Origin of the sequence: Shewanella sp. WXL01, from assembly GCF_012263345.1 — a bacterium.
GTDB classification, from domain to species: domain Bacteria; phylum Pseudomonadota; class Gammaproteobacteria; order Enterobacterales; family Shewanellaceae; genus Shewanella; species Shewanella maritima.
The window spans coordinates 822015-904816 of record NZ_JAAIKQ010000002.1; the positions used below are offsets into that span (position 1 = coordinate 822015).

The window sequence follows — 82802 nt, forward strand, 5'->3', positions numbered from 1 at the left end:
ACGGGTAAAGCTGACGATAAGTATCTAAAACAGAAGCCTACTCAATCTCAGAGTATTAGTGATGCCACGCCCAAAGCAGAATCCGACTTAGTTGATGGGCTCATTCTCAATCGCGCCATGACCCGATTTGGACATCGATTTTATCGAGAATTTGTGAGTGCATATCGAGACATTAACGGCACAAGTCAGCATTCAGGGCTCACTATTAAAGAATTCGCTACTGCTCGCAGCGGCAGTAAGCTCAGCGTGATGCACAACCGCAAACCGATATTTGTGACTTTCGTGTCACCCGCGTCACGCAATATTGATCGACAAGCTGCAGGAGCGGCTAAGCATGTTGATGCCTTATTAAAGAAGCATCAGCAGCAGTCAAAGTGGAGCGCATTTACCGACCCGGATCTTGCGCCAGACGAAATATAAGCAGGGACAGCACATGAAAAAATTCACATTAATTGCAGGCTCTACAGCCTTGCTATTATCAGTAACGCTTCCGAGTTCAACTCAAGCGACACAATTGGTATATACCCCAGTTAACCCAGCTTTTGGTGGCAATTACCTTAATGGCTCGTACCTGCTTGCCAACGCGTCGGCTCAAAACGAGCATACGGGTGGTTCGGGTTATACGCCGCCGTCAGCACTTGACCGCCTTGCGAGTTCATTGCAATCACGATTAATGAGCCAGCTGTTTAATGATGCAGCCAACGGCGGTGAGGGCTATTTAAAAACAGATGACTTTGAGATCAACGTCGTCAATGAAGACGGCTCACTACTTGTGCATATTACTGACTTACTGACCGGTGAGACCACCATTATTGAAGTAGGCGGAATTGTCGGTAATGAGACAACCGGGGGGTAATATGAAAAAGCTAATCGTATTATCGATTGCGGCTCTATTGGCTGCATGCTCATCGGTTGAAAGCGAGTTCGAAGGTATTGAGGCGACAACCAGCTTGATGCCAAAGGGTGAGACCTATCAAGACTTGGTGAGTTTACCCATGCCTCAAGGAGTGATGGTTGCTGCGGTTTATGACTTTCGTGATCAAACGGGGCAGTATAAACCGATCCCATCGAGTAACTTCTCGACCGCAGTACCGCAAAGTGGCACGGCGTTCCTTTCACAAGCATTGAACGACTCCTCATGGTTTGTACCAGTAGAGCGTGAAGGACTTCAAAACCTGTTAACTGAGCGTAAGATTGTTCGCGCAGGCTTAAAAGGTAATGCTAACGGTTTACCGCAACTTAATAGCGCTCAGGTGTTAATGGAAGGCGGCATTGTTGCCTACGACACTAACGTAAAAACTGGCGGTGCAGGCGCAAGGTATCTTGGTATTGGCGCTTCTGGGCAATATCGTGTTGATCGTATCACTGTAAACCTACGCGCCGTTGATATCCGTACAGGTCGCTTGCTGAGCAGTGTCACTACTACAAAGTCGGTGATATCAAAAGAGATCACCGCTGGCGTGTTTAAGTTTATTGATGCTCAGGAACTGTTAGAGGCCGAAGCTGGCTTTACGTCAAACGAGCCAGTGAGCCTTTGCGTTGCAGCCGCCATTGAAAGCGCCGTAGTGCATCTCATCGCAGATGGTATTTGGAAAGGGTCGTGGAACCTACTCGATGAAAAGAGTGGTCATGCAAATCCTGTATTACAAAAGTATTGGTTAGAGGCGCACTCAGAGTCTAAAGTGAGCATGCGCATTAACCAAAGTAACAGCTAATCATTTAGGTAAGTTAACCGTTCAATTAACTATGCAATTAAGACTCTCGACGTTATGTCATCCTCTTTGCCCAATCAAATGATTGGGCTTTTTTTGTTGTTATTATTGTGGATAGAGGCGACTTCGACTGTGCGAATTTTTGTAGTCTCAGTTGTGATTGCAGTTGTGATAGTGGCTGTAGTGTCAGTTAATCAATAAACAGCTCAGGCAACATATTTTCTATTAAAGTTGGCATGGCTTCATCGGCTGGATTTATGCCATTTTCAAGTAGCACAAACAATATGTCGCCGTGGGACTGTGTTTTGGCCAGTCCAATAAGGTTGTTAACCCCATGCATACTGCCTGTTTTGGCAAATACTCGACCTTTAATTGCTTGTTGTTTATACAGAGGTTTGTGCTTAAGTGTGCCAGATAAGCCACTCACCGGCATAAGATTGTAAAACTCAGCGCCATATTGACTGTATGCCGTCTGCAGAATTTGCTTAAGGTGTTGAGCGCTTGTCATGTTGTAGCGCGATAGCCCTGAACCATCGACAAAATGGCTGTCACTTGATTCAATACCAGCTTTCTTTAGTAACTGCTTTATTGCTGATGTTCGATTGAAATAGCTTCCTTGTTGGGTCAGGCCTGACTGCATTGCTACTGACGTAAGTAAGGTTTCTGCAATGAGGTTGTCTGACTTTTGCAACATGGTGCCAATAAGGACATTTAGTGGCTCAGATTGATGTTCAGCAACTAAGAATGGAAAACTGTTTCGTTCGTTGTCATTAACTTGTGGAATTAAGTTTGTATCTGCTAATAAGCTCGGCGCGTTGGCGTTGGCGTTGGCGTTGGCGTTAGCGTTAGCGTTGGCGCTGGAGCAGGGAGAGTTACCAATAACCCCGCCATCGGTATTGTTTGAACCAATCACAAACGCTCGAGTCATACCATCAATCAAGGTTAGTGCATAGCTGTCTGGGTCGGTTATTGCCAAGTTCAATGGCAGTTTGAGGCGATTAGCAAAGCAGCCCTTAATTTGATACTCGTTGTCGGTGGCAAGAGTCATCGACAGCTCACAAGGGTTATCTTGCGTATCACTATGCCTTTCAAACCAAGCGTCAGGTTCAATATTTATCACTTGATTTAACGCTTGCCCCAAGTATCGTTTTTGCTCGGTATTTGGTTTTAGTGAAACTTCAGCTTTCTGTTGGTAATCATTTGCTGTTATTTGAGCGCGAATGCAGTTGCCATCGATAACCACACCTTTGTTAGCTGCGCCGTAGCAAATACCAAGGTCGTCCCACACCCAGCCTGCAGGGTAACTAGTGTCAATAAAGTCGCGCTCAACATACAAGTTACCATCAATTTTTTTCACGCCTAATGCGTTTAGGTGGTCGAATAGTCCAGCTAACTGTTTGCTGGTTAAACTTGGGTCGCCTGAAAATACTAGCTTCAAGTCTCCACTGTAGTATCCATACTCATCAGTATATTGAGTTATAGGTGTCGAAGAAAGAAGCTGGGTTTTATATCGAAAATTTTCATCTTTGTTTTGCTGCAGGTTATCTAGGGCTAGTAGCGCGGTGAGCGTTTTAGTAACGCTAGCAGGTTGCATCATGTGCTTGCTTTGATAGCTCACTAGTGTCTGATTTGACTCTGGATGCCAAATTAGCGCGCTTACGTGGCTGCTCGAAGCACTGGTATATGACTCAACTACAGCTTGTAACCGCTTAGATAAATTATCGGTTTTAGTTAGGCTTGCCAACTCAAGTTTATCTGCGCCGAGCGGCTTAGCATCGACAGTTTTTACAGGGCTATTAGCCTTGGCTGTAGGAGTGGCTACCAGCAATGCTGTGGTGAAAATAGCAGCTGCTTTATGAATTATAAAGGCAGGGCGGGATGCTGGAGTTAGTACCTTAGATTGCTTAACCACAAGAATGAGCCTGAAATGTAAAATTACCTAAGATGGTAACCAATGCAATCAAGACTTGCCATAAATGTTAGTTAACATAGCAATACTGTATAAAAAGGCGACAAAAAACAAAATATTGCAGTTTGATGTCAGAAATTACTTGTCCACGCCTTGCTATATGAGTAGGTTGTAACTCAAAATTGATTTAATAATATTTATTAGTGCACCAACAGCAATTAGCAACTAAACAAATTCCGTTTATTGCTTGTATTTTGCGTGGTTGTTTTCGAGTAATTCGCCTTTTAAAAGTATCATCTTTGATACCTTGCGAGACTCAATGTGCAAGTTAAGGAGGATGCCTTGCTGAATAAGCTAGGTGGAATTGCAGTTAATGCTGATGCATTAAGCTGGTTACTTACCCCGAAGAATTTCAAGCAGACGCTGCTGGATAAAATCCAGCAGGCTAAGCATTCAATCTCTATCTCTGCTTTGTATGTCGAAGATGATGAAGCGGGCCGCGAAGTATTACACGCACTTTATGCAGCGAAAGCGAATAACCCTCTGCTTGAGGTTAATGTGCTGGTGGACTTTCACCGCGCTCGTCGTGGACTAATAGGCCACAAAGGCGATAGCGGCAATTATATCCTTTATCGCAAGCTAAATGACGCTGCTGCTCACCCAATTAATATTGTTGGTGTACCGGTTAAATCACGTGAGTTCATGGGCGTGTTGCACCTAAAAGGATTCATCATTGACGATACTGTGATCTTTAGTGGTGCGAGTCTTAACAATATTTACCTGCAACAAGGTGACAAATACCGTTTCGATCGTTATCACATGGTGGAATCAGCAGAATTAGCCAAGTCGATGAATGATATGATCAAGCGTTACATTCTGTCTGATCCTGCAGTCACTTCGTTAACTCAGTCTGCTGACACCGAAGTCTTGCCTGATAAACAAACGATCCGTAGTTTTAAACATCGCTTATCAAAAGCGCAATATGAGTTTGAAGCTACGCGTATTGGCAACCGGATCTCGCCGATTGTTGGCCTTGGGCCAAAGAAAAACAAACTTAATGATGCCGTAGTTAACATCGTGAATCAGTCTGAAGATCATTTGTTTATCTGTACCCCTTACTTCAACCCACCTAGAGCACTTAACCGAGCACTTTCAAAACATTTAAGAGACGGTAAGAAGATAGATATTGTGGTTGGTGATAAAACGGCTAACGATTTTTATATTCCGCCAGAAAAACCGTTTTCTACCATCGGTGCATTGCCATATATGTATGAGCAGATGTTACGTAAATTTGCTAAGCGTCAGCAGTGGGCGATTGAAAATGGTCAGCTCAATATTCATTTGTGGCGTCACGACATCAATAGCTATCACCTTAAAGGGATCAGCGCCGATGACAAAACACATCTGATCACCGGCTCTAATCTTAACCCGAGAGCCTGGGCGTTAGATCTAGAAAATGGCCTGATGGTGCATGATGAGTCAGGTGTGTGGAAAGAGCAGTTCAAGCAAGAGCAAGCGCATATTCTTGAGCATACTCAACGATTGTTCCATTACAGTCAGATAGATACCTTGCAAAACTACCCAGCGCCAGTGAAGAAGATCATGAATCGTATTCGACGCATAAAAGCTGACTTTTTACTACGCCGTATCCTCTAATGCGTAGCTCCAATAAACCACCTCAAGTAGACGTTGTAGAGCAGCTGCTAAAAACGTCTCCTGCAATTAAAGAGCCTGTGCATGCTGTGCACAGGCTTTATAATTATCGCAAGGCGTTATCAACTAAGCCGTTTACTGCGCGTGGTAAAAAGTTAATACGCTGCCCTAAATGCCTACTTGGCGTGCAATTTTGTACCTGCGAGTATCGTAAGTTCTTGTCCACTAATATTAGTGTCATGCTAATTATGTACGACGATGAAGTGCTAAAACCGACAAATAGTGGTCGCTTGATTGCCGATCTTATTCCTAATACTTCGGCATATTTGTGGTCGCGCACAGAGCCAAACCCTGACATGCTAGCGCAACTTGCCGATCCGCAATATCAGGTGTTTTTGGTGTTCCCAGAGCAGTATATCGAGTCCCAGCAGGCGATTTATAACCAAATAGATGCAAGCGTTTTAGCACCAGATAAAAAACCGTTACTGGTGTTGTTAGATGGCAGCTGGCGTCAAGCGATTAAGATGTTTCGTAAAAGCCCGTATTTGCATACACTTAATGTACTTTCTATCGCGCCATCGCAACTTGCTACTTATGCGCTACGTAAAGGAAGCCATGAGTTCCAACTCGGTACTGCCGAGGTTGCAGCGCTTGCGCTCGAAGCAGCTGGTGAGCGAGAAAATGGCGCGGCGTTGACTGCTTGGTTTGATTTATTTGTAGAATCTTCATTGCTTGGGCGTAATCGCAGGCAAAAAGAGATAATCAAGCCAATTGAGCTATACATCAATAACTTTAACGATGCGGTTAAAAAGGCTGCCAGTAGAAGTTAGTGGTACTTAAATAAGATTGCGTAAAAAGAAGAATTTCGAGAATAATTAGACCATGGCAAATGAAGCAGTTAAGCAACTTACCATCTTGTATCGGCTTGAACCTGGGTGTTTAGGGCCGGATGGTGTTGATCATATTGAAGCATTTTGCCTTTTGGTTCAAAAAGCGCTGACAGCGAAAGGCAATGTTCACTACAAATGGCAGGTTGTGCCTAGGTTTGATAAATCAAAACCTGAAATTCAGTTTACGCTAAATGGCAAAAGTCTCACTGAACAACAAGCGCAAAAATACTTGAGCATGCTAACTATAGAGTTAGATAACGTCATCGATGGTTTTGAAGATATGCTCACGAAAATGATCAATCAGTATATTGCCCGTAAAGCTTAAATTGAGCAGTGGTTATACTCACTCGTTAAGCTGCTATTACCTAGCAGCTTACTTTTTACTTGAGGCAAGGGAGTATGCCCAACATGTCAAATAACACTTTCAATCAACCAGATAACCTTCATCTTGAGTCGCAGCTGCAGCAGTGGTTTGGCTTCAGCCAGTTTAATCTTGGTCAAAAGCAGGTTATCCAACACTTGCTCGCAGGGCAATCTTCACTGGCAATATTCCCAACTGGTTCAGGCAAATCACTTTGTTATCAATTCAGTGCTTTATGTTTACCTAATGTCACCTTGGTGGTATCGCCGCTGCTTGCGTTGATGAAAGATCAATTGGCGTTTTTAGCGACCAAAGGCATTAGCGCCGCGAGCATTGACTCAACCTTAACGTTTGAGCAGACCAAAGAAGTCATGCAAGGGGTTAGAGAAGGGCAAATTAAAATTTTAATGGTGTCAGTAGAGCGATTTAAAAATGAACGATTTAGGCGTTTTCTTAGTTCTATTGCAATTTCGATGTTAGTGGTAGATGAAGCGCACTGTATTTCTGAGTGGGGGCATAATTTTAGACCCGATTATTTAAAGCTGCCGCAAATCCGTACAGAGTTTAATATTGCTCAGGTATTATTGTTAACAGCAACGGCCAAAAGACAAGTTAAACTTGATATGGCTGCCAAATTTGGCATAAATGAACAGTGCATAGTACAAACCGGGTTTGAGCGCAGTAATCTGCACCTGCAAGTGATTGCAACGCCTGAACATCACAAGCGTCAGCAATTACTGGCTTCAATTGGACCTCATCAGCAACAAGGAAACGCCGGCATTGTGTACGTGACGTTGCAGCAAAGCGCTGAAGATCTGGCGAGTTTTTTAACGAGTAATGGCATTGCGGCTCAGGCATACCACGCAGGTCTGGATACGTCGCAGCGTGAACAAATTCAAGATGATTTTATGTCAGGTGCTGTGAATATAATTGTTGCAACCATCGCATTTGGTATGGGTGTAGACAAAAGTGATATTCGTTTTGTTATTCATTATGACCTGCCTAAGTCCATTGAAAACTATAGTCAGGAAATCGGCAGAGCAGGGCGTGACGGTAATGATTCACAGTGTATTACGCTTGCTAACAAAGATGGCATTAATACCATTGAGAATTTTGTTTATGGCGATACACCTCAGAAAGATGATATATCTGAACTAATCAAAATAATTCATCAGAATGTTGATTCTGGCGTTTGGGAAATGCAAGAAAGCGCTATTTCTAGCCAAACCAATATCCGACTTTTAGCATTAAAGACCTTGTTGGTTCAGTTGGAAATTCGCGGCGTGCTTCAGGCCAGTTACGCCTATTTCGCCGATTTTAAGTATAAGTTTGAGCTAAGCGAAACTGAGATCTTGGCTAAATTTAATGCCGAACGCCAACAATTCTTAAAACAAATATTTGAGTTCACAGCATTTAAGAAAATCTGGGGACAGTTAGACTTTAATGCACTGCAACAAACCTTTGGTCACGAGCGCTCTCGCGTGGTAGCCGCGCTAGAGTATTTATCTGAAAAAAATATGATTAGCCTAGAGACTAAAAAAATCACCCAGGTCTATAAGGTGAATCAGCAGTTACTCGCCGAAAACAATTTAGTCGATGAGTTAACTGCGTATTTTGCTGATACCGAGCACAAAGAAATCGCTCGCATCCATGCGTTGGTCGCGTTTTTCGAAACTGACCAATGTATCAGTTATCGCCTAGCACAGTATTTTGATGATCATAATGCAGCTACACAATGCGGGCGTTGCAGCGTGTGTCTGGGTAATGCTCAAGTGTTGCCTGAAACTCAGCAATCAGCTGTTTTGAACGATCAAATCATCAAGGGTTATATCGACGAATTTTGCCAGTTAGCCCAGGATAAAGGCTTTAGTGCGCCTGATACTTATACCAAAACTAAATTCCTGATTGGCATGGCGATGCCAAGATATTCGAGGGCTAAAGTACGCCAGCTAACAGGGTTTGCCACATGTCAGCATATTCGTTTTGAACATGTCTTGGCTCAAGTGAAAAAACTGGCTTAAGTGCGCCGAGCAACATAAATTGAGTAACACAGTAACCTAGTAAAATATTCAATAACGATGAAACCACAAGCAGAAGAATTACTTAAAAAGCACGACAAATTGATCCACAGCGAAGGGTTAACGGTTGAATCTCATACTCAAAGAGAGCAGGGAGAGTGGTTTATTCAAACGTTAATGCTAAAAGGCTATCAAGTCCCATTTAAGTACAAGCGCACTAAAAAGTATAAAAGTCTGGCGGGGCAGAAAGTCAGTTTAGTCTACTACCCTGCAGTCGAACAGGTTGCGGGGTTTGAGGTTGAAGTGATGCAAGTAGTGCGTATTCGCCGCTATTAGCCTCATTACGGTTTGCACAAAAATAGCGAGACCAACCTTAGGTAGATTTGTCTCGCTATTTTTCACAAAGTAAACCTTGCTAGTTTCAACAGCTCAATACCGTGACGCTCAGCTTATTAAAACTAGTTTTATCTTTTGAACTATTGGTAGCTATTTGTTTGAGTCTTGGTATTGATCACCCGTTTGCCAAACTCGATACTTAAGTTCTACATCAGCTGGCAGGTAAAACACCTTAGGTAAACGACTGTCGTATTTAATCGTAAATGGCTCATTGATTGGAATGAACTTGTTAGTTTTTGGTTCATTACACATCATCATGGTCGACATACCAGGCGAATAATCGGTTAACTCATAGTAGCTATAACCCCAGCCCTCAAGGTTTCGTGTGGCTAGCTCCCCCCAAAGACCGCGTAGATTACAGTCTGCAAGCATTGTTTTACCAAGTTGAAATTCAACCATATACCTGGACTCATCGGTTAACGGCGGCATTTCAATGATATGTTGCTTCATGCCAGAAACTGGTGCAGGAAACATCTTGATAGATTCGATAGGAGCATGAGTCGTAGGTTGGTAAACATATGTGTTCAACGATACTTGCTCATTTGAATCGGTACTTGCACAGCCCGAAAGCAGTGCTGTTGTTGTAACTGTCAAAGCAGCAAGTAGCTTTTTTGATGAGCCGATATAAGAGGCAATGCTTGATTGAATTGGTCGCGCAAAAGTAGTTGATGTCTTGTTATAGGTCATAATAGTTCCTTGCATAACATATCATTGGGTAGTTTTATTGCTATAAACGCAGCCGAACAGAAAAAGGGTTAAATAATTTAAAAATAAATATAGCTTAGCTTTCAGCATTCGCAGATACAAAAAAGCACCTAGTAAATCTGTGTGTTTAAAACATAATCTGTTGCCGGTCAGTTGTATTTATATCATTTGTTTTTTGTTTCAAAATATGACATAAAATATTGCATCTGCGTTATAAAATGCGCGTTATACTGGGTGACGTAACTACTATGAATAACAACAAAAACTTAGAACAAACAGCTGACATTCTGCGCTTGGCAGTGCCGCAAATGGCATCACTGAATATCCCCGTCACACCAGCTAATTATGCTGTTTGGTTTGAGTATTTTGCTGAAACTAACCTCAATCTTAAACGTGCAATTGATGGATTAATCGCTAATGAAGTTGTGTTTACTGCTGAGGTCAATCATGGCTTGTATAATCGCTTTATTGAAGAGCGCTCACCTGAAGTGATTGAAAATGTTCAAATTGAGACGCAAATCCTGATCAACAGCCTATTTAACAAGATAGAGCAACTCAGTACAGGCACTGAAGCTTTTTCGACCAACTTGAACAAATTTGGTGACGAATTGCAGCAAGACCCAACACCAGAAACGCTTAATAACCTCATTGTTAGTCTTGCATCCGAGGTCGAAAGCGTGCTCGCGACAAATAAGGAAATGAAGCAATCTCTGGACACGCTCGGCAGTGAGCTTACAAGTTTGAAAGGTGAAATGGAAAACCTAAGTAAGGTTGCAATGACTGATGAGCTAACCTCGCTTAACAATCGTCGAGCCTATGAGATGTTCGCTACTGATCAAGTGACCTTGTTTAATGAACAGCATGTAGGTTGCAGCTTGATGGTGCTCGATATTGATCATTTCAAGCAGTTTAATGACACCTATGGACACTTAGTTGGCGACAAGGTGTTAGCCTATGTGGCGCTGGCGCTTAAACAAGCGGTTAAAGGTGAAGATTTTGTTGCACGTTATGGCGGCGAAGAGTTTGTTATTTTGTTGCCGGATACCAAACTTAGCGACGCGGTAACCGTTGCTGAGAAGATACGCCAACGCATCGCTCAGAAGCAATTAACCATTGGTAAAGAGAATAAACAGCAACTCGGACACATAACCATTTCAATCGGTGTTGCAGCGATTCAAAATGGTGATGATATGGACACCTTGTTAGCCCGTGCAGACGAGCAGCTTTATAACGCTAAAGCGTCAGGGCGAAACTGTGTTAAATACTAATTTCGATTACTCGGTACCTCATTAGATTGAAACACGTTTTCGTGTAAAAAAGACCAGTACCTGTTTTAGGTGCTGGTCTTTTTTGATTCATGGCAATTTAATTACTTAAGCTTCATGTCCATTTTGATCAGCTGCTCTTCCATATCAAAGCTGACATCAAACCCCAGTGACTTTGCCAGGTTTGCCATACTGCGGTTTTCAAACATGGTAAAGCCAGTTAATACTTGAGTGTCGTTGTGCTTATAGTAACGAATTAGCTTCTCCAGTAATGCTCGGCCCAAACCCACACCTTGGTAATTGCTGCGCACCGCCATGGCAAACTCGGCTTCGGTATTATCGGGGTCGATTGACGCGCGGACAGCGCCTAAAGTAATCTCGTCACCCTTGTCATCAAACATAGTGGCAATAAATGCCATTTCCCTTGAATAATCAATTTGAGTCAATACTGCCATTTCTTCATGGGTCATCTTTGCTCGAACACCAAAATATCGTTTATATCTATCTTCGTCAGACAGCGAGTTATCAAAGTCCATATGCTTAGGTTCATCTTCCGGAAGAATAGGGCGCAGCATAACCTTGAGATTATTTTTTAAGGTCACCGTTTCTTCGAGTTCCTTAGGATAAGGCTGAATTGCAAGGCGGTTTGTCGGGACTTGTCCAAGAGGATTGAGGCTGAGCCTGACATCAAGCAAGGTAATATTGTCACCAGCAGCCAATACCGGGTTAATATCAATGCCGTTGATCTCTGGGCAATCGATAACCAGGTGTGAAAGCTGAGTCAACATGACGCAAAGCGGGGTCATTTTTAGCCCTAGTGGCAGGTGGCGATCTCTTAATTTATTACTCTTTAATGCTTGAATGACCATATAGCGGGCAAGGGACATATTAAGCGGTGGCAGTGCAACGGCCGCATCGCGTGTTGGATCCCAGTCTGAACCGCCTTCGCCTAAACAAATCGCTAAGCCAAACACGCCATCGTTTATCACGGCCACTCGAAGCTCCTGTGCTCCGGCTGTGAGAGCCATTTTCTGAATGATAATCCCTTCGATGCGTGCCCGAGGGTTAGCTTGTTTTACCCGCCTAAGCACTGACTCCGTGGCATTAGCAACGTCCTCATCTGAGCTTAAGTTAAGTACGACGCCATGAACATCAGACTTGTACATGACATCTTTTGATTGCACTTTAAGCGCGACTGGGTAACCGATAGCATTGGCGGCGTTAATAGCTTGCTGCGCCATGCTTTGGACATCATCATTACACTCGATAAACTCGGTTTGAATGGTATTGAGTCCATAGGCTGCAAGAATAGGCGCAGCTTGATGAGTTTCAATTTCCAGCTGTTGGTTAGCTTGGGCTTGTTGCAATAATTGCCGTGCCAGCTCACTATTGGTCGGAATGTTAGCCGGGATCGACTCAGGGATCTCTTGCAGCAATTTTTGGTTGCGACGAAACTCGACCATGTGCATAAAGGCTCTAATTGCACCTTCAGGCGTACGATAGGTTGGAATACTGGCCTGGTTGAATAGTTTCCTCGCAACATATGCTGAGTCCTCACCGCTCCAGTTAGTAAGAATGTTAAGCTGATTGCGTTTAGGATGTAGCTTAATAGTATCGATGAGCGCATCGGCTATTTGTTGGCTTTCTCCTAACAATGACGGCGAGTGCAGCACTAACACTGCGTCGCAGTTTTCATCGTTCATCACGATTTCAAGTGCTTTGGCATAACGCTCACTGGCGGCGTCTCCCATCAAATCAACTGGGTTTTGTCTTGACCAGGTTGAAGGTAACACTGCATCTAGGGCACTAATGGTTTGTTGTGACAGCTTAGCAAGCTTGCCGCCTTTTATAATTAACTCGTCTGCTGCGAGTACCGCTGGGCCACCGCCATTACTGATAATGGCCAAACGTTCGCCTTTAAGCGGTGCAGAATGAGCAAGACTCTCAACTGCGGCAAACAGGTCAACCAAATCTTCAACTCTTAGCATACCGGCACGTCTAAAAGCTGCTTCATACACAGCGTCGTTACCGGCTGTACCACCGGTATGAAGCATTGCCGCTTGCATGCCTTCGTTACTGCGGCCAGATTTAATCACCAATATAGGCTTGTTATGAGAAGCCGCGCGGGCGGCAGACAAAAAGTGCTGCTTTTCACTGATGGAGTCTATGTAAAGTAAAATTGCAGAGGTCTTACTGTCGCGGCCGAGATAGTCGATAAGCTCGTCAAAATCTAAATCGGCAGCGTCGCCTAGTGAAATAAAACTCGAGAACCCAATGCCTTTATTGTTTGCCCAATCGAGCACTGTGGTACAAATGGCTGCCGACTGAGAAACAAATGCAATTTTGCCGTTTTGGGCGCCTGTATGTGCAAGGCTAGCGTTTAAGCCAATGGGAGGCAAAATCATACCAAGACTATTAGGCCCAAGAATACGCATGCCTTTAGCTTTCGCTATGGCTTTAATTTGCTCAAGCACATTGACGTCGCTATTCGTATCACAGAGCAGTTGCTCCATGCCTGACGCCATAATAACGGCAACTTTACAGCCAATATCAGCAAGTTGCTCTATGATGCCAAGGACTTTATTTGCGTGGGTACAAACTACGGCTAAGTCTGGCACCATTGGTAAGTCTGCGATGCTTGGATAAGCGAGCACGCCAAGCACGGAAGTGTAGTTAGGTGTAACTGGCATAATTGGTCCTGAAAACCCGCTCGATAGCAAGTTTTTCATCAAACCTTTACCGGCTTTTTTATCGCCATTAGAAGCACCAATCACCGCAACTGACTTAGGCTTGAAAAGGGCATTGATATTACGCTGACTCATAAGGCTCTCATTTATCGCAACTAAGTGATTCTATTATTCAATGTTTTGTTGAAGATTAATAGCTAGTTTGCACGATACGCTTCACATGCTTTAGTCGAAATTAGCGCAAACAAATCCTTATGCAAACTGCAATAAAAAAGGTCACCGTGAAGGCGACCTTTGTATTTAGAAAGCTACAAGCTAATCGAACAAGTCATAAATTACGCTTTTGCCTGCGTAGGCTCTTTCTGGGGCGCATATATTCCAATTAGCTTCGCAACCATAGCTTTCATGTCCTCAATTGCCAGGTACAAACATGGGATTAAGCACAGAGTGACTACCGTTGCGAACAATACACCAAATGCCAGTGATACCGCCATTGGGATCACCATCTGCGCCTGCATGCTGGTTTCTGTCATGATCGGCACGAGACCGATGAAGGTGGTTAGCGAGGTCAACAAAATTGCGCGGAAGCGGCGACAACCAGCATCGAGCACAGCTTGCTGCATCGGCACACCTTGCTTACGGGAGTTATTAATATAATCTACCATCACCAGCGAGTCATTCACCACCACACCGGCAGCAGCGATGATGCCGAATACCGACAACGCACTTAGGTCAATCCCCAATATGATATGGCCAAGCATAGAGCCAATAATACCGAATGGGATCACTGACATGATCATAAATGGCTGAATGTACGAGCGTAGTGGAATAGCTAACAAGCTGTAGATCACCAGCATAGACACCACAAAATCACGCATTTGCGTATTTGCGCTATCAAGCTGCTCTTGAATGCTGCCTGATACTTCACTTTGAACAGTAGGGTACTTGGCTAGCAGCTCAGGAATGAAGTTGTCACGAATATCTTGCGCTAACTTAAACGGCTCAGCTTGCTCTGAATCAACCGTCGCCCACACGTTAATAGTACGGTTACCGTTTTCACGGCGAATGCTATTAACGCCTTGAACAACCGCAATTTCAGCAACCTCAGATAATGGCAGCTCAGCACCTTGATTGGTCTTGATGATCACGTCTTGTACTAGAGCAATTGAGTTTCGTTGCTCTTCAGGGTAACGCAGCATGACTTTAATCTCTTCACCGTTACGAATAATACGCTGGGCTTCAAGACCGTAGAAGCTATTACCAACTTGACCTGCGATATTCGCCAGGGTCAAACCGAGTGAGTGTGCAAGAGGTTTTAAGTAGAACTGAACTTCTTTGGTGCTTGACTGGCGTGAGTCGTTGACGTCACTGACACCTTTAAGTGTGTTCAATTTTTCCTTAAGTGCGAGTGACGCAGCAATTAGCTGCTGCTCATTGTTACCTTCAAGGCGGAAGCTGATATCTCCATCATCGCGACCACCACCAAATAGGCTGTCTTGAATATTAAAAGACTTAACCCCAGGTATTTGTGGAATGGCTTGGCGCCAAAGTTCGGCTACTTCAAAGGTATTGAGTGGACGAATTTCAGGGTCAACCAATTTAGTCATGATTTCAGCGCGAGTACGACCACGAAGATCGACTTGCATCTGTGAAATCATGTTTTGGCCATATTGCTTTTCTAAATCGCGGTCGACCTTATACAACGCAGCTTCAATTGCAAGCGCGGCTTCTAGGGTTGCTGACTCAGAAGCATCTACATTCATTTCAACGGTGACGCGAGGGAAGTCGTGAGGGATCTTCGGCTGGCCGATAAAACGTACCAATCCACCCTGATATAACCCAGCGCAAACTAAAATAAAGCTGACGAATAACATAATAATTGCGTAGCGATATTTAGTAGCAAGAACTAGGCTGGGCCGATAAACATTGGCGATAAACCACTTTAAGCCACTATCAATATTACCCTGAACAAAGTTAACCCCGTTGCGCAGCCAATCTAATGGGTTTTTAGAGCCAGGCTTAACAACTTTTGGCTTTTTCATATGGGCCAAGTGAGATGGCAGAATTAGCTTAGACTCTACGAGTGAAAACAGTAGACATAAGATAACGACGCCACCGATCGCGCGTCCAAAGGCTGAAGATGGGCCATCATCTAGGGTAATAGGCAAGAACGCGGCAATGGTGGTTAATACGCCAAAGGTAGCTGGGATCGCGACACGTTTAACACCGCGGATCACGCTATCAATATTTTGCCCACGCTCCTGACATTCACTGTGGGCGCTTTCGCCCATGACAATGGCATCATCAACCACAATACCTAGTACCAGAATAAAGGCGAACAGACTAATCACGTTTACCGTTATGTCAAGAAAGCCCATCGGCATGAATAAGATGGTTCCCAAGAAACACACAGGTAAACCCATCATTACCCAAAACGCTAAGCGCACGCGCAAGAATAACGCCAGCATCAAGAAAACTAACACCGCACCACTTTTCATGCTATCAAGCATTAGCTGCAGGCGGCCGTCTAGGTAATAGGTCATATCAACCCAAGGCTCTAAGGTTACGCCTTGTGGCAGCTCTGTTTGCTTTTTATCTATGTACTTGTGCATTACAGACGCGACATCAGTAATACTTTGATTTTTTGATGCGCCAACAAAGAAGGTAACAGAGTTCATGCCGTCAAACTTTGAATACTGAATGCCTTCTTCAAACCCGTCATGAACGGTCGCCACATCACCCACCAGCAGTGTGGTGCCATCTTCAAGTGTTAGTAGAGGTAAGTCTTCAAATTCGTAACCAACATAAGCCTGATTTTGTACGCGTAGATTGATATAGCCGTTTTCTGCTTTGATTTGCCCGGCAGACATGTTGCGCGAATAGCCGCGAACTGCATTGGCTACATCGTTAAAGGTTAAGCCAAATTCGCGCAGGCGATCTTTACTGACTTCTACGCTAATTTCATAACCTAAGCCGCTGTAGTAATCAGAAATGTTCACGCCGGGAAGTTGCATGATCTCGTTGTGAATCGTTTCACCTAGATCTTTAAGCTGACGCTGAGTTAAGTCGCCATAAAGACTTAGGTACATGACTTCCTGACGGATCTTGATCCGCTCAACCTTAGGGCTTTCCATACCACCAGGAAAGGTCGAGATAGAGTCAATTTCAGATTTAACCTCATCTAGCACCACTTGAGGATCGTAATCATCTTCGATTTGAAAATAACCACTCGCAAAATTGCGGTTAGAGTAGGTGATTACCCGCTTTAAGCCTTGAACGCTTTCAAGCGCTTGTTCAATCTTGATGGTAATGCCTTCTTCCACTTCTTGCGGCGCAGTGCCTGGATATTGAGCGCTAAATTCAATCCAGTTGATATCTACAGCAGGGAAGAACTGTTTACGAATGGTACTAGCAGTTAAAAGTCCGCCAAGCAAGATGATGATCATTAGCAGGTTCGCCGCAACGCTATTACGGGCAAACCAGGCAATCAAGCCTTTATTGGTATCTTCCATAATCCTTATTGCGCTCCCATCGCTAAATCAGTTTGCGGCGCTTGTTGCTCTGGCTCTGATTGCAGCAATTTATCTTGTGGTAGGGCAACAACCATACCTTCAACCGGGTAATCAAGGGCTGATGTGATAACCCGCATGCCAGATTCTAAACCACTGCTAACCACCACGTTTGACCCTTCCTGGCGAATAATGTCGACAGCTTTGTATCGTAGGGTGTTATCTTCATCCATTACTGCAACTTTGCCGTTCACCACTAAGTAGCGTGGAATAATGGTGACATCGCCGGCATCAGAACCATTAATGGTTGCTGTTACATAGGTGCCGTATCTAAGTTCAGGCTTTGGTGAGTTTAGTCCGTATGGATCATCAATTTGCGCCACCAGATAAGTCATGCGACTTTTGCTGTCTACGACGCCTTCACTTCGGACGATTTTACCGGCCCATTGTTGTTTGCTACCGGCATAGCTGCCGACTAGCTGCACCTTGGCATCCGCGCCGCGGCTTTCAAGATACTGAATTTCTTTATCAGCAAGCGGCAGTCGTACTTCGGCAACTTCTGTTCCTAGCATCAAACCAATGGCTGAGCCCGGTGCTACGTACGAACCTAGACCAATATTACGCGTGGCGATAAGCGAGTCGTAAGGCGCTTTGATAATCGTGCGCTCTAAATCACGCTCAGCGCGGTGCAAGCTGGCTTCAGCACTTTTTAGGCTTGCAATAGCCTGAGCTAGTTGAGGTTTACGTAAACTTAATTCGGTTGGTTTACCTTCAGTGATGCGCGACCATTCTTGTTCAGCAACCGCAGCATTGGCTTTCTCTTGAATAAGGCTCGCGTTAGCCGTAGCTATCTTAGCTTGAGCATCAAGTAGGTTGGACTCGTAATCGCTTGGATCAATCTTGGCGAGTATCTCACCTTTTTTAACAAAACCACCTTTTACGAATTTATCTGACAAGTAAACAATTTCGCCGTTAACCTGCGAGATAAGCTCAGTTTCATATTTAGCATTAACCACGCCGTATGAACTTACCGAAAAGGTCATAGGTTTAAATTCAATATTTTGTACGGACACCAATGGTGTGTTATCGACAGGTGGTTTTTCCTCAGGTGGTTTTTTTAAAGAAGAAATGCCAATAAACGCGCCAATCCCTATAGAGATAACGACGATTGGAAGAATGATCTGAGTTTTAGTCGCCACGGTACAGTTCCTATTGTGGTAGCTCGCTTCTGTCATAGAAGCACATATAAAAAGAGAGCATGAGATATGCTTTTTTATCACTACCCCTATGGTAAATGAAATGTAAAGGCAAGGTAGTGACAATGTGTAAATGAGTGTTGCAACCCGAAGCAAATTTTACAACGAACACGATGTATCACATTGCAGCAGGCTTTTGGGCTATTGACGAATTTACCTACCTAACAGGCACTAACTAAAGTGTGTCAAAGCATGTCAATGGGATAAGATTTGCTGAACATTAACACGCAACATGTTTTACTTAACCGGCAACCAACAGCTGGCGTGAATTGACTTCACGCAAATAAAATTCAAGGGATAATAATGAAAAAAGCACTGCTACCTTTGGCCGTCGCCATGGCAATTGGCGGACTCACCGCATGTCAAAATACGAACACCAACACGGTGGAACCAAGTCAACAAATCTCCCCCTTTATTGCTCAGCAGCAGGCATTTGAGCAACTTACCTCGCAGTTTATTGATGATCTTTGGCAGCTTTCACCAACTTGGGCACTGTACAACGGTAAACACGTTAATGATGGTTACCTTGAAGTGCCTAACGAGCAAAGTCGTAGCAAAACACTGGACTTTATTGCCAAGCAGCAAGCTAAATTTGCTGCTGTTGATACTGCGACTTTAACGACCAACCAGCAAATAGACTTTGAGCTTATTAGTAACCTGCTTGCTAGCATGAAGTGGGAAATCACTGAGTTTAAAGCCTGGCAATGGCAACCATCTAACTACAATGTTGCCGGTGGCTTTGCACAAATCATCAATGAAGATTTTGCGCCATTAGATGAGCGTTTAGCCTCGGTTATTGCCCGACTAGAAAATGTCCCAGCATATTACCAAGCGGCACAAGCGAGTATCGACAACCCAACGCTTGAGCATACCCAGCTTGCGATAATGCAGAATAAGGGTGCCTTTAGCGTGTTGAGCGATGACTTAGCGGCCCAAGTTGCAGAATCGGGATTGTCTGATGAGCAAAAGGCATTGTTTACTACACGTTTTGATTTAGCGGTTAAAGCTATTAATCAGCATATTGAGTGGCTTGCTAATCTTGAAAGTGACCTTAAGCAAAACGGCGCGCGCAGTTTCCGCATTGGCGAGGCGCTTTATGAGAAGAAGTTTGCTTTTGATATTCAAGCAGGCATGACGGGTAAACAGTTATATCAAAAAGCGGTGGACGATAAGAATCGCGTGCAGGCAGAAATGGCTAAGATTACTAAAGAGATCTGGTCTAAGTATATCGACACGCCAATTCCACCTAACGATAAGCTTGCTATTCGCCAGTTAATCGATGTGTTATCGGCGAAACATGTCGAGCGCGATAACTTTGTTGAAGAGGTGCGCAGACAAATTCCAGAGTTGGTTCAATTTGTTAATGATAAAAAACTGATCACTCTCGACCCAACTAAGCCTTTGGTGGTGCGTGAAACGCCTGCATACATGCGTGGCTTTGCTGGTGCGTCTATTAGTGCTCCTGGTCCTTATGAAAAAGGTGGCAATACATACTATAACGTGACGCCGCTTGATGGTATGTCAGATGAAGCCGCTGAAAGTTACTTGCGAGAGTACAACCATTGGATTTTACAGGTGCTGAATATCCATGAAGCCATTCCTGGTCATTACACTCAGCTGGTTTATTCCAATGAATCACCAAGTTTGGTTAAAAGCCTATTTGGTAATGGTGCAATGATCGAAGGCTGGGCTGTATACACCGAGCGCATGATGCTTGAAGAAGGCTATGGTAACTTTGAGCCTGAAATGTGGCTGATGTATTACAAGTGGAACCTAAGGGTAATTTGCAACACTATCTTAGACTACAGCATTCAAGTTAAAGGCATGGAGGAACAACAAGCACTTGATTTAATGATGAATGAAGCATTCCAGCAGCGCGCAGAAGCGCAAGGTAAATGGCGCCGAGCAACTTTAAGTCAAGTGCAACTAACCAGTTACTATTCTGGCTACCGTGAAATTTACGACCTACGTGAACAGCTAAAAGTAGAGCAGGGCGATGACTTTGACCTGCGTAAGTTCCATGAGCAGTTTTTAAGTTATGGCAGCGCTCCTGTTAAGCACGTTAAGCAGCTAATGACGAGTAACTAGTCTCACCCTTGTAACGTGACCGATGACTTACTGTGCGGTGGTCATCTGTAAGACGACAAATTTAAAATGCTCATTGATATTTGTATCAGTGGGCATTTTTGTTGTGTAGATCTCAATTTTGTTAATTGCTCTTAAAATTCTTGTCTTAACACCTAGTATCAAACAAAACTTCATGCTAACGTTAATGAAAATCATTCTTATTTAAGTCCTACTCTTTTAAAGTACTAGGTTTTAATAATCGATTTAAGTTTTAGCTGATTAAGTCCGACTCTAAATAACAATATACGGACTCGAATACAGGGCCAGATATGACAGATATTCTTATCATCCAGCAGTCGCACAAAAATCACGACGGCATAGAGCGTGATTTGATTGCGCTTGGCTACCAGCCACATATTGTTAATAACGCGCTTGATGCCTTAGTTCGCATAGAAACGCTCGCGTTGGATGTTGTATTGTTAGACCTAAGCGTTGAGCAAATGGATAGCTTATGGCTATTACTATCTCAACGCGCCAATGTACCGGTTATCGCACTGGCACATGAGAGCAACGATGACGAACGTTTAACCGCGTTTGAATCAGGTGCTGATGATTACCTGCCGCAGCCTTATAATCTGCGAGAGTTGCAGCTTAAATTTAAAGTGCTGGCACGTCGATTTAAAAAAGATGTTGCTCATAGCCAACCAATGGCATTGTTCTTTGATGATTTAAGTTACACAGTTCGGTACAACGATAAATCCTCGACATTGACGCAAACCGAATACCGACTGCTTAAATATTTATACGATCAACAAGGGCAGGTTGTCACAAAAGCTGAACTGCAACGCAATGTCTTATCAAAAGATTACGGTAAATTTGACCGGAACTTAGATATGCATGTCAGTAATACCCGTAAAAAACTAGCTCTTGGTAACTTACCCCGTGAACTAATTAATACAGTTCGCGGTCGAGGTTACAGTTTTACCTTTGTCGCCGCTTAAACTCCTGCGCGGTATTTGCTAGAATCCCTGCGACCTAGGGCAATTGTTCACTCGCTATTGCCCAACACAAATTCTCGACAGAGATAACAAGTACAAGGGATGCACTATGCGGATCAGCGCAAATTTCGACGGTGGTAATATTGAAGTTGTAAGTATCGATAAAGCCGATGATATCCAACTTAATATTCGCCCAGATGTAGGTAACGAATTCTATCAATGGTTTAACTTCCGCTTTGAAGGTGAAGTTGGCCAAAACTATACCCTTAATATCCTCAACGCTGGCAGTGCGTCTTACCCTAAAGGTTGGGAAGATTATCAAGCTGTTGCCAGTTACGACCGTAATCACTGGTTCCGTCTGCCGACAAGTTACGAGAATGGTAAGCTAACCATTCACGTTGACCTTGATTGTGAAGCTATTCAAATCGCGTACTTCGCTCCATACAGTTACGAGCGTCATTTAGATCTAATTAGCGAAGTTCAGCTACACCCATCTGTGAGTCTTGAGCATTTAGGTTTAACCCTTGATGGCCGTGACATGACCTTACTTAAGGTTGGTGATGGCGATCCGGCTAAGAAAAACATTTGGATCACCGCGCGCCAACACCCAGGTGAAACTATGGCCGAATGGTTGGTTGAAGGTTTACTTAACCAACTGCTTGATAGCGATAACGCCACAGCTAAGACTTTGCTCGATAAAGCTAATTTCTACATTGTGCCTAACATGAACCCAGATGGCAGCGTGCGTGGTCACCTGCGTACCAATGCCGTGGGTACAAACCTTAACCGCGAATGGCAATCACCAAGTTTGGAGAAAAGCCCTGAGGTTTATTACGTTGTAAATAAGATGCACGAAACCGGTGTCGATTTATTTTACGATGTTCATGGTGATGAAGGCTTACCTTATGTGTTCCTAGCGGGCTGTGAAGGTGTACCTGTTTATAATGACAAAATGGCGGCAGTGAATAAGAAGTTCAATGATGCCTTATTACTTGCAAGTGCCGACTTCCAAACTGAGTTTGGTTACGACAAAGACGAGCCCGGAAAAGCAAACCTAACAGTTGGTTCAAACTGGGTAGGTAACACATTCTCTTGTTTGGCAAACACCTTAGAAATGCCATTTAAAGATAATGCTAACTTGCCTGATCCGCTGGTGGGCTGGTCACCAGAGCGTAGTGTATACCTAGGTGAAGCATCGCTTATTGCAATGCTTGCTGTGGTTGATGATCTGTAAGTTATCCTTGTCGTTATTAGGAGACACCAATGGCATTGATTAATTGCCCAAATTGTCAAAAACGCATTTCAGATAAAGCTAAGACGTGCAGTCACTGCCATACCTCTATGGCGGGCGAAAGCGAGTCGAAAGCCACGATCCGTCATATTGAGAAAAGCAACAAGTTGATGAATCACAGCTTTATCTTTATGACCTTATTCGTTTTTGGTGCCGTATTGTGGTTTTGGGGCGGTGAAGTTGCGCAGGGATATAAGTTAATAATCTCAAGTGCATGCTTTGCCATTGGTTTTATTGGTTATTTGATCACTCGAGTGCGGATTGTGCTCCATAAACGGAAATCAGTATGAAGGATCTAAATCAAGTTATTGATGAAATGCCTTTTGAGGTATACGAGCGTCTGCGCACAGCATCAGAACTGGGCAAGTGGGAAGACGGCTCTGTATTAACAGACGAGCAACGCGAGCATACCTTGCAAGTGGTGATGCTATATCAAGCGCGCAAGATGGATCAAACAGACCATTTCACCATTGCTCAAGGTGGCGAAATCAATGAGCTTTCTAAATCTGAGTTAAAAAAACAATTCAAGGGCGAGAGTATCGCAGCGTTTAAAGAGAAAGATCTGTAACGCGAATACTTAACCTGCAATGATGATAGACGAAGCCGCTAATAATGTTATTAGCGGCTTTTTTATATTGATGAACTCAGAAGCAAGATAGCCGTTACTTTAGCCATTCAGTTATTAAAAATCGCGTTTACGTATAAATCACAAGCAAATATCCGATGCAATTATTCAAATAATGTGTTGAATTTGTTAAGCTTTATGCTTGTTTATTTTCTGTCAATTGGCAAATTCAATGCCGTATACAAGGATATGTTTTGATTAAAGACAAAATAAAAACGTTAAATTTAAATTGGGTCAAATTCTTACCTCTGTTATTGATTATTGTTGCAGTAATCAACTCCTATTACATTGTTATTGAAGGCCATGTTGGCGTAATCAAACGTTTCGGTGAAGCTAAAGGGCAAGAAAACCCTGGGTTACATTTTAAAATCCCATTCATTGAAACCGTCGAGATGATCGAAGTGCGTACCCGTAAAAATGCCGAAAAGATGGCATCTAGCACCAAAGAGCAAATGCCTGTTACTGTTGAAGTTTCTGTGAACTGGACGGTAAATAAAGAAGCTGCGCTAGATCTATTTAAAAAATATGGCGGCTTAACTCAGTTTGAGCAACGCATTCTTGATCCGCGTTTCCGCTCAGCAACCAAAGATACTATCCCGCAGTTTGAAGCTGAGCAGCTTATTCAGGATCGCGCCAGCGCAATTCAAGGAATTGAGCACCGTTTAGCGGCTGAGATGGAAGGATTCCCGGTTATTGTTGATAACATTCAAATTGAGAATATCGTGCTACCGCAAAAGTACATTAACTCAATTGAAATTAAGCAAACTGAAAAGAACTTAGCAGCCGCGGAAGAGCATAAACTTGAGCGTCAGCGCCTTGAAGCGTTACGTGCAGTAAATACTGCAGATGCGAAAGCAAAAGGTATTTTGAAAGTAGCTGAAGCTGAAGCGCAGTCAATTTTACTTAAAGGTAAAGCTGAAGCTCAGGCGATTGAAGCAAAAGCTAAAGCACTTAAGAACAATCCACTAATTGTTAAGCTGACTGAAGCGCAAGCTTGGGACGGTAAGTTGCCTTCAACCATGTTAGGTGACGGTGCGATGCCAATTATGGATTTAAGAGACGAGAAAAAGTAATTCTTTAAACACGTCTACCGTATAAATCCGGCACAAATGCTTATTTGCGCCGGCTTTTTTGTACCCAACTATTTCAACTATACAGCTATCTCAACTTCTATCTGGTGCATTAATTGGCTCATTCAATTGCTGTGATTGAAACTAACCCTCGATATGATTAAAGTATGCGCCAGTATCAAAGTAATTCATTGTTAGTTGTCCCTCACGAGTGCGTTATGTCATTACCTCCATGCCCAGTTTGTCAGTCCCAGTATGTATATCAAGATCAAAGTCAGCTAATCTGCCCTGAATGTGGTCATGAATGGAACCCACAAGAGTTAGCCGAACAAGAGTTAGTCATTGTTAAAGACGCTAATGGCACTGTCTTAACCGAAGGCGACAAGGTCACGATTGCCAAAGATTTGAAAGTGAAGGGCAGTTCCCAAGGATTAAAGATAGGCACTAAAGCGCTGGTAAGACGAATTTTTGATACTAAAGATCATCAGCTCGACTGCAAAGTTGATGGTGCAGGCGAAATGATGATCACAGCTCAGTTTGTTAAAAAGGCATAAGGGTAAGACTGTACTCTACCCTGGGTGCTAGAATCGAATTCATTAAACAGTTATGTTTAGGCTAACCATAACTGTTTGAACTAGAGAAAAAACGCTGAGTGAAAGCTAGTTTACTTGGTATCTAAGCAGTACTTCGTTATCTAATACCACATTGGTTGACCAAATAAAGCTTGCCCCCGCACCGCTGAACTTATCAATAAAGTTCATGTAGGCCTTTTTATTGTTCACGCCAATTTCATCGTCCGAGTAAAGTGTAGCTTGAGGCCAATCGTTTGAATCAAAGTCTTGCTTCATCCAACCATTAGGGGTTGCCCAGTGCGCAGCATAAGCATTTTCGCCATCATCGATGCCTTCAACTGTGCAAGATTCAGATAAACGCTTGTTACCCAGTTCAGTTAAACAACTTAAAGCATAAATAGGCGCGGTATAATAGGTTTGAGCTTGCCAATCTGCGTTAGTGACTGTGCCATCGCTAAAACTTGCGATAAATCCACCGTCACCTGGATGATATGCCTTGCCACGGTTATCTTCTGTGCCTAAGCCAAGGTTTTCTTCCCAATCAATTACCTTTACAGCAATGGTGTACGGCTTGTTTACTTTGAATTTAACGACACTTGAATTAAATGGCGTAAAAGGAACAGTATCGACAGCGATAAGTTTGCCATTTATGTATAGTTCAAAATAATTGTCGGCAAAAATATACCCTGTGATTTCTTCCCCGTCCGCATCAACGACAACAATGGGAATTGAGTCTTCATCTACACTAGCAATGTCTTTAGGTGTGATGTTGGCACACTCCTCATAAAGATCGTACGCTTTCATCGCACTGGTATAGTGATTTTCAGCGGGTACGGTCCAAACTTTGCCCTTGTTGTCAGTAATTTTGCCAATACCAGCGATACGACTTCGACCATTGTTACACTGAAATAGATTATCAATTACTGTCGTAGCTCGGCCTTGTGTAATACTTGCTGTACCCGTGTAATCAGATATATCTGTGTTTACCGGGCGAGGGCTAGTTTGAGAGCAACCACTAAGTAATAGCGTTAATGCAGCTGAGGTTAACAAGTGTTTGTTGGAGATTTGCATTAAAGAATCCGAAATTGATTATTGAAGTGTAAGTGTAGCGTTTAATTGCTGGTGCGTTTAAATGACGCGTTCCAATGTAGATGATTAACTTGAAACAGTGCGGCGATTTTAGCTTATTAAAGTGTAAATTGACGTAAGCCATAGGCAATGTTGAGTAAATCTTAGTTGGTTCGCAGAGCGACCACTATCGGGTTAGTAGGCCTTTGCTATAGTTGAAACGAATATTCAGCTACGTCGAGGTGCGAGTAGTACAAACAAAAAAGCAATGCCAATGCATTGCTTTTTGATTTTTTCTGGGTGAAAGGAGTTAGCAAGGCTTAACCTAGCTGGCGTTTCAATTACTCAACGCTTAGTTCACCAAACAGGTTTTGCTGCATTTTGGCTTTGATCTGCTCGCTTGTTAAGCTAATTGAGAGTAAAAAGTGCAGTTTCGCAAGCGCAGCCTCTACCGTCATATCACCACCTGAAATGACTCCGGCGTTCGCCAACGCATTACCAGTCGCATAACCGCCCATATTAACTTGCCCCTGAAAGCACTGAGTTAGGTTGACGATGACAATGCCTTGCTCGTCTGCTTGCTTTAATGTGTCTAGCAGGGCTTTGTTTTGCGGTGCATTACCCACACCATAGGTTTGTAATATCAGCGCTTTAACGGGTTGCTGCAGAATATTCTTAAAAATATCCACCGCCATACCAGGGTAAAGCGTCACCACACCAATGGGTTGTGGGCTGATGGTGACAACATCTAATGGCAGCGCTGTCGCCGTACTTATTTTGCCTGCTTTTAGACTGATTTTAATTCCAGCTTCCAATAGGGTTGGGAAGTTTGGCGATGCGAAGGCATCAAAACCATCAGCATGGGCTTTGGTTGAACGATTACCGCGAAATAGCTTGTTATTGAAAAACAGGCATACTTCAGCCACAGGATAATTGGCCGCAATATAAAGCGAGTTAAGTAAGTTGGTTTGGCCATCGGAGCGGAGCTGTGCAAGCGGGATTTGCGAGCCAGTAACAATCACAGGTTTAGACAAGCCGTGCAACATGAAAGACAGCGCAGAGGCGGTATATGCCATGGTGTCTGTGCCATGAAGAATAACAAAACCATCGTATTTGTCGTAATTGGCTTTAATGTCGTCGGCAATCATCTGCCAATCTGTAGGCGCCATATTTGATGAATCGATCAGCGGGCTGTATTCATGAATCACAAAATCTGGCATTTCTTCATGATAAAACTCTGGCATAGATTGCACACAGCCAGTTAAAAAGCCTGCCACAGGTGCGAAGCCATTTTCAGTTTTTTGCATACCGATAGTACCGCCGGTATAAGCGACATAGATGGAGCGTTTAGTCATGAAGGGAATTCGTTACTTATGATTTATGGCGCAAGTATACGAGTAAACAAACATTAACCCAATAAAAAAGCCTGCATTTGCAGGCTTTTATTTAAATTTGTGAGTTTTCTAATCTTGTAGAAAACCAATGCAGCGAAAGCGTATGTAGCTCATTCAAACTAAAAGTTACATGCCTCACAGTAGAGGTAAGCATGGTTTGGGTCATCAAACATAGCAAATTGCTCAAGTGCGCTGCCAAATTGATTTAGCATTTGGCTTGCAATAGAGCTGTTTACAAAGCTTGGTGGAATAAACTCTGCTGTTGCGCCCATTAGCTGCTGAACAAATACTTGCTCAGGCGATAGTGGCTCTTCAACCAACTTGGTATCAAACTTGTCCATATTGGCAAGCTCGGCAGCTTTAGCAACGGCCTGGTCTATATCGCCTAGCTCATCAACTAAGCCAAGCTGTAGTGCACGTTTACCTGTCCAAACTCGGCCTTGTGCAATAGCGTCAACTTGTTCAAGTGTCATTTCACGCTCATTGGCAACAAGCGAGATAAAGTTGAGGTAACCTTTTTCAATATGACGTTGAATTACGCTTTTAACGTTATCACTGAGTGGGCGCGCAGCACTTAAACCAGCCCATTCTGAAGTGGCAACACCGTCAGAGTTCACGCCAATGTGCGACAGCGCTTTATCAAATGTGGCAAACATACCGAAAATACCGATAGAGCCGGTGAGGGTAGTCGGTGTTGCGTAGATAAAGTCGGCGCTGGCAGAAATCCAATAACCGCCTGACGCAGCGTACGAGCCCATACTAACAACAACTGGCTTACCCGCTTCTTTGAGTGCCAATACTTCTTGGCGAATTTGTTCTGACGCAAATGCGCTGCCACCTGGGCTATCGACACGCAAAACCACCGCTTTAATATTTGGATTAAAACGCGCTTGCTTTAATAGCGCAGAAGTTGAGTCACCACCGATTTGTCCGGCAGGCTGTTTACCATTAAGAATATTACCTTTAGCAACGACGACACCGACTGAGTCAGTTTCTACAAAGGTAGGCAACTTAGCGTTAAGCTTTAGGTAATCATTGAAGGCGATATGCTTGTAGCTTTCACCATCATTGCTGACCCCGACCATTTCGATCATCGCGTTGCGAAATGCTTCAGCAGAAACGAGCTCATCAACCCAGTGCATATTCTTTGCAACAACTGCAAATTCACCTTCGGCTTTATCGAGCTCAGCCATAAACCTTTCGTGCTCTAACACTAGGTCATCAGCGGGTACGTTGCGGTTAGCACCAACAGTTTGTGAGTAGCTTTGCCACAGATCGCCGAGTAATTGATCACTTGCTTGTTTGTCATCATCTGACATGTCGTCGCGTATAAACGGTTCAACTGCCGACTTATATGTACCGACTCGGAACACATGCATGTCGATTTTAAGTTTATCTAAAGCTGATTTATAAAACAGGCGATAACGAGATAAACCATCAAGCGAAACGCTGCCTTGTGGGTTTAAATAAATGGTATCTGCGTAACTGGCGAGAAAGTATTGCTGCTGGTTATAGTTGTTGCCTTTAGCAATCACCTTTTTACCAGCATCACGGAACTCATTTAACGCTTCACCGATAGCGGTCATTTTGCTGATCCCAGCTGAGCGCAGCTGAGCGAGATCTAATACGATAGCCTGAATACGAGTGTCTTGGGTGGCGTTTTGGATAACGTAGAGAATATCAGCCAGTAAGATTTCACCATCAGGGTTATTGTTATTGCTTTGCTGTAATATGGCTTCAAACGGGTCGACATAGCGTTTCTGGTCAACAATGTGACCGGTTAAGTCGAGCACGAGCGCTGAATTATCTTCAACAATGATCTCATCTTCGCCAACCATTAAGGCCACGAAAATAATCGCTAATACGGAAAAGAAAACCAAATTAACAATAACTAGACGAATGCCATTAATGACTTTACCAATGAGGGTAAACATCTTCTTTAAAAATGACGGTTTATCAGCCATTAGCTACTCCTGTAACAATCTAATGTGCTTATGCTAACCGAATTCAAAGTTAAATGGTTAATTGAATTGTAAAGGATTTTAACAATCTGCTTTGCCAGGGATTGCCGTTGATTAACTGAAAAGGTATGCTGGTTTAAATCACTTGTTTAAAAAGGATGTTTGAATGTCGTTTCCACATTTATTAGAACCTTTAGATCTAGGCTTTACGCAGCTAAAAAATCGCGTACTGATGGGCTCAATGCACACAGGCTTAGAGGAAGAAAAAGGCGGATTTGAGAAACTAGCTGCATTTTATAAGGAAAGAGCTGAAGGTGGCGTAGGTCTGATTGTTACTGGTGGTATTTCACCAAACTTTCGTGGCCGTCTAGCACCTCATGCATGTCAGCTAACCTACCCATGGCAAGTTAGTAAACACCGCATTGTGACAGACGCTGTACATGATGGCGGCGGTAAAATTTGTATGCAAATCTTGCATGCTGGGCGTTATGGTTATCATCCATTTAGTTTAGCGCCAAGTAAGATCAAATCGCCTATCACGCCGTTTTCACCTTCTGCCATGTCTTCAAGACAGGTAGACAAAACCATTAAACACTATGCTAATAGCGCAGAGCTTGCCAAACGCGCAGGGTATGACGGTGTAGAGGTGATGGGCTCTGAAGGCTATCTAATTAACCAATTTATTTGTGCTCGCACCAATAAGCGAACAGATAAATGGGGCGGCGCGTTTGAAAACAGAGCGCAATTCCCGTTGGAGATCGTTAAAGCGATCCGCGAAAAAGTCGGTAAAGACTTTATCATTATCTTCCGCTTATCCATGCTCGACTTGGTAGATAATGGCTCTACCTGGGATGAAGTCGTGCAACTTGGTAAGTGGCTGGAGCAAGCGGGCGTAAGCATTATTAACACCGGTATCGGCTGGCATGAAGCACGTGTCCCGACAATCGCGACTAGCGTGCCTCGCGGCGCATTCGCTTGGGTGACTGAGCGTTTAAAATCTGAAGTTAAAGTACCGTTAGTTGCGACAAACCGTATTAACACGCCAGAAATAGGTGAACATATTATCGCCTCTGGTCAAGCAGATATGGTGTCGATGGCGCGTCCATTTCTTGCTGATGCAGAATTTGTGAACAAGGCTGCTGCAAATCAAAGCGAGCTAATTAACACTTGTATTGGTTGTAACCAGGCATGTCTTGACCATACTTTCTCTATGAAGCGTGCTACGTGTTTGGTTAACCCACGAGCATGTTATGAAACTGAGATTAACTTTAAACCCACCAAAAATAAAAAGCGCTTAGCTGTAATGGGCGCTGGTCCTGCTGGTATGGCGTTCTCTGTTTATGCGGCATCACGCGGGCATGATGTCGTGCTGTTTGAAGCAAAAGGCGAAGTTGGCGGTCAATTCAACCTTGCCCGTAAAATTCCAGGCAAAGAAGAGTTTGATGAAACCATCCGTTACTTCCTTAACCAAATTAAGCTGCATAATGTTGATTTACGTTTAAATACTCGTTTAGATGCGGATGTCATTGCCAATGACAAGTTTGATGAGATCATCGTAGCTTCTGGTGTTGTACCACGCGATCTAAAACTGCCGGGTTTTGATAGCCCTAAAGTGGTTAATTATCAACAAGTGCTTAATGGCGACGTTGAAGTTGGCGAAAAGGTCGCACTTATTGGTGCTGGTGGCATTGGTTTTGATATGGCGCACTTTTTATGCGAGCAAGAGTCTTCGACGTTGCAACCTGAGAAGTGGCTCAAGCAGTGGGGTATTGATAACCAATACACTGATGCGGGCGGCTTAACAGAGCCAGAGCAACACAAGCCTAGCCGTGAGGTGTACTTACTACAACGTAAAACGACTAAGATGGGTAAGGGCTTAGGTAAAACTACCGGCTGGATCCATCGCAGCGTGCTTAAGCAACACGACGTTAAAATGCATACTGGTGTTAGCTATGACAAGTTCGATGAAAATGGCTTACACATCACTATTGATAACAAACAACAGGTACTTGATGTTGACAATGTTGTCTTGTGTGCAGGACAAGAGTCAAACCGCAGTATGCTTGAGCAAATGCAGTCGACTGGTTTGCCTGTACATATGATAGGTGGTGTTGACGTTGCCGCAGAGCTTGATGCTAAACGTGCAATTCGCCAAGGCGCTGAGCTGGCGATGCAAATCTAGCCTTTAGTCGCTCAACGTCAAATACAAAAACCTAGCACTTCGCTAGGTTTTTTTATGTCTATTTAGTTTAAATCCTTAGCCTAGCGTTTTTCGTTTAATACTAATGTCTTAAATATTTCTTAGTGATGCAATTGCAACTAGGATTAAGTCACTACTTACATTAAGTCCGTTTTCGAAATGTATTGCGAGCGGATTTTCATACCAATTGGAATAAGTAAGTGATCAGATATTACGCAGGAAAAATCGTTTAGAACAAGGCGGAAATTGCAGCTAGCTAGTTGTTCTACCTACAAGATTTCTAACGAAGTTATAAGCGATTTTAACTAGTAAGAATGATCACATTCTTGTGCTAATTGGTATCATATAAAGCAAGGACACTTCGATGAAAAACACTTTAATCAAGCTTGTAGGACTATCATTTGCGGCATTGTTGGTAGGCTGCGCAGCACAAACTGAGCCAAAGAATATGCCCGGTAGCGATCGTGGTGAACATGGCTGTATTGGCTCTGCTGGTTACACCTGGTGCGCAGCGACTAATCAATGTGAACGTCCATGGGAGCTAGCGGAAGAAAAGGGTTTTGAAAACACCGAGAAAGCATTCGACGCTTTTTGCAGTAAGTAATTCTTTATTGTAAAAACAATCTTTGCTCGAACGTAACTCACTCCTAGCTGAACTAAAGTTGCCAGTTCTGGGAAACCACTTGAATAGATAGGTAATGCCTATTCGAATGGTCACGACCTACTGAAGGTGGCTGATAAAAAAGGTGTTTCACTCTGCAGCGAAACACCTTTTTATTGGATGCCTAATCTGACGAGTTTGTTGTCTTAACTCGGTAGGAAGTCAATTGACCAAATCGTGGTCATTACTGAGACATCTTCTGCAGCAAACTTAATCTTGCGTAAGACTAGCGTTAACTGACGTTCAAGCTTGGCATTGTTTAACTCGCTAGAGTTAATTTTTACCGCACTGATGCTACCGTTTGGCTCAATCGTGATTTGAAACATCACCTTGCCTTTAAGCATAGGATCTTTCCTAAGTGCGCGGTTATACAAAGAGTACATACGCGACTTATTCGCTTCCAAGGTTCGGCGTATCGTTTCCTCTGAGCGTTGACCCTTACTGCTAGAAAGCTTGGCTTTTTCGGCTACGGCGCCTGCTTGTGCGAGGACTTCCTCTTCAGCAAGACGCACCTGTTGGGTGCTTTTAGTGCTTAACTCACCAGAAGACACAGTTTGAGTGACTGAAGATTTAGCTAAACTTTGAGTTTGCTCACTGGCTGCTGCAGCAATCATCTTGCGCTCAACTTTAACTTCATCGGCCTGACTGTTATCCAGTGTGGTGGTTGAAGGTTTGACTTCAAACGCTTCACGCATAGAGAACAGCTCATCTTTCATAGCCGCTAACCCCGCGTTTTGTGCCTTTTCTCGAGCTTGCTCACGAGAGGGGGCAACAGGGATCTTAGGTGGCTCTTTTTCTGCTTCCTTAGGCTCGGGCTTCACTTCCTCTTTTTTAAGCTCTTCAGGCTCAGGTTTGGGTTGCTCTATTGGTTTAGGCGGTGGAGGAAGCTGCTTTTCCTTAAGAATGATCTTGGCTAATTGCGGTGGCAACTGCTCTTTAACTTCTCTTGGAATTTCTGCTTGCTCAAGCATAGGCACTAATACAGCGAAGAACAGGTAACACAATAACAGCAGTGACAAAATCAGTTTAAACTGCTTATCTTGTTTAGACGGCGTGAATAAATCACCCATCGACTGCTCGCTATTGGTTCTAAACTGAGTTGAGGTTAAACTTGCTTGGCTCATTTACCCCTCACTTAGCTTTTTAGCTTGCTGTTCAACCGCTAACGACATGTTGCGATAACCCGTTTCGGCGCATGCAGCCATTATCTGCTTAAGCAGGGCGTAAGGCGTTGAAGCATCGCTGAGAATGGTCACCGCTCGACCTTTAAGCTGCTCTGACTCTGTCAGTTCTGGTCGTTTACTTGCCTGATAGTTAAGCTCGTTGGTTAGTGCTTTGACAAACTCTTCATGCGGCTGATGAATATTGTCATCGGTCTGGCTTTGCCAAACAGCGCGGTCTTGCACAAGCACAGTTTGATCTATCACGGTAATGACTAGATTTTCTACCGGCAATTCTTCGGCTATCGACACTGGCAGCTTTATCTTCTCTATGTTTTGCAACACGCGAACTTCAGACTGATTCACAATCAAGAAGAACACTAAGATGGTAAAGATATCCATCAACGCAACCAGGTTTAACTTGTTGCCAGCTTTTAGGCGCTTGTGATGTTTCGCTAGGCGTTTAGCTCGCGGAGATTGCTTCATCATAAGTTGCTACCTCCATTTGCTGCCTGACTGCGTTGCAGCGATGCATCTTCTGTAGCTTGTAGGTCACTTGGCGCATCACCAAGGGAGATCAACGGAAACAGCTCAGCATCAACAAGGTTGGCAGCAACGACGGCTTTAAATGAGCGTACCGTATCCATTGCAGAGACAATGGTTTGGTAATCAACGTTTTCACCAAGCAACAGCACGATGTCGTTTTTCTCAATCCCTTGCTGCTGAAAGGTCAGCTTTAAGTCTTGTAAGTAAACTGACAGCGCATTGAAGTCATATTGACCTTGCTCAAGCTCGAATCGCTTAAGCAAAATCCCTTCTGGGTAATTAAGGTCAAACCTGTCTTGGGTAATGACCAGTTCTAAAATTTTGGGTTTGTCATCGTTGTCTGCAGTGTTTTGCGAAAGCGTTGGCAGCTGCAGGTTCAAGATGCGCACCTGAGAGAAAACCAAACTCAATAACAGTACCGGAACCAGTACGATCATTAGGTTCATAAACGAGGTAATATCGAGCTCCGCGTCTTCTCTATTTGGACGACGTCTTCTCATTGTTAGCCTCGGCTTTTATCCCACTGAGCGTTAAACGACAGCGAGTTTAATAGCTTGATACCGGCGACTTCAATCGAGTCAACAATGGTTGCGGTTTTAGTCTGCAAACTAGAGTGAAATAGGATTAGCGGAATCGCGGTGATCAAACCAAATGCGGTCGTGTTCATCGCAACTGAAATACTCGATGACAGCAGATTTGCTTTTTCAGCAGGGTCAGCACTGGCAACGGCAGAGAATGCGGCAATAAGGCCCATAATGGTACCTAGTAGACCCAGTAGCGTCGCAATATTGGCGAGAGTGGCAATGTAAGGTGTGCGCTTTTCCAGGCGCAGCATGTACTCCATCATGGTTTCTTCCATGGCGTACTCAACATCCTCACGGCGATTAGCTTGACCTAAACGGCTAATACCACTGTGCAGCACGTCAAAAACAGGGGCTTTGTGGTTATTGGCGTGTTGCTTAATCGCGTCGATGTCGCCAGATTTAAGTGCAGCACCAATCAGGTTAAATGCTTGGCGGTTTTTACGGTTTGCCGAGCTAAGGTATAGCCAGCGTTCAATAGTAATGGCTAAACCTACAACCAGCACTAGGGCAATAGGGTAAATAAATGGCCCGCCATTTTGTAAGAATGCAATAATATGGTCGGTAAAGCTCATGGTCACTTCCTTTTTATGTTATCCGCCGCTTATCTGCGACTTGTTGATTTGCAATCGTTTCTGCTATTTATTTGCAGATTTAATTCTGTGTCGGCTTGTTCTGAAGCGAATAGTCGAGCACACGTTGTTGAAACTGTTTTGGGTTAATAGGCCTGAACTGCGGCAACTGAATTTGTGACTGTGCGCCCTCTACACGAACTGCCTGATCGATGCCTTGCCACGGCATAATGTAAATCACTTTTGGTTGTTCCTGAGTACCCGTTACCTGACTCTCAATCACTATGGTGTTTCCAGATGCATTAGCTTGCTGGTTAGACTCGTTGTTAGCATGGGCCATGTTGGATGTGAGCCCCAAAAGTGGTATCAAAAAAATTGATACTAAATAGTGCATATTTCTGTGCCGTAGAACGTGGGCTATGCTTAATAGCTTCCCTGTAATGAATTCTTTTAAATTAACTTTCAGCATCATGGCATTTGCTCCAAAGGTTGTAACTCGGTTGATGCTTCCGATTGTTGGCTAACGTTTGTGCCATTATTGATGTTAGGCTCGTTAACAGTTTTGGCTGGGATCTCAACGCCGCTGCGGCGCATTTTAATTTCAAGGCCAGCCAGATAGCGCTTAGCTAAATCATCATTTGGATTGTGAATCAGGTACGCGCTGTAGTATTGGTGAGCTTCTAGGTACTGACCACGATATAACTCAAGCAGAATTGCCAAGTTAAGTTGGGCTTGTGGGTAAGCCGGCCATACCGATAGGGCGCGAAGATAGCTTTGCTGCGCAAGTTCAAATTCACCTCGTTGCCTTGCTACTTGTCCGCGAAGTTGCAGTGCGAAGGGGTTATTGGGAGCCAAGGCTAACGCGTGGTCAATATCCGCTTTTGCTTGGTCTATATCCCCAGTGTTTAATTTTATGATGGCAAGGTTGACCCATACGCCGGAAAGATTGGGGTATTTACCTGCAAGATCATTAAGCTGCTGCGTTGCTTGGTGCCACTGTTGCTGCTTGATTAATTTAAGTGCTTGCTGGTACTTGGCTTTATCAGCGCTTGATACTGACTCAAGCTGGTTGCTGGCAGTAAGCAAATACAGGTTAGCGGCATTCGTTGCTGTTGCAGTACCACTGTGGGCATTTGCGCTGTTTGTTGCTACTGAGTCGCCTATATTTGGATTAACTTGATGCATAGCAGCCATTTCGCTGCCGATACTCTTAAGCTCGTCACTGGTGTTAGAAGATTGCTGCTCGCTTGACTGCTGCCCGTGTGTTGGTGATGTATTGCTAGCGCAGCCAGTGAGCGTGGACACAAGTAAAGCAGCTACAAAACTAATTATTTTTGCCTGTTTAGATCGGGCTTGATGCTTATGAGCAAAAGGGGCAAATAAACAGCGCTCATAACATTGATGCATGAATAGTGCTGGGCTAATACATGGTTTCAATAACATCATGTGTTAACTCCTGTTTTTGATATAGTGCTGGGGTCATTTCGGCTAGTGCGCTAAAGCTTTTTTCAACCCATTGGTTAAATACATTTTGCCAGGCTCGCTGACTATTACTTTCGTGGATTTCTATCGCCTTTTCCTCAAATGGATAAGCGAGCTCTTCGAGTAGAATTTCGTATTCTTCAAGTGCGAGTTCGTCAAGATCTGTCGGTCGTTGCGAGTCCATCACATCCGCCGCTAAAATCCGATACATTTGCGCTAACTGATATGTGGCTTGTGGCACGCGTTCTGCTAGTGCAAGATCAAGTACCTGTTGGTAATAACCAATCGCTAGCTTCATCTGTTTTTGCTTACGCTTTAGGCTTTTAGGTAGCGGATGGGTAAGTTTTACCCACTCAAAGCTCTGCTTGTGAGCCTGGCCAAGTTCAAATGCGGCAGACGAGGCGAGTTGTTTGTTACGGGTGGTAAAACTGGTACCGTTTTGCACCTCTTGTTTATGCGCTGATAATATCTTGCGGTGCCAAAAATGCATCTTGTTGGTTTCACCATCTTCACGGTAAAACTCACTCATTTTAAAACGAACTTCCTGAGCGATATCGAAAGGTTGAGGGTAGCTATGAGCATAAGTGCGGAAATGCTTAAGTGCATTATCGCGATCGCCTGCTTTAAGGTAATAATCTGCCGCTGTGTATTGTGCTTCTCGCTTAAGCGCTACGTCAGCTTCATCAGCACTCGCAATCATAACCAGCAGTTGCTCTGCCGCCAGATCCCAATGCTCTAACGATTCGTAAGATTGAGTTAACTTAGCTGGAATAGATGCGCTCATCGGGTTGTTTGGGTAGCGCAAGGCAAGGACTTTAAGTAAGTCGGCGCCTTGTTGCCATTGCTGCTGCGATAATAAAATATCAGCGGCTTCAAACTCAGCGTTTGCACGGTAGTCAGACTCAGGAATTTGTACCCCTAGACGCAGAAAATGTTCTACTGCGACAAGTGGTTGCTCGCTCTTTGTCTCTTGCCCTTGCTGGTAAATACTCGATGCCAGCAAATTGCGCATTTCCTTATTGTTGCTAGGCTCGTTCTGAGTAAAGTTAAGCGCCAGGGCATAGGCTGATTCTGCTTGAGCATAAAAGCCAAGTTGATACTGCTGATGCGCATACAGCTGGCTTGCCAGCTGCACTTGTTTCAGGGCGACACCTGAAAGGCTAGAATTGTTTGAATTTGCTGCTGTTAATTGCTGAGCTGTTCTTATGCGGCCAATATTTGTCGGATTGTAACTAATGCGAGTTTGCCACATGTCTTGAGCATCGACTTGAGAGGAAGAACTCGTCGATAACAGATCCGCTGATCGTGCAGTTGATTGTGCTATTGATTGCGCAGTTGGCTGTTTAGTCACTTGGTCGGCAAAATTGAATGTAGCATCTGTGGCAGCGTCACCAGTTGCATTCGTATTAATGCTAGCAATCGTTGTGGTCGTAAGTGGCGCTAGATTGCCGACAATCAATTTATTTCGCTCATCAACGCTACTGTCTTGTTTGGTTATCACTCCATGTTTAAGCAGTAAAAAGTCAGCATAGTGCATCAAGCGCTGCGGTTTTTCGGCTTTAAAAGCTAGCTCTGCGGCAACCGCTGCGAGCGCTAATGCGCGCTTATCATCGCTATAGTGGCTAATAAACTGATCGTCGAGCTGATCACGTAGACGTTGCTGCGCTAAGTGGGTGTCGCTTGTCACTGCCCTAAATTGTTTAAATTCACTTAATTTAAGTAAATCAATATCTTTACGTACAGTAATGGTCGCATCATAAGCTGCCTGGCGTTGCAGTTTACTTTGCTCCTCACTTGCCTGCGTCATTACCGGGTAGGCAATCTCTTGATAAGTGGCTAATGCCACGTGGTAGCGTCTCGCTTCAAAGTTTGCATCAGCGTAAAGGTATTTATCTTGTAGTAGATCGTTCGTATAAAGGTTTGCTTTTGCAAAAGGCTTAGATTGACTGACCTCGACTAACTCTAGGTAGACCTTAAGTGCATCGGCAGCGTTTGCAAACGCGTCGACGCGGCTAACAAATGTTTGCTCAGTAGCTTGAGACACTTCAGATGCTGGCGTAGTTTTTTTTGCGTCTGCGCTTCCATTGGCGTTGATCGATTGAGCATAAGCATAACGGCGACGACCTTCTTGCTCACTAAAGCTAAGTAGTTGTGGGATTAACTCGGTGCGGATGTCATCGTTTGCATTAAGCCAAAACTCACTATCTAAACCATAACGGGTTACATAGTTTTGTTTGAGCGCACGCATTGCTGCAAACTTGCCTTGAGTTTGATAAAGCTCTAACAGCGCTAGGCTATATCTAGCGGCCCAAACTGAGTTAGGTGCTAAGTCAATGTAAGCTTCATAGGCACGCTCAGCATCAGTAGGAAGCTGCTTACTTAATAAGAATTTAGCTAGGTTGTCGAACAAGATATGTTGGTATCTCGATAAGTGCTTAGCGTCCTGGTTATCGGTGATCAGTTGTACTAACGACTCTGCCTGCAGTTGTTGACTAAGTGAAATACTCAACACCCTTTGGGTGTCAATCGCAATATTCTGAAACTGCTGATTCAGTGTCTCAAAGCTAAAGTCCACGGTTTTCGCAGCAGTTTGACTATCTGTAGAGTCAGCATCCGTTGTATTAGCTTTGAGCGTAGATGGACTAGATTCATGTAAGTCAATCATGGCGTCAAATACGGCAAGAAACTGATTGTCAGCCTGATAAAGCCTTGCTTGTTTAAACAGTGCCCAGCCAGACATGTACATACTATTTAACCGGTACTTATCGCCATTTGGCGCAGCAATGACTTGCTTATAGGCATCATAAGCTTTTGCATATTGCTTTTGGTTGTAATAGATTTCACCGCGTCTAAAGTTGAGCTCAGCTAAATAAATGCTATTTGGATAGCGAGATAATAAAGATTCAATTTCACTGAGACTTTTTTGTTGATTACCCTGCAGTTCATAAGCTTTGGCTAATTGGTACTGGATCTGCTGATTTTCCGGGCGGCTAGGGTAGCGTTTTAGCAATGACTCATAATCAGTCACAAGCTCATTTAACGCTTTGGCATCGCTGGCGAGGATCAGCTCGGCATTGGCATTGGGATCGCTGTCGATTTGGTCCAGAGCCGCCAAAGAGTCATGTTCATAAGACTCTGTATCGAGCTGCACTAGTCGATACTCTACGGCACTGCGGGTAGTCGGGTCTGGCTCAGTCATCAGCAATTCACTATAAATTGCTGCTAATTTTTGCCTGCGCTGGTTTTCAGATAAACGTGCATTGGCAAGCGCTTGTTGGTTATTAGCCTGTAGGTTGGCATCGCCTTGCCGTTGCTCTGCCATTTGCCCTAGGGTAGCGCGACCTTGATTGGAATAATCTTGCTCGCCGTGCTCAGAGCTTGAGCAGGCAAACAATAAGCTAGTAGTGATCAACACCGCCAGCGGATTAACCTTTGGTTTGTATTTAATATCAGTAAAAGGATTCATTGCCGAGGCATGCTTGTGTTTCATATCTGTGCCTCTTTAATGTTTGCTTGTTGACGATATGCAGCCTGGGTAAATTTACTGCTTTCATTCATAGAAAGGTTATTTTCAAGCTCACGGCTTTTTTCAGGCTCATGGCTGTTCGTTTGCTCAAGGCTGCTAAGAGATTGTTCAAGCAGGGTTAGCTGCTCTAGTAAACTTGCTAATTGGTGGCGACTTTCTAGTAGGTGAGATTCAAGCTTTTGCTTCTCCATCATCACAAATTGCGCAACTTGCGCTTTAATGTCGGCTTGCAATACCTGGTTAACCGTGACCAGTTGTCTACTAAGCGAGTCTATCTGCAACTGATATTGACGTTGTGCCTTGGCATATTGATTTAAGGTGTCGCTGTTAGCGCTACTTTTTTGTAGCGATTGGTATTGCAGGTTCAGCGAATCAGCGGCTTGCTTTAGCTCTTTAGCTTGAACCCGATGCTGCCAAAGCGCCTCAGGAAACTGCTGAGACAGATGCCAGTTTAATACCCCTTGTACACGCTTTAGACGGCTAATATAGTCTGTTAAATCCTTTGCACCATCCAATTGGCTAATACGTGTTAAACCCAATTGGCTGCGTTCAATGCGAGTGAGCCAGTCTTGCTGCCGAGTATTGGCAAACAGGGTTTGAGACTTAACGGGCGCAAGCTTTGCCTGCTCAACTTGGTCGGTAAGCGCAGTAACTTGCTGGTTAAGTTCGTTAATCAACTGCTGATAATTAGTGTTTGCCCTGTGGGTAATAATTGATTGTCTGCGCTTTTGATTCATTGCAATGGTGTCAGCTAACCACAAACTTTGATCGTTTAAATCGCTAACCGACTGCGACATCGCACGCATACTCGTTAATGTTTTAAAACTGTGCTTAAGAGCCGGGCTGTTGAGTGCTTTATTTATCCATGGTGAACGACTATTGCTTGAGGCTAAGCCCAGTTCTGTTATTTGTGAGTCTGAGTTTAAGGTTGTAGGTCGCGGAGAGCTCAGCGCCAAAACATCAGCACTGTTAGCAAAGGCGCTGGAAAATTCGTCTAATGACTTTATCAGTTGTGTATATTGGTTTTGTGAATACTCAAGTTGGGCGATGGCTAGATATGCATCTTCAATCCGCTCAAGGGTTAACGAAGGATTTAGCTGGCTTTTATTTAGCTGGCGTGGACTTAGCTGATCGCTATTCAACTTCGCATCTGTGTGATCGTCAATCAGGCTTTGACCATATTGATGGCGAAAAATAAGTGGTACTTGAAGCAAATACGCCTGATAAGCCAAATCAGAATGGGGTGCTTGTTCGATTAGTAGCTGATACATTTGCTTAGCTAACTTTCTGTTGGCATGTCTGTTGTTATGTTCAACACCAGTAAGTTCACTTGCGGCATGGGCGTACAAGAAAACAGCGCTGTTAGCATAGGGGCTTTGGCCTGGAAAACCTGATAGTAGTTCAAACGCTTGGATGTAATCTTGCTCTAGGGTATAGGCCTGCGCTTGTAGCAAAGTCGCATAATCTACAATGGCTTGTTGCTGCATTTGCGAAGGTACACTTTGTGAGTGGTAAGCGACGCCTGAACCAAGATTTCCATCTTCTGAGTATTCATCCGCAGCAAATGAGAAAAGCGATTGCCAGAAGCCTTGTGGTTCATCTTGCCAATGGCGGTTTTTAACCTGCTCAAGCTTAGTGATAGCTGATGAGTTATCACCGTTTTGCATATCGATAAGCGCTTGATTGAGTTTTAAATAGGCTTGCTCTAGCGACTGACTATGCTCAGCATCAGCTAATTCAGACTGGGTTTCATCTTGGTTAACTACTAAGCCTGCTTGTTCATCATCAATCGCTGTCACTAATGAAGGCGCGCTATCTGGCCAATGTGCTAGCTGATTCATAATGCCGTATTTAGCGGCGTAAGATTGTGGTAACCAATCGATGCGAGCTAGGCTACGTTGAGCTTGAGTGAACTTGCCTTGTTCTATGTACTGCTCAGCTAATTGCAATAAGGCAATTAACTTTAGTTCTTTGGTGGTAGTGGTATTTTCATCTCGAGTAGTGGTAGCTATTTGCTCGGGTTTAGTTGTCAGTGATTTAGTTGCCTGTGATTTAGATGTACGGGAATAGTTAGTAAGCTCAGTTAGGGTCTGTGTTGCCCGCGCATTTAGCCCAAGGTTAACCTCAAGTCCTGCCTTAAATAACTGGCTTTTAAACGAGCTACTGTTATAACGGGTTTGATTTAGTTCGACCTGTGCAAGGGCGCGTTCAAAGTCACCCGCAAAATAATGAAATAACGCTAGGCGGTAGCGTTTTTCGTCAATATCTGTGCGCTTTTTACTTGCGTGCGTAAGCTCTACTTGTGTCCTGCTTTCGTTGTCATTAGATGTTAGATCAAGACTTTCGTTTTGCTGAGCAAGTGACAGCTGTGGACTTACTGTCATGAATAGGCTGAGTAAAGCGCAAACTAAAGGCTTAAGTCTAATATGGGACTTAATAGGAACGTGTTTCTTCGCACATAGGTTGACGCGATTTTGAGATTTGCGACTCGAGTCTTTGACTGGTGCTACATTGCAGTGCATTACAGGACCCATTGCTCTATTTGCACGTCAGCGCGGTAACTTGACTCACTATCGACAACTTTTAGTTCCAGCATCACAGCTTCATCATCTTTTTCGAATTGATAGTTTGCTGCGCGCTGCACAGTGCGGCCTTCGTTATCTAATCCAGTAACTATGGCTGTTAACTGGTGTTGGCCTGTTTTTAAATTACCTAGATATAAACGCTGGATTCCGCCGCGCTCTAGTGCTGCTCGTTGGCGTTTGGTGTAAAGCGCGCCTGCAACGTTATCGCCGTTTAGCTTTACTTCGACGCTATCAATCTTAAAGAAACGTCCTACATCTACTGATACGAACACAGCAACTTGCGTGCTTGCAGGGAACAATAGATCTTCTTCAAGTACAAACAGATCGCGGTTAAGTTTTAATACTTCGCTTTTTAATGACTCGATATCGTTACCAAGTTGTGTGCGTGTCTCCTCGGTGCTGGTGGTCGCATCATTAGCTGCTGCCGAGAAAATGCATAAACATGTCACTAACAGCGCGCAGCTGATCACCGCTTTAAAAAACGCTACGATTTTTTCTATTAGCTGCTCTTTATTCATATAAAAGACCTTTAACATCCTGTTGTCGCTAATTGTTAGAAATACACGCTATAAAAAGCGCGGATTACATTGGCTGAAAATTTATAAAACGGTTCGTTGCCTACGCCGCCATCAGCGGTAGGGTCGCGGAAATTGTTATAGTTAAATTGAATATAGTCCCATTGCAGTGACGCTTCTGATGGCCAATCATTGATGCTCAAGCTTTTTGGCATTGTGTACGTCACCCCTAGGCCGTAAGTCATGTCATTAAAGTCACTCAGCTCCTTGTCGCGCGCCATAAAGTTTTGTGCATCGCGGTAAGGAAAGAGGTCGCTATAAAAAGAGGCTTGGGTTTGCTGGTAATAACGCAGCTTCAATTCAAGCTCAAATGATTCGCCAATAGGGTGGCGGTAGCCAAGCTCAACATCATTTGCCTTAATGTCCCAACTGTCGCTGAAATAGCGATAGTGTAAAAACAGCGCTGCTCGATAAGGCAAGAAGTAACTTGTAGATAGCTTGCTGGCAAAAGAATTGCGGGTTTCTGGGTACACTTCTGCTTGATAGCCAACACCCGATGGCACTGAGTTATCGATAAAACGTACTGTGCGGTAGGGGTTATTGAGATAACCTTTATCGGCAATCGCTTCAAAGTTGAGCGCTGCAGTCATATTGCGAGTGAGGATCTGACTGATCCCCGCACGCAGCCGGTATTGTTCGCTGGTCTCAAAGAAATTATCGTCACCGTTGCGACGAATTTCGTTATCGCCGTAGGATAAACCTAAACTTAAGTTAGTGAGATCGCCAAAGGTATCCTGAGAAATCCCCAAACTAAACGACTTTGCGAGGTAATCATCCTCATGGCTTTGGCGAGCATTGACTGTCATTAGTGTTTTATCGTTAAGGTATTCAAGCCCTAATTGCCCCTCATGACGAGTTTCTTGATAGGGGCTTGCCGTACTAACAACATCGATTGATGCCGATGAAATGCTATCTAGATAATAATATGCAGTGACAGCAACCGATTCGGTTGCTTTTTTACGTAGCAGCACTGAAGGGCCGTCGATCTTCATGCCGCCACCCTCATAGCTGTGGTACAAGACATCAGCGCGATCTGGCTCTAAGATCGCGGCTTGTACATTTGCAGTTAATGCCAAAAGAGCGAGACTACAAACAGAGCCACTCAATAATGATGTTGCAGTTAATAAAACACCCTTGATGCGAGATATGCCCATAAGCATCCAATTTACCATTGAGCAAGCTTGGTTAGTTACAGCCACAACCGCCACCTCCAGTACCTTCAGCGCCGCGACTGGCTTCACGGCCCTCTAACACGTGCGCAACGTGCATGTTGGCCACAGGGTGACGCGAAAATTTCATAATCGGATCCGCCAGATTTTGCCTTTCATAAGGTTTTACCCAAGGCTCAATATTCATTGCACTGCAACCTGTTAACGCAGAGAGTGAAGTTAACAGGGCAATGAACAAAGCAGGCCTTTTCAATGTAGACAAGCTGTAAACTGGTGAATTGCAAACAGACATAAACGATTCCTTTGGGTTACTTATTCGCGAATAAGCGTCTTAATGGCTTTGGCATATTTTTTCTCATAGCCATCCTGATAGCCGTAATAGACATTACGAACACTGCCACTGCGATCGATGATGACAGTGGTCGGCATCGCTTTAACGTCATAGTCTTCTGAAAGGGTGTTGGTCTGGTCAAACAGAATAGGGAAGCTTAAATCTAAGCCTTTTAGGAAGTTGCGACCGGCCTCGTTGTCTTGTTCAACGTTTACGCCCCATACCTGTACGCCAAGGTCTTGGTATTTATCCTGTAATTTTTGCAGTATCGGCATTTCTTTACGGCATGGCCCGCACCAAGAAGCCCAGAAATTAAGCACAATAATTTCGCCGCGCTGCTCGGTCAGGTTTAAATTGTCGCCAGTTAAGCTCTTAAGGGTAAAATCAGGTGCGCTGTCACCAACCTCTACGGCTTGTACGCTCGCGCTCAATGCTAGACAAAGTGGCGCGGCAAAGTACAGTGGTTTGATTAACGTGTTTTTGATAGTCCTGATCATTATTGCTTTGTCCTTGATTAATTCTTTTCTGTTTGTGACTACTACTGATTATTCGTGACTAATATTCACTGTTCGCAATGGCTAAATTTGTGAGTTAGTGATTGTTTGGTTCGCTAATCTCGCTAAAAGTACCAGGCAATACCCGTTGCGAACGTCAGGTTGTGAGTGGTTTTAGACTTGCCAGTTACCTCTGTATTAAACAGGTAATCACTCATGCTGATGTCCCAGGCCAAACCATCAGTAAAAAACACTCGATAGTTAGCAGTAACGTCTATGGTGAATTGGCTATCTCCTGCAAACTCGGTACTGCCGCCACCTAGCTCGAATGAAAAGATGCTGTTAAATACTGTATTTTCAGAGAAGAAAATTTCACCTGGTAAGAAGTTGTAGCCAAGGTTTAACCCGTAGTAGGTCATCTCGCGCTGCTCGTCAGTAAGCAATGGCGCTGTGTTGGCTAACTTCTCAAAACTTGTGAGTCCGGCTTTGGCTCTGGCGTAACGCGCTTTTACATAAAAGTGTTCGCTGATGTGATAACCAAGATGACCGCTAAGCCATAAGCTAGACTCAAAATCTTCAATGGACATCAAGCCAACTTTGGCGCCAATTTCCCAATTTTCAGAGTCAATGACATCGTCTAGCACTTCGCGTCGGTCGACATCGGCTTTTACTGGGGTTTGTTCAGCGCTATGGCTCACTGGCGAAAACACGCTGCCAGCCAATAGCACAACCACACCTAGTTGGCTAATAGAGCGCGCCCTAACTGCCAAAGCTTGTGATACCAAAGGTTTTAAAGCCCCAGTCTTCACAAACAAGGGTTTTATAAATAAGGGCTTTAAAAATATACGCTGAAACCAATTTTCCATGTTTCTATCTCTTCGTTAACGTCTCTGTCGGTTAGTGCTAATGACAAGTTGTACTCTGCGCGAATAATAAAATTACGAGTAAATGGGTATTTAACCCCGAGTGCGCTAGTCATAAGTGTGTGTTGTCTATCATGGGCATCAGCAATAATGCTGTGTGGTTCAATTTGAATGTAACCGCCGCCTACACCTAGGTAGGGGACGACAAACCAATCCGGAAATGGATGTGCTAACAGCATTGCGGTGTAAAGCGTACTATCTGAGCTCTGGCCGAAGGCTTTAGCGAAGGTAAGCTCTGCACTAAATACGTCACTAAAAGCGTAATCAGCGTAAACTCCAAGGTAGTTAGCACCTTCTAAGTCGCCATACATAATGCCAAACTCGCTATCGCGGTTGGCAAATGGATAAGTTTTTGGTGCAATAGCGACAGTTTCACCATGATGAGCAAGACTTTGCAGTGCATCTTCGTGAAACCATCCTTCAAGCCCTGAGCGAGTTTTTACCTTGTACCAAGAGGTGCGCTTTAAAATAACTTCAACTTGATCGCCTTGTTCAATAACATGTTCAACCGGATAACCTTTGCTCGGTCCTGAATGCAGCTCGACAAACGGCACTTGAATGGTGACCTGTATTCGGTCGTTTTCTTCTTCAGTTCTTTGAGTTGCTTCAGTTGCTTCAGTTGCTTCAGGCGCAAGGTTAATATTCTGGCTGTCGTTATTGGCATACGCAGGGGCTGATGCAATTGAACCTGTCGCGAATAAAGTTGAGACGAGTAAAGATGCGACAAGCAGACGTGTGTTAACTGACACGTACTTAGATGGCATAAAGTTATTTATTATTGTTGTTCTCACTATGCTTGCCTGTATTTTTATCTGCTTTACTAAAGTTCATCGATGCTGCTTATATGCAGCAAATCATTCTTGAGTGTAAAACGGGGTGTTGTAATACTGCGCCCCAATATCTAACCATTCACTAATCAGCTTTAATTCTGCACTCGTTAACATGCCTTGGTGGGTCGGGTTAGCCATGACTTCAAAAAAGCGACTACTTGCTGCCGCACCGCCGGTACGCAATATACTGTTAACCGGTACAGTGGTCATCACTGGGATAGGGTTGCCTTCTTCATCAAGAATTAGCTCGCCGTCGGCATCGGTTTGATAAACCACTTCACCGTTTTCGTCGAGTAGCTCGACTAAGCGGTCAACCAATACACCTTCAATTTCTTCTAGCTCAACATCATTGAAAAACAGCTCGCGATAACTGGTCATGTGGGCAGCTTGATCGCTTGAAGGCGAGTTTAGTAATTCAAGTTGTCCTGCTGGCACCATGGCTAGCGCGTCGCCATCAACGCGGTTATGACAAGCAATACAGGTGTTATCAGCGATAAGTTCTTGAGTTTGCTCATCAACAACCAATCTTGGTGTTTGCCATAGTGGCTGAATATGTTCTTCGTAATTAATTTGGATCCGGCAGTAGGCGTTCCACTGGTTAAAACAGCTACTGCCATTAGGTACTAATGTAGTTAAAGCTTGGTACTCATGTCGCTCATCAGGGTTCAGCGCCGAGAGAGCTTCATCTGTCCAAATATCTTGGTAAACAAGGTCACTACTTAGCTCTGGTAAACCTAAGTGAGTCTCTACCACTTCGGCCATGGTTTGACCTTGCTCGGCAATCAGTGACGGCTTGGTATTAGCAAATGCGCTGCCTCCGATTGCGCCAGAGTTAATTGATTGTGGCTGGGCGTCGTATCGACCATGGGGCGCGGTACTTGAAGCAGTGTGACAGCCGATACAATTTAAGGTTTCGCCAGGTCTTACTGACATCCATTGTTGATGACGACCACCAATTCTTTGGCCGTTAGCATCTAACATGCTAATGGCAAACGGTGTATTGGCTGGCACTTTAACTTTTACTGAGCCGTCAGGTTGCACTGGTGTATAGCCAATAATTTCACGCATCAACTGATTGCTGCTGCGGCCAAAGTCAGTATTGGGAATATCACGAACTTCATCTGGCGGCATTGGCACGCCGCGCACTATCCTTAAATAACGTACCGGGTGCTGAGCAGCCGTGACTTTAGTTGGGTCTTTAATATCATTAATGCCGTTAGGCGTTGCGTTGGTGATGGTGACGTCTTGGCCGTCAAAGTCATATACGCTTCGAATATGCAGTGCGCCCGCTTGTGCTTGATAAAGCTCAAAATCAAGCTCGTTGCCAGCAACGCGATCTGCGATAAAGGTTTTGGGTGTGCTTGTCGCTTGCATTACCAAAGCTTCGGTAAAGAAGGTATTCGGCTCAGGCGTTGCGACTAACTGCTGGGTATTATTTGCGTTATCAAGCAGCCATAACTCATACAAAGCTGGCGCTAAGTTTATATCTGGGCTTGCTAATTGCTCGTCTGTTAATTGGCCACAGCTTCTAATTTGCTCTTCAACAATCACACGGCACAAATCCCAGGAAATTAAATACCGCTGACTCTCATCGGGTAGGGCAAATAGCGAAGATAAACGTCCATCAGGATTAATTTGATCGCTGAAATTAAATTGGTAACTGGTAAATTCAATATCGGCGATGGCACTGCCTGTGATATTGCTATCGGCAATTGTTTGGCGATTATCAATAAAGTCGGTGATGTTGATGGATATTGGCTGACGGTTAGTTAAGGTTTCATCATTATTTTGGGCCAGCAGATAAACTTGACCATCTGGTAATTGCTTAGTACCGATATAGTTTAAATTGGTCAATTGCCCATTTAATTCTTCGTTATGAGAATGCCAACCGAACACTAACTGATTGTCAGTACCATCTGGGTTCATCGAATAAAGGTTAATGCCGTGATTGCCCCCCATGGCATCGAGACGGCTGTACAGTACTTTGCCGTTTTGCAGTATCAATGGATAAAAGTCGTGGCTTAGATTAAACGTTAACTGCTTAATATTGCTGCCATCGCCATCCATAATATGGATATTAAATGTTGGGTCGTCACGAAACTCATCAAGCGCAGTGTATTGAGGTTTACCTTCGTCTAACAAGATCGCGCGTGATAGCTTTTGCCTAGTTGATGCAAAGATAATTCGCCCGTCAGGTAAGTAAGAAGCCATTAGATCATCAGCCAACTCGGCAGTAGTATCGTCGGCAATAATGCGACTAAAACTTTTTGTTGCTAAATCAAATCGCCAAATGTTCCAGCTAGGCTGCTCATCTTCATCTACGCCTTCGATTTCAGGGGCGCGGATAGAAACTAAAAATGATTGACCATCATCAGCAAGGCTTAAATCACGAATATCTATGATTGGGTGAGGGGATTCATCTGCTGCTGATTCAGCACCGTCGGTTGCAAACAAAGCATGACTGATGTTTTCCGCGAGGGTATCTGCAAACGCATTTTGTTTAAACCAAAGCTCGGCTCCGCCATTAAATCGGGTTGGGTCGCTGATATCAAATATTGGCGCGGCAATATTATTATCAATATTTTCGTGACTGCGCTGCAGCATAATCACAGGGTATTCAACTAGTACAGGATCGGCCTGTTGTTCACGAACGGCTGTTTCCGTATTGCATGCAGTTAATAGATAACAAGCGAATACCGCTGATGTTTTAAATGCAAGCGGCGATCGCGATCGAATATGCGTAAGCCGATTAAAATTATTGCGCTTTATGTTTATTCGATTACTTAACTTGTGAACAAAATTAAGTGCCATCTATCGTTCCTTGATCCTAAATCTAATGTGTTAAATTTAGGTTTAAACCTTGTAATAATTCTTGACATTATTGCCGTCTAGCCCCAGTGTTTCAATACTTTTTTAAAAATATATTTGTTAACAAAATGAATTTAACATCAACAAATTAGCTAAATTCTACGTCAACAATTTGTCGTTTTGATTAATTTGTAAACAAATGAAAATAAGTATCTGGGAAGTGTGTATGGACACAAATACACAAAGAATCAACAAGGAACGCAAAATGATTCCATTTAAAACAACGTTTAAATGGTTCGGTAAAAATGATCATAAGAAAGCGTCAATTTTTTGCACGAGTTTGATCGTTTTGTCTATGGGCTACAGTGCGAATTTGACCGCTGGCAGTCTTGAACAAGCTAAAAGATTACATGATCGCTTAGCTGGCGTACCGCCATCTGAGCAAATAATTTTGGATATGGCTCAGTTAATCGACGACAACAAGCCAATTGAAGCTGCCTACATGGCGATGTCTTCACCCGCTTTTTATTCCACTACCTTAAAACTGTTTGCAACGCCCTGGACTAATATCGATCAAGATAGTTTTGAGCCACTCAATGATTATTCCGCGACAGTGATTGGTATGGTGCGTGACGATGTTGATTTTCGGCAAATTTTGCAGGCCGATACTGTTTATGTTGGTGACGATACGCTTAATCTGCCTGCTTATAACACTAACAACAATGCTCATTATCAGGCGCTAGAAGATGGATTTATCGATTTGCAGCAACATCTAGTGGCAACCAGTCAATCGTCTGTTTCCAATGTTCCAGCAGACGCAACAGCAGGCGTACTTACTACAAGGGCTGCAGCTAAGGCATTCTTTTATCTCGGAACCAATCGCGCCATGTTGCGCTTTACCTTGATGAACCATTTGTGCACTGACTTAGAGCCGCTAAAAGACAACAGCTTGCCTACTGATAGGATCCGTCAAGACGTTAGCCGCAGCCCAGGTGGCGATAGCCGGTTATTTATCAACAATTGTTCTGCCTGCCATACTGGCATGGATCCGCTCGCGCAGGCGTTTGCTTATTACAACTATGAGTTTGATTTAGACAATGACCCACAAGGTGAAAGCGGCGCAGTAGTATATAACCGCGCTGGCCAAACTGACCCAGAGACGGGGACGCGTGTGCAAGCAAAATATCATATTAACTCCACGACTTTCCCTTATGGCTTTGCCACGCCAGATGATGAATGGCAGAACTATTGGCGCACTGGTATCAATCAACATTTAGGTTGGAGTGATTCTTTGCCAGGCAAAGGCTATGGCGCCAAATCTTTGGGGCAAGAGCTAGCTAACAGTGAAGCCTTCGCACAATGCCAGGTTAAAAAAGTATTTAAAGCGGTTTGTCTGCGCGATGCAGAATCTAATGCTGACTTAGCGCAGATAAGCGCAAGCACGGATTCGTTTAAGCAAAATGGTTATCAACTAAAGCGCACCTTTGCTGAAGTTGGCAACTACTGTATGGGAGAGTAAATGATGAAATCCATGAATACGCTTTCCCTTACCGCATTGTTGATTGCCCTATATGGATGTGGCGGCAGTGAGGTAGAGCAAAATCCACCTCAGCAGCAAGACCCAACCTCAGATGTTTATAGTGGTCCGCCACCAGCAACTGAAGACATTCAAAAGTATAAAGTCGCCTTGTGGGATAATATTTCGACTCAAGATAAATGTGGCGCCTGCCATACCGAAGGTTTGCAAGCACCGTATTTTGCTAGTCGTAATGACGTAAATGATGCCTATGCTGCGACAAACCCGCTTGTCGATCTTGCAACTCCGGCAGATTCTCGTCTCGTTGAAAAGGTAGCTGGCGGACATAACTGCTGGCTAGCAAGTGATGTTGCCTGCGGTGAAACCATGGCGCAATGGATTAAACTTTGGTCAGATGATCGCGTATCAACAGCCAATACAATTGAATTAACCGCACCAGTTATTCGTGACCCGGGCTCAAGTAAAAACTTTCCTGAAGATGCTACGTTGTTTAGCCAACATGTTTATCCGATAGTGAATCAATACTGTGTGCAGTGTCATGATGAATCTGCAGACTTTGCCCAATCGCCGTTTTTTGCCAGTAATGATTTAACTTCAGCTTATGAAGCGGCCAAAACGGTGATTAATCTCGGTGAACCAAGTCAGTCCCGTCTTGTGGTTAGGCTTGGTAGTGAGTTCCATAATTGTTGGAGCGATTGTCAGGCGAACAGTGCAGAAATGCTAGCTGCAGTGAACGCGATGAGTGATGCAATTGAGGTCGATGCGATCGATCCAGATATGGTGGTGTCTAAGTCTCTACGCCTTGTTGATGGTATTACAGCATCAAGTGGCGGGCGATTTGAAAATGACATGATTGCGCTTTATCAGTTTAAAGCCGGCGAAGGTAACATTGCCTATGACACATCTGGCATTACACCTGCGGCAAACTTAACCTTACAAGGCGATTATGACTGGCTTGGCAGTTGGGGCATAACTTTCCGTAATGCTAAAGCGCAGGCCAGTACTGCATCGAGTAAGAAGTTTCATGACTTAATCACCGCCACCAATGAATTTACCATTGAAGCCTGGGTAACACCCAATAATGTGGTGCAAGAAGGGCCTGCACGCATTGTGTCTTATTCAGCCGGCGACAACGATCGTAACTTTACTCTAGGACAGACTCAGTACAATTATGACTTTATGCTGCGAACAGCAGCGTCTAACGCTAATGGCGATCCTGCGCTGAGCACGCCTGATGCCAGAGAAGTGCTACAGGCAACACTGCAACATGTTGTTGTAACCTACAATGCGCAAACTGGTCGCAAAATTTATGTTAATGGTCGTTTGATCGACATAGTCGATGAGGATATTGCACCGCTAGCAAGCTGGGACGATAGCTTTGCACTCATTCTTGGGCGAGAAGCATCAAATCAGCATGTGTGGCAAGGTGACATCCGTTTACTCGCATTATTTAATCGTGAGCTAGAAGCTGAGCAAATCGCGCAGAACTATGATGTCGGTGTTGGCGAGAAGTTCTTCTTGCTGTTCTCAATTAGCCATTTGATTGACTTAGCCGAAACATACGTGATGTTCGAGGTGAGTCAGTTTGATAACTTTAGTTATCTATTTAACGGCGCATCCATTGTCAATATCAATGGCGATAGCGTTGCCGAAGGTTTTGAGGTAAACGGCATCCGCATTGGTATGAATGGTAAAGAGAGTGCTCAAGGGCAATCTTATGCAAATCTGACTCGAAATATCTCAGCAGGTCAGGCTCTTGGTGAACCGCATCCTATTTCACCATTGGGCACGATTATAGGTTTAGAAAAAGGCCCAAGCCTTGATGAGTTTTTCTTAACCTTCGATAAGTTAGGTGAGCACACCAATGTGCGTGTGCCTGGGGTGATTGTCACACCAGAAGAGCTACCCGCAACTACAGAAACCGCCCATATCGGTATTCGCAACTTTGCCGAAATAAACCATTCTATGAGTAGTTTAACCGGCGTTAGCCCTGCAAATACAAAGGTGTTCGATACCTACCAGTTGGTGAAACGCCAGCTACCTAGCATTGAAAATATTGACACCTTCATTTCAGCTCAGCAGATGGGCGTAACCCAACTAGCTATCGCATACTGTGATCAAGCGATTGAAGATGTCAGTATCCGCGATGCCTGGATGCCAAATATTGATTTTAATCAACCGCCCGCGGTTGCACTGAGTCAAGCTAATCGCGCCGATATGATTGACCCAATTGTCAATCGTATGATGCCACTGAGTTTATCAACGCAGCCACAAGCCCTTGATGTGAGCGATGAGCTAAGTGACCTAGTCGATAAGCTATCGCAGTGCTCAACAAATTGTGATGCGCAGCGTACTCGCACTATTGCAAAAGCAAGCTGCACTGCTGTGCTTGCTAGCGCAGTCATGCTTGTGCAGTAGGAGGCGCGGTTAAGAGTATGAAGATAAGTATCAAACAAAGTAAAAACTTCAACTTGGTAGGCGTTTTACACAATAGCAATTTGAAAGGACATCATTATGAGTAAACCAAGGACCAAAGGCGTTAATGAGCCGTTGCTATTTGCCGATCACCGCCGTCCAATGAGTCGCCGAGACTTTATTGCAACCGGCTTAGTAAAAGGTGGGCAGGCCGTTGCAGGCCTTTCGCTGTTTAGTTTGTTTGCTGATGTTAATCAGGCGCAAGCAGCGTTATCGCCTGATCTTGAAGCGCTACGCAATAGCTGTGGTATAAATGTACAAGGTGCAGGCAAAATTCCGTTTATCAGCTTTGACTTAGCAGGCGGTGCAAACATCGCCGGTTCCAACGTGCTAGTCGGGGGAGCTGGCGGTCAGCAGGACTTTTTGTCGACCGCAGGTTATAACAAGCTTGGGCTACCTGGCGATATGGTGCCTTCGGTTATGGATCCGAACACAGGTGCATCAGATTTAGTTAATACCGACCTTGGTTTAGCCTTTCACTCAGATTCAGGCTTTTTGCGAGGCATATTAGAAAAAGTGTCAGCCGACACGGCAGCTAAGATTAATGGTGCAGTAATACCGTGTCGCTCAGACAATGATACTGGCAACAACCCCCACAATCCCATGTACGCGATTGCTGCAGCTGGAGCCGATGGTTCATTAATGCCCTTGATTGGTTCGCGCAATACTGATTCTGGTGGTAATTCGATGCCAGCTGCCAATTTCATCGATTTAAGTAAGAGGCCAACCAAAATTGACCGACCAACAGATGTAACAGGTTTGGTGGATGTAGGTGATTTATTTGGGCTGTTATCGCAATCTGATGCCGTCACTGTTATGGAAAGTATTCAGCGGATCAGTGCGCAAAAAATGGCGAGTGTGAATACTCAAGTAACCCGAGAAGATGTCATCAAAGACCTGGTTAATTGTGGTTATGTGAAGAGCGCCGATTTAGCTGACAGGTTTGGCGATCCATCAACGCTTAACCCTGTGCTTGACCCTGATATTGTAGGACCAGCCGGCATTTTCTCCATTAACGAGTTCGATGGTGAATCTGAGTTTCAAAAAACAGCTTCAATCATGAAACTTGTGGTTAACGGATACTCGGGGGCAGGCACGGTCACTATGGGGGGCTTTGACTACCACACTGGCGAGCGTGGAACGGGTGAGCTAAGGGATCTACGCGCTGGTCGCTGTATGGGAGCATGCCTTGAATACGCAGCTCGTCGCAATATGCCGCTTATGCTTTATGTGTTCAGTGACGGGTCAGTTGCCAGTAACGGCCGAATCGACGACTCTGAAAATGGTCGCGGTAAAGGTGAGTGGACAGGTGATAACTCATCAACGGGCGCAGCTTTCTTCTTAGTATTTAATCCTAATGGTAAGCCGCAGCTCATGGGCGGCAGCGAAGAAGAAATGGCGCGTCATCAACAAATTGGTTTTATGCGTGACGATGCATCAGTCGATACGGCTTCGGCGCCGTCTGCAAATAACGTGAACTTGTTGGTTGATACCGTGCTACTTAACTATATGGCGCTCCATGGTGAGCAGGGCATGTTTAATCAAGTAGCACCAAGGCAAGGGTTAGGACCCAATGCAATGTTAGATGCATTAACGGCTTTCCAACCAATAGTGTAGATTTATATATTTATACCATTAGCATAAGAGTGTCCTCATTCTTACTGGTTAAAATCGCTTATAACTTCGTTAGAAATTTTGTAGGTAGAACAACTAGCTAGCTGGAATTCTTGCCTTGTTACAAGCGATTTTTCCTGTGTAATCTCTGATAACTTATTTATCCTAATTGGTATTAATGGAGTTAACTAGGTTAACTCCATGTGTAAATCATTATCGACCATGCACTGAGACTAAATGCCTGATAAACACAGCGGCACGTATTCTTGTTGTCGTAATATGGAATTAACCAGCTATACAATGTTTATTTTGTCTGCAGACCTGTTGAAAAATGCATTGTTTGCTGGTTATCGATAATCACAGCTTCAAATTCTTTTAAGCGGTTAACTAGATTCATTCCATCTTGTAAACCAAGTACAAACACGGCGGTTGAAAGAGCATCGGTATAGGTGGCGTCAGGCCCAATTACCGATACGCTAACGACTTTTCGTGCTGAGTCGCCCGTTTGTGGGTTAATGATGTGGTGGTAGCGTTGACCATCTTCAATGAAATAGCGCTCATAATCCCCCGATGTTGAAATTGCTTCGTTTTCTAACGGCAACCTTACTGCTGTTTTGTCTTCAGCTCTAGGGTGTTTGATACCAATCAGCCAAGGTCTTCCTACTCGATCGCCAAGTAACAAAGTATCACCTCCTGCGCTGACTAACGCATGTTTTACTCCAGCATCTTTTAGCAAGTTAATCGCTTGCTTGATTGCATGCCCCTTAGCTATGCCGCCCAGATCAATCTTTGTCTTTGGGTGACTAAACGTGACGGTAGTCGAATTGTCGTCTAATTTCACAGCTCGGTAGTTAATCGCATCGAGTGAGGTTTGGATAGTATTTTCATTTGGCTTTTGCTTGGCGCGATAATCATAGTGATAACCAACTGATGCATAGGTAATATCAAACGCCCCTTGGGTAAGGTTGGCGATTTGCTCAGCTTGTTTTAACAGCTTAAAAAATTCTTTACTAACTTTTACGTGCTTTTCAGCCGCTTTCAGATTCACCTCAGAAAGCTCACTGCTTGCTATATACGGGCTCATGGATTGTTCGATGCGATTAAGCTCTGCTTTGACCTCAGCGATAAGCTGTTTACTCGTTTGCTCTCCTTCCTCAAGTTTAAGTTTCTCAGAATCGAGATAAAACTCTACGTGAGCGCGAGTGCCCATAACATCGAAACTATGTTGATACCATTTAGCCTGAACATTAGTGCAAAGCAGCATGAGTGACATAACAATCAGTTTGTTGGTGATAAACTTTCTATGGCGTAGTTTTGAACATGTAGTGATGACAGCTGAACGCATAATAAGAATTTGTTTGAATTATAGTGCTGTCAGTTTAAGGAATTATTGTCTAGTGCGTAAGGGGAAATGTTAACTATTAACCTAGCATTTTACACTCGATACTCGATACAACACCTGGAATCTACTATCTGCGACTCGGTGTTAAGTGCAAAGTGCAAAGTGCAAAGTGCTCGGGGCGAGGACGATTGAAGACCATTACCAAAACCTAGTGTTCAGGCAATGGTCTCTCGTACATAGAACTAGTGAGCTAATAGAGCTGTCACACTAGGGCGCAATTTTATTAACCTTGTATTCTAGATTGTAGAAATGTGCTTCGCCTTTGCCATTTTCAAACTGGTTATACACGCCGGCTTTGAAGTAACTTAATAGGTGTTTCCAATAACTAATATCGTGATTAACTTTGGTGACACCATCCACTTTAACGACCAACTTCTGATCACCGACGATAATATCAAAGTGGGTTGGCTGCTCACTGTCATAGGCAGTAAGCGGCAGCTTTAAGTAGGCATTTTTACACTCAGCTGAGCCTTTGTTGCCACTTTTTGATGAGCAATTAACTGCATTGTTCTTAATGATTGCCCAGTAATAGTCGTCATAACCCTTACGACTTTTTTCATAGACGATACGCAGCAGTGGATGGGGAATGTAACCAGTTCCATCATCATCGGTGCCTTTATTATGAACTTGTAGATAGGTCATCGCATCATTTTTAGAAGGGCTGTTTTCCATTGCACCGCGAGGGTCAATAGGCATGACATCGGCTGACAGTTGATAGAAAGTATCAGCTAGGTTTGATGGGAAGTTATTTTTAACTCGCAATTCGTTACGTAGTTTGTAGCCTTCCATACTCACAATAAGTGCTTCAGATCCCTGATCGACATAAAAATGCTCATTGACTAAACCACTGAAGTTACTGTCTTTAGCAAGCTCATACTTAGAGCCTGGTTTTGCATTCGGTTCTGAAATCTGCAGTTTAGACTCACTCAAAATTGAGTCGAACTTTTTGTACTCAGCAGGCGCTACTTTAACGCCATTATGTGGCTTCATAGGAAAGTCTGGTTTTACTACCGTATCTGTTGCAGCGCACCCAACTGTGGTCATCGCTAATGCGATAGTTAATGGAATGACCTTTTTCATATTTATGTCTCTCGTCCGTCAATTTATGTTGTAAATCTTGTTTGTAATTCTAAGGTTGACTAGATTTTAAATATAATAATACAAATAGTTTGTGGACTAGATCTTATTTTTTGGTAGTGACTTTGTGATTAAACCGAGCTCTGTACAGATAAGGTGATACTCCTCAATGAGTTGTAAATATTAAATTTGCCAGTATTAATCACTTAATTAAGCTGGTTTAATAGTCGAAAACAATCTCAACTAAAAAAATGAGGAAGCGATAGATGCAAACAGTTGCGATTACCGGAGCCAATAGAGGAATAGGCTTAGAATTTGCGCGCTATTATCAATCTCAAGGTGCAAAGGTATATGCGTTATGCCGGAGCTCAAACGCAGAGCTTGAGAGTCTGGGCGTTAACGTGATTACTGGCGCAGAAGTCACAACTGACCAAGGATTAGATGTTATTGCACAAGGCCTAGCTGGTGCTGAGCTAGATATCTTGATTTGCAATGCAGGTATTTTGCGCGACGAACAGCTTGGAAGTCTGAATATTGAAACCATAAAACAGCAATTTGAAGTCAATACCTTGGCGCCTTTGTTAATCGTAGAGCGATTGGAATCGCAGCTTAAATCCGGCGCAAAAGTCGCGATGATCACTTCTAGAATGGGCTCGATTGAAGACAACACTTCAGGTGGGCGCTATGGTTATCGTATGTCCAAGGCCGCGCTGAACGCTGCATCTAAATCGTTAAGTCATGATTTACGATTAAATAATGTGTCAGTAGGAATATATCATCCAGGCTATGTTCAAACCGATATGGTTGGTGGTCGCGGTGACATTAGCGCTGATGTAGCGGCGACGCGTATCGCCAATTTGATTGCACAGCTATCGCTGCAAAATACAGGTGTTTTCTATCACTCCAATGGCCAACAGCTACCTTGGTAGTGTTTATTGGTTGATTAATGACAGTGATGTCACCTCGTGTTGACTTAACCTGAGTTTAGATTATTTAGAGTCTATACTGTCATTAGTTACTGTAATTCAGGATAAAATTACTCGATATGCCGGGTTTTAACATTGACTCCACCTATGGTGTCGTCATTATTCAAGACTTAAACGTCGTTAACGTTGATGAGAATTATGCCAAGATTTATGGCTATGATTCTGCGGCTGAATTGCTCGAAAGTATCGAGTCATTTTTAGATCTTATTCCTAAAACCTATCATCAAGCAGCAGTACAAAATTATCACGACACCATCGCGGGCACGATTGTTCCTCGTGGGCATACTTTTAAGAATGTTGATAGGCATGGCCGAGAGTTTACCGTGTTTTCGGTTGATCATGTTATCAAGTGGCAAGGACGTGACGCGCTGCAAGTTACCGTAATCGATCTGTCTATCGTCGTCGAAGCGCAAAATAAACTTCGGGAGCAGGAGCAAGCATACCGTCAGCTGATCATGAACTCAGGGCAAGGCATTATGGTACACAGGCAATTCAAACCATTAATGCTTAACCAGGCATGGGTTAATGCTATGCACGCAGAGTCTATTGAGCAGGTGATGGCGTTAGACTCTATCCTTGAAGTGATCCCGCCAGAAGATAGACTGTTAATGGCTGATAAGTATGACGAAATCTTACAAGGTAAACTTATCGGTAAAAGTAAGGTTGTCGAGAACATCTGTTTTGATGGCAAACGTCGATTTTTCAATGTATATGACAATGTAATTGAATGGCAAGGTGAAAGCGCGGTTCAGGTTGTTATTGAAGATTGCACCGACAAGGTTGAGTATGAAAAAGCGCTCGCCTACAAAGCCACTCACGACGGCTTAACCGATCTTTATAACCGTAGTGCCATCAACGAGTGGCTAAGCAAATTATTTTATCGGCAACGTAAGTTGTTTTGTCTATTAATTGATATTGATGATTTTAAATTGATAAACGATCGCTACGGTCATCAAACCGGGGATGTTGTGATCCAATCCATTGCCAAGATTCTAAAACAACAACTTAAGCTGTTATCAAGTCAAGGTGCTGTTGGACGTTGGGGCGGAGAAGAATTTATCGTATTCCTGACCGATATCGATGAAATCCATGCGCGTGAATTAGCACTGTCAATAACCCAGAAGTTTGCTCGCTGCCAGTTTGAACATAGGCTAGGGGAGTTTAATGCAACCACCAGTATTGGGGTAAGCGTGATAGACACCGAGCTCAATCAAACACGTATAGATGAGTTGGTTAATACCACTGACAAGTATCTCTACCTTGCCAAAGCTCGCGGCAAAAACCGCGTGGTGAGTAGTTTTGACCCCGCCAGCTAGTGTTCAGTGGCATTAATTAAAAAGCGCATCTTAGCCGTTTTTGACATTTAAACTCATATATTTAACGCTCTAGTTTCAGATCAAAACCTAGATTTAGCAAGGAAAGCACGAATATGAAATTAGCATTTCGCTCTAGTAAACCACACTGCAGTGTTAATCTATTTAATATGCACGCCAGAAAGCTCGCTTTTTCATTATTGGCTGTAGCACTGACGGTGCCAGTTTGTCTAAGCCAACAAGCGATGGCCAATCCAGATTATGTTGAGCATAAAGCTAAGTCTGTAGGCGCAGACGAATATGGTATGAAGCGATACGTGATGGCGTTTTTACGTAAAGGTCCAAGCCGTGATAGACCCAAACATGAGGCCGATGAACTCCAAGCTGCTCATATGGCCAATATCAGTCGATTGGCTGAAGAGGGAAAGCTAGTGCTAGCTGGGCCATTTTTTGGCGATGGTGAACTTCGCGGTATTTATATATTCGATGTCGAAACGGTGGCCGAGGCCAAGGCGCTAACTGCAACAGACCCTGCAATTAAAGCTGGTAGCTTATCCATGGAGTTAGTGCCTTGGTATGGAAGTGCGGCTTTAATGGAGATTAATGAACTGCACAAGCAAGTAGCCAAAACGTTGTTTTAAGCAAGCGCGTTTAGATTGGTATTTGCCGTTCAACTACATGCTCTAGCTAACCTTACGCCGACGCTAGTTCGTTGATATTGTCTGTAGTTGATGCATACCTTTCCTTATCCGCTTTTGCGTTAAGCGTACGTAACTCTTTAATAAAAGTCGGTAGCAATAAGGTACAAAGCGCTAGGTTAGAAATAGGCACAGCAAGCCAAATACCGTTTATTCCCCAAATTGTCGGCAGAATCAGTAAGAAAGGGATTTGAATCGCCATGTTAGCGACAGATATTTTGGTCGCCAACCCTCCTTTATTAATTGCAACATAATACATAGTCGCAATAAACATCACTCCATCTAGCAGTAAAGCAAGCAGATGTAAGCGCATACCGTTTATTGTTTCAGCAACTAAGGTTGCATCGTTGCTAACAAACATACTCACTACTAACTCAGGCACCAGATTAATGGTTGCCACAGTAATGATTGCAATGCTTGCGGCAATCTTTAATGCCAACAATAAGGTAGCACGTACATTTTTGTATTGTTTAGCACCAAAATAGTAACTAACTGGTGGTTGCATACCGCCAGAAATACCCTCAGCCAGTAGGTAGAACAAGGTTCCAACATAACCAATGACCGCAAACGCAGCAACATGGACTTCGTTGCCATACTCCAGTAACAAGCGATTGTGCACTGACAAAATAAAGCTGAAATAGATAAACATGAAGAAGCTTGAAAGCCCCACGTTTAGAATGGCTTGTATTTGCTGTTTTGATATCAATTTGCTGCTAATTGTTAAGCGTGTATTGGCATATCCGCTGAAGAAATAGCCGATACCAATCACACAGATTGTTAATTGAGCGATTAACGTTGCGATTGCTGCACCTGTTAGCCCCATCGCGAACTGACCGATCAACAAGTAATCCAAAACGATGTTTAACCCTGCACCTGCGACCAGTAACCAGGTCGAGAAATTAGGATTGCCATCGTTGCGGATCATTAAAGGTAACGCTGTTGCGCCTGCAGTGAATAAGGCGCCGTAACAGAAGATCTGCATGTAGTTTTGCGCCATCGCAAGGCTGTTATCTGTTGCTGACTGAAGCAGCAGCAAGTCTGTACCGAAGAGCGCGATGACTGTGGTAATTAGGCCAGAGAGCAACAACAATAAAACCAGAGCGTTAACTAAGACTTGTTTTGATTTAGTTTGGTTGGCTTCACCGCGGCTGATTGACAATAAGCTGCCGCCGCCCATACCGATTAGCATGCCAAAACCGACGACCATGTTAATGATTGGCCACGCAAGATTAATACCGGCAAGCCCTGATGCACCGATGAAATGTCCGACGAATATGCCATCGATTACTTGGTATAGACCGCTGACCACCATAGCGGCAATGGATGGAATGGCATACTTCCAAAATGTTTTGCGTACTGAACTCGCGTTCGCATCAGTTCTGTTGGTCGTTGTATGTGTCATAGGGCTACTGTTGTCATTGTTAGCTTGTCGCGTTATCGATTTATCACGTACTAGGGAAACGACAAGCACGTTAAGAGTTGATTGACTATTGTTGATTGAGAGTGGATTATGACTGAAAATTGTATATATCAAAGTTAGCTTCTATCCGTTTGGCGTATACATGCGTTGTATTTACGGGTGATAACTCTTAACAAACGGTTTATACGTAAAACCTGACTTGTCGTAAGGAGAAACCGTTGAACTGGTCACTAGATCAACTGCAAGCTTTTGTCTGCTCGGTCGAAGCAGGCTCATTTTCTGCCGCCGCCAGAAAGCTGGGTAAAGCGCAATCAAGAGTCAGTAGTGCTATCGCCAATCTTGAGTTAGATCTAGGTGTAACCTTGTTTGATCGCAGCGCAAAACTGCCGGTGCTCACGCAAGACGGGAAGCAAATTTACTCCGAAGCAATCGCAGTGCTGGCTCAATGTCAGCGATTAGAAGCCCGCGCCATGTCAGTCACCAAAGAAGTTGAGATCTCTTTGACGATTGCCATGGATGAAGCGGTATTAATTGACCCGTTTGAGCTGATGTTTATGCAGCTCGCTGAAGTTTATCCTCTGTTAAAGCTCACGATTATTAACGGTACTCGCAGTGACATTTCAGCCTGGGTTGAACAAGGCAAAGCGGACATTGGTATTATTTTCAGCGCCGATGATTTAAGTGAGCAGTTAGAGTACTACTCGGTTGATAGGTTTTACCAAACCTTGATCGTATCTGAAAAACACCCGTTAGCTAAATCCAAACGCCCGAGCTTAACGGAGTTGGTTAACCACCGGCAGTTAGTGATTTGCGATCTGCAAGGCAAAGCGAGTAAGCCAATATCACCTAATTACTGGATGCTGGATAGTTATTACTACATTACAGGTATGGTGACGCGTGGTATCGGTTGGGCGCTTGTGCCTGAGCATGTTGCTCGCTCAGATTGGTATATCGAGCACGGCTTGGTAGAGCTAGACACTTACCATATTCCTGAGTCGTTATTGATTGAGGTTGGTGTGGTTAAGCGCCGAGATAAAGGAGTTGGCGAAGTTCTAGAGTGGTTATTTGCCGAGCTTGAAACCATGTTTAAGCAGACTAGGCGTTAACAGGTATATCAACGCAAGGGCTAGTATTGTATTAACTCGCCTCTATGCTGGTTCTTTTATCTTACTAGCCAGCGCAACCACCCCTGGGTGGGTACTGATGTCTTGCTCGATAGCCAAGTCTAAATTTGAATCTGGGCGACAGCAGCAAGGCAGGCATTCATCTTTTTCTAACGCGACAAGTGGCGGCGTGTGGTAAGTCACGCTACCACTTAACACTTTTGTTTTACAGGCGCCACAATACCCGTTACGACACTCAGAGAATACTTTTATTTTTTTGTATTCAAGTGCTTCAAGCAGGGTAGTTTTGTCGTCGTTAAAGAGCAGTACGGGCTGCCCTTTAACGCTAACAATCGGCGCTTTTTTAAATGGATTGTTATAGGTCAAAGTCAGCAAACTCATCGCTATCTACCGAGGCATCAATTTGCCCAACAAGGTAAGAAGAGACTTCCACTTCTTGAGGTGCTACCTGTACTGCATCACTTTCTAACCAGTTCTTCATCCATGGAAGCGGATTAGTTCTGTCTTCGTATGGCTGGATCAGGTTAACTGACTTCATACGTTGGTTAGTGATGTACTCAACGTACTGGCAAAGGATTTGCTCGTTAAGGCCAATCATAGAGCCGTCTTTAAACAGGTATTTTGCCCATTCTTTTTCTTGCTCAGCAGCCTCTAAGAACAAATTAAATGCCTCAGGCTCACACTCTTTGGCAATTTCAGCCATCTCAGGGTCATCTTTACCGCCTTGCATTAGCTGTAAGATATGCTGAGTACCATTGAGGTGAAGTGCTTCGTCGCGAGCAATTAATCGAATGATTTTTGCATTACCTTCCATAAGCTTGCGCTCAGCGAAAGCGAAGGAACATGCAAAGCTTACATAAAAGCGAATCGCTTCTAGTGCGTTAACCGACATCATACAAAGATACAGGGCTTTTTTAAGCTCGCGAGAATTAACGGTAATGGTTTCACCGTTGATCTCATGGGTGCCTTCACCATGTAGCTCATTTACTTGAGTCAATTTAATCAAGTGGTCATAAAAATGCGCGATATCGCCAGCACGCTTGAGAATTTGCTCGTTCTGTACAATATCGTCAAATACAGCAGATGGGTCATTGACGATATTACGAATGATGTGCGTATAGGAGCGAGAGTGAATTGTCTCAGAGAATGACCAGGTTTCAATCCAGGTTTCTAACTCTGGGATCGACACTAAAGGTAAAAACGCGACGTTTGGCGAGCGGCCTTGAATCGAGTCGAGCAGTGTTTGGTACTTAAGGTTTGAGATGAAAATGTGCTTTTCATGTTCAGGTAATGAACCATAGTCAATTTTGTCACGGCTAACGTCTACTTCTTCTGGACGCCAGAAAAAAGACAGCTGCTTTTCAATGAGTTTTTCAAATACTTCATATTTTTGCTGATCGTAGCGTGCAACGTTCACTGGCTGGCCAAAGAACATTGGCTCGTTAGTTGGATCATTAGGTGTTTGACAAAAAGTAGAGTAAGCCATTATTTCCGTTCCTAAAAAAGCGGGGCAGCCCCCGCGATTTCATATTAATTATTATTAAATCTTGCACGCACCGCCGGCACAATCGTTGTCTTCTTTCTCAACAGAGGTAATGTCATCATGTTGATCAGACGCGCCGTCACGAGTGTTGTGATAGTAAAGGGTTTTCACACCTAACTTGTACGCAGTTAACAAATCTTTTAGCAGCACTTTCATTGGTACTTTTTGATCATCAAAACGCGCAGGGTCATAGTTAGTGTTAGCTGAAATTGCCTGGTCAACGAACTTCTGCATTAAACCAACAAGTTGTAAGTAACCTTCATTGCTTGGCATGTTCCAAAGTAGTTCGTAATCATGCTTTAAGGTTTCAAAGTCAGGCACAACTTGTTTCAACTGACCGTCTTTACTCGCTTTAACACTAATTAAGCCGCGTGGTGGCTCAATACCGTTAGTGGCGTTTGATATTTGCGATGAAGTCTCTGATGGCATAAGTGCAGACAAGGTTGAATTACGTAGGCCATGAGTTTGAATGTCACTACGCAGCGTTTCCCAGTCAAGATGCAATGGCTCATCACAAATTTCATCAAGCGCGCGCTTGTAGGTATCGATAGGCAGAATACCTTTAGCGTAAGTGGTCTCGTTAAATAGCGGACAAGCACCTTGTTCTTTAGCCAGATTCATTGACGCTTTTAATAAGTAGAACTGAATTGCCTCGAACGTTTTATGGGTCAGGTTATTGGCTGAGCCGTCTGAGTAACGCTTACCGTTTTTAGCAAGATAGTTTGCAAAGTTAATAACACCTATACCCAAGGTGCGGCGATTCATTGAACCAAGGTGCGCCGATTTAATCGGGTAGTCTTGGTAATCAAGTAGGTTGTCTAACGCGCGCACAGCAAGGTCGGCTAGCACTTCAATTTCATCTAAGTTTTCAATTGCACCTAGGTTAAGTGCAGATAACGTACAAAGGGCAATTTCACCATTTGGATCGTCGATGTTGTTAAGTGGCTTAGTTGGCAGCGCAATTTCTAAACACAAGTTCGATTGCTTAATTGGCGCAACTTGTGGGTCAAACGGGCTATGAGTATTGCAGTGGTCAACGTTTTGTACGTAGATACGACCTGTAGAGGCACGCTCTTGCATCATAAGTGAGAACAAATCGACTGCTTTTAGCACCTTACGACGAATGCTCTCATCTGCTTCGTATTTTACGTAAAGCTCTTCAAACTTAGCTTGATCGGCAAAGAATGCATCATAAAGGCCAGGTACGTCTGATGGGCTGAACAAGCTAATGTCTTTACCTTGGATTAAGCGCTGGTACATTAACTTGTTTAATTGTACACCATAGTCAAGGTGACGCACGCGGTTATCATCAACGCCACGGTTGTTTTTAAGAACAAGTAACGACTCAACTTCTAAGTGCCAAATTGGGTAGAACAGCGTTGCTGCACCACCGCGCACGCCGCCTTGCGAGCAGGACTTAACTGCGGTTTGGAAGTACTTATAAAACGGTAGGCAACCTGTATGGAATGCTTCGCCGCCACGAATAGGGCTACCAAGCGCACGAATGCGACCTGCGTTAATACCAATACCAGCGCGTTGACTCACATACTTAACGATTGATGACGCTGTTGCATTAATTGAATCCAGGCTGTCATCACATTCAATGAGTACACATGAGCTAAATTGGCGAGTAGGGGTGCGCACACCAGCCATAATTGGCGTAGGCAGTGAGATCTTAAATGTCGATGTGGCATCGTAAAAATCTTTTACATACTTAAGGCGCGTTTCAGCTGGGTATTTTGCAAACAGGCAAGCTGCCACCAGCATGTATAGGAACTGAGCACTTTCATAAACTTCTTGGGTCACGCGGTTTTGAACCAGGTACTTACCTTCAAGTTGTTTAACCGCAGCGTATGAGAAGTTCATATCGCGCCAGTGGTCAATGTAGCTATCTAAAGTATCTATTTCTTCACGGGTGTAATCGGCAAGAATATGTTGATCGTATTTTCCCATCTCAACTAATTGAGTCACATGGTCATACAACTTCGGTGGCTCAAACTGACCGAATGCTTTTTTACGTAGATGGAAAATAGCTAAGCGAGCGGCAAGGAATTGGTAATCAGGTGATTCCGGAGAAATTAAGTCTGCAGCGGCTTTAATAATGGTTTCGTGGATAGCTTCGGTAGGAATGCCGTCGAAGAATTGTAAGTGAGAACGTAACTCCACTTCTGATACTGAGACGTTGTTGAGTCCTTTTGCCGCCCAAGTGATCACTCGGTGGATTTTATCTAGATCAATAGTTTCGCGTTCGCCACTACGTTTAGTGACCATCATGTTGCTATTCATTAAGGATTTGCCTTGGTTTTTATTATCAATATCTGCTGGTGCAGTTTTGTGTTGATCAAATACGCGATCAGAAATAGTTGAGTCCAGTTCACTATTATTGTCGCCTTAATATTCACGCTCTGGATTAACAAGCGGTTAAACTTTAAGCGCACCCCATATATATTGGGATTTTTATGGTTAACCTAACCCTAAGTGTAGTGTATTTCATCAACAGCAACACACAAGATATAGTGCTGTTAGAAATTAATGATACAAGATAGTGAGGTTTTAGCGGATTTGCAAGCTGCAATTTCGATAACATCCTGTGGATAAGTTGAGGATGTTTATTCGCTTAATTATGCAGGTTTGCTAAAGGGCAGAGCTACAGGCATATTCTGCGAATGCAACAGATTTTTAACATTAAAATTAGAACGGATTGATCGCTAAAATAAACACCATTCACAAATGTGATCGGCAAAATTTTAAGCAGTCTTTCTCAAACTTGATGTCGCTTTAAATCTATCTAGCAACCTGGGAACTATACGTTGCCCAAACAAAAACACATCTGTTAGACAATGAGTCCACTGAAAAGTAACAGACTAACATTAGAGCTTGGTCAAATTGACGACTTTGAAATTACCTAAGGTTGAGCAGAAGAGCTGCGATAGCAATGCAAAACTAGCGCTGCACTATTTACCTTAATAAGGCTACTTGAATAGCGCCAGGTAGTCCTGTGCTGATCCGAAGCGATATCGCGCAGGCCATTCATCAGGTGTATCTGTTTCATTCAAATAACCCCATAAGGCAACGCCGCCAATCATGTTAGCGTTTTGAGCGGCCGCTAGGTCGCGCTCTGCATCGCCTATATACAAGATGTGTTCAGGGTCGATACCCAATTGCTGCGCGGCAAGTAGCATAGGTGCACAGTTAGGCTTAGGGAACTTGGTAGTGTCCCCGCTAATGATTGTCTGACAGCGTTGAGTTAAACCTAGTGCTGCCATTAGAGGGCGGGTGAAACGGGCATGTTTGTTGGTCACAATGCCATAGGGAATTTGCTTAGCATCTAAACTATCGAGTAATTCATCCATACCCGCAAATAACTTAGCGTGTGAGCCATTGATTTGGTGATAGCGAGTAAGCATTTGTTGTTGAAGCGTATGCTGCAAGGTTTCATCAGCGTCAGGCAGCGCCGTTTTTACTAGGAACAAACTGCCATGTGATGCAGCGAACCTTAACTGTTCAAGAGGTTTTGTCGGCAGTTGGTTTTCGAGTAATACATCGTTGAGCGCAGCAACAAGATCTGGGGCAGTATCGGCCAACGTGCCATCGAGGTCAAAAAGTACACCTTGTATTTCATTGTTGCTGTTTGTTTGCATTATTAATTCCTTAGCGCCCAAAACAAATCGCACATTAATGTATTATTGATGTGCGATTGTTAAGTTATACAGTACGAGTACTATATTTGATGTATAGCGAATTTATGTAGAAGGTTAGTCAACCTTTTGCGTCGCAATCATATAGTTAACATCGACACTAGGTGTGTACTTAAAGACGCCAGAAAGTGGGTTATAGGTAATTCCTAACGCATCGCGGCAGATAAGGTCGGTGTTATCAACCAAAGCAATAAGCTCTGAAGGCTTGATAAACTTTGCGTGCTCATGAGTGCCAACAGGTAACATCTTTAAAATGTACTCAGCGCCGACAATGGTTTGAATATACGACATGAGATTGCGATTAATGGTTGAGAAAAACACATAACCACCCGGTTTAACCATGTCGCAGCATGCTTGGATGACAGACTGCGGGTCTGGTACGTGTTCTAGCATTTCCATACACGTCACCACATCATAATATTCTTTATGCTCATCACGGTGCGCTTCAGCCGTGTTTTTAAGGTAATTTACGTTCACACCTGCTTCAAGAGCATGTAGCTTAGCTACCTCTAACGGCTCTTCACCCATATCTAAGCCGGTAACATTTGCACCAATGCGTGCCATGCTCTCGGCTAGAATTCCGCCGCCACAACCAACATCTAATACTTGTTTACCAAAGATGCCCTTACTGGTGCGATCGATATAGTTAAGGCGCAGTGGGTTGAGTTGATGCAGAGGCTTAAAGTCGCCATTTGGATCCCACCAACTTTCTGCCATAGCTTCAAATTTAGCAATTTCTTGTGGATCGACATTTAGCGATGGAGATGATTGTTCAGACGGAGAGTGTGTCATAACGCTACCTTGCTTTTTATAATGCTCGCCATTATAGCGACAAGATTTTCAGCGTGAATAGCTTATTAATCACAATTTCACCGCCAAGGTGATAATCGGTCAGTTTTTGCCCAATATATGAGCCAACGTTTAATGTTATCGAGGTTAGCAATTGAGCACCTCATAGCTTTTATTAAAATGCCCAGAAAACGATGGCGTTTTTTTAAGCATTCAGACGTAAATACCTGCCTGAATAACAAGCTGTTACGAGAAATTTACTACAAAAAATCAAATGACGCTCCTTAGCCCTAGCACCAATATTATTCTGTGTTAGAATGCCAAATCACGTTTAAAAGCCAAACTGTAATATGGAAGTTTTGCAGTAAGCTAATTTTCAGGGGAACGAGCAGTTTATGACTGATCTGGCATCATCAATTTCGCCAATTAACATTGAAGACGAGCTGAAGAACTCGTACCTAGATTACGCCATGAGTGTAATCGTTGGTCGTGCGCTTCCTGATGTTCGTGACGGTTTAAAGCCGGTTCATCGTCGCGTGTTATTTGCGATGAACGAACTTAAAAACGATTGGAACAAACCATATAAAAAATCCGCTCGTGTCGTCGGTGACGTAATCGGTAAATATCACCCACATGGTGACTCTGCTGTATATGACACAATTGTACGTATGGCGCAGCCATTTTCGCTACGTTACACATTGGTTGACGGTCAAGGTAACTTTGGTTCGGTAGACGGTGACTCTGCAGCGGCAATGCGTTACACCGAAATCCGTATGGAGAAGTTAGCGCACTCTTTACTTGCAGACTTAGATAAAGAAACTGTTGACTATGTACCTAACTATGACGGTACAGAGCAAATTCCAGCGGTATTGCCAACCCGTATTCCTAACTTACTTGTTAATGGTGCTTCAGGTATTGCGGTTGGTATGGCAACCAATATTCCGCCGCACAACTTAACTGAAGTCGTTCAAGGCTGTTTAGCATTAATTGAAGAGCCAAGCCTTTCAATTGAGCAGTTAATGGAGCACATTCCTGGCCCTGACTTCCCAACAGCTGCAACTATCAACGGTCGAAAGGGCATTATTGATGCTTATAAAACAGGCCGTGGACGCGCTGTTATGCGCGCCAAAGCAGACATTGAAGAAGAAAATGGTCGCGAGCGCATCATTGTTACTGAAATTCCTTATCAAGTTAACAAAGCGCGCCTGATTGAAAAGATTGCTGAGCTAGTTAAAGATAAGCGTATTGAGGGCATTTCAGGCCTGCGCGATGAGTCTGACAAAGACGGCATGCGTATCGTTATCGAAATTAAGCGCGGCGAAGTAGGCGAGGTTGTACTTAATAACCTGTACGCTCAAACGCAAATGCAATGCTCTTTTGGTATCAACATGGTGGCATTGACCAATGGTCAGCCTAAGTTGTTCAACCTTAAGGAAATGCTAGAGAGCTTTATTCTTCACCGCCGTGAAGTTGTTACTCGTCGTACTGTATATGAGCTACGTAAAGCTCGCGAACGTGCACATATTCTTGAAGCACTAGCCATCGCACTTGCCAACATCGACCCTGTTATCGAGCTAATTAAAAACTCTCCAACCCCAGCGGAAGCGAAAGTTAAGTTAGTCGCACAAGGTTGGGATTTAGGTAATGTTAAAGGCATGCTTGAAAAAGCAGGTGATGATGCAGCGCGCCCTGAATGGTTAGAGCCAGAGTTTGGTATCCGCGATGGTCAGTACTACCTAACTGAGCAACAAGCACAAGCTATTCTTGAACTTCGCTTACACCGCTTAACCGGCCTTGAGCATGAGAAGATCTTACAAGAATACGAAGAGCTATTAGAGTTCATCGCAGGCCTATTACATATTCTTAATAACCCAGTTCGTTTGATGGAAGTCATCAAAGAAGAGCTAGAAGAGATCCTTGAGCAATACGGTGATGAGCGCCGCACTCAAATCAACCAAAATGAAGTTGATATGAGCCTTGAAGATCTGATCAATGAAGAAGACGTTGTCGTGACGCTTTCTCACCTTGGCTATGCCAAGTACCAACCGCTAACTGACTATCAAGCTCAGCGCCGTGGTGGTAAAGGTAAAGCAGCAACGAAAGTGAAAGATGAAGATTTCGTTGAGAAGCTACTTGTTGCTAATACTCACGACACCATCTTATGTTTCTCTGACTTCGGTAAGATGTACTGGTTGAAGGTATACCAATTACCATTAGCGAGCCGCACTGCACGTGGTCGTCCGATCATTAACTTGCTACCGCTAGCAGATGGCGAGCGCATTACTGCAATTTTACCGGTTCGTGAATACGCCGATGATAAGTACATCATTATGGCGACAGCGCACGGTACAGTTAAGAAGACAGCATTAACTGCCTACAGCAACCCTCGTGCAAACGGTATTATTGCTGTGAATCTGAAAGATGGCGATCAGCTAATTGGTGTTGATATTACTAATGGTAATGACGACATCATGCTGTTCTCAGACGAAGGTAAAGTAGTACGCTTTAATGAGAAAGCACGTGATGCTGAAACCGGTGAAGTGAAGATTGACCCAGAAACGGGTGAAGAAGTCATTGCACTTCGCGCTATGGGACGTACCGCAACAGGTGTTCGTGGTATTAAGCTTGAAGGCGATCAAAAAGTGGTTTCACTTATCGTACCTAAAGGCGATGGCGCAATCTTAACGGTAACTGAAAACGGTTACGGTAAGCGTACTGAGCTAACTGAATACCCAGCTAAATCTCGCGGCACTAAAGGTGTGGTTTCTATCAAAGTTAGCGAGCGTAATGGCGCAGTTATTGGTGCAACGCAAGTTGGTGAAAATGATGAAATCATGCTTATCTCTGACAAAGGTACATTAGTTCGTACTGCTGCAGAAGGCGTTTCAATTATTGGTCGTAACACCCAAGGTGTGACCATTATTCGCACCGCAGAAGAAGAGAAAGTCGTTGGTTTGCAACGCATTGATGAAATTCAGTCAGAACAAGAGCTTGATGAAGAGGGCAACCCTATCATCGAAGGCGAAGTGGCTGAATCAACTGACGGCGAACAAGCTGCTAGCGAAGAGTCATCTGACGAGTAGCATATAAGTTAAGCACTAGGAATTACACCTGCTAGTGCCAACTAAACAGATAAATGAGCACCTTTGGGTGCTCATTTTGTTTGTATCGAAAAAATGAGTTTTTTTCAGTGTTATAGGGCAAATTAACACTATTCATCACCTCATAAACTGCCTAGTATTAGGCATCTACCGCAATTTATCATTCGCATTAATCACTTAAGGAGTGAAGAGTGACTAGCCAACTGAACCAGCAGACTTTAACTACCCAAAAACCAGGTCAAACGCCAAAATACAACTTCTGTGCAGGGCCGGCGATGTTACCAACAGAGGTAATGGCTATCGCTCAAAGCGAACTCGTTAACTGGAATGGTATGGGCGTGTCGGTAATGGAGATCAGTCACCGTAGTAAAGAATTTGTTGCCTTAGCCAAACAAGCAGAGCTTGATCTGCGCCAGCTGATGAATATTCCTGATAACTACAAGGTGCTATTCATGCATGGCGGCGGGCGCGCGCAATTCACTAATGTTGTCACCAATTTTCTTGGTGATAATGGCCGCGCTCTTTATCTTACCAGTGGTCAATGGTCTCGCTCGGCTATCAAAGAAGCTAAGCTCATTGCAGGCGAAGATGCCATTGACGAAATGAATATTGTTGAAAAGGACGACGACAAATCAAAAGTCGTTTTACCTGATCTTGAGCAACTAAAACAAGCTGGTCAGAAACAATATCGCTATGTTCATTATTGTCCTAATGAAACAGTCGACGGTATTGAAATCTTTGATGAGTTAAATAGCCCTTGGCCTGTCGTTGCAGACATGTCGTCCACCATTATGTCGCGTGAGATTGACGTGAGCCGTTATGCGGTAATTTATGCCGGGGCACAAAAGAATATTGGCCCATCAGGGTTATCAATCGCTATCGTGCGTGATGACATGCTTAGCTTGCCAAAGCTAACTCAATCTTCGGTAATGGATTATTCGATAGCAGCGCAAAATGACTCTATGTTCAACACGCCGCCGACGTATGCCTGGTACTTGGCATCGCTAGTGTTCAAGTGGCTTAAAAAGCAAGGTGGTGTAAGTCAAGTTGCGAAAGTTAATCAGCAAAAAGCTGAGCTGCTATATCAATGCATCGATGACAATCCGTTTTACAAAAACGGTGTAGTTGCAAGTAATCGCTCCCGCATGAATGTGACATTTCAATTAGCAGACTCAAGTTTAGATCAAGCCTTTTTGCAACAAGCTGAAGAACACGGTTTGCTGACGTTAAAAGGTCATCGTATTGTCGGTGGTATGCGCGCAAGCATTTACAACGCAATGCCACTTGAAGGCGTACAAGCTTTGGTTAAATTTATGCAGGCTTTTGCTAAGGCAAACAGCTAAAGAAACTTGAAAACCAAAGCTCGAAGCAGAGAGCAGAGAGCACAGTTATTGATAAGGAAATAGAAACATGAAGCATAAGATCAACACGAGTCGGTTAACTATGTCGATGATGACTTTAGACGACATCGATTTATTTGTTGATCTTGATAGTGACCCTGAAGTGATGAAATATATCACGGGTGGTAAAACCACAAGCTATGAAGATGCGAAAGCACTCTTTATCCCACGACTGGCTAAATACCTTGATCCTGAAAAAGGGTGGGGGCTTTGGAAAATTATCGTAAATGACTCGCAAACCTTTGCCGGCTGGATCTTGATTAGGCCATTGGATTTCTTTACTGACAATCCCAAAATGGATCAGCTTGAAGTTGGCTGGCGGTTAAAGCAATTAACCTGGGGCAAAGGCATCGCGACTGAAGCTGCACAAGCGGTTGTCGATTACTGTGTATCACTAGATGATAACATCAAAGCTGTTGGCGCAATTGCAGTGCCAGAGAACAAAGCATCAATTAATGTCATGCAAAAGCTCGGGATGGAGTTTGTATCGCAAGGGCCTGATAATGAAATGCCAGATATTAAAGTTGTGTATTACAGCAAGACTATTTAGCGAATGGTTAATTAGCTTAGCTCAGTCCGAACCATCACCGAAAGTTGAGAATAGCTAACTAGAAAGCTCTAAACAGAATCAGCAAATAAAAAACGGTTTAGCTTTTGGCTAAACCGTTTTCGTTACTTGCTCTGGAAATGGGCTATGCGCTGTTAAGCTACAACCAGTACTTTACAAGTGTTAGTGCCGCCGATTGTTTCCATTGCATCACCTTTGGTCATCAGTACCATGTCACCAGATTTCAGGTAACCGGCTTCAACCATTGATTCAAGCGCTGCTTTTGCTAACTCGTCAGCACGGTACTGAGTAGAGTCAAAGTGCATAGGTTGTACACCGCGGTACAATGCCATTTTCGCCAGTGTTTTCTCGTGACGAGAAAGCGCGAAAATTGGTAACGACGAACTGATGCGTGACATTAGCTTAGATGTGCGGCCAGATTCAGTTAGCGAGATAATCGCTTTAACACCTTCTAAGTGGTTCGCTGCATACATAGTTGATAGTGCGATAGTTTCTTCAATTGAACTAAAGCTCTGATCTAAACGATGCTTAGAAGCTGTAACACTTGGGTGCGTTTCAGCGCCAACACAAACATTTGCCATGGCTTTAACTGTTTCTTCAGGGAAGTCACCGGCCGCAGTTTCTGCAGATAGCATTACCGCATCGGTACCATCAAGAACAGCGTTTGCAACATCCATTACTTCTGCGCGAGTCGGCATTGGGCTAGAAATCATTGACTCCATCATTTGCGTCGCAGTGATCACGGCTTTGTTTAACTGACGTGCACGAAGGATAAGTTTTTTCTGTACAGCCACTAGCGCGGCATCGCCAATTTCAACACCTAAGTCACCACGTGCAACCATTACAACGTCACATGCATTGATAACATCATCCATTGCTTCTTGGCTTTCGATTGCTTCAGCACGTTCAACTTTAGCGACGATTAATGCTTTACTACCGGCTTCTTCTGCAAGTGAGCGCGCCAAATCAAGGTCAGCACCAGTACGTGGGAAAGAAACGGCTAGGTAATCAACTTGGATCATCGCGGCAGTTTTGATGTCTGCGCGGTCTTTGTCGGTTAGGGCAGGAGCAGTAAGGCCGCCACCTTGTTTGTTGATACCTTTATTGTTGCTTAAAGGGCCAGCAACAGTCACGCTAGTAATTACTTTTTGACCTTCAACACGCTCAACACGAAGCTGTACGCGACCGTCATCTAGCATCAAGATGTCGCCAACGGTTACGTCTTGAGGTAATTGTTTGTAGTCAATACCAACCTGCTTCTCGTCGCCTTCACCTTTACCCAGTTCAGCGTCTAGAATGAACTCGTCACCTAGGTTAAGTTGAATTTTCTTGTTGTCTTTAAAAGTAGAAACACGAATTTTAGGACCTTGTAAGTCACCTAAGATAGCAACATGTTTGCCCAACTCTTTAGCAATGTTGCGTACATCTGTCGCGCGCTTTAGGTGATCTTCAGGTGTGCCATGAGAGAAGTTTAACCTAACGACGTTAGCACCGGCTTGAATGATTTTGCGTAAGTTATCATCGCGGTCAGTAGCTGGACCAAGGGTCGTAACGATTTTTGTTCTGCGGAACATGAGAAACTCCGTTAATGATTATCAAATTTAAATTAAAAGTACAGCTGCTAACTTGGTACTTCTAAGATGGATTCATTCTAACAGACTAAAGTAAAAAATGTAGTAAAGTTACAATCAAAATAGACCATATTGGTGTTTAATTTTTGTGACAGACTTTAGGTTTTTGACATAAAAAAAGCCGAACTATCATAATAGTTCAGCCTTTGAGCGTTTGTTAAGTAATTTAACTTGTCGCCAACCTGATTCAATCTGTAAATAAAATTACCAAATTCGGTTGATAATTAATCACTTATAAAAACGTCATCTTTTGGACGCTCAAATCGTTAGATCCTTGTTTACCCGCGACTCTTTCAGCACTTCTTTCACTCGCTTCAAGTTATCTCTAAAGCGTGGGCCACGGCGAAGTGTAAAACCAGTCGCTAACACATCGACAGTAACAAGTTGCGCTAGACGTGATGTCATTGGTAAGTACTGCTCAGTGTCCTCTGGTACTTCCATAGTAACCGGTAGGGTACATTCTAATGATAGTGGAGAGTTACGCGCGGTAATGCCAATCACAGCGGCACCATTTTCACGAGCAATACGTGCAATCTCAATTAATGATTTAGTGCGACCTGTGTGTGAGATTAGCACCACAACATCACCCTCGTTGCAGTTAATGCAGCTCATGCGTTGCATTAACACATCATCGAAACAAATCACGGGTACATTAAAACGGAAGAACTTGTTTTGTGCATCATGAGCAACAGAAGCCGATGCACCTAAACCGAAAAATGAAATGGTTTTAGCTTGAGTAAGAATATCCACCGCTTTATTAATAGCAACTGGATCTAAGCTTTGGCGAGCAGTGTCTAATGAAGCCATTGAAGATTCGAAGATTTTAGTCGTGTACGAATCTGGCGAGTCATCTTCTTCAACGTGGCGGCTAACATACGGCGTGCCATTAGCAAGACTTTGGGCCAAATGTAACTTAAAATCAGGGAAACCTTTAGTGTCAAGGCGGCGACAGAATCGGTTAACAGTAGGCTCACTCACATCGGCCATTTTAGCCAGGGTAGCAATACTTGAATGAATTGCCGTTTGTGGGGATGCCAGGATCACTTCAGCAACTTTACGTTCTGATTTACTGAATTGAGTCAGGCTTTTTTGGACCTTTTCTAGGGTATTCATAAGCATGTATCCACTAAAATGGTGATGTTGTTTGTTATTGTTTTCAATTCCCCCACGTATAAAGAAGGGGACGAGTAGCTAGGAATACGACAAAAGTAAGTAGCTTTTTTACCTATGTTTGCTGCCCGTAAGATATTTACACGTTATAAAACGATCAAAAAACATCAGAATTAAATTGTTTCAATTAAAAATCATATCAGATTATAAGATGATATGCCTAGAATCATAACAATAGAATAAGAGTAAATTAAAGGTGCATTCGTCACGTTCTGTTGTTATATTACAACAAAAGAGCGTTTTTATTCACCATGTACTAACAGATGTAGACGCACAAAATAAATGGAGAGCTCGGAGCTATGGGTAAATCATTAGGCGCAAAAGCATGTGACTTTGTCCTATTTGGAACTAAAGGTGACTTAGCAAGACGTAAGTTACTTCCCGCTTTATATCAACTAGACAAAGCGAATCTACTTGATTCAGAAACCAAGGTAATCGGTGTCGCCAAAGATGCGTTTACAGAACAACAATTCATTGAGTTAGTTACTACTGCATTAAATACCTTCGTTAAAGATGAACTGTGTGATGACACTGTTGAGCGTTTTCTTTGTCGCTGCCATTATGTAGGAACAAATTTCACCGAGCCAGAAGGCTACAGCGCATTTCATGAGTTACTTGAACCAAGTAAACGCGTGATGGTGAACTACTTCGCAACTCCTCCAGCTATTTTTGGCGACATTTGTCGCTGCCTACATCAACAAGACCTCATTAAAGAAGATACCCGCGTTGTGCTTGAAAAGCCGATTGGTACAGATCTAGAGTCTTCTAAAGTCATCAACGACCAGGTCGCCGAGTACTTTAACGAGAATCAGGTCTACCGTATTGACCATTATTTAGGTAAAGAAACGGTACAAAACCTGATTGCGCTGCGTTTCGCTAACTCATTATTCGCATCTAAATGGGATAACCGCACCATTGATCATGTACAGATCAGTGTTGCCGAAGAAGTGGGCATTGAAGGGCGCTGGGGTTATTTTGATGGCGCAGGGCAAATGCGCGATATGATCCAGAACCACTTACTGCAAGTACTAACCCTTGTGGCTATGGACCCGCCGGTTAACCTCAATGCAGACAACATTCGCGATGAAAAAGTAAAAGTGCTTAAGTCGCTTCGCCCAATTAATCAAACCAATGTGTTTGATAATACAGTTCGCGGCCAATACTCATCAGGTTATTTAAAAGGCTCACCAGTGCCAGGTTATTTAGAAGAAGAGGGCGCCAATACCAACTCTGATACTGAAACCTTTGTTGCACTACGCGTAGACATTGATAACTGGCGCTGGGCTGGCGTGCCATTCTACTTACGTAGTGGTAAGCGTATGCCATTTAAGAGCTCTGAAATTGTGGTTCACTTTAAGAATCCGCCGCACAACTTATATAGCAATAGCTACCGTAGCTTGCCACCGAATAAGCTTACGATTCGCTTGCAGCCGCACGAAGGTGTCGAAATTCAAATGATGAATAAGGTGCCAGGGCTAGAGCAGCAAACGCGCTTACAAACTACCAAGCTCGACTTAAGTTTCACCGACACTTTCAAAAACGAGCGCATTGCTGATGCCTATGAGCGTTTGTTGTTAGAAGCTATGCTCGGCAACCAAGCCTTATTCGTTCGCCGTGACGAAGTTGAGCAAGCGTGGACTTGGGTCGACGGAATTATTGAAGCATGGGAAAACAGCGGCGAGAAGCCAAAACCTTACCCAGCAGGCACGTGGGGGCCAGTGGCTTCAGTTGCACTTATTACTAAAGACGGCCGTTCTTGGGACGAGTAAAGGAAAACCTAATGATTAAAGAATCAGTATTTAAGTCATTTGACTCGACTAATGAACTGGAATCTGTACTTGCAGATAAGATTGCTGGTCAACTTCAAGATGCGGTTGATAGTCGTGGTAAGGCAAGTCTTATTGTTTCTGGCGGCTCAACACCGTTGAAGCTTTTTCAACTGCTAAGTAAAAAAGCGATTGATTGGAGTGAAGTGTATATCACCCTTGCTGACGAGCGCTGGGTTGAAAGTGACGAAAAAGACTCAAATGAACGCCTGGTACGTGAAAATCTATTACAAAACCGCGCAGCAAATGCCAAGTTTCGCGGCTTAAAAAATATGTTTGCTACGCCAGAACAAGGCTGTGCTATGACGTCAGAGTCATTAGCTAACTTCCCAAGACCTTTTGATGTTGTGGTATTAGGCATGGGTACTGATGGCCACACTTGTTCATGGTTCCCATGTAGCAAAGAATTAGACAACGCGCTAACTAGCAAAGAATTATGTGCAGCTGTTAATCCAACGACTGCACCGCATCCACGCATTACCCTGACACAAGATGCAATCTTAGCAAGCCGACAGATTTATCTGCATTTGGTAGGCGAAGCTAAGCTAACCGTTTATAAAAAAGCGCTGTTAAATGAGAACGTTAAAGAAATGCCTATTAGAGCTGTGCTTGCTCAACGCAAAGCACCTGTAGATGTGTTCTATAGCGCATAAGGAGTTATTAAAATGAACTCAGTAGTTCAAGCAGTTACAGAGCGTATAATTGCGCGAAGTCAAAAAACACGAGCTGCATACTTGCAAGCTCTGCAAGACGCTAAAGGTAAGGGCGTTCATCGCAGCGCGTTAAGCTGTGGTAATTTAGCCCATGGTTTTGCAGCCTGTCAGCCAGTAGAAAAGGAATCACTACGTCAGTTAACCAAAGCCAATGTTGGTATTGTGACTGCTTTTAACGATATGTTGTCGGCGCACCAGCCTTACGAAACATATCCTGAACTACTGAAAGCTGCATGTGCTGAAGTAGGGAGTGTGGCACAGGTTGCCGGCGGTGTACCGGCAATGTGTGATGGTGTAACCCAAGGCCAACCTGGTATGGAGTTAAGCCTGCTTAGCCGCGAAGTCATTGCGATGGCAACAGCCGTTGGTTTGTCTCATAACATGTTTGACGGTGCATTACTCCTTGGTATTTGCGACAAAATCGTTCCTGGCTTGTTAATTGGTGCACTTAGCTTTGGTCACTTACCTATGTTGTTTGTGCCTGCTGGGCCAATGAAATCAGGTATACCGAATAAAGAAAAAGCACGCATACGCCAACAATTTGCTCAGGGTAAAGTAGGGCGTGAAGCACTGCTTGATGCAGAGTCTAAGTCTTATCACAGTGCGGGCACTTGTACCTTCTACGGTACGGCCAACTCAAACCAATTAATGCTAGAAGTCATGGGCTTACAGTTGCCAGGCTCTTCATTCGTTAATCCTGACGATCCGTTACGTGAAGCATTAAATAAGATGGCAGCGAAACAGGTTTGCCGTCTAACAGCAATGGGCACACAATATGCGCCAATCGGTGAGATCGTCAACGAGAAATCCGTAGTTAATGGCATTGTTGCGCTACTCGCAACAGGTGGCTCAACAAACTTAACCATGCATATCGTTGCTGCGGCGCGCGCTGCTGGCATCATCATCAATTGGGATGACTTTTCAGAGCTTTCTGATGCTGTGCCTTTACTCGCACGAGTTTATCCTAATGGTCATGCAGACATTAACCACTTCCATGCAGCTGGCGGTATGGCGCTGCTAATCAAAGAGTTGCTTGATGCTGGCATGCTACACGAAGATGTACTTACTGTGGCTGGTCAAGGTTTGCGTCGCTACACCCAAGAGCCAAAACTTATCGACGGTGAGCTCATTTGGGTAGATGGCCCAACGGAAAGCTTAGATAAAGAAGTATTAACCCACATAGACACGCCGTTCCAAAGCAACGGTGGCTTGAAGTTGATGAAGGGCAATTTGGGCAGGGCGGTTATTAAGGTTTCTGCTGTGCAAGAAGCCAATCGCGTTGTTGAAGCGCCTGCAGTTGTTATTGACGATCAAAACCAGCTCGACGAACTGTTCAAACAAGGCAAATTAGATAGAGATTGTGTGGTAGTCGTTAAAGGTCAAGGCCCTAAAGCTAACGGCATGCCTGAGCTACATAAACTCACGCCATATTTAGGCTCACTGCAAGATAAAGGATTTAAGGTTGCGCTGGTAACTGATGGCCGTATGTCTGGCGCCTCAGGTAAAGTACCAGCAGCGATTCACTTAACCCCTGAAGCTATTGATGGCGGCTTGATTGCTAAAGTTCAAGACGGTGATTTAATCCGTGTTAACGCGTTAACTGGTGAGCTAAGTTTACTGGTTAACGAGGCCGAACTTAATGCGCGCAATGCAGAAGAAATTGATCTGACTGAGCGCAGTTTTGGCATGGGACGTGAGCTATTCGGAGCACTACGCAGTAATTTAAGTAGCCCAGAAACCGGTGCCCGTAGCACTAGCGCAATTGATGAAATGACAGCATAAGGAACACGGATCAATGGTAAGTAACAATTGGGCATTACAGCCTGCAGATGTATTTAAAACGAGTCCAGTCGTTCCAGTTATGGTAATTGAGCGCCTTGAAGATGCTGTACCGCTAGCAAAAGCACTAGTTGCCGGCGGTATTAAAGTGCTTGAAGTCACGCTGCGTACTGAATGCGCGTTAGAGGCCATTGCAAAAATCGCTAAAGAAGTACCAGAAGCCTTGGTTGGTGCCGGTACAGTTTTGAACGAAGCGCAGTTAAACCAGGCTGTTGAAGCTGGCTCGCAATTTATCATTACGCCTGGTGCAACAGTCGATCTGCTAAAGGCTGCTAAACAAGGTAACGTGCCTTTGATCCCTGGTGTTGCTAGCATCTCTGAAGTGATGGTTGGTATGGAGCTAGGTTACACACACTTTAAGTTTTTCCCAGCGGAAGCTTCAGGTGGTGTTAACGCACTTAAATCTTTTGGCGGACCATTATCAGGTATTCGTTTTTGCCCAACTGGTGGCATCAGTCAATCAAGCTACAAAGACTATTTAGCGCTAAAAAATGTTGATTGTATCGGTGGCAGTTGGATTGCACCAACAGATGCCGTAGCAGACAAAGACTGGGATAGAATCACTCAGCTTTGTAAAGATGCGTTAGCTATCTAGCATGTCAGTTTGAATGTTGCTTAAAAATGCCAGTCACAACAATGACTGGCATTTTAGTTTGCTAATGCGACACCGTGATATGTTTTCTGGCAATTGGTCATCTGATGTGTAGCTATAATTGCTAAACGCACCATGGATAAACCCAAGCAGGCAAACGTCGGAAACAAGTAAACAATTACAGAGATTTACAGAAAACTAAACGCGCACGAGATTTAATGCTTGGGTAACTTTACCCACAAACTTTAAAAGCATGCACGTAGCGACGCGCAAAAAAATAACGCGCAATTCAAAAGATAACAGCAACAGTCTAAGCGCGTATCAAAGACTAAAGGCGACACCACACTTCTCACACGAAGCTGCGTACAATGTATAACAAGTTAAATCACCACATCATGTTAAGCGTATGATTTTCAAGAGAATATTTAGCAGGGGC

65 protein-coding genes (1 of these 65 only partly in view) are annotated in these 82802 nt (G+C 43.8%); 32 read left to right on the top strand and 33 right to left on the bottom strand.

What is annotated here, in order from left to right:
* The 3 genes in view from G3R49_RS08615 to G3R49_RS08625 are tightly spaced (at most 13 nt apart) and all read left to right on the top strand, a layout consistent with a single transcriptional unit that may run on beyond the window.
* On the top strand, positions 1–420 hold the 3' portion of the coding sequence (locus tag G3R49_RS08615) for a curli production assembly/transport protein CsgE (protein WP_130597360.1). The gene continues 99 nt to the left of window position 1, outside the view; 420 of the gene's 519 nt are visible here — the last part of the coding sequence; its start codon lies beyond the left edge, outside the window; the stop codon is at positions 418–420.
* Between the two features lie 13 nt (positions 421–433).
* Positions 434–856 carry a curli assembly protein CsgF gene (locus G3R49_RS08620; RefSeq protein ID WP_167869342.1) on the top strand — a complete coding sequence of 141 codons (423 nt, stop codon included), beginning with the start codon at positions 434–436 and terminating at the stop codon, positions 854–856.
* Position 857: 1 nt separating this feature from the next.
* Entirely contained in the window at positions 858–1715 is an 858-nt protein-coding gene (locus G3R49_RS08625) for a CsgG/HfaB family protein (protein WP_167869343.1), read from the top strand.
* A 187-nt stretch (positions 1716–1902) separates the two neighbouring features.
* Here G3R49_RS08625 and dacB read toward each other — a convergent pair whose 3' ends face one another.
* On the bottom strand, positions 1903–3624 hold the full coding sequence (gene dacB / locus G3R49_RS08630; RefSeq protein WP_167869344.1) for a D-alanyl-D-alanine carboxypeptidase/D-alanyl-D-alanine-endopeptidase: 1722 nt from the start codon (positions 3622–3624) through the stop codon (positions 1903–1905).
* Between the two features lie 318 nt (positions 3625–3942).
* On the opposite strand from dacB, the gene pssA reads away from it, so the two are divergent.
* From pssA to G3R49_RS08655, 5 genes are all read left to right on the top strand, one after another.
* Positions 3943–5277 carry a CDP-diacylglycerol--serine O-phosphatidyltransferase gene (gene pssA / locus G3R49_RS08635; RefSeq protein ID WP_348633914.1) on the top strand — a complete coding sequence of 445 codons (1335 nt, stop codon included), beginning with the start codon at positions 3943–3945 and terminating at the stop codon, positions 5275–5277.
* On the top strand, positions 5277–6104 hold the full coding sequence (locus tag G3R49_RS08640) for a tRNA-uridine aminocarboxypropyltransferase (RefSeq protein ID WP_167869346.1): 828 nt from the start codon (positions 5277–5279) through the stop codon (positions 6102–6104). Before pssA ends, G3R49_RS08640 begins: the two co-directional genes overlap by 1 nt.
* A gap of 52 nt (positions 6105–6156) precedes the next feature.
* Positions 6157–6489, top strand: coding sequence for a hypothetical protein (locus tag G3R49_RS08645; protein ID WP_167869347.1), 333 nt, complete (start codon positions 6157–6159; stop codon positions 6487–6489).
* A gap of 83 nt (positions 6490–6572) precedes the next feature.
* Complete coding sequence (locus G3R49_RS08650) at positions 6573–8546, top strand: ATP-dependent DNA helicase RecQ (RefSeq protein WP_167869348.1); 1974 nt, start codon at positions 6573–6575, stop codon at positions 8544–8546.
* Between the two features lie 57 nt (positions 8547–8603).
* Positions 8604–8879: a hypothetical protein gene (locus tag G3R49_RS08655; RefSeq protein WP_130597354.1), complete on the top strand. Its 276-nt coding sequence runs from the start codon at positions 8604–8606 to the stop codon at positions 8877–8879.
* Positions 8880–9029: 150 nt separating this feature from the next.
* On the opposite strand, the gene eco is transcribed toward G3R49_RS08655, so the two are convergent.
* Positions 9030–9626 carry a serine protease inhibitor ecotin gene (gene eco, locus G3R49_RS08660; RefSeq protein ID WP_167869349.1) on the bottom strand — a complete coding sequence of 199 codons (597 nt, stop codon included), beginning with the start codon at positions 9624–9626 and terminating at the stop codon, positions 9030–9032.
* Between the two features lie 266 nt (positions 9627–9892).
* Between eco and G3R49_RS08665 the strand changes: the two genes are divergently transcribed.
* The gene (locus G3R49_RS08665) at positions 9893–10912 is read left to right on the top strand and encodes a GGDEF domain-containing protein (RefSeq protein ID WP_130597351.1); all 1020 of its coding nucleotides are present in this window, start codon (positions 9893–9895) and stop codon (positions 10910–10912) included.
* A 101-nt stretch (positions 10913–11013) separates the two neighbouring features.
* Here the strand turns inward: G3R49_RS08665 and G3R49_RS08670 are convergent, their stop codons facing one another.
* From G3R49_RS08670 to G3R49_RS08680, 3 genes are all read right to left on the bottom strand, one after another.
* The gene (locus tag G3R49_RS08670) at positions 11014–13731 is read right to left on the bottom strand and encodes a bifunctional acetate--CoA ligase family protein/GNAT family N-acetyltransferase (RefSeq protein WP_167869350.1); all 2718 of its coding nucleotides are present in this window, start codon (positions 13729–13731) and stop codon (positions 11014–11016) included.
* A gap of 200 nt (positions 13732–13931) precedes the next feature.
* A complete protein-coding gene (locus G3R49_RS08675) occupies positions 13932–17108 on the bottom strand; it encodes an efflux RND transporter permease subunit (RefSeq protein WP_167869351.1) in 3177 nt (1058 codons plus the stop codon).
* A 5-nt stretch (positions 17109–17113) separates the two neighbouring features.
* Complete coding sequence (locus tag G3R49_RS08680; protein WP_130597348.1) at positions 17114–18304, bottom strand: efflux RND transporter periplasmic adaptor subunit; 1191 nt, start codon at positions 18302–18304, stop codon at positions 17114–17116.
* A gap of 360 nt (positions 18305–18664) precedes the next feature.
* On the opposite strand from G3R49_RS08680, the gene G3R49_RS08685 reads away from it, so the two are divergent.
* The 7 genes from G3R49_RS08685 to G3R49_RS08715 all read left to right on the top strand — a co-directional run bounded on the left by G3R49_RS08685 (position 18665) and on the right by G3R49_RS08715 (position 24966).
* On the top strand, positions 18665–20449 hold the full coding sequence (locus G3R49_RS08685; protein ID WP_167869352.1) for a DUF885 domain-containing protein: 1785 nt from the start codon (positions 18665–18667) through the stop codon (positions 20447–20449).
* Positions 20450–20757: 308 nt separating this feature from the next.
* Positions 20758–21429: a response regulator transcription factor gene (locus tag G3R49_RS08690; protein WP_130597346.1), complete on the top strand. Its 672-nt coding sequence runs from the start codon at positions 20758–20760 to the stop codon at positions 21427–21429.
* Between the two features lie 106 nt (positions 21430–21535).
* Entirely contained in the window at positions 21536–22660 is a 1125-nt protein-coding gene (locus G3R49_RS08695; protein ID WP_167869353.1) for a M14-type cytosolic carboxypeptidase, read from the top strand.
* Between the two features lie 29 nt (positions 22661–22689).
* A complete protein-coding gene (locus G3R49_RS08700) occupies positions 22690–23007 on the top strand; it encodes a zinc-ribbon domain-containing protein (RefSeq protein ID WP_130597344.1) in 318 nt (105 codons plus the stop codon).
* The gene (locus G3R49_RS08705) at positions 23004–23285 is read left to right on the top strand and encodes a YeaC family protein (RefSeq protein ID WP_130597343.1); all 282 of its coding nucleotides are present in this window, start codon (positions 23004–23006) and stop codon (positions 23283–23285) included. The genes G3R49_RS08700 and G3R49_RS08705 overlap by 4 nt, the downstream gene beginning before the upstream one ends.
* Positions 23286–23536: 251 nt before the next feature.
* Positions 23537–24415: a prohibitin family protein gene (locus G3R49_RS08710; RefSeq protein ID WP_130597342.1), complete on the top strand. Its 879-nt coding sequence runs from the start codon at positions 23537–23539 to the stop codon at positions 24413–24415.
* Between the two features lie 215 nt (positions 24416–24630).
* Positions 24631–24966, top strand: a complete 336-nt coding sequence (locus G3R49_RS08715; protein ID WP_130597341.1) for a zinc ribbon domain-containing protein YjdM — start codon at positions 24631–24633, stop codon at positions 24964–24966.
* A 105-nt stretch (positions 24967–25071) separates the two neighbouring features.
* Here G3R49_RS08715 and G3R49_RS08720 read toward each other — a convergent pair whose 3' ends face one another.
* The 3 genes from G3R49_RS08720 to sppA form a co-directional block, all read right to left on the bottom strand.
* Positions 25072–26055, bottom strand: coding sequence for a hypothetical protein (locus G3R49_RS08720; protein ID WP_167869354.1), 984 nt, complete (start codon positions 26053–26055; stop codon positions 25072–25074).
* 338 nt (positions 26056–26393) lie between these two features.
* Positions 26394–27407, bottom strand: coding sequence for an asparaginase (gene ansA / locus G3R49_RS08725; protein ID WP_167869355.1), 1014 nt, complete (start codon positions 27405–27407; stop codon positions 26394–26396).
* Positions 27408–27565: 158 nt separating this feature from the next.
* Entirely contained in the window at positions 27566–29410 is a 1845-nt protein-coding gene (sppA, locus tag G3R49_RS08730) for a signal peptide peptidase SppA (RefSeq protein ID WP_167869356.1), read from the bottom strand.
* Positions 29411–29573: 163 nt separating this feature from the next.
* On the opposite strand from sppA, the gene G3R49_RS08735 reads away from it, so the two are divergent.
* Both G3R49_RS08735 and G3R49_RS08740 read left to right on the top strand, forming a co-directional pair.
* The gene (locus G3R49_RS08735) at positions 29574–31589 is read left to right on the top strand and encodes an FAD-dependent oxidoreductase (RefSeq protein ID WP_167869357.1); all 2016 of its coding nucleotides are present in this window, start codon (positions 29574–29576) and stop codon (positions 31587–31589) included.
* Between the two features lie 382 nt (positions 31590–31971).
* Positions 31972–32211 (top strand): serine protease, encoded by a 240-nt coding sequence (locus G3R49_RS08740; protein WP_167869358.1) that lies wholly within the window; start codon positions 31972–31974, stop codon positions 32209–32211.
* A 203-nt stretch (positions 32212–32414) separates the two neighbouring features.
* On the opposite strand, the gene G3R49_RS08745 is transcribed toward G3R49_RS08740, so the two are convergent.
* From G3R49_RS08745 to G3R49_RS08815, 15 genes are all read right to left on the bottom strand, one after another.
* The gene (locus G3R49_RS08745) at positions 32415–33392 is read right to left on the bottom strand and encodes an AgmX/PglI C-terminal domain-containing protein (RefSeq protein WP_167869359.1); all 978 of its coding nucleotides are present in this window, start codon (positions 33390–33392) and stop codon (positions 32415–32417) included.
* Positions 33393–33917 carry a biopolymer transporter ExbD gene (locus tag G3R49_RS08750; protein ID WP_210147142.1) on the bottom strand — a complete coding sequence of 175 codons (525 nt, stop codon included), beginning with the start codon at positions 33915–33917 and terminating at the stop codon, positions 33393–33395. It lies immediately after the preceding gene.
* A complete protein-coding gene (locus G3R49_RS08755) occupies positions 33914–34474 on the bottom strand; it encodes a biopolymer transporter ExbD (protein WP_167869360.1) in 561 nt (186 codons plus the stop codon). The genes G3R49_RS08750 and G3R49_RS08755 overlap by 4 nt, the downstream gene beginning before the upstream one ends.
* A gap of 2 nt (positions 34475–34476) precedes the next feature.
* Complete coding sequence (locus G3R49_RS08760) at positions 34477–35130, bottom strand: MotA/TolQ/ExbB proton channel family protein (RefSeq protein WP_167869361.1); 654 nt, start codon at positions 35128–35130, stop codon at positions 34477–34479.
* A 79-nt stretch (positions 35131–35209) separates the two neighbouring features.
* Positions 35210–35467 carry a hypothetical protein gene (locus G3R49_RS08765; RefSeq protein WP_167869362.1) on the bottom strand — a complete coding sequence of 86 codons (258 nt, stop codon included), beginning with the start codon at positions 35465–35467 and terminating at the stop codon, positions 35210–35212.
* 128 nt (positions 35468–35595) lie between these two features.
* Positions 35596–36573, bottom strand: a complete 978-nt coding sequence (locus tag G3R49_RS08770) for a tetratricopeptide repeat protein (protein ID WP_167869363.1) — start codon at positions 36571–36573, stop codon at positions 35596–35598.
* Entirely contained in the window at positions 36548–40099 is a 3552-nt protein-coding gene (locus G3R49_RS08775; RefSeq protein WP_167869364.1) for a tetratricopeptide repeat protein, read from the bottom strand. The genes G3R49_RS08770 and G3R49_RS08775 overlap by 26 nt, the downstream gene beginning before the upstream one ends.
* Complete coding sequence (locus G3R49_RS08780) at positions 40096–42519, bottom strand: hypothetical protein (RefSeq protein WP_167869365.1); 2424 nt, start codon at positions 42517–42519, stop codon at positions 40096–40098. Before G3R49_RS08780 ends, G3R49_RS08775 begins: the two co-directional genes overlap by 4 nt.
* Before the next feature lie 137 nt (positions 42520–42656).
* Positions 42657–43238: an AraC family transcriptional regulator gene (locus tag G3R49_RS08785; RefSeq protein WP_210147143.1), complete on the bottom strand. Its 582-nt coding sequence runs from the start codon at positions 43236–43238 to the stop codon at positions 42657–42659.
* Positions 43239–43273: 35 nt separating this feature from the next.
* The gene (locus G3R49_RS08790; protein ID WP_348633915.1) at positions 43274–44494 is read right to left on the bottom strand and encodes a DUF3570 domain-containing protein; all 1221 of its coding nucleotides are present in this window, start codon (positions 44492–44494) and stop codon (positions 43274–43276) included.
* On the bottom strand, positions 44481–44756 hold the full coding sequence (locus G3R49_RS08795) for a DUF4266 domain-containing protein (protein ID WP_167869366.1): 276 nt from the start codon (positions 44754–44756) through the stop codon (positions 44481–44483). The genes G3R49_RS08790 and G3R49_RS08795 overlap by 14 nt, the downstream gene beginning before the upstream one ends.
* A 20-nt stretch (positions 44757–44776) precedes the next feature.
* Positions 44777–45292: a TlpA disulfide reductase family protein gene (locus G3R49_RS08800; protein WP_167869367.1), complete on the bottom strand. Its 516-nt coding sequence runs from the start codon at positions 45290–45292 to the stop codon at positions 44777–44779.
* A 122-nt stretch (positions 45293–45414) separates the two neighbouring features.
* On the bottom strand, positions 45415–46059 hold the full coding sequence (locus G3R49_RS08805) for an outer membrane beta-barrel domain-containing protein (protein WP_245335291.1): 645 nt from the start codon (positions 46057–46059) through the stop codon (positions 45415–45417).
* A 65-nt stretch (positions 46060–46124) separates the two neighbouring features.
* Complete coding sequence (locus tag G3R49_RS08810) at positions 46125–47003, bottom strand: SH3 domain-containing protein (protein ID WP_167869369.1); 879 nt, start codon at positions 47001–47003, stop codon at positions 46125–46127.
* 63 nt (positions 47004–47066) lie between these two features.
* Positions 47067–49853: a hypothetical protein gene (locus G3R49_RS08815; protein ID WP_167869370.1), complete on the bottom strand. Its 2787-nt coding sequence runs from the start codon at positions 49851–49853 to the stop codon at positions 47067–47069.
* Positions 49854–50115: 262 nt separating this feature from the next.
* On the opposite strand from G3R49_RS08815, the gene G3R49_RS08820 reads away from it, so the two are divergent.
* The 3 genes from G3R49_RS08820 to G3R49_RS08830 all read left to right on the top strand — a co-directional run bounded on the left by G3R49_RS08820 (position 50116) and on the right by G3R49_RS08830 (position 55479).
* Positions 50116–51369 carry a hypothetical protein gene (locus G3R49_RS08820; RefSeq protein ID WP_167869371.1) on the top strand — a complete coding sequence of 418 codons (1254 nt, stop codon included), beginning with the start codon at positions 50116–50118 and terminating at the stop codon, positions 51367–51369.
* Positions 51370–53805, top strand: a complete 2436-nt coding sequence (locus G3R49_RS08825) for a LamG domain-containing protein (RefSeq protein ID WP_245335292.1) — start codon at positions 51370–51372, stop codon at positions 53803–53805.
* Between the two features lie 96 nt (positions 53806–53901).
* Entirely contained in the window at positions 53902–55479 is a 1578-nt protein-coding gene (locus tag G3R49_RS08830) for a general secretion pathway protein GspF (RefSeq protein WP_167869372.1), read from the top strand.
* A 301-nt stretch (positions 55480–55780) separates the two neighbouring features.
* On the opposite strand, the gene G3R49_RS08835 is transcribed toward G3R49_RS08830, so the two are convergent.
* Entirely contained in the window at positions 55781–56749 is a 969-nt protein-coding gene (locus G3R49_RS08835) for an FAD:protein FMN transferase (RefSeq protein ID WP_167869373.1), read from the bottom strand.
* A 336-nt stretch (positions 56750–57085) separates the two neighbouring features.
* Positions 57086–57958, bottom strand: a complete 873-nt coding sequence (locus G3R49_RS08840) for a polysaccharide lyase family 7 protein (RefSeq protein WP_245335293.1) — start codon at positions 57956–57958, stop codon at positions 57086–57088.
* A 263-nt stretch (positions 57959–58221) separates the two neighbouring features.
* Here G3R49_RS08840 and G3R49_RS08845 point away from each other — a divergent pair, with 263 nt between their 5' ends.
* The 3 genes from G3R49_RS08845 to G3R49_RS08855 all read left to right on the top strand — a co-directional run bounded on the left by G3R49_RS08845 (position 58222) and on the right by G3R49_RS08855 (position 60895).
* On the top strand, positions 58222–58884 hold the full coding sequence (locus G3R49_RS08845) for an SDR family oxidoreductase (RefSeq protein ID WP_130597322.1): 663 nt from the start codon (positions 58222–58224) through the stop codon (positions 58882–58884).
* A 116-nt stretch (positions 58885–59000) separates the two neighbouring features.
* Positions 59001–60257, top strand: coding sequence for a sensor domain-containing diguanylate cyclase (locus G3R49_RS08850; RefSeq protein WP_167869374.1), 1257 nt, complete (start codon positions 59001–59003; stop codon positions 60255–60257).
* Between the two features lie 113 nt (positions 60258–60370).
* Entirely contained in the window at positions 60371–60895 is a 525-nt protein-coding gene (locus G3R49_RS08855) for a YciI family protein (RefSeq protein ID WP_245335294.1), read from the top strand.
* Between the two features lie 52 nt (positions 60896–60947).
* Here the strand turns inward: G3R49_RS08855 and G3R49_RS08860 are convergent, their stop codons facing one another.
* On the bottom strand, positions 60948–62354 hold the full coding sequence (locus G3R49_RS08860) for an MATE family efflux transporter (RefSeq protein ID WP_167869375.1): 1407 nt from the start codon (positions 62352–62354) through the stop codon (positions 60948–60950).
* A gap of 236 nt (positions 62355–62590) precedes the next feature.
* On the opposite strand from G3R49_RS08860, the gene G3R49_RS08865 reads away from it, so the two are divergent.
* Positions 62591–63478 (top strand): LysR family transcriptional regulator, encoded by an 888-nt coding sequence (locus G3R49_RS08865; RefSeq protein WP_167869376.1) that lies wholly within the window; start codon positions 62591–62593, stop codon positions 63476–63478.
* Positions 63479–63520: 42 nt separating this feature from the next.
* Here the strand turns inward: G3R49_RS08865 and yfaE are convergent, their stop codons facing one another.
* The 5 genes from yfaE to ubiG form a co-directional block, all read right to left on the bottom strand.
* The gene (gene yfaE, locus G3R49_RS08870; protein ID WP_130597318.1) at positions 63521–63877 is read right to left on the bottom strand and encodes a class I ribonucleotide reductase maintenance protein YfaE; all 357 of its coding nucleotides are present in this window, start codon (positions 63875–63877) and stop codon (positions 63521–63523) included.
* Complete coding sequence (gene nrdB / locus G3R49_RS08875; RefSeq protein WP_130597317.1) at positions 63852–64982, bottom strand: class Ia ribonucleoside-diphosphate reductase subunit beta; 1131 nt, start codon at positions 64980–64982, stop codon at positions 63852–63854. The genes yfaE and nrdB overlap by 26 nt, the downstream gene beginning before the upstream one ends.
* Before the next feature lie 54 nt (positions 64983–65036).
* The gene (gene nrdA, locus G3R49_RS08880) at positions 65037–67325 is read right to left on the bottom strand and encodes a class 1a ribonucleoside-diphosphate reductase subunit alpha (RefSeq protein ID WP_167869377.1); all 2289 of its coding nucleotides are present in this window, start codon (positions 67323–67325) and stop codon (positions 65037–65039) included.
* Positions 67326–68011: 686 nt separating this feature from the next.
* Positions 68012–68680: an HAD family hydrolase gene (locus G3R49_RS08885; protein WP_167869378.1), complete on the bottom strand. Its 669-nt coding sequence runs from the start codon at positions 68678–68680 to the stop codon at positions 68012–68014.
* Positions 68681–68794: 114 nt separating this feature from the next.
* Positions 68795–69529 (bottom strand): bifunctional 2-polyprenyl-6-hydroxyphenol methylase/3-demethylubiquinol 3-O-methyltransferase UbiG, encoded by a 735-nt coding sequence (gene ubiG / locus G3R49_RS08890; protein WP_167869379.1) that lies wholly within the window; start codon positions 69527–69529, stop codon positions 68795–68797.
* Between the two features lie 392 nt (positions 69530–69921).
* Between ubiG and gyrA the strand changes: the two genes are divergently transcribed.
* From gyrA to G3R49_RS08905, 3 genes are all read left to right on the top strand, one after another.
* The gene (gene gyrA / locus G3R49_RS08895; protein WP_167869380.1) at positions 69922–72609 is read left to right on the top strand and encodes a DNA gyrase subunit A; all 2688 of its coding nucleotides are present in this window, start codon (positions 69922–69924) and stop codon (positions 72607–72609) included.
* A gap of 221 nt (positions 72610–72830) precedes the next feature.
* Positions 72831–73970, top strand: a complete 1140-nt coding sequence (gene serC, locus G3R49_RS08900) for a 3-phosphoserine/phosphohydroxythreonine transaminase (protein WP_280954599.1) — start codon at positions 72831–72833, stop codon at positions 73968–73970.
* A 67-nt stretch (positions 73971–74037) separates the two neighbouring features.
* Positions 74038–74577 carry a GNAT family N-acetyltransferase gene (locus G3R49_RS08905; protein ID WP_167869381.1) on the top strand — a complete coding sequence of 180 codons (540 nt, stop codon included), beginning with the start codon at positions 74038–74040 and terminating at the stop codon, positions 74575–74577.
* A gap of 152 nt (positions 74578–74729) precedes the next feature.
* Here G3R49_RS08905 and pyk read toward each other — a convergent pair whose 3' ends face one another.
* Positions 74730–76169, bottom strand: a complete 1440-nt coding sequence (gene pyk, locus G3R49_RS08910) for a pyruvate kinase (protein WP_167869382.1) — start codon at positions 76167–76169, stop codon at positions 74730–74732.
* A gap of 315 nt (positions 76170–76484) precedes the next feature.
* The gene (locus G3R49_RS08915; protein WP_130597310.1) at positions 76485–77339 is read right to left on the bottom strand and encodes a MurR/RpiR family transcriptional regulator; all 855 of its coding nucleotides are present in this window, start codon (positions 77337–77339) and stop codon (positions 76485–76487) included.
* Positions 77340–77695: 356 nt separating this feature from the next.
* Here G3R49_RS08915 and zwf point away from each other — a divergent pair, with 356 nt between their 5' ends.
* From zwf to G3R49_RS08935, 4 genes are read left to right on the top strand one after another with little or no spacing between them, the layout of a single operon-like run.
* Positions 77696–79165, top strand: a complete 1470-nt coding sequence (gene zwf, locus G3R49_RS08920) for a glucose-6-phosphate dehydrogenase (RefSeq protein WP_167869383.1) — start codon at positions 77696–77698, stop codon at positions 79163–79165.
* 11 nt (positions 79166–79176) lie between these two features.
* Entirely contained in the window at positions 79177–79875 is a 699-nt protein-coding gene (gene pgl, locus G3R49_RS08925) for a 6-phosphogluconolactonase (RefSeq protein WP_130597308.1), read from the top strand.
* A gap of 12 nt (positions 79876–79887) precedes the next feature.
* Positions 79888–81717, top strand: a complete 1830-nt coding sequence (edd, locus tag G3R49_RS08930) for a phosphogluconate dehydratase (protein ID WP_167869384.1) — start codon at positions 79888–79890, stop codon at positions 81715–81717.
* 13 nt (positions 81718–81730) lie between these two features.
* Positions 81731–82369: a bifunctional 4-hydroxy-2-oxoglutarate aldolase/2-dehydro-3-deoxy-phosphogluconate aldolase gene (locus G3R49_RS08935; protein WP_130597306.1), complete on the top strand. Its 639-nt coding sequence runs from the start codon at positions 81731–81733 to the stop codon at positions 82367–82369.
* Positions 82370–82802 lie beyond the last annotated feature (433 nt).

What these genes read in the sequence shown, in the direction of transcription:
- G3R49_RS08620 (WP_167869342.1), top strand. Translation starts at nt 434, where the DNA reads ATGAAAAAATTCACATTAATTGCAGGCTCTACAGCCTTGCTATTATCA.
- G3R49_RS08625 (WP_167869343.1), top strand. Translation starts at nt 858, where the DNA reads ATGAAAAAGCTAATCGTATTATCGATTGCGGCTCTATTGGCTGCATGC.
- G3R49_RS08640 (WP_167869346.1), top strand. Translation starts at nt 5,277, where the DNA reads ATGCGTAGCTCCAATAAACCACCTCAAGTAGACGTTGTAGAGCAGCTG.
- G3R49_RS08645 (WP_167869347.1), top strand. Translation starts at nt 6,157, where the DNA reads ATGGCAAATGAAGCAGTTAAGCAACTTACCATCTTGTATCGGCTTGAA.
- G3R49_RS08650 (WP_167869348.1), top strand. Translation starts at nt 6,573, where the DNA reads ATGTCAAATAACACTTTCAATCAACCAGATAACCTTCATCTTGAGTCG.
- G3R49_RS08655 (WP_130597354.1), top strand. Translation starts at nt 8,604, where the DNA reads ATGAAACCACAAGCAGAAGAATTACTTAAAAAGCACGACAAATTGATC.
- eco (WP_167869349.1), bottom strand. Translation starts at nt 9,626, where the DNA reads ATGACCTATAACAAGACATCAACTACTTTTGCGCGACCAATTCAATCA.
- G3R49_RS08665 (WP_130597351.1), top strand. Translation starts at nt 9,893, where the DNA reads ATGAATAACAACAAAAACTTAGAACAAACAGCTGACATTCTGCGCTTG.
- G3R49_RS08670 (WP_167869350.1), bottom strand. Translation starts at nt 13,731, where the DNA reads ATGAGTCAGCGTAATATCAATGCCCTTTTCAAGCCTAAGTCAGTTGCG.
- G3R49_RS08675 (WP_167869351.1), bottom strand. Translation starts at nt 17,108, where the DNA reads ATGGAAGATACCAATAAAGGCTTGATTGCCTGGTTTGCCCGTAATAGC.
- G3R49_RS08685 (WP_167869352.1), top strand. Translation starts at nt 18,665, where the DNA reads ATGAAAAAAGCACTGCTACCTTTGGCCGTCGCCATGGCAATTGGCGGA.
- G3R49_RS08690 (WP_130597346.1), top strand. Translation starts at nt 20,758, where the DNA reads ATGACAGATATTCTTATCATCCAGCAGTCGCACAAAAATCACGACGGC.
- G3R49_RS08695 (WP_167869353.1), top strand. Translation starts at nt 21,536, where the DNA reads ATGCGGATCAGCGCAAATTTCGACGGTGGTAATATTGAAGTTGTAAGT.
- G3R49_RS08700 (WP_130597344.1), top strand. Translation starts at nt 22,690, where the DNA reads ATGGCATTGATTAATTGCCCAAATTGTCAAAAACGCATTTCAGATAAA.
- G3R49_RS08705 (WP_130597343.1), top strand. Translation starts at nt 23,004, where the DNA reads ATGAAGGATCTAAATCAAGTTATTGATGAAATGCCTTTTGAGGTATAC.
- G3R49_RS08715 (WP_130597341.1), top strand. Translation starts at nt 24,631, where the DNA reads ATGTCATTACCTCCATGCCCAGTTTGTCAGTCCCAGTATGTATATCAA.
- G3R49_RS08720 (WP_167869354.1), bottom strand. Translation starts at nt 26,055, where the DNA reads ATGCAAATCTCCAACAAACACTTGTTAACCTCAGCTGCATTAACGCTA.
- ansA (WP_167869355.1), bottom strand. Translation starts at nt 27,407, where the DNA reads ATGACTAAACGCTCCATCTATGTCGCTTATACCGGCGGTACTATCGGT.
- sppA (WP_167869356.1), bottom strand. Translation starts at nt 29,410, where the DNA reads ATGGCTGATAAACCGTCATTTTTAAAGAAGATGTTTACCCTCATTGGT.
- G3R49_RS08735 (WP_167869357.1), top strand. Translation starts at nt 29,574, where the DNA reads ATGTCGTTTCCACATTTATTAGAACCTTTAGATCTAGGCTTTACGCAG.
- G3R49_RS08740 (WP_167869358.1), top strand. Translation starts at nt 31,972, where the DNA reads ATGAAAAACACTTTAATCAAGCTTGTAGGACTATCATTTGCGGCATTG.
- G3R49_RS08745 (WP_167869359.1), bottom strand. Translation starts at nt 33,392, where the DNA reads ATGAGCCAAGCAAGTTTAACCTCAACTCAGTTTAGAACCAATAGCGAG.
- G3R49_RS08750 (WP_210147142.1), bottom strand. Translation starts at nt 33,917, where the DNA reads ATGATGAAGCAATCTCCGCGAGCTAAACGCCTAGCGAAACATCACAAG.
- G3R49_RS08755 (WP_167869360.1), bottom strand. Translation starts at nt 34,474, where the DNA reads ATGAGAAGACGTCGTCCAAATAGAGAAGACGCGGAGCTCGATATTACC.
- G3R49_RS08760 (WP_167869361.1), bottom strand. Translation starts at nt 35,130, where the DNA reads ATGAGCTTTACCGACCATATTATTGCATTCTTACAAAATGGCGGGCCA.
- G3R49_RS08765 (WP_167869362.1), bottom strand. Translation starts at nt 35,467, where the DNA reads ATGGCCCATGCTAACAACGAGTCTAACCAGCAAGCTAATGCATCTGGA.
- G3R49_RS08770 (WP_167869363.1), bottom strand. Translation starts at nt 36,573, where the DNA reads ATGATGTTATTGAAACCATGTATTAGCCCAGCACTATTCATGCATCAA.
- G3R49_RS08775 (WP_167869364.1), bottom strand. Translation starts at nt 40,099, where the DNA reads ATGAAACACAAGCATGCCTCGGCAATGAATCCTTTTACTGATATTAAA.
- G3R49_RS08780 (WP_167869365.1), bottom strand. Translation starts at nt 42,519, where the DNA reads ATGACAGTAAGTCCACAGCTGTCACTTGCTCAGCAAAACGAAAGTCTT.
- G3R49_RS08785 (WP_210147143.1), bottom strand. Translation starts at nt 43,238, where the DNA reads ATGAATAAAGAGCAGCTAATAGAAAAAATCGTAGCGTTTTTTAAAGCG.
- G3R49_RS08795 (WP_167869366.1), bottom strand. Translation starts at nt 44,756, where the DNA reads ATGTCTGTTTGCAATTCACCAGTTTACAGCTTGTCTACATTGAAAAGG.
- G3R49_RS08800 (WP_167869367.1), bottom strand. Translation starts at nt 45,292, where the DNA reads ATGATCAGGACTATCAAAAACACGTTAATCAAACCACTGTACTTTGCC.
- G3R49_RS08815 (WP_167869370.1), bottom strand. Translation starts at nt 49,853, where the DNA reads ATGGCACTTAATTTTGTTCACAAGTTAAGTAATCGAATAAACATAAAG.
- G3R49_RS08820 (WP_167869371.1), top strand. Translation starts at nt 50,116, where the DNA reads ATGATTCCATTTAAAACAACGTTTAAATGGTTCGGTAAAAATGATCAT.
- G3R49_RS08825 (WP_245335292.1), top strand. Translation starts at nt 51,370, where the DNA reads ATGATGAAATCCATGAATACGCTTTCCCTTACCGCATTGTTGATTGCC.
- G3R49_RS08830 (WP_167869372.1), top strand. Translation starts at nt 53,902, where the DNA reads ATGAGTAAACCAAGGACCAAAGGCGTTAATGAGCCGTTGCTATTTGCC.
- G3R49_RS08835 (WP_167869373.1), bottom strand. Translation starts at nt 56,749, where the DNA reads ATGTCACTCATGCTGCTTTGCACTAATGTTCAGGCTAAATGGTATCAA.
- G3R49_RS08840 (WP_245335293.1), bottom strand. Translation starts at nt 57,958, where the DNA reads ATGAAAAAGGTCATTCCATTAACTATCGCATTAGCGATGACCACAGTT.
- G3R49_RS08845 (WP_130597322.1), top strand. Translation starts at nt 58,222, where the DNA reads ATGCAAACAGTTGCGATTACCGGAGCCAATAGAGGAATAGGCTTAGAA.
- G3R49_RS08850 (WP_167869374.1), top strand. Translation starts at nt 59,001, where the DNA reads ATGCCGGGTTTTAACATTGACTCCACCTATGGTGTCGTCATTATTCAA.
- G3R49_RS08855 (WP_245335294.1), top strand. Translation starts at nt 60,371, where the DNA reads ATGAAATTAGCATTTCGCTCTAGTAAACCACACTGCAGTGTTAATCTA.
- G3R49_RS08860 (WP_167869375.1), bottom strand. Translation starts at nt 62,354, where the DNA reads ATGACACATACAACGACCAACAGAACTGATGCGAACGCGAGTTCAGTA.
- yfaE (WP_130597318.1), bottom strand. Translation starts at nt 63,877, where the DNA reads ATGAGTTTGCTGACTTTGACCTATAACAATCCATTTAAAAAAGCGCCG.
- nrdB (WP_130597317.1), bottom strand. Translation starts at nt 64,982, where the DNA reads ATGGCTTACTCTACTTTTTGTCAAACACCTAATGATCCAACTAACGAG.
- nrdA (WP_167869377.1), bottom strand. Translation starts at nt 67,325, where the DNA reads ATGAATAGCAACATGATGGTCACTAAACGTAGTGGCGAACGCGAAACT.
- G3R49_RS08885 (WP_167869378.1), bottom strand. Translation starts at nt 68,680, where the DNA reads ATGCAAACAAACAGCAACAATGAAATACAAGGTGTACTTTTTGACCTC.
- ubiG (WP_167869379.1), bottom strand. Translation starts at nt 69,529, where the DNA reads ATGACACACTCTCCGTCTGAACAATCATCTCCATCGCTAAATGTCGAT.
- gyrA (WP_167869380.1), top strand. Translation starts at nt 69,922, where the DNA reads ATGACTGATCTGGCATCATCAATTTCGCCAATTAACATTGAAGACGAG.
- G3R49_RS08905 (WP_167869381.1), top strand. Translation starts at nt 74,038, where the DNA reads ATGAAGCATAAGATCAACACGAGTCGGTTAACTATGTCGATGATGACT.
- pyk (WP_167869382.1), bottom strand. Translation starts at nt 76,169, where the DNA reads ATGTTCCGCAGAACAAAAATCGTTACGACCCTTGGTCCAGCTACTGAC.
- G3R49_RS08915 (WP_130597310.1), bottom strand. Translation starts at nt 77,339, where the DNA reads ATGAATACCCTAGAAAAGGTCCAAAAAAGCCTGACTCAATTCAGTAAA.
- zwf (WP_167869383.1), top strand. Translation starts at nt 77,696, where the DNA reads ATGGGTAAATCATTAGGCGCAAAAGCATGTGACTTTGTCCTATTTGGA.
- pgl (WP_130597308.1), top strand. Translation starts at nt 79,177, where the DNA reads ATGATTAAAGAATCAGTATTTAAGTCATTTGACTCGACTAATGAACTG.
- edd (WP_167869384.1), top strand. Translation starts at nt 79,888, where the DNA reads ATGAACTCAGTAGTTCAAGCAGTTACAGAGCGTATAATTGCGCGAAGT.
- G3R49_RS08935 (WP_130597306.1), top strand. Translation starts at nt 81,731, where the DNA reads ATGGTAAGTAACAATTGGGCATTACAGCCTGCAGATGTATTTAAAACG.